The following is a 113,090-nucleotide window of genomic DNA, read 5'->3' as shown; positions in this document are numbered from 1 at the left end:
GCGAGGTCGCCCCGCGGGGCCTCGCCGCCGGTCACCACGCGCGCGTAGGCGCGCGCCCGGTCGACGAAGCCGGCCACGCGGTCGCGCTGGGCGTGCGAGACCAACGGGCCGAGGTCGGTGCCGGCGGCGAAGGGGTCGCCGAGCCGGACCGTCTCCATCAGGGCGGCCGTCCGCTCGACGAACGCCTCGTAGAGCGGGCGCTGCACGTACGCGCGCGTGGCGGCGGTGCAGTCCTGCCCGGTGTTGATCAGCGCGCCGGCGACCGCGCCGTTGACCGCGGCGTCGAGATCGGCGTCGTCGAAGACGACGAGGGGCGCCTTGCCGCCGAGCTCCAGGTGGAGGCGCTTGACGGTGGCGGTGGCGATCTCGGCGACGCGCCTGCCGACGGCGGTGGAGCCGGTGAAGGAGGTCATGGCCACGTCGGGGTGGCCGACGAGGTGTTCACCCGCCTCCTTTCCGGTGCCGGTGACGATGTTGACGACTCCGTCCGGGAGGCCGGCGTCGGTGGCGGCCCGGGCGAACAGGAGTGAGGTCAGCGGGGTGAGCTCGGCGGGCTTGAGGACGATGGTGTTGCCCGCGGCGATCGCCGGGAGGATCTTCCACGCGGCCATCTGGAGGGGGTAGTTCCAGGGCGCGACGGAGCCGACGACGCCGATCGGCTCGCGGCGGACGTAGGAGGTGTGGTCGCCGGAGTACTCGCCGGCCGACTGGCCCGTCAGGTGACGGGCGGCGCCGGCGAAGAAGGCGATGTTGTCGACGGTGCCCGGCACGTCGAACTCACGGCTCAGCTTCAGCGGCTTGCCGCACTGCAGGGACTCGGCCTGCGCGAACTCCTCGGCGCGCTCGGCGACGACGGCGGCGAACCGGTGCAGGGCGTCGGAGCGCTCGCCCGGGGTGGCGCCCGCCCAGGCCGGGAACGCCTCACGGGCCGCGGCGACGGCAGCGTCCACGTCGTCGGTGCCGGCGAGTTCGTAGGTGTACACCTCCTCGCCGGTGGCCGGGTCGACGACCGCGTGGGTACGGCCCGAGGTTCCCTTCGTCACACGTCCCGCGATGAACTGCGCCCCGTCCGCGAAGCGGTCCTGGGCGGGGAATCGTTCCGGGGCGGCGTTGCCCGGGTTGTGCATGTCGCTCTCCTCCGTGTCCCCGAGAGGGGGCGGCGTGGCTCCAGCTCGATTTGAGTGCCGATCCTGACAGAGGGATGGAACCCCAACAAGTGATTCCGTTGTTGCCTTTTGGTTACGCGACGGAATCTGTCGACCGGGTGTCGAGTAACCACGGAAAAGGCAGGACGGAGTGTCAGTGGTGCGTGCCAGACTCGCGTGCATGGAAGGGATCACGGGGGCGGCGGTGAGCGGGACGACGGGGACGATCGGTTCCAGGGAGGCGCTGGTCGAGGCGCTGCGGGCCGGGGAGAGGGTCAAGTACCTGCACTTCTGGGGACATCGGCCGCTGCCCGACGGCCGGATCGGGGCGAGCTGTCTGAGTCAGTGGTGGCCGTCGCCGTTCACGGTGGACGGCGTCCGGTACGCGACCGCCGAGCACTGGATGATGGCGGCCAAGGCCCGGCTGTTCGCGGACGCGGAGGCGGAGCGGCGGGTGCTGGCCGCGGACCACCCCTCGCAGGCGAAGAAGGCGGGGCGGCTGGTGCGGGGCTTCGACGAGGCGACATGGAGCCGGGAGCGGTTCCGGATCGTCGTGGAGGGCAGTGTCCACAAGTTCGCGGCGCATCCGGACCTGCGGGACTTCCTGCTGAACACGGGCGAGCGGGTGCTGGTCGAGGCGAGCCCGGTGGACCGGGTGTGGGGCATCGGCCTCGCGGCGAACGACGCGGGGGCGGCGGACCCGGAGCGGTGGCGGGGGCCGAACCTGCTGGGGTTCGCGCTGATGGAGGCGAGGGCGCGGCTCCGGGCGGGCGGGGGCGCCGCCTAGAGGGATGTGGTGAGGACGAGCACGCCGAATCCGGTGCCCAGGACCGTGCCGACCGCTCCGCAGATGATCCCGGCCAGGGCCTGGCCCGGGTTCGTGGCCTCGCCGCGGGCGGCCTTGCCCCGGCCGACCGCACCGAAGATCACGCCCAGGACGCCGAGCAGGATGGCCACCGGCCACAGGCAGAACACGGCGGCCGAGATGATCCCCAGCACCAGTCCGGTCACGCCCAGCCCGTTGCTCGGCACCGGCGCCATGCCGGTCCAGCCGTAGTAGGCCTGTCCCGGGACACCGCCGTACCCGGGCGGCGGCGCGGCCGGGTGGCCGTACCCGCCCGGATAGCCGTACGGGACCCGGCCGGGCCCGTCGGGGGCTATGGGCGGCGGCGGGACCGGCTCGCTCGCGGCCGGGGGCGCGAAGGGATCGGCCGGCGAACCGTGGGCGGGGGGCGGGGCGGGCGCGCCCATCGCGGGGAACGAGGTGACCGTCTGCTGGTCGTGCAGGGAGGAGGGGGCCGCGGAGGGGGAGGACCAGGGCTGGGGGTCGCCGACCGCGAGGGTCTCACCCGGACCGCCGGAACCGGGGCCGGGACCGCCGGCTCCCCGGCCGGAGGCCGGTGTGCCGTGGGCCGGAGGTGCCCAGGGGTCGGGGGTGCCTGCCGTCGCCGGCGTGTCCGGCGCGCCCAGGTCCACCAGCGGACCGTCCTGCGGCACCGCGTCCCCGGCACCGCCGCCGACCGGTGCCGGCCACACGCCGGGGGCCTGCGGATCCTCTGACGGCGCACCGCCCCCCGTGGCCCCGGTGGATCCCGTGTTCTCCCGCGCTCCCGGCGTCTGCGCGTCGTCGGACATCCGCTTGGGCCCCCTTAGTCGAACGTCCCGTCATGCTACGGCGCGGTCCACCACCGCGCGCACCCGGCCTACGATGATCCCCGATCCACCGATCAGCCGATCACCCGCGTCCCGCCGCGCACCGGCCGGGGACGCCGTTCCGGGGAGGAACATTGACCGACCGCCTCGACGCAGCCACCGCCGGCCCGGGCCGCGACCTGCACGCCTTCATCGCCGGACTGCCCAAGGCCGAACTGCACGTGCACCACGTCGGCTCCGCCTCCCCCCGCATCGTCTCGGAACTGGCCGCCCGCCACCCCGACTCCAGGGTCCCCACCGATCCCGAGGCCCTGGTCGACTACTTCACCTTCACGGACTTCGCCCACTTCATCGAGGTATACCTGTCCGTCGTCGACCTGATCCGCACCCCCGAGGACGTCCGCCTGCTGACCTACGAGGTGGCCCGCGAGCTGGCCCGGCAGCAGGTGCGGTACGCCGAGCTGACCATCACCCCGTTCTCCTCCACCCGCCGCGGCATCGACGAGCGTGCCTTCATGGACGCGATCGAGGACGCCCGCAAGACGGCCGAGACCGACTTCGGGACCGTGCTGCGCTGGTGCTTCGACATCCCCGGCGAGGCCGGCCTCGAGTCCGCCGAGGAGACCACGCGGCTCGCCACCGACGACCGGCTGCGTCCCGAGGGCCTGGTCTCCTTCGGCCTCGGCGGACCCGAGATCGGCGTCCCCCGCCCGCAGTTCAAGCCGTACTTCGACCGCGCGATCGCCGCCGGGCTGCACTCGGTGCCGCACGCCGGCGAGACCACCGGCCCGGAGACGGTGTGGGACGCACTCGACGAGCTGCGCGCCGAGCGGATCGGGCACGGCACCAGCTCCGCCCGGGACCCCGAGCTGCTCCGGCACCTGGCCGAGCGGCGCATCGCCCTGGAGGTGTGCCCCACCTCCAACATCGCCACCCGCGCGGTCACCACCCTCGACGAGCACCCCGTCAAGGAGTTCGCACGGGCCGGCGTCCTGGTCACGATCAACTCCGACGACCCGCCGATGTTCGGCACCGACCTCAACAACGAGTACGCGGTCGCCGCGCGCCTGCTCGGCCTCGACGAGCGGGGCCTGGCCGACCTGGCGAAGAACGCGGTCGAGGCGTCCTTCATGGACCCGGCGGGCAAGGCGGGACTGGCCGCCGAGATCGACGCCTACACCACGACCTGGCTCGCCCCCTGACCGCTCCTCGGAGGGCCGCCATGCAGAACGTGACCGCCGTGGCCCACCGCGGCGACCCCTACCGCGTCCGCGAGAACACCCTCGCCTCGCTGCGTTCCGCGCTCCGCCGGGGCGCGGACGCGGTCGAGATCGACGTACGCCTCACCCGCGACGGCGTGCCGGTGCTGCTGCACGACGAGACGCTGCTGCGCCTGTGGGACCACGACCGCCCGGTGCTCGCCCTGTCGTGGGAGGAGGTACGCGACGTCACGGAGGGCGGAGTGCCGACCCTCTCCGACGCGCTGACGGCGACGGACGGCAGCCGCGTGATGATCGATCTGCCCGGCGTGCCGGACGCCCGTGCCGCGCGCCGGGTCGTGGACGCCGTGCGCGCGTGCGACGCGCAGGACCGGGTCTACTACTGCGCAGGCGCCCACGCCATGCTCGCCGTGCGCGCGGCGGACCCGTCCGCCGAGATCGCCCTCACCCGGGCCACCCTGGCCCCGCCGCGCGCCGGCCTCCTGGCGGCGATCCGCCCCCGCTGGCTGAACTACCGCTTCAGCCTGGTGGACCGGACGCTCGCCGACCGCGTCCACCGCGACGGCTACCTGCTCTCCGTCTGGACCCCGGACACCCGCCGCTCCATGCGCCGCCTGCTGGCGCTGGGGGTGGACTCGATCACCACCAACCGCATCGACGTCCTGTGCGCACTGCGCGGCACCGGACCCCGGGACGGCGCGGCCGCCTCAGGGGCAATCCCTGACAACCCCCACGCCGCAGAAGGAAGTTGATCAGGGAAACGCCAGGGCAGGCGCCCTTCTCGGTGATGATCCGGACACGCGCGTACGGCCGGAGGATGATCACGTCCATCCACCGATACCCCTTCGGAGCACCGATGCGCGTCCGCCGTCGCACCCCCCTCCTCGCCGCCTCCCTCGTCCTCGCCCTGGGCGCGGGCCCACTCGCCGCGCCCGCCCTCGCCTCCCCCTCCTCCCCGGCCGCCGTGTGCACCACGACCCCCTCGAACGGCGCGCTGTGCGACGCGATCGAGGGGCTGCCCGACGAGGACGCGACCGCCGCGCTGGTCCGACTGGGCGGCACCGAGGGCTCCTGGCGGGGCAGTTCGGGGGTGCGGGACCTGGTGAGCGGCCGGGCGGCCGACCCGAACGCGCGCTTCCGGGCCGGTTCGACGACCAAGGTAGTGACGGCGGCCGTCGTCCTCCGGCTGGCCGCCCAGGGCGAGGTCGACCTCGACGCGCCGGTCGAGCGCTACCTCCCCGGGCTGCTCGGCCCCGAGTTCACGGTGCCCGTCACCGTACGGAACCTGCTGAACCACACCAGCGGCATCCAGCCGGGCGACGGCTGGGGGGACTCCTTCGCGGAGCAGTACGCGCACCGCCACGACACGCTCTCACCGCAGCGGGTGGTGGCCTCGGCGGTCGCGAAGGGGCCGGCGTTCACCGCCGGCGAGCGGCAGCAGTACCTGAACGTCAACTACACGGTCCTCGGCATGCTGATCGAGAAGGTGACCGGGCGCCCGTACGCCGCCGAGGCCACCCGGCTCGTGCTGCGCCCCGCCGGGATGCGGCACACGTACTTCCCGGGCACCGATCCCCGCATCCGGGGACCGCACAACCGCGGCTACCAGGCGGTGCCCCGGCCCGACGGGACGACACGCCTCGTCGACGTCACCGAGTGGAACCAGTCCGACCGCTGGGCGGCCGGTGACATGATCTCGACCACCACCGACCTGGAGCGTCTCGTCACGGCCCTCTTCGGCGGGCGGATCGTGCCCGAACCGCAGCTGCGGGAGATGTTCACCGTCCCGGCGGACATCCCCGACGCCACTTACAGCGCGGGCCTGCAGCGCTGGGAGCACGAGGGCACCGTCTACTGGTTCAGGACCGGCGCCCGCCACGGCTACAGCTCCGCGATCGCCGCGACCGAGGACCTGAGCCGCACCCTCGTGTACTCGATCGCCGACACCGACGCGAAGGACACCGCGCCCAACCCGGTCGCCGACCGGATCCTGGCGGCCGCCCTCATGTAGCGGGCAGGGGCGCCGTGTTCGGCGTGAGCGCCTCCAGTCGCCTGATCCTCCTCCGCACGACGTACAGCGGGATCACCCCGAACACGCCGAACGCCATGTCGATGACGCTCCACCAGAAGGGGATGCCGCGGATCGGGCCGCAGACGAGGGCGAGCGGGATGATGCCGGCGCAGGCGATCATGCCGAACTCGACGACCCAGATGTTGCGGACGGGGTCGCGGTAGGGGCCGTAGAAGGCGACCGCGATGACGAGGTGGGCGAAGGCCAGCCAGTCGGTGCCGTAGAGGAGGAAGGGGTGGTCGGCGTCGGCGGTGTCGAGTCCGTCCCGGACCCGCTCGATCCATTCCATGAGGGCGGGGAGGTGCTCCGGTGCGTCCAGGGAGCGGAGCACCTCCTCGGTCCAGCGCAGTTCGTGCACCAGGGGGAAGGCCGTGGCGCCGCTGAGCACCAGGCAGACGACGAAGAACACCAGCCAGGCGCGGATGCCCTTGAGCAGGGCGGCTCTGTCGCTCATGACGGCAGCGTACGCCTGTGTTGAACATGTTCAAAAACCGGGTCGGGGTCAGCGGTCCGCACGCGCCGCGCGCACCAGGCGGCGCGCCACCGCGTGCGACGCGGCCGTGGCCGCCCCCGCCGTCGCCAGGCCGACGGCCAGGTCGCGGGGGCGGGCGGGGCGCAGCACGACGGCCCGGCGCAGCCGACCGCGCGCCCAGAGGGTGAACGGCACGACCAGCAGCGGCGAGGTCACGGAGCCGGGGTGTAGCCGCGCACGGCCGCCGCCTGGGCGAGGTGGACCAGGCCGTGCAGTCCGAAGCCGTCCAGGGCGGACCGGTGGAAGGCCGAGCGGCCTGCGGTCCGCCGCCCGGCGACCGACGCGGCCGCGACGATCGCCCCCGTCACGCCCACCGCCACGGTGAATTCACGCCGGTCGAGCGCCTCGGCCCGTCGCCACACCCGCTCCGGCACCTCCGGGAACCGCTCGCGCAAGGCGGGCACGTTGCGCCGCAGCCAGCCCGGCAGGGTCGCCGGCTCCTCCAGGTCGTGCAGCGCCCAGGCCGCGAGCAGCCCGTAGGTGACCGGTCCCGCCCACGTGTCCTTCACGCGATGAGTCGTCCATGCGGCCGATCCTGCTACAGCCCCGCGATCCCGTTCCAGCGCCCGGCGAACTCCGTGCGCTCCTTCGGGGTGATGTCCCGCGCGATCACCAGCCGTTCGCGCATCGCCGCGTCCGGGAAGACCAGCGGGTCCTCGGCCAGGGACGCGGTCTCCTCGTCGGACGAGGACGCGAGGACGTCGCGGGCGGCCGGGACCGGACAGACGTAGTCGACCCAGGCGGCCAGTTCGGCGGCCACCCCGGGGTCGTAGTAGTGGTCGGTCAGCCGCTCGGCGTTGGCCTTGTGCCGGGCCAGGTCGGGGATCATCAGGGACTCCGACCACAGTTCGGCGCCCTCCTCCGGGACGACGAAGCGGATGTCCGGATCGTCCGCCTGGAGCTGGACCACGTCACCGGAGTACGCCTGGCAGGCCAGCACGTCACCGCTGCTGAGGTCCTTGATGTAGTCGTTGCCGGTGAAGCGGCGGATCTGCCCCTTGGCGACCTGCTCCTCCACCTGGTCGCACATCCGGTGGAAGTCGTCCGCCGTCCAGCGCGTGATGTCGACCCCGTCGCCCTGCATCAGCAGCGCGAACGCCTCGTCCAGGCCGGAGAGCAGGGTCACCCGGCCCCTCAGGTCGCCCGCCCACAGGTCGGCCACGCCGCGGATCTCCCGGCCGAGTGCGCGCCGGTTGTACGCGATCCCGGTGATGCCCGACTGCCACGGCACGGTGAACCTCCGGCCGGGGTCGAAGGCGGGGGAGCGCAGGAGCGGGTCCAGGTACCGCGTGACGTTCGGCTGACGGCCGCGGTCCATCTCCTGCACCCAGCCGAGCCGCACGAACCGCGCGCACATCCAGTCGCTGATGACGATCAGGTCGCGGCCGGTGGGTCGGCGGTTCATCAACGCCGGGCTGATCTTGCCGAAGAACTCGTCGTTGTCGTTGATCTCCTCGACGTACTCGACGGCGATGCCGGTGCGCTCCTCGAACGCCTCCAGCGTGGGCCGCCGGCCCGGACGTTCGTCGTCGGTGTCGATGTACAGCGGCCAGTTCGCCCAGGTCAGCCGCTTGTCGCGGGCGGAACGGTCGGCGGCGGCGCGCTCACCGGGCGGGATGTACGCGGCGGGCACCCCGCAGCCGGCGAGCCCGCCGAGCAGCGCGCCGCCGCCCAGGAGCAGCGAACGGCGGGAGAGGGACGAGCGTTTCAGCGGCATTCCGGCAGCATGCCGCCCCCTCCCGCAGGCGGACAATCGACGGTGCGTCGAGCAACGGTGCGCAGACCCGGCACCGTGCCAGCGGGCCCCGTGCCCAGAGGGGCGCGGGGAACTGCGCGACCGGCCCCGGACGGCCCGCGGCCTCCTGGCGGCCGGAGCCCGGACGGCACCCGGGGGCTTCGGCCGCCTCACCCAGCGGAGCGCCTACGCGTCCAGGGACGTCATCACGTGCTTGACGCGCGTGTAGTCGTCGAAGCCGTACGCCGAGAGGTCCTTGCCGTAGCCGGACTTCTTGAAGCCGCCGTGCGGCATCTCGGCGACCAGCGGGATGTGGGTGTTGATCCACACACAGCCGAAGTCGAGCTTCTTGGACATCCGCATCGCGCGGGAGTGGTCCTTGGTCCACACGGAGGACGCCAGGGCGTACTCGACCCCGTTGGCGTACTCGACGGCCTGGTCCTCGTCGGTGAAGGACTGGACGGTGATGACCGGGCCGAAGACCTCCTTCTGGATGATCTCGTCGTCCTGCTTCAGGCCCGAGACGACGGTCGGCGCGTAGAAGAAGCCCTGCTCGCCGACGCGCTTGCCGCCTGCCTCCACGCGCGCGTGCGCGGGCAGGCGCTCGATGAAGCCCTCCACCTGCTTGAGCTGGTTGGGGTTGTTGAGCGGGCCGAACAGGACGTCCTCGTCGTCGGGCATGCCGGTCTTGGTGTCGCCCGCGGCCTTGGCGAGCGCCGTGACGAACTCGTCGTGGATCGACTCGTGGACGAGGACGCGCGTGGCGGCCGTGCAGTCCTGGCCGGCGTTGAAGAAGCCCGCCACCGAGATGCCCTCGACGGCCTTGGCGATGTCGGTGTCCTCGAAGACCACGACCGGGGCCTTGCCACCCAGCTCCAGGTGGACGCGCTTGAGGTCCTTGGACGCGGACTCGGCGACCGACATGCCCGCGCGCACCGAACCGGTGATGGACGCCATCGCCGGGGTGGGGTGCTCGACCATCATGCGGCCGGTGTCGCGGTCGCCGCAGATGACGTTGAAGACGCCCTTGGGCAGGATCGAGCCGAGGATCTCGGCGATCAGGACGGTGGAGGCCGGGGTGGTGTCCGACGGCTTCAGGACGACCGTGTTGCCCGCGGCGATCGCCGGGGCGAACTTCCACACGGCCATCATCATCGGGTAGTTCCACGGGGCGACCTGGGCGCAGACGCCGACCGGCTCACGGCGCACGATGGAGGTCAGGCCCTCCATGTACTCGCCGGCCGAGCGGCCCTCGAGCATCCGCGCCGCGCCCGCGAAGAAGCGGATCTGGTCCACCATCGGCGGGATCTCCTCGGTGCGGGTGAGCCCCACGGGCTTGCCCGTGTTCTCCACCTCGGCCGCGATGAGTTCCTCGGCGCGCTCCTCGAAGGCGTCCGCGATCTTCAGCAGGGCCTTCTGCCGCTCGGCCGGGGTGGTGTCGCGCCAGCCGGGGAAGGCCTCGGCGGCGGCCGCCATCGCGGCGTCCACGTCCGCCTGTCCGGACAGCGGAGCGGTCGCGTACGCCTCGCCGGTCGCGGGGTTGACCACCTCGGTGGTCCGTCCGTCGGCGGCGTCCCGGAACTCCCCGCCGATGTAGTTGCGCAGACGACGCAGCTCGGTGCTCACTGCAGGCCCTCCTGGTGTTCCTTGTGGGTGTCCGAGGTGTCGGGTCGGAACGTGTCGAGGTGTCCAACCTCTGAGACACCCACCCTAAACCGACGGCTGACGTTTTCAACACCCCCACCCGCCCCGCATCTGCGAAATCCGCAAACTGAGACGCCGCAGACAACGAATTTCATCGGATGAACCTTGCGGAACTGTCGAGACGTCGTGCACAGTGGCCTCGTGGCCAGTCGAAGCGCAGACCCGAGGGACTCCCGCGAGTCCAAGAACGGCGGCGGTCCCCAGTTGGACGCCGTCTCCCTCGCCATCATCGAGCAGCTCCAGGAGGACGGCCGCCGGCCGTACGCCGCCATCGGCAAGGCCGTGGGCCTGTCCGAGGCGGCCGTGCGCCAGCGCGTCCAGAAGCTGCTGGACCAGGGCGTGATGCAGATCGTCGCCGTCACGGACCCGCTCACCGTGGGCTTCCGCCGCCAGGCGATGGTCGGGGTCAACGTCGAGGGCGACGTCGAGTCCGTGGCCGACGCGCTGGCCGCCATGTCCGAATGCGAGTACGTGGTGATGACCGCAGGCTCCTTCGACCTGATGGTCGAGATCGTCTGCGAGGACGACGACCACCTTCTGGAGGTCATCAACAAACGCATCCGGGCCGTGCCCGGCGTGCGCTCCACCGAGAGCTTCGTCTACCTCAAGCTCAAGAAGCAGACCTACATGTGGGGAACCCGATAATCGTGAGCACCGACCGTCCCGACGACCTCAGCAAGTCCGCGTACGACCACTTGTGGATGCACTTCACCCGCATGTCCTCGTACGAGAACTCCCCCGTCCCCACCATCGTCCGGGGCGAGGGCACCCACATCTACGACGACAAGGGCAAGCGCTACCTCGACGGCCTCGCGGGCCTGTTCGTGGTGCAGGCGGGTCACGGCCGTACGGAGCTCGCGGAGACCGCGTCCAAGCAGGCGCAGGAGCTGGCCTTCTTCCCGGTGTGGTCCTACGCCCACCCCAAGGCCGTCGAACTGGCCGAGCGCCTCGCGCACGAGGCCCCGGGCGACCTCAACAAGGTCTTCTTCACCACCGGCGGCGGCGAGGCGGTCGAGACCGCCTGGAAGCTCGCCAAGCAGTACTTCAAGCTGATCGGCAAGCCGACCAAGTACAAGGTCATCTCCCGCGCGGTCGCCTACCACGGCACCCCGCAGGGCGCCCTGTCCATCACCGGACTGCCGGGCCTGAAGGCCCCCTTCGAGCCCCTCGTCCCGGGCGCGCACAAGGTGCCCAACACCAACTTCTACCGCGCCCCGATCCACGGCGACGACCCGGAGGCCTTCGGCCGCTGGGCCGCCGACCAGATCGAGCAGCAGATCCTCTTCGAGGGCCCCGACACGGTCGCCGCGGTCTTCCTGGAGCCGGTGCAGAACGCCGGCGGCTGCTTCCCGCCCCCGCCCGGCTACTTCCAGCGGGTGCGCGAGATCTGCGACCAGTACGACGTGCTGCTCGTCTCCGACGAGGTCATCTGCGCCTTCGGCCGGCTCGGCACGACGTTCGCCTGCGACAAGTTCGGCTACGTCCCGGACATGATCACCTGCGCCAAGGGCATGACCTCGGGCTACTCCCCCATCGGCGCGTGCATCGTCTCCGACCGCCTCGCCGAGCCGTTCTACAAGGGCGACAACACCTTCCTGCACGGCTACACCTTCGGCGGCCACCCGGTGTCGGCCGCGGTGGGCCTCGCCAACCTCGACCTGTTCGAGCGCGAGGGCCTCAACCAGCACGTGCTGGACAACGAGGGCGCCTTCCGCGCCACCCTGGAGAAGCTGCACGACCTGCCGATCGTCGGCGACGTCCGCGGCAACGGCTTCTTCTACGGCATCGAGCTGGTCAAGGACAAGGACACCAAGGAGTCCTTCGACGCGGAGGAGACCGAGCGGGTCCTGTACGGCTTCCTGTCGAAGAAGCTGTTCGAGAACGGCCTGTACTGCCGCGCCGACGACCGCGGCGACCCGGTCGTCCAGCTCGCCCCGCCGCTGATCTCCGACCAGGAGACCTTCGACGAGATCGAGCAGATCCTGCGCGCGACGCTGTCGGAGGCGTGGACGAAGCTGTGAGCCGCCGACGGCTGTGATCTTCCGCTGGGATGATCATCAACGGCCCCGGTGCCGCCCGTTCGAGTGAGAAACGGCGGCCCGGGGCCGCGTGCTGTCCGGCCTCGTGCCGTGGCCTGCCTAGCGTTCCTGTGACCGATCGGCCCTGCCTTCGTTCCCCCGGACGGGGGACTGACCCGAACCGCGCACGGCATTTCCGATCCGAACCGAGGTGTACGCCATGGTGGCCCCACCGGACAACGACGTGCTCTGGGCACGTGCCCTGCACTTCCGGCACGACGACGGCTCACCCGGGCTGAGCGGGGTCTCGCTCGGCGTCCGGGAGGGCGAGATCCTCGCCGTCGGCGGCCCGCGCGGCAGCGGCAAGACGACACTGCTGCGCTGCCTCTCGGGTCTGGTGCCCGCCCGCAGCGGTGAGGTCTGGTTCAACAGCGTGCCCGTGCACACCATGGGTCCCGTCGCCCGGGAGCGGCTGCGCCGGGAACGCTTCGGGTGGGTCGACCCCGACCCGGTGCTCGTCCCCGAGCTGAACGTCTGGGAGAACGCCGCCCTGCCCCTGATGCTGCGCGGCACCGGGCGGCGCCGGGCCAAGACGGCCGCCATGGAGTGGCTGGAGCGCCTCGACATCGGCGACAAGGCCCGCAAGCACCCGGACGTGCTGGTCCAGGCGGAGCGGCAGCGGGTGTGCATCGCCCGCGCGCTCGCCCCGGCGCCCTCGGTGGTGTTCGCCGACGAACCGACCGCCCCGCTGCACCGCGCCGACCGCCGGCACGTGCTGCGCACGCTCACCGCGGCGGCCCGTTCGCACGGCATCACGGTGGTCCTCGCGACCGCCGACCCGGACACCGCGGCCATCGCCGACCGCACGGTGTCGCTGCTCGACGGGCGACGCGTGCGCACCGTGCACCTGCCCCCGGTCTCCGGGACCGCCGAGACGGAAGGCCGGGCGGCGTGCTCGCTCTCCGTCTGACCCGAGGCGCCCATCCCGCCGTCCAGCTGCGCCGCCTGCTGGTCGCGACCGCGTCGGCGGGCACGGGTTTCCTGCTCCTGTGCGCCCTCGGCCACGCGCTGGGCCACCCCGGCACACCGTCCGCCTCGGCGCTCCGGCTGGCCTGGTGCGCGGCCCCGATGGCGGCCACCGTGTACTTCGCGGTCGCGGTGGCCCGCAGCGACCCGGGCACCCGGCCCCGGCCCGGTCTGTCGGCGGTCGGCCTCGGCCCGGCCCGTCTGATGGCGGTCTCCGCTGCGACCACGGCCCTGTCCTGCGCGCTGGGCTCGCTGTTCGCCCTGCTGGTCTTCCTGCTCCTGCGCGGCGACCTCACCGGCGTGCCCTTCGGCGGCGCCGCGACGGACTCCCTCGCCGTGGACCGGCCGCTGCCGCTCCCGGCGGCCCTGACGTTGCTGGCCCTGGTGCCGCTGAGCGCGTCGGCGGCGGTGGCGGTGGCACTGCGTCCGCGCGAGCCGGTGACGGGCGCGCCCCGCAGCGCGCGGGCGTACGGCCGCTTCGGCGCGGGCCGGCGTCCGGCGAGGCCGGAGACCTTCGGGGCGTACGGGCGGTTCGGCAAGCATCTGGGGACGGCGCGCGGACGGCGGGCGACCGCCGTACCGCAGGAACAGGCGCAGGCGCAGGCACAGGCGCAGGCGCAGAGGCAGGACGGTGTCCCGGACGCCTCCGGGGCGGTGACCGACCTCCCGGAAACGGTCCCCGGCACCCCGGAGACGGCCGTCGGGGCCCTGCCCGCCGCCGTCCGACCGGCGCTGTCCGGCCTCCCCTGGGGCATCACCGTGCTGGCCGTGGGGCTGGCCGTGGAGGTCTTCGCGAGCCGTACGGGCGCCGACGGCGCGCCCGCCGACCGGCCCGGCGCGCTGGTCGGGCTGGCCCTGACCGCCGCCGGCCTCGCCCTGGCCGGTCCCGGTCTCACCCATCTGTGCGGGCTGCTGCTCCAGACGGCCCGGCCGGGCGCGCTGCGCCTGCTGGCCGGGCGGATCCTCATGACGGAGGCCGTCCGCATCGGCCGCCCGCTGGGGGTGGTCTGCGCCGTGCTGTCGGCCGCCTGCACCATGGTCTCGCTGAACGAGCCCGAGGGACCGTCCGTCGGCCCGCTCACCGCGCTCGGGGTGCTGCTGGTGGCCGGCTGCACGACGGCGACCCTGCTGACGGCGGCCGTCGAGGCCAAGCACGCCCGCGCCGACACCACGGCCGCGCTGCTGCGCCTCGGGGCGCCCGTCACGACGCTGCGCAAGGCCGCCGCGCTCCGCGCCGGTGCCCTCCTGGCCCTGTTCGGGCCGCTGACCCTGCTCGTGGCCGAGCTGTCGGCGTGGACGCTGGCCCGCTGAGGCCCGTACGAAAAAATCCTCGAAGAAAACCTCCGCGGGCCGATGAGTTCCGCGCGGCCCCCGGGTCTACCCCCTCGAACGCTACGGAACCGACGGGAGAGGCCCCACCATGTACCAGCAGATGATCTTCGTGAACCTGGCCGTCAACGACCTCGACGCGTCGAAGAAGTTCTTCACGGAGCTCGGCTACTCGATCAACCCGCAGTTCAGCGACGAGACCGCCGCATCGGTCGTGATCAGCGACACGATCGTCGCGATGCTGCTCACCCGGCAGAAGTACGCGGAGTTCACGAAGAAGGAGATCGTGGACGCCACGAAGAGCAGCGAAGTGCTGCTGGCACTGAGCGCGGAGAGCCGCGAGAAGGTCGACGAGCTGGTGGAGAAGGCCGTCGCGGCGGGCGGTTCGGTCACCGGCGAGACCCAGGACCACGGCTTCATGTACGGCCGCGCCTTCGACGACCTCGACGGCCACACCTGGGAGGTCGTCTGGATGGACCCGGCCGCGGTGCAGGGCTGAGCGGAGAGCCGGGGGCGGACGGGCCTAGCATGGGCGGGTGCAGACGAGTCCCGCCCATGCCGTTCACCACGGGGACCGCGAGATAGAGACGGTCGAGGAGTTCGACGCGATCGTCTCGGCCCGCGGCACGCTCTCCGGATTCCGTGTCCAGTCCGTCGATCTGACCGACCGGACGCGGGAGTTGCTCACCACCGACACCACCGGGGCCGTCTTCCTCGGCTGCCGGATGCGTCCGGACGCGGCGGAGAAGCTCCGCGCCGACGGCGCCCTGGTCCTCCCGCCGCTCCCGGGACTGCCCTTCGACCCGTACCGGGGTCACCTGTACACGCCCGACGACCTGTTCGCCTCGCTCGACCAGGGCTACGAGGAGACACCGGACGCCCGCGCGTACGCCTGGTTCCAGCGGACCAAGGCCGACGGCGACATCTTCGCCTCGATGCTGCGCGCCGTCCACGACGACTCCATGTCCGACGCCCTCGACGAACTCCTGCGCGGCGCGCGGGTCGTGGGGGTCATGGGCGGCCACGCGATGGCCCGCGGGACCGAGGAGTACCGGGGTGCCGCCCGGCTGGGCCGCGCGCTGACCCGCACGGGTTTCACCGTGGCGACCGGCGGCGGCCCGGGCGCGATGGAGGCGGCGAACCTCGGCGCCTACGCGGCTCCGTACGACGACCCCGTTCTGGACGAGGCCTGCGAGATCCTCGCCGGCGCGCCCTCGTTCACCCCGTCGATCACCGACTGGGCGCGCGCCGCCTTCGAGGTGCGCACCCGCTGGCCGAAGGGCAACCACTCGGTCGGCATCCCCACCTGGTTCTACGGGCACGAGCCGCCGAACGCCTTCGCCTCCCACATCGCCAAGTACTTCGCCAACGCCACCCGCGAGGACGGCCTGCTCGCCCGCTGCAACGCGGGGGTCGTCTTCCTGCCGGGCGCCGCGGGCACCGTGCAGGAGATCTTCGACAACGCGACGCCGAACTACTACGAGTCGCGCGGCGAGCCCACGCCCATGGTGCTGGTGAACCGGGCGCACTGGACGGAGAAGCTGCCGACCTGGCCCCTGCTCCGGTCCCTCGCCCGGGAGCGCTCGATGGAGGCGCGGATCGCCCTCGTGGACCGGATCGAGGAGGCTCCCGAGGCGTTGAAACATCTGCTCGGTTAATGAGAGGGCAAAGTCGAGACCTGCTGCGGGCATATGCGTTGACACTACTTATGCGGCGCTTATAGACCTGGGGCCTCCCGGGAGTGGTGACCCTTCGTCAGCGCTCCCTCCAACCCCCCGCATATGCGCATCTTCCGCAAAGGACAAACGTGGCAGTTCTGTCCGCATCCCGCCGTACGGCCCCGCGCCGTACCGTCGCACGTACCGTGCGCGCCCTCGGTGTCGTCTCCGCGTCGGCCGCGCTCGCGCTCGGTGCCGCCGGCAGCGCGGCGGCGTGCACCATCGACGAGTTCTCGGCCGAGGCCAAGTGTGTGGGTGACAAGGGCGTCATCACCGTCACCGACGTGGACCCGGCCGGCGTCCCCGCCACCGTCACCGTGTTCCTCGAGAACAACGGCGCCGACCTGAGGAAGGTCGGCGAGCAGGTGGTCAGGGGCTCCCGCGAGGGCACCACCATCACCTTCGAGGAGGACTGGAAGCCGAACGCCGAGTACCGCATCCACGTCAAGGCCGTGCCCTACGTGGACGAGGACATCAAGCCGAACCTGGTCACCCCGGCCACGGCGTGCGAGAAGGGCGAGGAGAAGCCTCCGGCTCCCGAGCCCACGCCGACCCCGTCGGACTCCGCCTCGCCCCCGGCCGGGGAGACCGGCACCCCGACCCCGTCGGCGTCGGGGAGCACCGGCACCGCTCCGGCGGACACGCCGAGCAACGCGCCGTCCCCGGCCGGTGAGTCGCACCTCGCCGAGACCGGCGCCGACTCCTCCACCGGTCTGATCGTCGGCATCGCGGCCGCGCTGGTCGCGGTCGGCGGCGGCGCGGTCTTCCTCGGCATGCGCCGCCGGGGGGCGAAGAGCGACGGCTGACGCCTCACGGGCACGAGGCGGTGGCCCGTCCCCGAGGGGGCGGGCCACCGCCTTGCGACCGCGTTGGGGAGCGGGACCTCCCGTTCCCAGCGGCTCATCCGAACGTCGCCCGCTCCAGCCAGAACTCCAGCAGCTTCCGGTCGCCGAGCACCTCCACCTCCGGCGCGTCGAGCGGCAGCCGGCGGTAGAAGGCGAGGAGCACGGAGGTGAGCGGCCCGCGGAGGGCGACGGTCGCCTTCTCGTGGCCACGGCGCCAGACGACGCCGTCCTCGGCCGGCTCGATCAGCCACTCGGCGTTCAGCTCGGGGGCGGTGTCGGTGGCGTGCAGGTGGAGCGACCGGCCGGGCAGGCGCAGTTCCTTCGCCGGTCCGTCCGGCAGGGCCCGCTGCACGAACTGCACGATCTGCAGCCACTCGTCCACCGCGTCGGCGGCCACGTCGGCGGCGACCGTCCCGAAGGGGCGGCCCGCGGCGAGTGCCGCGTCCGCGTGGTGGACGACGAGTTCGTGCGTCATCCGGCGGGCCCAGAAGCCGACGGTGAAGATCCCGGCCCACGACCACACCCGCGCGTCCGGCCCGGCCTCCCGCAGTGCGGCCACGGCCAGCGCGCCGGACTCCGCCAGCCACGCCTCCAGCGCGGCGGCGTCGCTCTGGGCCCCGGGTCCCCCGCCCTCCGGCACCCGGTCGACGGGCACCTCCTCCTGGGCCCGGGTACGGACGATCAGTTCCACCCAGCGCAGGGCCCCTCCGACATGGCGGACCAACTGCTCCAGGGTCCAGTCCGGGCAGGTCGGCACGGTGGCGGACAGATCGGCCCCGGAGGCCAGCACGGCCCTGAACTCCCCCACCTGGTGGGCGATCTCGTCGCAGTAGCGGTCATGTGGCAGTTGCGTCATGCCGCTCACCCTAGGTGGGGAGCGCTCACCCCAGCACGGCGGTTTCGGCCACGTCGAACTCCACCCCGACCTCGTCCCCGACCTCCGGCGCCGCCCGCAGGGCACAGGCGGCCTCCAGTCGGGGCGCGTCCTCGGGCTGGAGGTGGACGGCCACGTGGGTGCCGCGGAAGGTGCGCGCGGCCACGGTGCAGCGCAGGCCCGCGTCGGCCGGGACCAGACGGACACCGGCGGGCCGGACGAGAAGCGTCCGCGTCCCCCGCGGGGTGTCCTCCGGCACGGGGACCTTGCCCCAGGGGGTCACGGCGACCGCGTCGCCCACCGTCGCCTCGACCACGTTCTCGAAGCCGAGGAAGCGGGCCACGAAGGCGTCGGCCGGCCGCTGCCACACCTGAAGGGGCGTGCCGGACTGGGCGATCCGCCCGTCCCGCATCACCACCACCCGGTCGGCCAGCGCGAACGCCTCCCCCTGGTCGTGGGTCACCGCGAGCACGGTGGTGCCCAGCCGGCCGAACAGCTCCCGCAGTTCGACGACCAGCCGTTCCCTGAGCGAGCGGTCGAGCTGTCCGAGCGGCTCGTCGAGCATCAGCAGCCGGGGGCTCGGCGCGAGGGCGCGGGCCAGCGCCACGCGCTGCTGCTCCCCGCCGGACAGCGCGGCGACGGCGCGCCCGGCCGCTCCGGGCAGCCCGACGAGCTCCAGCAACTCCTCCACCCGCTCGGTCCGTTCGCCCCGTGGCGCCCCGCGCATCCGCAGCCCGAAGGCCACGTTGCCGGCGACGTCCCGCTGCGGGAACAGCTGGTGGTCCTGGAACATCAGCCCGACCCCGCGCTTGTGCGCGGGCACGCCCGCCTGGTCGCGGCCGTCGAGCACGATCCGCCCGGAGTCGAGGGGCTGCAGTCCGGCCACCGCCCGCAGCAGCGTCGACTTGCCGCTGCCGCTGGGTCCCAGCACGCACACGGTCTCGTGCTCGGCGACCTCCAGGTCGACGGCGTCCAGCACCGCCCGCTCCCCGAAGCGGACGGTCGCGCCTTCCAGGCTCAGCAGCATCTAGAACTCCCCGGTCCGGTCGGTCCGCAGCCGCTCCAGCACCAGCAGCGCCACCGCGCACACGATCATCAGAATCGTCGACAGGGCCATCGCCTGGCCGTAGTTGAGGTCACCGGGCCGTCCCAGCAGCCGGGCCACGGCCACCGGCAGCGTCGGGTTGTCGGGCCGCGCGATGAACACCGTCGCCCCGAACTCCCCCAGCGACACCGCGAAGGCGAACCCGGCGGCGATCAGCAGCGCCCGCCGCACCATCGGCAGGTCCACCTCCCGCCACGCCCGCCACGGCGACGCCCCGAGCACGGCCGCCGCCTCCCGCAGCCGTACGTCCACGGCCCGCAGCACGGGCAGCATCGTCCGCACGACGAAGGGGACGCCGACCAGCGCCTGCGCGAGCGGCACCAGGATCCACGAGGCCCTGAGGTCCAGCGGCGGCTCGTCCAGGGCGATCAGGAACCCGAAGCCGACGGTCACCGCGGACACCCCGAGCGGCAGCATCAGCAGCGCGTCGAAGCCGCGCACCAGCCGCCCCGCGTCCCGCCGGGTGAGCGCGACGGAGGCGAGGCCGCCGATCACCACGGCGAGGGCGGTGGCGGCGACGGCGTACTGCAGCGAGTTGCCGACCGCCTCGATCGGCGGTACGAGGAACACTCCCCCGTCCTCGCGGGTCAGCGCCCGGTAGTAGCCGAGGCCCGCGTCCGCGAAGGACCGTTCCACCAGCACGGCGAGCGGCAGCAGGAGCAGGAGGGCGACGGTGGCGACGACTCCGCCGAGCAGCGCCCACTGCCCGGCGCCGCGCGGCCGGCGCGCGGTCACCGAGGCGTCCACCAGCCGCAGCGCGGTCTCCCGCCGCCGTACGGTCCAGGCGTGCAGGGCGAGGATCGTCCCCACGGCGACGAACTGGATCATCGTCAGGACGGCCGCCGTGGACAGGTCGAAGATCTCGGAGGTCTGGCGGTAGATCTCCACCTCGAGGGTGGAGAAGGTGGGCCCGCCGAGGATCTGCACCACGCCGAAGGAGGTGAAGGTGAACAGGAAGACCATCAGCGCGGCGGCGGCCACGGCCGGCGCGAGCGCGGGCAGGGTGACGGTCCGCCAGGCCGCGAACCGCGAGGCGCCGAGCATCCGCGCGGCCTCCTCCTGCCGGGGGTCGAGCTGCGCCCACAGTCCGCCCACGGTCCGGACGACCACGGCGTAGTTGAAGAAGACGTGCGCGAGCAGGATCGCCCACACGGTGGTGTCCAGGCGTACGCCCCACAGTTCGTCGAGGAGTCCGCCGCGCCCCACGAGCGCCATGAACGCCGTACCGACGACGACCGTGGGCAGCACGAACGGCACGGTGACCACGGCCCGCAGCACCTGCTTGCCGGGGAAGTCGAAGCGGGCGAGGACACAGGCGCCGGGCAGGGCGATCAGCAGGGTGAGGACGGTGGAGACCAGTGCCTGCCAGGTGGTGAACCACAGCACCTGCCGGACGTCGGACTGCGCCAGCACCTCGCCGATCCGCCCGAGGTGCCAGGTCCCGCCGTCCTTCAGCCCGCGGGCGACGATCGCGGCGACGGGGTAGGCGAAGAAGACGGCGAAGAACGCGACGGGCACGGCCATCAGGCCGAGCCGCGCAGCGCTCCCGCGCCACCTCGCCGCGGCTCGGCTCACCGGCGCGGCCCGGCTCACTTCAGGAGGAGCGAGGTCCACGACTTGACCCACTGGTCACGGTTGTCGGCGATCTCCGCCGGGTCCATGGTCCGGGGGTCCTTCGCCTGCGGTCCGAACTTCACGAACTCCTCGGGCACCCGGGCACCCTCGCGCACCGGGTAGACGAACATGTTGAGCGGCATGTCCTCCTGGAACCGCTCGCCGATCAGGAAGTCGAGCAGCGCCTTGCCGCCCTCGGGGTTCTTCGCGTTGCTCAGCAGCCCCGCGTACTCGACCTGGCGGAAGCAGGTGCCCTCGGCGACGCCGGTGGGCGCGGTGTCCGGCTTCGGGTCGGCGTAGATCACCTCGGCGGGCGGCGAGGAGGCGTAGGACACCACCAGCGGGCGGTCGGCCTTGGCCTCCTTGCCGCCGGCCGAGCCGGAGAACTCCTCGTTGTAGGCCTGCTCCCAGCCGTCGACCACCTTCACGCCGTTGGCCTCGAGCTTCTTCCAGTAGTCCTGCCAGCCCTCGTCGCCGTACTCGGCGGCGGTGCCGAGCAGGAAGCCGAGGCCGGGTGAGGAGGTGGAGGCGTTCTCGACGACGAGGAGGTCCTTGTACTCGGGCTTGATCAGGTCGTCGAAGGTCTTCGGCGGGGTCAGGTCGTGCTCGTCGAACCACGCCTTGTCGTAGTTGACGCAGACGTCGCCGGTGTCGACGGGCGTGACCCGGTGCTCGTCCTCGTCCACCCGGTACTCGGGCAGGACCAGGTCGGAGCCCTTCGCCTCGTACGGCTGGAACAGGCCGTTGTCGAGGGCGCGGGAGAGCAGGGTGTTGTCGACGCCGAAGAAGACGTCGCCCTGGGGGTTGTCCTTGGTCAGGATCGCCTTGTTCACGGCCTGGCCGGCGTCGCCGTCCTCGAGGACCTTGAGCTTGTACCCGGACTGCTTCTCGAAGGCGGCGACGACGTCCTTCGACACGGCCCACGAGTTGTGGCTGACGAGGGTCACGGTCCTGGACCCGCCGCCACTGCCCCCGCTGCCGCCGTCCCCGTCGGACGACCCGCACGCGGACAGCGTGACCAGCCCCAGCCCGACGGCCAGGACGGTGACCTTCTTGGTGATGCTCACTGGATTCCTCCTGGAGTGACCAGGAAGAGACGCGGCCCTGCCCGGGACCCCGTGGGGGTCCCGGGCAGGGCGCAACAGCTCGAGTGGTGACCGATCTCCCTACCCAGAATGACCTGGGCCAGGTTCGGAGGGTCTGCGGCCGGTGCCGCACTCTCAGCGCTGTGGCGCTCCCCTGTCGGAATGTGAAGGTGTACGCCGGTCAGGTTACCGCTCGCTCGCGGCGAGCTGACCGCAGGCCCCGTCGATCTCCTGGCCACGGGTGTCCCGGATCGTCACCGGCACACCGTGGGCGGCGATCGCCTCCACGAACGCCTTCTCGTCCTCGGGCCGCGAGGCGGTCCACTTGGAGCCGGGCGTCGGGTTGAGCGGGATGAGGTTGACGTGCACGGGTCGGCCCTTGAGCAGCCGGCCGAGCCGGTCACCGCGCCAGGCCTGGTCGTTGATGTCCCGGATGAGCGCGTACTCGATGGACAGCCGCCGCCCGGACTTGGCGGCGTACTCGAATCCGGCGTCGAGCACCTCGCGCACCTTCCACCGCGTGTTCACCGGGACGAGGGTGTCGCGCAGCTCGTCGTCGGGCGCGTGCAGCGAGATGGCGAGGCGGCACTTGAAGCCCTCGTCGGAGAACCGGTGGATGGCCGGGACGAGGCCGACCGTGGACACGGTGATCCCGCGCTGCGACAGCCCGAGCCCGTCCGGCTCGGGATCGGTGAGGCGGCGGATGGCCCCCACGACCCGGTTGTAGTTGGCGAGCGGCTCGCCCATGCCCATGAACACGATGTTGCTCAGCCGCGTGGGGCCGCCCGGCACCTCGCCGTCCCTGAGGGCGCGCATGCCGTCCACGATCTGGTGCACGATCTCCGCGGTGGACAGGTTCCGGTCGAGACCGGCCTGCCCGGTGGCGCAGAACGGGCAGTTCATGCCGCAGCCCGCCTGGGAGCTGATGCACATCGTCACCCGGTCCGGGTAACGCATGAGCACCGACTCGACGAGCGTCCCGTCGAACAGCTTCCACAGCGTCTTGCGGGTGGTGCCCTGGTCGGTCGACAGGTGCCGGACCACGGTCATCAGCTCGGGGAGCAGCGCCTCCCGGAGCTTGCCGCGGGAGCCGGCGGGGATGTCGGTCCACTGGTCCGGGTCGTGCGCGTACCGCGCGAAGTAGTGCTGCGAGAGCTGCTTGGCGCGGAACGGCTTCTCACCGACCGCGGCGACCGCCTCCTTGCGCTCGGCGGGCGTGAGGTCGGCGAGGTGCCGCGGCGGCTTCTTGGCTCCGCGCGGTGCGACGAATGTGAGTTCTCCGGGCTTGGGCATGGTGGTTCCAGTGTCGCAGATCAACTCTGGTGGCCCAGGCCAGAGCGGGGTGGGGGCGGTCACCCACGGGTGCCGTCCGCCGGCGTTGGTCGATCCCGGACGGCCCGGGGACGGACGGCGACAGACGATACGAAACGCCTCGCATTACCGGAGTTCGGAAAGCCGGGGGAGCATCACGGAACGCTTGGTCGACGCAGCGCCCGGTATACGCCTACGGGTGGAAGATCGTGGCGCCGTCGGTGCGCCTCCCCTCTTGTTGACCATGGGTGCGCAAGCGTCCGGCCCGGGCCGGCCGGACGAGCTGGTGGACATGCTCGCCTCTCGTCATCGCGTGATCCGCTACGACCATCGCGACACCGGCCGCTCCATCTGGCCGTTCGACCAGCAGCCCCACCCTCTCACCCGACTCGCGGAAGACGCCGTCACCGTGCTGGATGGCCTCGGTGTCGAACGCGCCCATGTGGTGGGCATGTCGCTGGGCGGGATGCTCGCCCGGCTCCTCGTCGCCGACCGTCCCGACCGCCTCCTCAGTGCCACCCTGATCGGCACCAGCGCACTCAGCGCTGTCCCGTACGGCGCCCGGACGGAACACGGATCCCGCCCGAGGAACTTCCCGGCATAGCCCCCCGGCTGCTGGAGACGTGGGCCCGCCCCGTGAAGGACGGGGGCCCGGAAGCCGAGCTCGAGCGGCGGGTCGAGCACCGGCGGGTCCCGGGTGGCGACCGGCTTCCCTTCGACGCCGACGCCCGCGCCCTGGAACGCAAGGTCATCGAACACACCGGGCACTGCAGCACGAGCACCGCGCACGCCCGTGCCGACACCTCCGGAACGGACCGGACCGAGCAGCCGGCGCAGACCAGCGTGCCCACCCTTGTGATCTCCGCCCCGGCCGAACCGGTCGCCCCACCACCGCACGCCCACCACCTCGCCCGGGCGATCCGCGGCGCACGCATTGTGGACCTACCTGGCACGGGTCACGCCCTCCCCCGCGAGGTGCTTGCTCCACTCGCCACCGCGGTCCTGGAGCACACCGGCAACTGCTGATGCCCAGCGACGTCTGATGCCCAGCGACGTCCCGATGGTTCCGCCGGCCCGACCGAGAGAACCGTTTCGAGACGGCAATCGTGGCCGGCGTCCGCGTGGGCGGCCGGGAAGCCCGCGCTCGCCGCAGCTGACCTCGTTCCGGACGCCGGGGAGAGCGTCAAGACCGTCAGCCAGTGCCTCGGGCACTCCGGTCCAGGGCTGACGCTGCGGGTGTACGCCCACCTGACGCCGACGGGCCGGGCACGCACGCGGAAGGTTGTCGACCGGGTATTCCTGCCCGAACAGCCGGGCACGCGCAAGGAATGACCTCTTACTACGCGGCATCGGTTCAACTGGCGGAGCGCCCGGACGGCCCCCCGTGGTTCAAGTGGGCCTTCCTGGGCGTGTGGGCGCTCTGCGGAGTGTTCGTCCTCTACAAGCTGCGCCAGAACGGTTGGAAGTTCCCCCGACGACGCTGAGGCGGCCCGGCTGCGCGGAAGAGGTGCGACTGCGCGAGTCCGACGGCCCGGCGACGGCCCAGTGCCACAGAACAGGCCCCCACCTGCACCGAACGCGCGGGTGGGGGCCTGTTGTCGTCTCTTGCCCGTCGGCTCTCCGGGCTTGGGCATGGCTCCACCGGTGTCGCGGATCGCCGGCAGCGCCCCCGAGGCCCGCGTCTCGCGCAGCGATCGTCATCGGTCGCCTCTGGCGGTGGCGGCGTCAGACAGGGTCGTGCCGCGCCATCGGCCGGCGCCACCGCTCCGTGGATCTGAAGCAGCCCATGGACCAGTGGGCGGGCCTCCGCGCTGTCGAGGACGACGTGGCCGATCGAGGGGATCGACTCGAGAGCGAGCCCCCGCCCCTCGCGGGACAGGGGCTCGGACGCACAGCAGCCGGGCGGGTACTGTGCAGGTCAGGCAGGGTGCCGTTCAGCCGGAACCGACGAAGACCACCAGCAGCAGCCACACCACCGGTGCCGTCGGCAGCAGCGAGTCCAGCCGGTCCATGATGCCGCCGTGGCCGGGGAGCAGGGTGCCCATGTCCTTGATGCCCAGGTCCCGCTTGATCATGGACTCGCCCAGGTCGCCGAGCGTGGCGCTGGCCGCGACCGCGAGGCCGAGCAGCAGGCCGTGCCACCAACTGCCGTCGTCGATCAGGAACTGCATGCACAGCGCGCCCGCCGCCATGGAGAAGGCGACGGCGCCGAGCAGGCCCTCGCGGGTCTTGCCGGGGCTGATCCGCGGCGCGAGCTTGCGCTTGCCGAAGCGCCAGCCGACGGCGTACGCGCCCGTGTCGCTCACGACCGTCAGCAGCAGGAACGTCAGCACGCGCCAGGGCCCGTCGTCCGCCGTCAGCATCATCGCGACGAAGGTCGCCAGGAACGGCACGTAGAACGCCGCGAAGAGACCCGCCGTGACGTCCTTGAGGTAGCCCTCGGGGGGTGCCGTCATCCGCCACACCAGCACCGCCAGCGCGGTGAGCGCCATGGCGACCCACGCGCCCTCGGCCCCCCGGACGTACCCAGCGACGACCATGGCCGCACCGCCGAGCGCGAGCGGCACCAGGGGCGCGTCGATGCCCTTGCGCTCCTTCAGCCGCGAGGTCAGCTCCCACAGGCCCACCACGACGGCGACGGCGATCACGCCGACGAAGACGGCCTTGACGACGAACAGCGACGCGACGATCACCGCGCCGAGTCCGACGCCGACGCCTATCGCGGCGCTCAGGTCGCGTCCCGCGCTCTTCTTCTGCGGGGCGGGCGCCGGCTGCGGGGCGTCGGGCATGGGCTCCGGATTCTGCGGCACCTCCCCGGGGTGGGGACGGGGTCGCGTCGGCTCGTCTCGGAACAAGGGACCGCTCAGTCGAGCGGTCCCCCGGTCCGCATCCTGGTCTCCGCCGTGTTCGGGTACGTCGGGCACGATGGGCATGGGGCGAGTCTGCTGTGCGTTGTGCGCATCGTACGCGGGACCCGCCGGGGCAGCCCCCCGGCCAGGCCCCTGGTCGGACGGCCCCCAGTACCCGGTCTGCGGCGTCCCCCAGGAAGAGTCGTTCATCAGACCTCGAGCAGCTCCGCTTCCTTGTGCTTCAGGAGCTCGTCCACCTGGGCGACGTACTTCGCGGTGGTGTCGTCGAGCTCCTTCTCCGCACGACGGCCCTCGTCCTCGCCGACCTCGCCGTCCTTGATCAGCTTGTCGATGGCGTCCTTGGCCTTGCGGCGCACGGAGCGGATGGAGACCTTGGCGTCCTCACCCTTGCCCTTGGCGACCTTGATGTACTCGCGGCGGCGTTCCTCGGTCAGCTCGGGGAACACCACCCGGATGATGTTGCCGTCGTTGCTCGGGTTGACGCCCAGGTCGGAGTCGCGGATCGCCTGCTCGATGTTGCGCAGCGCGCTCTTGTCGAACGGCGTCACCACGGCCATGCGCGGCTCGGGCACGGAGAACGAGGCCAGCTGGTTGATCGGCGTCGGTGCGCCGTAGTAGTCGGCCACGATCTTGTTGAACATCGCCGGGTGCGCACGGCCGGTGCGGATCGCGGCGAAGTCCTCCTTGGCGACCACGACGGCCTTCTCCATCTTCTCCTCGGCCTCGAGGAGGGTCTCTTCGATCACCACTTGCTCCTGCGTGTCTTGAGTAGGCCCGGCTGCGGTTCCCCCTCGGGGCGGCGGCCGGCTGCGTCGCGTCTTCTTCCTGCACGGTTCCCGACCGGCAGGACATTGTCCATCCCCCGGTCAGGGTCATCAGCCCTGGCTGACTTGGTCACCCACGAGCGTGCCGATCTTCTCACCCTTGACGGCGCGCGCGATATTGCCCTCCGCCAGGAGCTCGAAGACGACGATGGGGAGCTTGTTGTCGCGGCACAGCGTGACGGCCGTGGCGTCGGCGACCTTCAGTTCCCGGGTGATGACCTCGCCGTAGCCGAGGTGGTCGAACTTCACCGCGTCGGGGTTGGTCTTCGGGTCGGAGTCGTAGACCCCGTCCACGCCGTTCTTGCCCATCAGCAGGGCCTCGGCGTCGATCTCCAGGGCGCGCTGGGCGGCGGTGGTGTCGGTGGAGAAGTACGGCATGCCCATGCCGGCGCCGAAGATGACCACGCGGCCCTTCTCCAGGTGTCGCACGGCGCGCAGCGGGATGTAGGGCTCGGCGACCTGCCCCATGGTGATGGCGGTCTGCACGCGGCAGTCGACGCCCTCCTTCTCCAGGAAGTCCTGGAGAGCGAGGCAGTTCATCACGGTGCCGAGCATGCCCATGTAGTCGGAACGGGCGCGGTCCATGCCGCGCACCTGGAGCTCGGCACCGCGGAAGAAGTTGCCGCCGCCGATGACGATCGCGATCTGCGCGCCGTCCCGTACGACGGCCGCGATCTCGCGCGCGATGGCGTGCACCACGTCGGGGTCGACGCCCAGCCCCCCGCCACCGGAGAAGGCCTCTCCGGACAGCTTCAGCAGAAACCGGCCGCGTACTTTGCCGTCGTCGCTCTTCTCAGCCTTGGTGGTCATCGGGGATCCCGCCTCTTTCGCGTGTTGCACATACGAAGAAGGCCATTGCCGGTGGGGCGTGGTTCGCATCCCATACGGCAATGGCCTCCTCGTCAGATCTGCTGTCGTCCGGCACGCGCGCGTGCGTGGACGCGTGTCCGAACGACCGCTGTCGACCCTATCGGGGTCGCGCGCCCGTCACGGTGCGGACTCAGATGCCGACCTTGATGCGCGAGAAGCGCTTCAGGGTGACACCGGCCTCGTCCAGAACCTTCTGGACCGACTTCTTGTTGTCGAGCGCGTAGGGCTGGCCCAGCAGCGTGGCGTCCTTGAAGAAGCCGTTGAGGCGACCCTCGACGATCTTCGGCAGGGCGGCCTCGGGCTTGCCCTCGGCGCGGGTGGTCTCCTCGGCGATGCGGCGCTCGGACTCGACGACCTCGGCCGGCACGTCCTCCTTGGAGAGGTACTTCGGCGCGAAGGCGGCGATGTGCTGGGCGACGCCCTTGGCGATCTCGGCGTTCGGCTTGTCGAGCTCGACGAGCACACCGATCTGCGGGGGCAGGTCGGGCATCGTGCGGTGCATGTACGCCGTCACGTAGCCGTCGGCGAACTGCGCGAAGCGGTCCAGGACGATCTTCTCGCCCAGGTTGGCGTTGGCCTCGTCCACGAACGCCTGGACGGTCTTGCCGGGCTCGATCTCGGAGGCGAGCAGGGCCTCGATGTCGGCCGGGGAGGTCTTGGCGACGTGCTCGGCGATGGCGGTGGCCACCGACTGGAACTTCTCGCCCTTGGCGACGAAGTCCGTCTCGCACTTCAGCTCGACGATGACGCCGGAGGAGTTGTCGTCGGCGATGACCGAGACCACGGCGCCGTTCTCGGCGGAGCGGCCCTCGCGCTTGGCGACGCCCTTCTGGCCCTTGATGCGGAGCGCCTCGACGGCCTTCTCGACGTTGCCCTCGGCCTCGTCCAGCGCCTTCTTGCAGTCCATCATGCCGGCGCCGGTGAGCTCCCGGAGCTTCTTGACGTCGGCGGCGGTGTAGTTCGCCATGAGTCTGTGAATCTTTCTCGAAGTCTGGAGTTTCGAAGATCTGCGGGTCAGGACCCACCTGAGACCAGGTCCCCGACACGCCGCTGACCTACGGGTGAACGGCGGGAGCGGATCCGATGTCACCGCTCCCGCCGTCATCGGCTCTGACGGGTCGGTCAGGCCTGCTCGGCCGGAGCCTCCGCGGCGGGGGCCTCGGCCGGCTTCTCGCCCTCGGCCGGCTTCTCGTCCTCGGCGGCCGGGGCGGCCTCCTCGGCCTTCTTCTCGCCCTCGAGCAGGTCGCGCTCCCACTCGGCCAGCGGCTCGCCGGCGGCCTTCTCGCCCTTGCCCTCGGTGGCGACGCCGGAGCGGGCGATGAGGCCCTCGGCGACGGCGTCGGCGATCACGCGGGTGAGCAGGGTGACGGAGCGGATCGCGTCGTCGTTGCCCGGGATCTTGTAGTCGACCTCGTCGGGGTCGCAGTTGGTGTCGAGGATCGCGACGACCGGGATGTTCAGCTTCCGGGCCTCACCAACGGCGATGTGCTCCTTCTTGGTGTCCACGATCCAGACGGCGCTGGGCACCTTCTGCATCTCGCGGATACCACCGAGGGTCTTCTCCAGCTTGGCCTTCTCGCGGGAGAGGACCAGGAGCTCCTTCTTGGTCAGACCGGAGGACGCGACGTCCTCGAAGTCGATCTGCTCGAGCTCCTTCAGGCGCTGCAGGCGCTTGTAGACGGTCGAGAAGTTGGTGAGCATGCCGCCCAGCCAGCGCTGGTTGACGTAGGGCATGCCGACGCGGGTGGCCTGCTCGGCGATGGCCTCCTGCGCCTGCTTCTTCGTGCCGACGAACATGACCGTGCCACCGTGGGCGACGGTCTCCTTGACGAACTCGTAGGCGCGGTCGATGTACGACAGCGACTGGAGCAGGTCGATGATGTAGATGCCGTTGCGCTCGGTGAAGATGAAGCGCTTCATCTTCGGGTTCCAGCGACGGGTCTGGTGACCGAAGTGGACGCCGCTCTCCAGCAGCTCCCGCATCGTGACGACGGCCATGGCCGTATCTCCTTGAGTTTCTCGGTTGTGCCGCGGGTTCCGGACGGCTCCCGCGCCTGACGCCCGCGACGCGCCGTTGCCACGAAGGACCGAGGGGCGCTGACACCGGGAGCCGACCGTGACCGGTCCTGGTGTCGGGGCGTGCGAAGTCGACCCGGTGGCCCGGGTCGCCACCAGAAGTGTACGGGACCCGCGAGGTGCCGGGTGACGTCGTTGTCCACAACCGGCCGCCGGTCCACAGGTCCCCGCCGTGATCGCGGACGTCGGGGACGCTTCTGCGCATGCGAGTGAGGCGATGCGCGAAGGCGTTCACACGACTGGTCCTGCTGGTGGTCCTGACCCTGGTGGTGCTGCTGGCTCCGCCGCCGTCGCGGCTCCTGGGGTCGGGGACGGGCGCCGGGGACCCGGTGCCGACGGGCGGTCCGGCAGGCGCGGACGGCGGGACACCGGCCGTCGGGCGGCTCTGGCCCGTGGGGGTGCGCCCGCGGGTGCTGCGCGGCTGGGAACCGCCGGCGACGGCGTACGGGCGGGGGCACCGGGGCGTGGACCTGGCGGCGGCGCCGGGCACACCGGTACGGGCGGTGGCGGCGGGCCGGGTCTCGTTCGCGGGCCGGGTGGCCGGGAGGGGCGTCGTCTCGGTGGAGCTGGCGGGCACGGGGGACCCCCCGTTGCGCACGACCCACGAGCCCGTCCGGGCGTCGGTGGACGAGGGCGACGCGGTGGCGGCGGGTGAGGTGATCGGCACGGTGGAGCCCAGGGGCTCGCACTGCACGGCCCCGTGCGTGCACTGGGGCCTGCTGAGGGACGACGTCTACCTGGACCCGCTCGCCCTGCTGCCCCCGTGGCTGCTGCACAGGGGCCCGTCGCGCCTGCTGCCGGTGCTCGGGGTGCCGGTGCCTGCGTGACGGGTTCCGAAGGGCACCGCCGGACGACGGATTCCGGGAGACACCGCCGGACGGCCGTGAAGGTGAGCCGGGCCGGGACCGGGCCGCGCGTCCCCGTCCGTCAGCCCCGCACGCCCCGGAGCGCCATGGAGACCGCCGCCTCCGTGATCGTGTCCGGGTGTTCCGCCGCGCCCAGCTCGATGCGGCGCACCGCGGCGTCGACCACGCCCTGGAGCAGCATCGCCGCGAGCCGGGGCTGGTCGTGGCCCAGGTCGCCCAGGGCTTCGACGATCATGGCGATGAGCCCGCCGTGCGCCGCGCGGATCTTCTCGCGGGCGCCCGCGTCGAGTTCGCTGGCGGAGATCGCCACCACGGCCCGGTGCCGCCGGTCGCCGACCAGCTCCAGCTGCTTGCGGACGTACGCCTCGAGCTTCGCCTCCGCTCCGTCGGCGAGGGCCATCGCCGCCTCGACCTCCGCCGCCCAGACCGGGAAGTCGACCGCGCACAGCTCCTCGACGACGGCCGCCCGCGAGCGGAAGTACTCGTACACGGACGAGCGCGCGAGGCCCGTCCGCTCGGCGAGGGCCGGGAAGGTCAGCGCCTCCGTCCCGCCCTCGGACAGCAGGGAGCGTGCCGCGTCCAGCAGGGCGGCTCGCTGCATCGACCGGTGCTCGGCCACGGAGGCCGCTCGAATCCTTGGCACGTCGACCACTTTACGGACGCCTCATCCACGAGGGGAGTCACTCGCCCGGAACCACAGGTCGTCCGGGGCCCTGACGGGTCCGGACCGAGTGGGCTCAGCGTCCAAATCCCGCCAGCTTCGCCCGCAGCTGGAGCACGGACTTGGTGTGGATCTGGCTGACCCGGCTCTCGGTCACGCCCAGCACGTTGCCGATCTCGGCGAGGGTGAGCCCCTCGTAGTAGTACAGGGTGACCACGGTCTTCTCGCGCTCCGGCAGCGTGTTGATCGCCCGCACCAGGAACCGCCGCAGCTCCCGGTCCTCGGCCACCTCCACCGGGTTGTCGGCGGCGGTGTCCTCCAGTGTGTCCATGAGGCTCAGCCGGTCGCCGCCCTCGCCCCCGACGTGCAGCAGCTCCTCCAGGGCGACGACGTTCGCGAGCGACAGCTGGCTGAAAACCGCGTGCAGCTCGTCCACGGCGATGCCCATCTCGCCGGCGACCTCGCTCTCCGTCGGCGTGCGTCTGAGCCGCGCCTCCAGGGTGGCGTAGGCCCGCTCGACGTTCCGCGCCTTCTGCCGCACCGAGCGCGGGATCCAGTCGAGAGCCCGCAGCTCGTCGATCATCGCGCCCCGGATGCGCGTGATCGCGTACGTCTCGAACTTGATCTCCCGGTCGACGTCGAACTTCTCGATCGCGTCGATCAGCCCGAAGACCCCGGAGGAGACGAAGTCCGCCTGTTCGACATTGGGCGGCAGTCCCACGCTGACCCGGCCGGCGACGTACTTCACCAGCGGCGAGTAGTGCAGGATCAGCTGTTCCCGCAGCCGCTCGTCTCCCGTCGCCTTGTACGACCGCCACAACTCGTCGAGCGTCGAGGGAGCGGGCGGCCGCACGCTGCCACCGTCGCGGGCGGCTGGGGGGATCGCCGCCCGGTCGGACCCGGAGGTGTGCTGGGGCATTCGTCGCCTTGTGCCGTTCTGCCGTGGACTGGTGCTGCCTGGGTGGGCCGTCTGTCCGATGTCGAGTTGCCTGTCCGTGTCGGGATCCTCGTGAGCGTAGCGTGACTACGGCGTCGCGGTGTGCGAAGGGGCGAGGTGGGACCGTGCGCAGATTCGTTCCGGGCACCGTCCCACCGGGGCATTGCGGTCACTCGGCGTGATCACCCGGGTGTCCCAACTGACGTATTTTCCAAGGGGTGTCGGGGTTCCCCCGGACGGCCGAACACGCTCCGTCAGGGCGCATCGGAACCGCCGCGGGCCGAGATCATCGCCTGGCGTGTCAACTTCCAGCCGTCGCCATGTCGTTCGACGTAACCAAGTGCTCGTAGTTCGTACAGTCTCGCGATCGCGTCGTCCCGGGTGGTCCGCGCGTCGCGCGCGATGTCCTCCGCCCGGGCGGCTCCGCGCGCCGGCAGGGCGGCGAGGACCTCGCGGCCGGCCGGTTCCAGCAGGTCCCGGGGCAGCACCGGTCCCCGGCGTTCCGGTGCGAGCTCGCCCATGTCGCCGACGAGTTCGACGACGTCCGCGGCATCGGTGACCAGCACCGCGTCCTGCCGCAGCAGTTCGTGCACCCCGGCGGAGAGCCCGCTGGTGACCGGCCCCGGCACCCCCATCGTGTGGCGTCCCAGGCGCCGGGCCGCCCTGACGGTCACCAGGGAACCGCTGCGGTGGGCCGCCTCGACGACCACGGTGCCCCGGGTGAGTGCGGCGATCACCCGGTTACGGAGGACGAACCTGTTCGGCGTCGGATGGTCGCCGGGGGGCAGCTCACCGATCACCAGGCCCTGTTCCGCGATCCGGGTGATCAGTCCGGTGTGTCCGCGCGGATAGGGCCGGTCCACTCCGCAGGCGAGCACGGCGACGGTGGCACCGCCCGAGCCGAGCACGCCGCGGTGGGCGGCGCCGTCGACGCCGTAGGCACCGCCGGAGACCACGACCCAGCCGCGTTCGGCGAGGCCGGCGGAGAGGGTGGCGGCCATGTGGGCGCCGTACTCGGTGCAGGCGCGGGCGCCGACGACGGCGACCGAGCGCAGCGCCCACATCCGCAGGTCGGCGCCGCCGCGCACCCACAGCCCGAGGGGCCGGGCGTCCCCCAGGTCGTCGAGTTGCCGGGGCCACTCGGCGGACCCGGGGCGCACGAACCGCGCGCCGGCCTCCCGTGCGACGGCGAGATCCCCGCGCGGGTCGGCCCGCTCGGCCCGGGCGAGCATCCCCGCCCACCGCTTGCCGCTCGCCCCGGGCAGGGGCCCGCCCCGCTCCCGCAGTCGCCGCACCACCGCCTCCGCCCCGAGCTCCCGCACCCACCGCCCGCCGGTCTCGTCACCGGGCTCGATGACCCGGGTGAGGAGGACCCGGGCGAGGAGTCCGTCCTCGCCTTCGTCGACGGCGCTCATGCCGGCGCTCCGATGGCCGTGGGCACACCGCGGGGGACACCGGTGCGCAGTTGCAGCGCGAGGGCGACGTCCCCGGCGTCGGGCCGGTCGTGGCCGGCCAGGTCGGCGACGGTCCAGGCGACCCGCAGCACCCGGTCGAGCCCCCGGGCGGTGAGCACACCCCGTTCCAGGCTGCGCTCGGCGTCGTCCATCGCGCCGGGGGCGGCGCGCCAGCGGCTGCGCAGCTCCCGTCCGGGGATGTCGCTGTTGGTCCGCCACGGCGTGCCGGCGAGGCGCGCGGCGGCCCGTTCCCGGGCCGTTCGCACCCGGGCGGCGACCGTGGCGGTGGACTCGCCGCGGGCACCGTTCGCCGTCAGTTCGGCGCGGGTGACGCGGTCGGCCTCGACCCGCAGGTCGACCCGGTCGAGCAGCGGCCCGGACAGCCTGGCCTGGTAGCGGCGGATCGCCGAGGGCGGGCACTCGCACAGGTCGTTCGTCTGCGAGAAGCGCCCGCAGGGGCAGGGGTTGGCGGCGAGCACCATCAGGAACTTCGCCGGGAAGCGCACGACGCCCGCGCTGCGCGCGATGACCACGTGCCCGGACTCCAAGGGCTGGCGCAGCGCGTCGAGGGCGTGGCTGCTGAATTCGGGCGTCTCGTCCAGGAAGAGGACACCCCGGTGCGCGAGGGACACCGCTCCGGGCCGCGCCACGCCGGGGCCTCCGCCGACCAGCGCCTGCATCGTGGCCGAGTGGTGCGGGGCGCAGTAGGGGGCGACGTCGATCAGGGGCTTGCCCGGGGGCAGCAGGCCCGCCACCGAGTGCACCGCGGTGACCTCCAGCGACTCCTGTCGGTCCAGCGGCGGCAGGATCGCGGGCAACCGCTCCGCCAGCATCGTCTTGCCGGCGCCGGGCGGTCCTTCGAGGAACAGGTGGTGTCCGCCCGCCGCGGCCACCTCCACCGCCGTCCGTGCCGCGAGCTGGCCCACGACGTCCGCGAGGTCGTGGCCCTGGTCGTGCTGGGCCGCGCCGGTGCCGTGCATGCCGGTGGCCGCTGCGGCGCCGGGGACGCGCAGGCCGGCCAGGAGCGGATCGGGGCGCCCCTGCTCATCGGGGTCCTCGTCCGGCACGGGCTCGTCGGTGAGCACCGCGACCAGCTGGCGCAGGCTGCGGACGCCGAGCACGGACACTCCCGGCACCAGGCAGGCCTCGGCGGCGGCGCACTCCGGCACCACCACCTGCTCGTAGCCCGCGTCGGCCGCGGCCAGCACCGCCGGCAGAATGCCGCGCACCGGCCGCACCCTGCCGTCCAGCCCCAGCTCACCGATCATGACGACGTCGGCGAGCACTCGCGGGTCGATCCGTTCGGCGGCGCCGAGCACCGCGCAGGCGACCGCCAGGTCGAATCCGCTGCCGGCCTTCGGCACCGAGGCCGGGCTGAGTCCCACGGTGAGCTTCTTCTGCGGCCACTCCCCACCGGAGTTCACCACGGCCGCCCGGACCCGGTCCCGGCTCTCCGTCAGGCTCTTGTCCGGCAGTCCCACCAGCGTGAACGCCGCCACTCCCGGTTCCAAGTCGGCCTGGACCTCCACGACCACGCCCTCGACGCCGACCAGGGCGACCGCGCACGTGCGGGCGAACCCCATCTCAGGCCACCCCCCGGACGTGCTCGACGACGGGCGCGCCGCGGGCCGGCAGCAGGACGCCGACCAGATCGATGCGGACACCGCCGGGCGGGGCTCCCCCGTGCTCCTGGAGCCAGCCTTCCGCCAGCCTCCGCAGACGGTCCGCCTTGGCCGGGGTGACCGCCTCCATGGGGTGCTGGAAGGGCCCCGCCCTGCGGGTCTTCACCTCGCAGACGACCAGGACCTCCCCGTCCCTGGCCACGATGTCGATCTCACCGGTCCTGCCGCAGCGCCAGTTGCGCTCCAGGACCGTCATCCCGGCCCGGGCCAGCCGCCGCGCGGCCAGCGCCTCGCCGTACCTTCCGAGTGCGCTGCGTGCCCGTTGTCCACCGCGTGCCCGTTGTGCGTTCATGTCGGCACCACCTCCGGCGCCAACCGTCACGCATCCCGCTCCACAAAGTGGATCTTGGTGGGAAACCCGGCGGTTGTGGACAACTCCGTCACCCGCCCGGGAGCTCCAGGTCGCTCTTGTTGAGCTCCTCGATGTTCACGTCCTTGAACGTGAGGACCCGCACCTGCTTCACGAACCGGGCCGGCCGGTACATGTCCCAGACCCAGGCGTCCGCCATGGAGACCTCGAAGAACACCTCACCCTGAACCGAGTGCACCTGCATCTCGTAGTCGTTGGTCAGATAGAAGCGCCGCTCGGTCTCGATCACGTATTTGAACAGACCGACGACATCGCGGTACTCCCGGTAGAGCTTCAGCTCCATCTCGGTCTCGTACTTCTCGAGGTCCTCGGCGCTCATGGCATGTTCCCCTTCAGCCGTGCGATCCCCCCATTGTGCTCCAGTCCCGGGAGCCCCTAGACGATTTCGGTGTCCAGGGTCACGGGTCCGGCCGGGGGACCTTCGTCGAGCAGCGTGCGCAGCAGCTCGGCGAGTCTGGTCGGATACACCGTCTCATGTGCCCGGCTCAGTTCCGGGCACGTCCACCAGCGCGCTCCCACGACGCTGCGCCGCTCCAGCTCGGTCAGTGCCGTGGCCGCGGTGGCCGTCCGGTCGGTGCGGGCGAGGTAGTACCACTCGTCCTGGTGCCAGCGGCGGCCGGCGAAGGGGAAGGAGCACCGCCGCTTCCACAGCACGGGCCCGAGCTCGACCTCGGTGATGCCGGTCTCCTCGGCGAGTTCCCGCAGGGCGGCCTGTTCACGCGTCTCGTCGCCCTCCACGCCGCCGCCGGGCGTGAACCACCAGTCGTCGGTCGGATCGTCCGGTTCGTGGCCGTGCAGCAGCAGGATGCGGTCCTGCGGGTCGAGCAGGACGACCCGCGCGACCCTGCGCAGCCCGTCCCCGCCGGCGTCCTCGGCCACCGGGACCGGCTCAGCGGACATCGGAGGCCCCCGCCCGGGACGTGCCCGCCCGCTTGGCCACGGGACCGTACGCGGCCCCGCCGAGGACGAGCACGGCGCCGGCGATCACCGCTGCGGTGATCGTCCGCAGCGGCCCCGGCGAGGACAGGGCGCCGAGCTCCTCGAAGCCGGTGGGGGCCGGCAGCATGCCGTCCATCGGCCAGACGACGGCGTCGACCCGGGCCTGGACGGCCCCGCGGGACACGGTGCCGTTCGCGGCGTCGGCGAGGTGGGCGGTGGAGTCGACCGAGCCGGAGCGCTCGTCGCCGAGCAGGAACAGCCGCCCCTTCGGCACGGTCACCTCCGGGAAGCTGTTGAACCCGGTCGCCGTGTCCTCGGGGAGGTACGGTTCGTCGATCTCCTCGCCGTTGACCTCGAGCTTGCCGTCCTGGCAGCAGGAGACGGTGTCGCCGCCGACGGCGACCACCCGCTTGAGGATCGGGGTGTTCGCCCAGGTCTCGTCCTCGAAGACGACGACGTCCCCACGGCGGACGTCGCCGCTGTCGATGCGCTGGGCCAGCACGCGGTCACCGGCGCCGATCGTCGGCGCCATCGACGTGGTGGGCACGGTGTACGGCCGGTACACCACCGCTCCCCAGGCGAAACCGCCGAGGAACAGCACCAGGCCCAGGGCCACGGCCAGGCCGGACAGCCGCTGTCCGGTCCGGCTGCCCGCCGGGCCCGTGCCGCCGCCGCGGGAGGCCGTGTGCGTCGTGCTCTGACCACTCATGGGCCGCACCCTACCCGGCGGTACCAGACCGGGTCAGCCCTTCCCGGAACGGTCTCCCGGTGACCGCTCAGCGACCGTCGCCGCTCCGCCTGCGGCGCAGCAGCACCAACGGCACCGCGCCGGCGAGCGCGAGTCCCTGCGGAGCGACCGACAGGGCCGCGCCCGCCGGCGCCCGGGCGTCCAGACCGGCCTGGTCGAAGGTGTCCGGGACCGGCAGGTTGGTCCAGCGGTTGACGGGCCAGGCGATGACGATGGCGCGACCGACGACCTCCTTCACGGGGACCATGCCCTTGTTCTCGTCGGCCTGGTTGTACCGCGAGTCCCGGGAGTTCTGCCGGTGGTCGCCCATCACCCAGATGTGCCCCTCGGGCACCTCGACCTTGAACTGGCCGCCCTGGTCGTCCTGGCTGCAGGGCGTGTTGCCCGGGTAGACGTACGGCTCGGTCAGCTCCTTGCCGTTGACCCTCAACGGGCCGGTTCCCTTGCACTCGACCGTGTCGCCGCCGACCCCGATGACCCGCTTGATCAGGTCCTTCTCCTCCGCGGACGGCATCAGGCCGATCCAGCTGAGGACCTGCTGCAGGGCGTTCGGGGTGGGCGTCGGCTCACCCGCCAGCCAGTTGTCGGGGTCGTGGAAGACGACGACCTCCCCGCGCTCGGGCTCGGAGCCGAACCAGGGGGTGAGCTTGTCGACCAGGACGCGGTCACCCTGCTGGAGGGTGTTCTGCATCGAGTCGGACGGGATGGAGAACGCCTGCACCAGGAACGTCTTGATCAGCAGCGCCAGCACCAGCGCGATACCGACCAGGATCGGCAGCTCCTTCCAGAAGGAGCGGGGCTTCTTCGCCTGGGGGGCGCCGCCGCCCGGCCCCCCCTCCGCCGTGGGGGGCTGCCGGTCCCCGGGCCCGTCGCCGCCACCCGACGGGACGTGCTTCCCGGAGGTCACGGAGTCGTCCGCGGACTGGTACGCCGCTCCCGCGCCACGTCCATGCCGCTCCTCGCCCTCGTGTCCGGACCGTGCGCCGACCGCCGCATCCCCCACGCCAACTCCTCACTCTCTGCCGCCGCCCGCGCCATGCGCGACGCAGGCCCACCACTCCCATAACGAGCGGGAGTTCCGCAGGGCTCGGGAGCTGAACCATTCCGTTCGGATCGTCCGGGGCAACCCTATGCGACAGCCGGGCGGCAGCGGTCGACCCGGACGCCGAGTCCGACACGGACGCGTAGGTCTGCGGTTCCTCCAGCGTGCTCCAGTGGCCGAGCGGCCAGGCGATGACCATGGCCCGGCCCACCACCTGGTCCTCGGAGACGGTGCCGCCGTAGTCGGTGTTCTGGTGGGCGCGGGAGTCGGCGGAGTTCTCCCGGTGGTCGCCCATCACCCACAGCCGCCCCTCGGGGACGGTGACGTCGAACGGCGTCGCGGACGGGGCGTTGCCGGGATACAGGTAGTCCTCGTTCAGGGGGACGCCGTTGACGGTGACCCGGCCCTGCGCGTCACAGCACTGGACACGGTCGCCGCCGACCCCCACGACCCGCTTGATCAGGTCCTTCTCGTTGTCGGACGGCAGCAGCCCGATGAAGGTGAGTCCGTCCTTGATCTGCTTGATCCCGACGGGGTCGTCCTTCTTCGGCGTGGTCTGCTCGTTCTGGAGCCAGCCGCCGGGGTCCTTGAACACGACGACGTCCCCGCGCTGCGGCTCGGAGCCGAACCACGGGGTGAGCTTGTCGACGAGCACCCGGTCGCCGATCCGGATCGTCTGCTCCATGGAGCCGGACGGGATGACGAAGGCCTGGACGAGGAACGTCTTCAGCACCAGCGCTATCAGGACGGCGACACCGACGAGGAGGGGGATCTCCCTGACCGCGCTGCGCCTGCGTCGCCGCTTGACCTTGCGCTGGAGCTTGCGCCGCTCGACGCGCGTGCGCCCGCCGGCCTGGCGGGGCGGGCGACGGGAGCCGGTGGGCAGCAGGTTCTCCGCGGCGTCGGCCGGGACGCCGCGGGGTCGGCCGCGGTTACCCATGGGCACCCTCCACCGGGTGCGCCGCGTCCGCCCCCGGGGCGGGCACGCGTGCGTAGGCGTCGGGCCGGTGCAGCCGGGTGGCGCGGTCGAAGGGCCAGACGATCCAGTCGGCGCGGCCGATCACGTCACGGACCGGGATCATGCCTCCGCCGGGCGACCCGAGGTGGTCGCGGGAGTCGCGGGAGCCGCTGCGGTGGTCACCCAGGACGAACAGGCGTCCGTCGGGGACGACGACGTCGAAGGACACCGTGGAAGGGCTGTCGCCGGGGAACAGGAAGCCCGACTCGTCGACCGACCGGCCGTTCACCCGGACCCTCCCCTCCTCGTCACAGCAGACCACCCGGTCCCCGCCCACCCCGACGACCCGCTTGATGTAGTCGGCCTCACCGAAGTACCCGGTGCCGTCGAACACGACCACGTCGCCGCGGTGCGGCCCGGCGCCGAAGCGGTACGCCATCTTGTTTACGAGAACGCGGTCGCCGGTCCTCAATCCGGGCTCCATGGAGCCGCTGGGGATCTGGAACGGCCGCGCCACGAACGTGTTGAGCGCCAGCAGGAACAGCAGGCAGAGCAGCAGGATCAGGGTGGCCCACCCGCCGGGGAGCCATCCCGCCACACGCGGCACCAACGCAGAACGCGACCGCCCCTCCGCGCCCGGGGTCCCCGAGGTCTCCTCGGGTCCGTCCGGGCGGGAGGAGCGGTCGCGCTCCGTCGGCTGTGCTTCGGTGTCCATCGAAGCCAGATGCTATCCGGCCGCGATATGACGCCGGTAAAGCGCTCAGCTCTCGCGCTTCTCCTTGATCTTCGCCGCCTTGCCGCGCAGCTCGCGCAGGTAGTACAGCTTGGCGCGGCGGACGTCACCCTTGGTGACGAGCTCGATCTTCTCCACGATCGGGGTGTGCACCGGGAAGGTGCGCTCGACGCCGACGGAGAAGGAGACCTTGCGGACCGTGAAGGTCTCGCGCACGCCGGAACCCTGGCGGCGGATCACCACGCCCTTGAACTGCTGCACACGGGAGCGGTTGCCCTCGATGACGCGCACGTGGACGTTGACGGTGTCGCCGGGACGGAAGGCGGGGACGTCGCTGCGCAGCGACGCGGAGTCGACGGAGTCGAGCAGGTGAGACATTTCGTCTGCTTTCTTCGCTGATGCCGCAGGTCATCAACGGCAACTAGGGTTTCGGGATCTGGGATGTGCGGTGCGGGGCGGGCGTCGTGTCCCCCTGCGGCAGGGGCGCACGCCGGACGACGCACAACAGCGGTCTATTCTTCCACGCCGTCGGTCCTGCGCCAAAATCGGCCGTACGGCTCTCCGGCGGGGTCCGGTTCCCAGCCCAGGACGGACAGCATCTCCCGGTCCTTCTTGTCGAAGGCCTCGGGGGCGCAGCGCTCGATCAGGTCGGGCCGGTTGGCGGTGGTACGTCGCAGCGCCTCGTCGCGCCGCCAGCGGGCGATCTTCCCGTGGTGGCCGCTGAGCAGCACCTCGGGGATCCCCCGGTCGCGCCAGACGGGCGGCTTGGTGTAGACGGGGCCCTCCAGGAGGCCGGCCATGGCGCCGGGTGCGAAGGAGTCGTCCCGGTGGGATTCGGCGTTGCCCAGAACGCCGGGGAGCAGCCGCGCCACGGCCTCGGTGACGACGAGGACGGCCGCCTCGCCGCCGGCCAGGACGTAGTCGCCGATGGACACCTCGTACACCGGCATCCGGGCCGCGTACTCGTCGACGACACGCCGGTCGATGCCCTCGTAGCGGGCCGGGGTGAAGATCAGCCAGGGGCGTTCGGAGAGGTGGACCGCGAGTTCCTGGGTGAAGGGACGGCCACTGGGGGTGGGGACGATCAGGGCCGGCTCACGGGAGCCGGTCTCGTAGCCGTCCGCCAGGACCGAGTCGAGCGCGTCCCCCCAGGGCCCGGTCTTCATCACCATGCCCGGGCCGCCGCCGTACGGCGTGTCGTCGACGGTGTGGTGCCGGTCGTAGGTCCAGGAGCGCAGGTCGTGCACGTGCACGTTCAGCTGGCCGCGCGCGCGTGCCTTGCCGACGAGGGAGACGTTCAGCGGTTCGAGGTACTCGGGGAAGATCGTGACGACGTCGAGCCGCATCTAGGCCTCATCCCGGGACGAGGCGATCTCGGCGCGGTCGTCGATCAGACCGGGCGGCGGGGCGATGACCGCGCGCTGCTCCTCCAGGTCGATCTCGGTGACGATCTCCTCGACGAACGGCACGAACACCTCGCTGCCGTCGGGGCGCTCGACCACGAAGAGGTCCTGGGTGGGCAGGTGCGAGATCTCGGTGATCCGGCCGACCTGCTCGCCGTCCTCGGTGACGACGTCGAGGTCGATCAGCTGGTGGTCGTAGTACTCGTCCTCGCCCTCGGGCAGTTCCTCCGGGTCGACCTCGGCGATCAGGAGGGTGTTGCGCAGGGCCTCGGCGGCGTTGCGGTCGCGCACGCCCTCGAAGCGCAGCAGGAGGCGGCCGCTGTGGACGCGGCCCGTCTCGATGGTCAGCGGACCGGTCGAGGCCGGCTCGGTGGCCAGGACGGCGCCGGGGGCGAGCCGCAGTTCGGGCTCGTCGGTGCGGACCTCGACGGTGACCTCGCCCTTGATCCCGTGGGCACGGCCGATGCGAGCGACTACCAGCTGCACGGTGCTTGTTTCTCCTGATCTACGACTACGGGCCGGGGACGGCCCTCACGGCCTTCCCCGGCCCGAGCCGGTTGCGATAAGCGTCAGCGGACGTGGTCCACGTCGACGAGGTCGACACGGACACCGCGGCCGCCGATGGCGCCCACGACGGTGCGCAGAGCGCGCGCGGTGCGGCCGTTGCGACCGATCACCTTGCCGAGGTCGTCCGGGTGGACCCGGACCTCGAGCACACGCCCGCGGCGCAGGTTGCGCGAGGCCACCTGCACATCGTCAGGGTTGTCGACGATGCCCTTCACGAGGTGCTCGAGAGCCTCCTCGAGCATGCTCAGGCCTCGGTCGACGCGGACTCAGCGGCGGCCTCGTCCTTCTTCTCAGCCTTCTTCTTCTGGGTGATCGCCTCACCCTTGCCCTCGTCCTCGCCGCCGAGCGCCTCGAACGACGGGCGGGCCGGCTTCTCGGCCTGCTGCAGCAGCGGGGCCGGGGCGGGCTCGCCCTTGAACTTCTGCCAGTCGCCGGTCTTCTTCAGGATGGCGAGCACGGGCTCGGTCGGCTGGGCGCCGACACCGAGCCAGTACGCCACACGCTCGCTGTCGACCTCCATCACCGACGGGTTGTACGTCGGGTGGTACTTGCCGATCTCCTCGATGGCCCGGCCGTCACGGCGGGTACGGGAGTCGGCGACGACGATGCGGTAGTGAGGCGAACGGATCTTGCCCAGACGCTTCAGCTTGATCTTGACTGCCACGGGAGTGGGTTCTCCTGGATTTGACGTGGTTGGGCACGGCGAGCGAAGCCGCGTGGGGTTGCGGTACCCGAGTGCCCGATGGACGCGTCAGCCGGAGGAGAGAGGGGTCCTGTGCGGCTGTCGAGTACAGCTAGCCATTGTGCCACACCCTGCGGGCCGCTTCGGCCCGGGGGCTCAGGGAGCGGGCACGGCTCAAACGCACCCGGCGTCCCGCTGCCCGTACGCCGGATGCGCGGCCCTGCGCCGCGGGTGCCGCCCGCCCCCGCGGACTCCCGGCTCCGTTCCCCGTCGGCGGCACCCCCTTCAGCACCCCCGCCCCGGCACCCACGAGATGCCGGAGACGGTCAGCTCGCCGCTCCCACGGCCTCCGGGATGCGGAAGGGCTTGCCGCAGCCGCCGCAGACGATGGGGGCCTGGGCCAGGACCGACGGGACGACGCGGACGTTGCGGCCGCAGTCGCAGACGGCCTTGACCCGGACGCCGCCACCGGAGGAGCCGTGCCGAGCGGCCGGGCCGCGGAAGCTGCGGGCGGTGTCGCCCGCGGTCGCGGCGGAGTGCGCCTTCAGGGCGCGCTGGAGACGTTCGATGGTCGGGCGGTAACGGCGCTTCGCCTCGGGAGTGAGGGTGACCAGCGAGAAGCCGCTGCTGGGGTGCGGTTCCTCGGGGTGGTCCAGGCCCAGCTCCTCGGCGATGGCGAGGAACCTGCGGTTGTGGTAGCGGCCGGCACGGGATGTGTCGCGCACGCCGCGCGCGGCGGCGACGCCGTGGACTGCCTCGTGCAGCAGTCGTTCGAAGGAGAGTTCGTGACCGCACGCGGACGACGACTCCCCGATCAGGGACTCGGGCGCGGCAAGATCGGGCAGCTCGGGGTGGTGCCGCTGGATGTCGGCCCACGCCTGTGCCAGCTCTGCGGCGAGAACAGGTGGTGTCTGTGTCGTGCTCACGTAATGGCAACGAGCCTGGGGGGCTCTGTGTTCCGATTCCGGGCCATCCCAAATAATTTGCACGTACCCGTCAGTTGCCGCTGATGCGTCCCGACGAGGGCGCGTGCGCTGATCTGCGGAGAAGTCACGCAGCTCATCCCAAGGTGGTGCGTAGGACGACGTACGGACCGGCGCGTACGCGGTGTCCCCGCGCCGGTGCACGTGGGATCGACGGATGCGCAAGAGGCGTTTCGGCCGCTCTCGCGGCGGAAGGCCTCACCCCGGTCGGCAGGCGCCTCGACGGCGACGTTACCGGGCACGCCACCGGCGTCCGACACCGGCCCGCCCCGGCATATGCCGCGATCCTACGTTCCCGGATTACCGGAATGTGAATTCTTGCCACTGGCACGAGCAACTACCAAACCGCCGCCCCCTTCCACTGGACGACACGTCGAGGGCGCAGTTTCCTGGCATACGGGGGAAGTGCGAGCGCACTGCACGGGGGCCAGGGAATCGGGCACTGCGGCAACTCTCGGCTGATTGGGGCGCTTACCTATGACACCTACGCTCGTGCGGCAGCACCTGCCTCACGCGGGGGCCGCCCCCCGCGTGGACCTGCGTGCACGCGCGCGTGACTGGTCCGAGATACAGGAGCGGATGCTCGTACCGCTCTTCGAGGCCGTCTACGAGCGACTGGACGTGGGTCCCGCGACGCGACTGCTCGGCCTCGGCTGCGGCTCCGGGCTGGCCCTGCTGATGGCGGCCTCGCGCGGCGCCACGATCACCGGTGTCGACACCTCCGCCGACCGGCTGGCCCTCGCGCGGGAGCGGCTGCTGCCCGACGGGCGGGACACGTGCGCGCGTACGGACACCCGGATCGTGGACGGCTCCCCCGCGGACACGGCCCGCGCGGACGCACCCCCGTACACCGTGCTGACCGCCTTCGAGCCGATCGGCTGCCTCGCGGGGGACGCGGAAGGGCTGGGTGAGCTGCTCGCCGAGGCGACACCGCTCGCCGAGCGCGGAGCGGCCGTGGTGCTGGCCGGCTGGGGGCCGCCGGAGCGGTGCACCACGGCGTCCGTGCTCCGGGTGGCCACCAAGCTGGCGGAGCCGCTGCGCGCCGCGGGCGCCTGGCGCCCCGCGCACCGCGACGACCTGGAGCGGGTCGCCCAGCGGGCGGGCCTGAGGCCGGACGGCTCCGGGCGGGTGGCGTGCCCCTTCGGCTACGCCGACGTGGACAGCGCGGTCCGGGGCCTGCTGTCGACGGGGCTGTTCGACCCGGCGATCACCGCCACGGACCGGGCGCAGGTGGACAAGGAGTTGGCGGAGGCGCTCCATCCGTACCAGCGGCAGGACGGCACCGTGTGGATGCCGAACGTGTTCCGGTACCTGATCGCGCGGACGCCGTGAGGCCGGCGCCGGCGCACTGACGCCACCGGAGTCCGGGCCTGCCGGACACCCCCGGACACGCCACCGGGGCGCCCCCCTTGTGCGGGGGGCGCCCCGGTGGCGTGTCCGGCGCGGGCGTCAGCCCATGAACTTCTTGAACTCCTCGGGGAGCTCGAAGTCCTTGCCGCCCTGCTGCGGCAGTCCGAAGGCGTTGCCGCCCTCCGCGGCGGCGGCGCGGCGCGCGGCGGCCTCCTGCTCCTGCTGCTTGCGCTTCATCGGGTTGCCGGAGCGCTGCTTGCCCTTGGCCTGCTTCTGCTTCTTCTTCTGCCGGCCGGGGCCGCCGCCCATGCCCGGCATCCCGGGCATCCCCGGCATGCCGCCGCCCTGGGCCATGCGGGACATCATCTTGCGCGCCTCGAAGAACCGCTCGACCAGGTTCTTCACCGCGCTGACCTCGACGCCGGAACCCTTGGCGATACGGGCGCGGCGCGAGCCGTTGATGATCGTCGGGTCCTGGCGCTCGGCCGGGGTCATCGACTTGATGATCGCGGCGGTGCGGTCGACGTCCCGCTCGTCGAGGTTGTTGATCTGGTCCTTGATCTGGCCCATGCCCGGGAGCATGCCGAGCAGCTTGCTGATGCTGCCCATCTTCCGGACCTGCTCCATCTGGGCCAGGAAGTCGTCCAGGGTGAAGTCCTGGCCCTTCTTGGACGCCAGTTTGGAGGCCATCTTCTCGGCCTCTTCCTGGCTGAACGTCTTCTCCGCCTGCTCGATCAGGGTGAGCAGGTCACCCATGTCGAGGATGCGGGAGGCCATCCGGTCCGGGTGGAAGGCGTCGAAGTCGTCGAGCTTCTCGCCGTTCGACGCGAACATGATCGGCTTGCCGGTGACCTGGCGGATCGACAGCGCGGCGCCACCGCGCGCGTCGCCGTCGAGCTTGGAGAGCACCACGCCGTCGAAGCCGACGCCGTCCCGGAAGGCCTCGGCGGTGTTGACGGCGTCCTGGCCGATCATGGCGTCGACGACGAACAGGATCTCGTCCGGCGAGACCGCGTCCCGGATGTCCGCGGCCTGCTGCATCATCTCCTGGTCGATGCCCAGGCGGCCGGCGGTGTCCACGATCACGATGTCGTGGACCTTGGTCTTCGCGAACTCGATGGAGTCCTTGGCGACCTTCACCGGGTCGCCCACGCCGTTGCCCGGCTCGGGCGCGTAGACGGCGACGCCCGCGCGCTCGGCGACGACGCTGAGCTGGTTGACGGCGTTGGGGCGCTGGAGGTCGGCGGCGACCAGCACCGGCGAGTGGCCCTGCTCCTTCAGCCAGCGGCCGAGCTTGCCCGCGAGGGTGGTCTTGCCGGCACCCTGCAGACCGGCGAGCATGATCACGGTGGGGGGCTGCTTGGCGAAGCGCAGCCGCCGGGTCTCGCCGCCGAGGATGGTGACCAGTTCCTCGTTGACGATCTTGAGGACCTGCTGGGCGGGGTTCAGCGCCTTGGAGACCTCGGCACCGAGGGCACGCTCCTTGACGTTCTTGATGAACGCACGGACGACCGGAAGAGCCACGTCCGCTTCAAGGAGGGCGATGCGGATCTCACGCGCCGTGGCGTCGATGTCCGCTTCGGACAGCCTGCCCTTGCCCCGGAGGGATTTGAAGGTGGCTGACAGACGATCGGAGAGAGTATCGAACACGGCGGCGTAGGTCCTCGCGTCGGCGGTGGGGTGGGTCGCCCTCCAGGGTATCCGGCCCGACAGGCAAATCGCCCCCGCCCACTGCGGTCAGGGGACGGGGGCGGGTCCCCGCGTCGGCGGGGAGCACGTCCGGTGGACCCGCGGCACGACCGGAAGGTCACGTCCGCAGGGCCTCCTCCAGCTTCCGTGCCACGGTCACCGCCTCCTCACCCGGCAACGGCGCACCCTGCGCTCGCGTCACGTAGAAGGCGTCGACGGCGTTCGCGCCCAACGTGCTCACGTGCGCGCTCCGCACCCGGACACCCGCGCCCTCCAGGGCCCGGCCGATGCGGAACAGCAGGCCCGGGGCGTCCTGGGCGCGGACCTCGATGACCGTGGCCAGGCGTGACGCGGCCGAGGCGACCGTGACCCGCGGCGGCGGTGCGGCCACGCCCCTGCGCCGGGGCTGGGCGGCGTCCCGCTCGGCGAGGCGGCCGGCGACGTCCAGGGTGCCGTCCAGGGCGCGGACGAGGTCCGCGCGCAGCCGGGCGGCCTGGGGCAGGGAGCCGTACTGGGCGGCGACGCGCCAGTCCAGCAGCAGCACGGTGGCGTCGACGCCGTCCGGGAGGTCCACCGCCCGCAGCTCCGCGGTCCGTACGGTCAGCCGGTGCAGGGCGAGCACGCCCGCCACCGCGGGCAGCACGCCCGGCTGGTCGGGGACGGCGACGAGCAGTTCCACACCCAGCGGCTCCGGGTCGCCGGAGGACTCCTGCGGCTCGGCGGGCGGCTCGGTCCGCGCCCGCAGCGCCAGCACCGGACCGCCCGTGGCGACCGCCTCGAGCGCGAGGCGCTCCTGCTCGGTGGTGGGCACGGCGGCCCCGGGGTCTTCCGACGGGCTCCCGGTCAGCACCGCCGAGACCCGTTTCACCAGGTCGGCCACCAGCGAGGCACGCCAGGACGACCAGGCGGCGGGACCGGTGGCGAGCGCGTCGGCCTCGGTCAGGGCGTGCAGCAGTTCCAGGGTGCCCTGGGTGCCGACGGCCCCGGCGACCGCGCGCACGGTCGCCGGGTCGTCCAGGTCGCGCCGGGTGGCGGTCTCCACGAGCAGCAGGTGGTGGCGCACGAGGGCGGCGATCACCGTGACGTCGTGGTGGTCGAAGCCGATGCGGGCGGCCACGTCCCTGGCGATGACCTCGCCGGCCACCGAGTGGTCGCCGGGCCAGCCCTTGCCGATGTCGTGCAGCAGTGCGGCGACCAGCAGCAGGTCGGGACGGCCGACCCGGCGGGCGAGCGCGGAGGCGCGCACGACGGTCTCGACGAGGTGCCGGTCGACGGTCCACCGGTGCACAGCGTTGCGCTGCGGCCGGCAGCGCACCCGCTCCCAGTCCGGCAGCAGGAGGGTGACCAGACCCTCGGCCTCCAGCGCCTCCCAGACCTCGACGGTGGGGCGGCCGGAGCCCAGCAGGGTCACGAGCTGTTCGCGGGCCTCGGCGGGCCAGGGCGTGGGCAGCGGGCGCGCCACGGCCGCCATGCGCCGTACGGCGTGCGGGGAGAGCGGGAGCCCGGCCTGCGCGGCGGCGGCCGCGGCACGCAAGGGAAGCACGGGATCGCGTTCGGGGCGCGCGGTGCGCGCGAGCACCACCTCGCCCTCCTGCTCCACGACCCCCTCGGCCAGCGGGGAGCGTTCGGCGGTGGGCCTCCCCCCGCCCAGCAGGGCGCGCAGCCTCGGCCGCGCGGCCCGGGAGCGCAGTACGCGCCCCACCTCGCGCCAGGTGACGTCACCGGCGTACGCGATGACGCGGGCCGCCTCGTACACCCGCCGCAGCAGCGCGTCGGCGTCGAGCAGCCCCAGTTGGGACGCCACCTGGTCCTGTTCCTGGAGCGCGAGCCGGTCGGTCGCGCGGCCTGTCGCCAGGTGCAGCGCGTCCCGTACGTCGAGGAGCCGGCGGCGGGCCTCGGCCAGGCCCTCGCGCGGGGCGTCGGCGAGCCAGGACGCGGCGACGGCGCGCAGCGCGGTGGCGTCGCGCAGTCCGCCGCGCGCCTCCTTGAGGTCGGGCTCCAGGAGGTACTGCAGCTCGCCCTGGCGTTCGGCGCGCTCGGCGCACAGTTCCCTGAGTTCGGGAAGTCGTTTCGGCGCCTGGTCGCGCCAGTCGGCCAGCACCGCCGTGCGCAGCGAGGCGGTCAGGCCGGGGTCGCCGGCGAGGTGCCGGGCGTCGAGCAGCCCGAGCTGGACCTTGAGGTCCTCGCCCGCGGTCCTGCGGGCCTCCGTCGGCGTGCGGACGGAGTGGTCGAGGGCGAGGCCCAGGTCCCAGACGGGGTACCAGAGCCGGTCGGCGAGGGCGGTGACCGCCTCGAGATCGCCGCCGTCGTGCAGCAGGAGCAGGTCGAGGTCGCTGCGCGGGGACAGCTCCGCGCGGCCGTAGCCGCCGACGGCGACCAGGGAGACGCCGCGCGGCTCCCGCGTGCCCGCGGCGAACAGCCCGGTGAGCCAGGTGTCCGTGAGGTCCGCGAGGGCGGTACGGCGCGGCGGCCCGGACCGCGCCCCCTCGGTGAGGAGGCGCAGCCGGGCCGCCGCGTAGCCGCCGGGTCCCGAATCCTTCGCCTCGTCGTGCATGTCCGTACCCGTCACCCGGCGACTCCTTCTCCGTCGGTCTGCCGTCAGAGCGCGTCCGGGCCGCGCTCGCCGGTCCGGACGCGTACGGCCGTCTCGACCGGGGTCGACCAGACCTTGCCGTCACCGATCTTGCCGGTGCGGGCCGCCTTGACGACGACGTCGATGAGCTGTTCGGCGTCGTCGTCCTCCACCAGCACCTCGATGCGGATCTTGGGCACCAGGTCGACGGTGTACTCGGCACCGCGGTAGACCTCGGTGTGGCCGCGCTGGCGGCCGTAGCCGCTGGCCTCGGTGACGGTGAGACCGTGCACCCCGAAGGCCTGCAGGGCCTCCTTGATCTCGTCGAGCCGGTGCGGCTTCACGACTGCGGTGATGAGCTTCATGCGTCCACCTTCTTGCTCTCGGCCGGGGCGACGGGGGCGGCGTCGGCGGTGCGGACCGCGCCGCCGCCGGCGCCGCTGAAGTCGTACGCGGTCTCGGCGTGCTCGGCCTGGTCGATGCCGGCCACCTCGTCGTCCTCGGAGACTCGCATGCCGACGGTCCTGTCGAGGAGGAGGGCGAGGACCGCGGAGACGACCAGGGAGTAGGCGAGGACGCCGAAGACACCGGCGCACTGCTTCCAGAACTGGTCGAGGCCGCCGCCGTAGAAGAGGCCCGCGACGTCGGACTGGCCCTTGCCGGTGGCGAAGAAGCCGACGAGCAGCGAGCCGAGGATGCCGCCGACGAGGTGGACGCCGACGACGTCGAGGGAGTCGTCGTAGCCGAACCTGTACTTCAGGCCGACGGCCATGGCGCACAGGACACCGGCGACGGCGCCCACCGCGATCGCGCCGAGCGGGGAGACCGCGCCGCCGGCCGGGGTGATGGCGACCAGTCCGGAGACCGCGCCGGAGGCGGCGCCCAGCGTGGTGAACGCGCCGTGGCGGATCTTCTCGTAGGCGAGCCAGCCCAGCACGGCCGCGCCGGTGGCGACCTGGGTGTTGACGAACATCAGCGCGCCGACGCCGTCGTCGTTGCCGAGCCACGAGCCGGCGTTGAAGCCGAACCAGCCGAACCACAGGAGCCCCGCGCCGAGCATGACCAGCGGCAGGCTGTGCGGGCGCATCGGGTCCTTCTTGAAGCCGATGCGCTTGCCGATGACCAGGATCACGCCGAGGGCCGCTGCGCCGGCGTTGATGTGGACGGCCGTGCCTCCGGCGAAGTCGATGACGCCCAGTTCGAAGGCCCAGCCGCCGGCGCCCCAGACCCAGTGCGCGACCGGGAAGTAGACGACGGTGGCCCACAGGGCGACGAAAAGGGCCCACGCGGTGAACTTCACCCGGTCCGCGAGGGCGCCGCTGATCAGGGCGGGCGTGAGGACGGCGAACATCAGCTGGAAGACCAGGAAGACGAAGACCGGGATGGTGTAGCCGTCCCAGAGTTCGGTGAGGCCGATGTCGCCGAGACCGACCCAGTCGGAGTTCCAGCCGACGATGCTGCCGGAGTCGGTGCCGAACGCCATGGAGAAGCCGTACAGCACCCACAGGACGGTGACGATCCCCAGGCTGATGAAGCTCATCATCAGCATGTTCAGGGCGCTCTTGACGCGGACCATGCCTCCGTAGAAGAAGGCGAGACCCGGGGTCATGAGCATCACCAGGGCGGAACAGATGAGCATGAACCCTGTGTTGGCGGCGGACAGCGTGGGCGCGTCTGCGGCCAGGGTGATGGCTGGTGCCATCGGCGTCTCCTCGTCGTTGGTACGGCCCCGTGCGGGCGAAGCCTTGAGCGGATTGAGGGGTGGGCCGGTTATGCGCCACGAGACTGGCGCAGCGCGGTTTCGGTGGAGGCCCCTCGTTGTTTCGCCGCCGTGACGAAGGCGCCGGGCGTGTTACGCGTCGGTGAACTGCCGGATCCGGGGCGCGCCGATCGTTGTCGTGGCGCGGCCTTCGGGGTACGGCGGTGAGCCGCGGCCGGGGAGACGACGGGCCGGCCGCGGTCGGCCTCCGAATGACCTGGCATGGGGGAGCCGAGTCGGGCAGTTCGGGAGGGCCGGCCGCGGCCGGGGCTCAGCGGTTCCTCCGGGGTGTCAGACCGCCTCCGCGGTCTCGGGCAGCTCGATCGCGAGCCGCTCGGTGAGGTCGACGACGTCGGCGAGGTCCCCGAAGTCGCGCGCGGCCGTGTCGACCGTCTTTCGGATACGAGTGTTGACGCGTTCGGAACGGACCTTCTTGGCCGCCCTGATGGCCTCGGTGGCGAAAACCACGCTCTGTTCGGGCTCCCGCTGGAGCAGGTGCACCGTGGCCATGCCGATCAGGTTGAGGGCGTAGGACCGCTGGTGCTCGCCGCCCTCCCGGCCGAACAGTTCCACGGCCCGCTGCATGAGCGGCTCGGCGAGGGAGGCGTAGGTGGGGCTGCGGCCGGCGACGTAGGCGAGGTCGCGGAAGGAGTGGGAGTTCTCGGCGTACAGCTCGGCCTCGGAGAAGAAGCGGATCCAGTCGGGTTCCGGCTCGTCCCACTCGGCGGCCTCGGCGAAGGTGTCCTCGGCCATCCTGACCGCCCGCTTGCACCGGCCGGGCTGGCCCATGTTGGCGTAGGCGCGGGCCTCCATGGCGTACAGCATCGACTGGGTGCGCGGGCTCGCGCAGTCCCGGCTGCCGTACTGCGCGAGGTGGATCAGCTCCAGGGCGTCCTCGGGCCGGCCGAGGTGGATCATCTGCCGGCTCATGTTGGACAGCACGTAGGAGCCGAGCGGCCGGTCGCCGGCCTCCTTGGCGGCGTGCAGGGCGAGCACGAAGTACTTCTGCGCGGTGGGCTGGAGTCCGACGTCGTACGACATCCAGCCGGCCAGTTCGGCCAGTTCGGCGGCGACCTTGAACAGCCGCCGGGTGGTGGCCTCGGGCTGGGGTTCCTGGAGCAGGTCCGTCACCTCGTGCAGCTGGCCGACGACCGCCTTGCGGCGCAGGCCGCCGCCGCACTGGGCGTCCCACTGCCGGAACATCACGGTGGTGGTCTCCAGCAGGTCCAGCTCCGGCTTGGACAGCCGGCCCCGGGCGCGCCCCCCGGACGACACCGGGTCCGGCTCGGGCCTGGACCGCGGGGCGGGCGGGGTGGGGACGAGCCAGCGCTGCATGGGCTCGATGAGGGGCGGGCCCGCGGAGAGGGCCAGCGAGCTCCCGAGGAAGCCGCGCCGCGCCAGCATCAGGTCGCTGCGCGAGAACTCGCTGAGCAGGGCCACGGTCTGCGGGCCCGTCCAGGGCAGGTCGACGCCGGTCGCGGAGGGTGCCGGGCGGGCGGTGCGCAGGCCCAGGTCCTCGACGGAGACCACGACGCCGAAGCGTTCGGAGAACAGCTCGGACAGGATCCTGGGGATCGGCTCGCGCGGGTTCTCGCCGTCCAGCCAGCGGCGCACGCGCGAGGTGTCGGTGGAGATGTGATTGGCGCCCAACTGGCGTGCCCGGCGGTTGACCTGGCGGGCGAGTTCGCCCTTGGACCAGCCGCTGCGGACGAACCACGAGGCGAGGAGTTCGTTCGGGCGTTTCTCCGCGCCCGCAGCATTCGTCCCGCCACCGCCGTTGCCGCTCACTGGAACGCCCCCATCCCTGAAGACCACTTGTCGCTGAGTGCGCCAAGCCCTATCAGAATGCCGGTTGCCGGGGCCGCCCGTCCGGCGGTTGTCACCCCTCGAACGGAAGGCCGAGTTGCCTCCGGCATACCCACGAGTGCATGTGCCCCAAGAAGCCGTGCACTCACCGTAGTCCTACGATCACCCGTCTCACCATGGCGGAATCGCAATCGCCACCATTCGCCACCCCTTCGAATGAACTCACAGTCGTCAACCCGCGATTCACTTGACACAGGACAGTCAGGAATGGGTGCAACGAGGCACGCAGAGGCGTGCACCGCAGGACACACCACCCCTGGGCGCTTCGGGGCGCCGACTGAGCGGTGCGGCACCGGGGAAGCCGGAAACAGAGCGTGACTTTCCGCGTCCACTGCGTAACCACCGGCACGCCGGACCCGTTGGAGGGGGCATGGGCTTCACGATCGGTATCAGTCGGGGCATCCGCGACATCCGGTCCGGCTCGCGCCGCCGCGGTCGCTCGTCGGACGCCACCGCCGTGGCGGAGTACACCGGACTGTGGGGCTGGGACGTGGTGCCGGGTGTCCGGGCCGTCGCGGGTGCCTGCTCCTGCGGCCGGACCGGCTGCCGGGCACCGGGCGCGCACCCGCTGGACTTCGCGCCGGTGATCCCCGCCGGCGCGCCGCTGGACGCGGCGACCGGGACCTGGGCCGAGTTCCCCGGGGCCTCGGTGATGCTGCCGGTCGGGCGGGCGTTCGACGTCATCGACGTCGCCGAGTCCGCCGGGCGCCACGCCCTGGCCCGGCTGGAGCGCATGGGCCTGCCGGTCGGCCCGGTCACCGCCACCCCCGACGGCCGCGCCCACTTCCTCGTCGCTCCCGGCACCGCCGCCGTGCTGCTCTACCGCATGGGCTGGGACGACCCGGCCGCCCTCGACCTGCGGGGCCTCGGCCCCGGCACGCACATCACGGCACCGCCGTCCGACCGGGGCGGCCTCGGCCCGGTGCGCTGGCTGCGCTCCCCCGCCCTGGACTCGGCGTCCCGGCCGCCCGAGGCCCGGCTGGTGCTCGGCACGCTGGCGTACGTGGCGCACCGGTCACGGACGTAGGCCCTCGCCGCCGCGGATCACCGGGCGGCCCACCGGTCCCGCGGATCGCCGGACGGCCCACCGGTCCCGCGGATCGCCGGACGGCCCACCGGTCCCGCGGATCGCCGGACGGCCCACCGGTCCCGCGGATCGCCGGACGGTCCACCGGATCGCCGGACGGTCCACCGGTCCCGCGGGACCGGCTCCGCACACGGCGAAGCGCCCGTCCTCCGACCGACTCGGAGGCGGGCGCTTCTTCGCGTCTGCCGGACGGGCCCCGCGGCCCGGGGCTCAGTCCCCGATGAGCGCGTCCACGAACGCCTCCGGCTCGAACGGCGCCAGGTCGTCGGCGCCCTCGCCGAGACCGATCAGCTTCACCGGGACGCCCAGCTCGCGCTGGACGGCGATCACGATGCCGCCCTTGGCCGTGCCGTCCAGCTTGGTGAGCACGATGCCGGTGATGTCGACGACCTCGGCGAAGACCCGGGCCTGGACGAGTCCGTTCTGACCGGTGGTGGCGTCGAGCACGAGCAGCACCTCGTCCAGCGGGGCCTGCTTCTCCACGACGCGCTTGACCTTGCCCAGCTCGTCCATGAGGCCGGTCTTGGTGTGCAGGCGGCCGGCGGTGTCGATGAGCACGGCGTCCGCGGCCATCTCCTTGCCCTCCTTGACCGCGTCGAACGCGACGGAGGCCGGGTCGCCGCCCTCGGGACCGCGCACGGTGTGGGCGCCGACCCGCTCGGCCCAGGTCTGGAGCTGGTCGGCGGCGGCGGCACGGAAGGTGTCGGCGGCGCCGAGGACGACGGTGTTGCCGTCGGCGACCAGCACGCGGGCGAGCTTGCCGGTGGTGGTGGTCTTGCCGGTGCCGTTGACGCCGACGACCATCACGATGCCCGGACCGCCGGCCGCGTTCTCCGTGTGCACGGTGCGGTCCATCTCGGGGCCGACCAGCGTGATCAGCTCCTGGCGGAGCAGGCCGCGCAGCTCCTCGGGGGTGCGGGTGCCGAGCACCTTCACGCGCTCGCGCAGCCGCTCGACCAGTTCCTGGGTGGGCTGCACGCCGACGTCGGCGGTGAGCAGGGTGTCCTCGATCTCCTCCCAGGTGTCCTCGTCGAGGTGCTCGCGGGACAGCAGGGTGAGCAGCCCCTTGCCCAGGGCGTTCTGCGAACGGGAGAGACGGGCTCGGAGCCGGATCAGGCGTCCGGCGGTGGGCTCCGGGATCTCGATCGGAGGAGCCTCGACGGTGGGTGGCTCCTCGATGACGACGGGCGGGCCGCCGACCGGAAGATCAACCTCCTCGATGGTGCGCCGCGGTTCCTCCCGCGGCGTCTCGGCCTCTTCGCCGACGTGCGGCTCGGCCGGAGGGGCGGTGATGTCGGGCGCGGCGGGCGGCGGCGGGGGCAGCGGCTTCTTGCGCCTGATCCCGACGATGAGCCCGCTGAGCGCGCCGAGCACGACCACGGCGATGACTACAGCAAGGATGACGATGTCCATAACAGCCCCAGTATCGGCCATGGGCCCCCGCTCGCCCCGACGGTGACGCGCGCCGGACCACCCGCCTCGGGCCGCCGTTCCCCCGGCGACGTCCGCCGGGGGCCGGGGCGGCCGGCCGACTCCCCGCGCACGGCGGCTGGTTCCCCCGCGCACGGCGTCGCGCACAGGGCACCGCCCCGGTCCGGGGGAACCGGGCCGGGGCGGTGGTGGGGGGTACGAGGAGAGGGGCAGCGGGGACGTGAACCCTTCTCCCCGGGTTCGCGGGACGGGACGGGCCCGTCCGACGGGGGGAGGCGGGTCAGCCCATCTCCTCCAGCGCCTTGCCCTTCGTCTCCTTCACGAACTTGAGGACGAACGGGACGGAGAGCGCGGCGAACACCGTGTAGATCACGTAGGTGACGGACAGGTTCCAGTCGGCCAGCGACGGGAAGCTCGCGGTGATGGCCCAGTTGGCGATCCACTGCGCGGCGGCGGCCACGCCCAGGGCGGCGGCGCGGATCCGGTTGGGGAACATCTCGCCGAGCATGACCCAGACGACCACGCCCCAGGACAGGGCGAAGAAGAGGACGAAGACGTGGGCGGCGACCAGGGCGACCCAGCCCTGGGTCTCGGGGAGCTTGCCGCCGACGAGGTCGAAGGAGAACGCCCAGGCCTCCAGCGCGAGGCCGATCACCATGCCGACGGAGCCGATGATCGCGAGCGGCTTGCGGCCGATGCGGTCGACGAAGATCATCGCGATGACGGTGCCGACGATGTTGATGATCGACGTGGTGAAGGAGTAGAAGAACGAGTCCGTCGGGTCGACGCCGACCGACTGCCACAGCGTCGAGGAGTAGTAGAACGCGACGTTGATGCCGACGAACTGCTGGAACACCGACAGGCCGATGCCGATCCAGACGATCGGCTTGAAGAAGAAGCTGCCGCCGAGCAGGTCCTTGAAGCTGGACTTCTCCTCGCGGTGCATCGCCGACTCGATCTCGGTGACGCGGGCGGTCAGGTCGACGTCCTTGCCCTCGACCTCTTCGAGGATCTGCCGGGCGCGCTCGTGCTTGCCGACGGAGATCAGGTAGCGCGGGGACTCGGGGATGGCGAAGGAGAGCAGGCCGTAGAGGACGGCGGGGACGACCATCACGCCGAGCATGAGCTGCCAGGCCTCCAGGCCCAGCAGCTCGCCGCGCTGGTCGCCGTCGGCGGCGTTCAGGATGCCCCAGTTGACCAGCTGCGAGACGGCGATGCCGACGACGATCGCGGCCTGCTGGAAGGAGCCGAGCCGGCCGCGGTAGGCGGGCGGGGCGACCTCGGCGATGTAGGCCGGGCCGATGACCGAGGCCATGCCGATGGCGAAGCCCCCGACGACCCGCCAGAAGGCGAGGTCGTACAGGGAGAAGGGCAGCGCGGAGCCGACGGCGCTGACGGTGAACAGGACCGCGGCGATCTGCATGCAGCGGATGCGGCCGATGCGGTCGGCTATGCGGCCGGCGGTCGCGGCGCCGATGGCGCAGCCGATCAGGGCGATGGCGATGACCTGCGCGAGGGCGGCGGAGCCGATGTCGTAGCGGTCACGGATGGCCTCGACGGCGCCGTTGATCACGGAGCTGTCGTAGCCGAAGAGGAAACCGCCCATGGCGGCCGCCGCCGCGATGAAGATGACGTGCCCGAGATGTTCGGGATGAGCCGTCCCGGCTCCTGACTTCTGTGCCTGCGTGGTGCTGGTCACGTGTACTCCTCGGGCCACCGGCAACGTCGCCGGATGGGGGTCAGCCCTTCGAGGTCCAGCTGAAGGTACCTGAAGGTAAAAACAACATTGCAGAGACTATGTCTTCAACTTTTGAAGTCAATAGGCTTGCGCTTGTGAGTTTGAAGACGTGCCGAGGTGAAGAACGTTCAGAACTTGAAGATTTTGTGGCGCTCTAGCGCAGACGCTGGCTGATGACCTTGGACACGCCGTCGCCCTGCATGGAGACGCCGTAGAGCGCGTCGGCGACCTCCATGGTGCGCTTCTGGTGCGTGATCACGATCAGCTGCGAGGCCTCCTGCAGCTCCTGCATGATCCGGATCAGCCGCTGGAGGTTGGTGTCGTCGAGGGCGGCCTCGACCTCGTCCATCACGTAGAACGGGCTGGGCCGCGCCTTGAAGATCGACACGAGCAGGGCCACGGCGGTCAGCGACCGCTCCCCTCCCGAGAGCAGCGACAACCGCTTGACCTTCTTGCCCGGCGGACGCGCCTCGACGTCCACGCCCGTGGTGAGCATGTTGTCGGGGTCGGTCAGCACCAGGCGCCCCTCACCGCCCGGGAACAGGCGGGAGAAGACGCCCTCGAACTCGCGGGCCGTGTCCCGGTAGGCCTCGGCGAAGACCTGCTCGACCCGTTCGTCGACCTCCTTGACGACCTGGAGCAGGTCCGCGCGGGTCTTCTTCAGGTCCTCCAGCTGCTCGCCGAGGAACTGGTGGCGTTCCTCCAGCGCCGCGAACTCCTCCAGGGCGAGCGGGTTCACCTTGCCGAGCTGCTGGTACGCGCGCTCGGCGGCCTTCAGGCGCTTCTCCTGCTCGGCCCGCACGAAGGGGCGGGGCCTGTTGCGCGGGTGCTCCGGGTCCTCCGGCAGCTGTTCGCCCTCGGCGGGGGGCGAGGGCGGCACCAGCTGGTGCGGACCGTACTCCGCCACCAGCCCGGCCGGTTCGACACCCAGTTCCTCCAGCGCCTTGGTCTCCAGCTGCTCGATCCGCAGCCGCTTCTCGGCGCCGAGTACCTCGCCCCGGTGGACCGAATCCGTCAACTTGTCGAGTTCCGCCTTGAGATCGCGGCCCTCGGTCCGGGCACGGGCGAGTTCCTGCTCGCGGTGGGCCTTGGCGGCCTCGGCGGCGGTGCGCTCCTCGTCGGCGCGGGCGAGGGAGACCTCGACGTGCGCCAGCAGCTGCCGGGCGCCGGAGGCCACGGCCGCGGCGACGGCCGCCTCGTGCCGCAGCCGGGCCCGCCGCTGCTCGGCACGCGCGCGTGCCTCGCGTTCCGCGCGGGCGGCCCGGTCCAGGGAGTCGGCCCGCCCGGCGAGCCCCTTGACCCGTTCCTCGTGGGTGCGGACCTGGAGACGGGCCTCCATCTCGGTCTGGCGGGCGTTGGCGCCGTCGGCGGCGAGCCGGTCGCGCACGGAGGTGTCGGGCTCCTCCGCCCCTCCCTCCCCGAAGGGGGCACTCTCCTCCGCGACGGCGAGCCGTTCGGCGAGTTCCTCGACCTCGGCGAGCGCCGTGTCGAGGGCTTCCTGGGCCCGGGCCGCGGCGGCGTCGGCCCGCTCGGCCTCCCCGGCGGCGCCGCGCGCCTGCCCGGCGAGCCGCCCGAGCCGCTGGGCGACGGCGGACTTCTCCCGGTCGGCGGCCCGGCGCCGCTCCCCCAGTTCCTCGACGAGGGCCGCGCACTCCGTGCGCCGCCCGGCCGCCACGGCCTGCGCCCCGGCCAGTTCCTCGCACCGCACGGCCAGCTCCTCCAGCTCGGCGGCGGCCTCGTCCACGGACGCCTGCACCTCCAGCAGGCTGGGCGCCCCGGCGGACCCGCCCTGGGCGAAGTGCGCTCCCAGCAGATCGCCCTCGGCGGTGACGGCGGTCAGGTCGGGCCGGGCGCGGACCAGGTCCTCGGCGTCCTCCAGGGTGCCCACGACGACGATCCCGCGCAGCAGCCGCCGTACGGCGGGCAGCAGGGCTGCGGGCCCGCGCACCAGATCGGCGGCGTACGGCGGCCCGTCGGCCCGCGGCTGCTCCGGTACGTCGTCGGGGGCGCCGGCGAGCAGCAGGGCGGCCCGGCCGGCGTCCTGCTTGCGCAGCAGGCGGATGGCGTCGGCGGCGTCCGACGGGGACGTCACCGCGAGGGCGTCGGCGGCGGCGCCGAAGGCGGCGGCCAGGGCGACCTCGTGGCCGGGCGCCACGGTGAGGAGTTCGGCGGCCGGCCCCAGCAGTCCGGTGAGCCGGTCCTCGGCCGCGAGCAGCGCCCCGGTGCCGTCCTTGCGGCGCAGCCCCAGGGCGAGGGCCTCGTGGCGGGCCCGGGTCGCGGCGCGCTCGCGCTCGGCCGCGCCGGCCGCCTCCCGGGCGGCGCTCAGGGCGCTCTCCGCCTCGGCCAGCCGGCGCTTGGCCGTCTCGTGCCGCTCGGCGAGTTCCGCGTCGTCGGCGTCGAGGCCGTCGACCTCGGCCTTGAGCGCCTCGTACTCCTCCTGGGCGGCGACGGCCCGCTCCCGGGCCTCGTCGCGGGCGGCGGTCAGGCGCTCGATCTCGGACTGGGCGGCGGCGGCGCGCGAACGGGCGGCGCCCACCTGGCCCTTGAGCCGGGCGAGTCCTTCGCGCCGGTCGGCGAGGGCGCGGGCGGCGTCCTTCAGCCGCCGTTCCTCCTGGGCCAGTTCGCGCTCCAGTTCGGCCCGGTGGGCGACCGTGTCCTCCAGGGCGCGCTCGGCCGCCTCCAGGGCCGCCTCCAGCTCGGCCTCCTGTTCGCGGATGCGGGCGGCCTCGCGCTCCATGTCCTCGGGGTCGCGGCCGCGCCGCTCCTCGGGAGGTGCGGAGGTGGCGCTCTTCACGCGCGCGTCGGCCAGCGAGACCGTGCCGCGCACCCGCTCGGCGAGCTGGGAGAGCTCGTACCAGGTCTGCTGGGCGTTCTGCAGCCGCGGGACGAGCCGGCGCACCTCGTCCTCCAGCAGGGCCTCGCGCCGGAGGGCCTTCCCCAGTTCCCGTTCGGCCGCCTCCTTGCGCTCCTTCAGTGCGGCCTCGTCGGCGACCTCGGCGTCGAGGGCCTCGCGCAGCCGTACGAGGTCGTCGGCGAGCAGGCGCAGCCGGGCGTCGCGCAGGTCGGCCTGGATGACGGCGGCCCTGCGGGCGACCGCCGCCTGGCGGCCGAGCGGCTTGAGCTGCCTCCTGAGCTCGTCGGTGAGGTCCTGCACGCGCGCGAGGTTGGCCTGCATCGCGTCCAGCTTGCGCAGCGCCTTCTCCTTGCGCTTGCGGTGCTTGAGGACGCCGGCGGCCTCCTCGATGAAGGCGCGGCGGCCCATCGGGTCGGCGTGCAGCACGGAGTCGAGCTGGCCCTGGCCGACGATGACGTGCATCTCGCGGCCGATGCCGGAGTCGGAGAGCAGTTCCTGGATGTCGAGGAGACGGCAGGTGTCGCCGTTGATCTGGTACTCGCTGCCGCCGTTGCGGAACATGATCCGCGTGATGGTGACCTCGGAGTACTCGATGGGCAGCGCCCCGTCGGAGTTGTCGATGGTCAGCGACACCTCGGCGCGGCCGAGCGGCGGGCGGCCGGTGGTGCCGGCGAAGATGACGTCCTCCATCTTGCCGCCGCGCAGCGACTTGGCGCCCTGCTCGCCCATGACCCAGCTGAGCGCGTCCACGACGTTGGACTTGCCCGAGCCGTTCGGCCCCACGACGCAGGTGATGCCCGGCTCGAACCGGAGCGTGGTGGCCGAGGCGAACGACTTGAAGCCGCGGAGGGTCAGGGCCTTGAGGTGCACGCCGTCGGACTCTACCCGCCGGTGGGGTCTCACTCCATGAACGCGCGGTTTCGCCGGTGAACGCACAGGGCACACCAGACGTTGAAGACGGTGAAAGGATGCGCGGGACAAGGAGCGCCGGGTAGGGGGCGCGGACACCGGACGCGTGCGCGGGGGCGAGGACGCGGAGGCAAGAAAGAAGGGACGCCGGGGCGTCCCTTGCCATTCTGACTGCTCGGCGGTGGTGACGGGCGGGCCCGACCACTGCTGTGCTGTTGTGGAGCGGTGCAGTGATCAGGTGAGCGCAGGCTCCGCCTGGTGTGCGTCAACGCTCTCCATGCTCCTGTCGTGAGAAGCGGCAGCCGTCAGCGCTTCGTTCTCCGCCTGGATCCGTACGAGCTCGGATTCCAGGTCCTGGACGCGCTGCTGGAGCCGTCGCATCTCGGCGAGGAGTCGAGGGTCGGAGCCGCCGACGTAACCGAGAAGCGCCTTTGCCATGATGGATGGTCCTCCACACTGAGTGACCGACCGATGCGGTGTGGGTCGTGAGGGATTCGCACCCGCGGTGCTTGGCAGGCCTGGAGTTGTGCTGCCGTTCAGCCATGCCAAACAGCTAAGGTGCGCGGGGCTTTCAGCGTCTCACCAAAAAGTTTGACGGTCAACACGATCACGCCCCGTATCGGCGGACAACCGGGCGCGCACGGCCGGGAACGGCGGCGCCGCGAGACCTGCGGGTCCTCGGGGGCTGGGCGATCATCTTCGCGGGTGGAGCCTCCCACGACAAGCCGTTGTTGGCAATCACCTGGACGTTTTCCCCGACGGAGGCCCGCGGCGGGCGCCGGACGGCACCCGCGGGAGCCCCGGGGAGCGGCGGGATCAGCGGACGGCGAACCCCTCGTAGCCGCCGCGCGGTGTGTCCCAGATCTCGGTGACACCGTCCACGCGTCCGGGCGTGTCGCCGGCCTGGAGCCACTCGAGCAGCCCCTCGCAGCGTTCGCGGGAGCCCTCGGCGACCACCTGGACCCGGCCGTCGCCCAGATTGAGGGCAAAGCCGCTCAGGCCGCCGATCTCCAGGGCCTTGGCCCGCGTGAACCAGCGGAAACCCACACCCTGGACGCGTCCCCGCACCCAGGCGACCAGTCGCACATCGTCGCTCATGACGGCAACCTAACCGGTCAATGTCACTCGAGGCACTCCCTCCCCGGAGTGCATGCGGTACCGTCCCCACCCATGAATCTCATATGAAACTCACTCGATCGTGTGAGTTTCGTGTTGATCATGGATGTCGCGTCAGGTCGCGAGTACGAGTCGACCACAAGGACGAGGAAGGCCAGGACATGGGACGCCACCGACGCTCCGCCGCCGGCCGCGCCGCCACGGGCCGCGCCACGGGGGTCACTCACGACGGGTCCCACGGCGGGGGCCGAAGCCCGCTGAGCGCCCGTACGGACGGCCAGCCCACCATGGGCATCGCGCCGTACCTGAACCCCGAGGCGTACGCCGGGACGTACGCGAAGAGCCAGGCCTACCTCTTCGGGACGGACGACGGGTCCGGGGCCTTCGAGACCGCGGTCCTGCCCGGTCACGACTTCTCGGGCGACGGTTTCGCGGCCGGCTCCACCAGCGGCTCCTTCCCCGACGGCCGTTTCCCCGACGACCGCTTCCCGGACGACGGCCTCACCCCCGGCGGGGGCGCCCGGCGCGCGGACGGGCACCGGCGCCGCAAGAAGAAGGCCGCCACGCCGGTCCGCACCGGTCTGCTCGGCGTCTCCGCCGCGGTGGCCCTCGGCACGGTCGCGGTGGCCACGGGCGCGGTGCCCGGCCTCGAGAACTACAAGCTCGGCGGCGACCGCACCCCCGGTGACAAGGTGCAGGCCGGGGACGTGGCGACCAACCTGCCCAGCGAGCAGGGCGGCACGTCCGGCAGCGCCGAGACCCCGAGCCGTGACGCCGGTGCCCCGGCGAGCCGCGACGCCGGGCGCTCCGCCTCCCCCGAGCCGTCGGCATCGGCCTCCGCCTCGACCGCCCCGACGAAGACGCCGGAGAAGAAGGCACCGGAGAAGAAGCAGCCCGCGGCGACCCCGAGCGAGGAGCAGGAGAGGACTCCGTCCCGCAAGGCCGAACCGAAGCCGGAGAAGAAGCCGGGCGCCCCGGTGGCCACGTCGGCGGAGGCCGCCGCCGGGGCCCAGGTCCTCAAGCTGGTCAACGAGGAACGGGCCAAGGCGGGCTGCAGCCCCGTCGCCGCGAACAGTGCGCTGACGGATCTGGCCACCGCGTTCAGCGAGGACATGGCCCAGCGGGGCTTCTTCGACCACACGGACCCCGACGGCGACACCCCGTGGGACCGGGCCCAGGCGGCCGGCGTCAGCGGCCTCGGCGGCGAGAACATAGCCCGCGGCCAGGCCGACGCCGAGGCCGTCATGCAGGCCTGGATGGACAGCCCCGGCCACAAGGCGAACATACTGAACTGCGACTTCAGGACACTGGGCGTGGGCGTCCACTTCGGGCCGGGCGGCCCGTGGTGGACCCAGAACTTCGGCTACTAGCCGCCCCCTTCTCCGGGAGGACCGGCAGGTGACGCTGAACAGGAGTTAGCGCTGCCTGTCGGTCAGCGCTGCTCTGACGTAGGCTCGGACCATGACGACCACGCAGCCGCGCCCGGAGGAGCAGGATCTGCCCTTCAACGTGTTCGCCAGGGCCTGCCCCTCCCGCAGCACCCTGGAGCACGTGACCGGGCGCTGGGGCGCGCTGACGCTCGGCGCGCTGTCCGAGGGCTCGCTCCGGTTCAACGAGCTGCGCCGCCGGGTCGACGGCGTGAGCGAGAAGATGCTGTCCCAGACGCTGCACGCGCTGGAGCGCGACGGCCTGGTGCACCGCGAGGCACAGCTCACCAACCCGCCCCGCGTGGACTACGAACTCACCCCGCTGGGCCGCGAGGTCGCGCAGCGCCTGCTGTCCCTCATCCGCTGCGTGGAGGACAGCATGGACACCGTGCTCGAGGCACGTGAGCGTTACGACGCCGCGCGCGGCGCCCGCTGACACCTCGGGCAGAAGTAGCTGGACCGGTTCATCCACGGCCGCCTGCGCATCGGCGTGCCGCAGCGGCGGCAGGGCAGTCCCTCGCGGCCGTAGGCGTCCAGGGACCGGTCGAAGTAGCCCGACTCGCCGTTGACGTTCACGTACAGGCTGTCGAAGCTGGTGCCGCCGGCCGTGAGGGCCGCGTTCATGACGTCCCGGACGTGTCCCAGCAGGAGCAGGCTGCGCGGACGGGTGAAGCCGGCCGTCGGGCGTTCGTAGTGGATGCGGGCGCGCCACAGCGCCTCGTCCGCGTAGATGTTGCCGACTCCGCTGATCAGTGACTGGTCGAGCAGGGCCCGCTTGATGGTGGTGCGCTTGCGGCGCAGCGCGCGGTGGAAGGCCTCGTCGTCGAAGAGCGGGTCGAGCGGATCGCGGGCGATGTGGGCGATGACGTCCGGCAGGCCGTCGGGGGTGTTGTCGTGCAGCGACAGGCCGCCGAAGGTGCGCTGGTCGACGAAGCGGAGTTCGGTGGGCCCCGCCGCGTCAGCGGCTGGTTCCTGCGTCTCCGTGAAGCGGACCCGGATGCGCAGGTGCTTCTCGTCCGGTGCGTCGTGCGGCTGGACGAGGAGCTGGCCGCTCATGCCGAGGTGGGCCAGGATCGACTGGTCCGTGTCCTCCAGCGGCAGCCACAGGTACTTGCCGCGGCGGCTGGGGGTGCCGATGCGGTGGCCCTTGAGGCGGTGCGCGAAGTCGTCGGCGCCGGCGAGGTGGCGGCGCACCGCGCGCGGGTGCAGGACCTCGGCCTCGGCGACGGTGCGGTGGGCGACCCACCGCTCGAGTCCGCGCCGTACGACCTCGACTTCGGGCAGCTCGGGCATGGTTCCCCCTCCCAGGGGCGGTGTACGAGCACCGAGCGCCCGCCCCGGGTCGGGACGGGCGCTCGGGACACGCTGTTCGTCAGGCGGAGGCCGACGGGGTGTCGGCGCTCCGGCCGACGGCTCGTGCCTCGGCGGCCTGGACGGCCTCCTCGGCCTCGGCCGCCGCCTTGGCTCGCTCGTCCGCCGCGCCCTTGATGGCGCGCCAGGCGGACTCGGCGGCCTGCTGCTCCGCCTCCTTCTTGCTGCGGCCGGTGCCGGTGCCGTACGAGACGCCTCCGACGCGGGCGGCAGCAGTGAAGGTCTTCTCGTGGTCGGGGCCGGTCTCCGTGACCAGGTACTCGGGGACACCGAGTCCTTCGGTCGCGGTGAGCTCCTGGAGACTGGTCTTCCAGTCCAGGCCGGCACCGAGGTTGGAGGACTTCTCGATCAGGGGGTCGAACAGGCGGTGCACCAGTTCGGAGGCCGCGTCGAGGCCCTGGTCGAGGTAGACCGCGCCGATCACCGCTTCGAGGGTGTCGGCGAGGATGGACGCCTTGTCCCGGCCGCCCGTGCCCTCTTCACCGCGGCCGAGCCGGATGAAGGAGCCCAGGTCGAGGCCGCGGCCCACCTCCGCCAGCGCACGCGAGTTGACCACCGCGGCCCGCAACTTGGCCAACTGGCCCTCGGGCAGATCGGGGTGGGTGCGGTACAGCGTGTCCGTGACGACGAGGCCGAGCACGGAGTCCCCGAGGAACTCCAGCCGCTCGTTCGTCGGCAGACCGCCGTTCTCGTACGCGTAGGAACGGTGGGTCAGCGCGCGTACCAGAAGGGCGGACTCGACCTTGTAGCCGAGCCGCCCTTCCAGAAGCGTGTGGGACGAGGCCTGGTTGTCCGCTGAGTTCTTCTTCGGCGTGGACACAGTGCCTCTCACCAGCCGCTCAGACCTCGAGGACCTGGCGCTTGTTGTAGGTGCCGCAAGACGGGCACGCGATGTGCTGCTGCTTGGGCTCGTGGCAGCGCTCGCACGCAACCAGGGTGGGGACCGCAGCCTTCCACTGCGACCGGCGGTGGCGCGTGTTGCTGCGCGACATCTTCCGCTTCGGAACAGCCACGGCTACTTCTCCTGCTTCTCGTCGACGCCCGGTTCGGCGCCGCCCATCTCGTCCTTCTCGCCGTCCTTCATGGTGTCGGCGAGTCCCTGCAATGCCGCCCAACGGATGTCGACGGCGTCGTGGTGGTGGTCCGGGTCGTCAGCGAGCCGCGCTCCGCACTCGGAGCACAGACCCGGGCAGTCTTCCTGGCACACCGGCTGCATCGGCAGTGCGAGCACCACCGCATCACGCAGCACAGGTTCGAGGTCGATCAGACCGTCCTCGACAAAGAGCCTGTCCTCGTCGTCCTCGGCGTCGTCGCCCGGTTCCGCGATCACGCGGCCCCGGTCGTCGGCGTCAGGGTACGAGAACATCTCCTGGAAGTCCGCTTCGAGCTCCAGCTCGAGCGGCTCCAGACACCTTACGCACTCCCCCTCGGCCGTCGCACGGGCGGTGCCTGTGACGAGCACACCTTCCATGACGGACTCGAGCCGGAGGTCGAGTTCCACCGGGGCGCCTTCCGGCACTCCGACGACCTCCTTGATACCGAGGTCCTGGGGAGCGTCGACCGTGCGGGTCAGGCGCTGCAGCGCACCGGGCCGCCGACCCAGCTCGTGCGTGTCGAGCACGAGGGGGTTGCGGTGGTCGAGGCGGGCGTTCGGAGCCATCTCTGCTTTCGGTCTTCGGAACTCGGGGAAACGCTGGCCCCGGACACTTCCCGTGTCCGGACAGCGGTGATCGCGGACATACGCACGACCGAAGAGCCAGGATACTGGACCTTTCGCTCTCGGCCCAATCCGGCCTCCCGTGACGGGCGGCTTCGGCGGTCAGCCGTTGCCGCGGCCCTGCTCGTAGGCCCGGAGCTGCTCGGCGCTGATCATGCTCGTGTCGAAGAGGCTGGTCTCGTCGAGGGCGGGCCGGTCCTGCTGCGGGACGTAGCCCTGCTGGGCCTGACCGGGGTCGTACGCCGGCTGCTGCGGGGCGTCGTAGCCCTGGTAGGCGGCGTACGGGTCGGCCTGCGGGTAGCCGTAGGCGTCCTGCCCGTCGCCGTACTGCTGCGGGTAGCCGCCGTACGGCTCCGGCTGCCGGTCCTGCTGCGGGTAGCCGTACGCCGGCTGCTGCGGGGCGTAGTCCGGCTGCTGGGGGGCGTAGTCCGGCTGCTGGGGGGCCTGCGGCGGCTGGTGGGCCGGCGGGGCCGGGGTGTCCGCGATCGACGCGAGGTCGGCGAGGTAGTCGGCGTCGCTGGAGTGCTGCACGGTCGTGGGGTCGTCGGCGAGGGCGCCGAGGTCGTCGGTGGCGATCCGGCCGTGCAGCTTCTGGCGGCCCCGGCCGACCGCCTCCAGGGTCTTGGCGAGGACCGCCTCGAAGGCGCCGAGCTTGACGTCGACGTACTCGTCGGCGGTCCGGCGCAGGGTCTCCGGGTCGTGGCTGCGCTCGGGGGCGTCCTCGTCCTCGTAGCCCTGCTCGTCGAGGCCGGGGCCGGTGCCGAGCAGCTTCTCGCGGCCGCGGCCGACCGAACCGAGGGTCTTGGTGAGGACGACCTCGAAGTTGGCGAGCTTGGAGTCGACGTAGTCGTCGGCCTCGGCGCGGATCTCCTCGGCCTCCTTGCGGGCCTCGGCGAGGATGCGGTCGGCCTCGGCCTGGGAGCGGCGGGCGACCTCGGTGCCGGCGATCAGGGAGCCGCGCTCGGCGTGGGCGCTCTCGATGATCCGCTCGGCCTCCCGGCGGGCCTCCTCGACCAGCTGCTCGCGGTCGCCGATGAGTTCCCGGGCCTGGGCGAGGGAGTCGGGCAGCGCCGCGCGCACCTCGTCGAGCATCGAGAGCAGTTCGGCGCGGTTGACCACGCACGAGGCCGACATGGGCATCGACCGGGCACTGGAGACCGCGGCGACGATCTCGTCGAGCTTCTTCTGCACGTCCACCGTGTGCTCGCCACTCTCTACAGCTGTGTTGGAGACGGACGGGACGACTGTACGGCCCCGGGGCGGGCGGGGGACACCGGCCGGCGGTTCGCCGGCCGCCGGAGTGTTCCCGGGCGTCGTCGGCGCGTCGTCCTCAGTCCTTGCGCAGGCGCTCGGTGAGGGCCGCCAGGACCTCCGCCGGCACCAGGTGGGAGACGTCGCCGCCCCAGGCCGCGACCTCCTTGACGAGCGAGGAGGACAGGAAGCTGTAGGTGGGGTTGGTGGGGACGAAGAGGGTCTCCACGCCCGAGAGGCCGTTGTTCATCTGGGCCATCTGCAGCTCGTAGTCGAAGTCGCTGACGGCGCGCAGGCCCTTGACGATGGCGGGGATGTCACGCTGCTTGCAGAAGTCGACGAGGAGGCCGTGGAAGGCCTCGACGCGCACGTTCCCGTACTCGGCGGTGACCCGGCGGATCAGGTCGATCCGCTCCTCGATCTCGAACAGGCCCTTCTTGGACTGGTTGATCATCACCGCGACGTAGACCTCGTCGTACAGCCTGGAGGCTCGGGCGATGATGTCGAGGTGTCCGTTGGTGATCGGGTCGAACGACCCGGGGCATACGGCGCGGCGCACTTGTGATCCCTCGCTCTCCGGTCCGGTCATCGTGCGTCTTCGCACGTAGAGGCGGCGCGACCGTACCAAAACGTTCCCTCGCCGTAGCGGCGGGCCCGGATCGCGTCGAAGCCGGGCGGCCACCTGAATTCCCCGCCTCTGGTGCTGCGCTCCACGGTGACGAGGGCGTCCTCCGCGAGCCAGCCCTCCGAGCGGAGTGTGAGCAGAATCTCGCGAAGATCGTCGTCCGAGACGGCGTAGGGGGGGTCCAGGAACACGATGTCGTACGGCTCGTCCGGCGGCGCCGTACGGACGATCTGTTCCGCTTTGCCCGGTCGGACCTCGGCGCCGGGGAGTCCGAGCGACCTGACGTTGTCCCGGACCGTGCGCACGGCCCTGGCGTCGGCCTCGACGAGCAGGGTGTGGCCGGCGCCCCGGGACAGTGCCTCCAGGCCGACGGCGCCGGACCCGGCGTACAGGTCGAGGACGCGTTCGCCGTCCAGCGGGCCGCCGAGCAGCGCCTGCCAGGTGGAGAACAGGCCCTCGCGCGCGCGGTCGGAGGTGGGACGGGTGCCGTTGCCCGGCGGAACGGCCAGGCGGCGTCCGCCGGCCGCGCCGGCGATCACGCGGGTCATCTCGGGTCCTTGTTCACGGTTGTCCGCGGTTCGCGGAGGCGGTTACGCGTCCAGTCTGGCAGGCGGAGCGGGGCGGTCGCGCCGCCGTGGCGGCTGCGGGTCCGCCGCGGTGGGGGTCCCGCGCCTTCGAGGCCGGCCTCCTCAGCCCTTCTCCAGGTACTGCTCCCTCTCCTCGTCCAGGAGGGCGTCCAGTGCCGTGCGCAGGGCCGGCAGGCGCTCCAGCTCCGGGTCGGCGGCGACGACCGCGGCGGCCTCCCGGCGGGCCTCGGCGATCACCTCCTCGTCGTCGATGACCGCGAGCATGCGCAGGCTGGACCGGGTGCCGGACTGGGCCTGGCCCAGCACATCGCCCTCGCGGCGCTGCTCGAGGTCGATCCGGGAGAGCTCGAAGCCGTCGAGGGTGGAGGCCACCGCGTTCAGCCGCTGCCGGGCCGCGCTCGCCTCGGGCATCTCGGTGACCAGCAGGCACAGGCCGGGGGCCGAGCCGCGGCCGACGCGGCCGCGCAGCTGGTGGAGCTGGGAGACGCCGAAGCGGTCGGCGTCCATGATCACCATCACGGTGGCGTTCGGGACGTTGACGCCGACCTCGATGACGGTCGTGGCGACCAGGACGTCGGTCTCGCCGGCCGCGAAGCGGCGCATCACGGCGTCCTTGTCGTCGGGCTGCATCCTGCCGTGCAGGACCTCGACCCGCAGGCCCTGCAGCGGGCCCTTCGCGAGCTGGTCGGCGATGTCGAGGACGGCGAGGGGCGGACGCTTCTCGGCCTCGTCCTCGGGGGACGCCGGTTTCCTCCGGCCGGCCTTCCTCGGGTCCTCCTCCTCGTCGCCGATGCGCGGGCAGACCACGTACGCCTGGTGGCCGTTCGCCACCTCCTCGCGCACCCGCTCCCAGGCACGGGCGAGGAAGTGGGGTTTGTCCGCGGCGGGGACGACATGGCTGGCGATCGGCGAACGCCCGGCCGGGAGCTGGTCCAGGACGGAGGTCTCCAGGTCGCCGAAGACGGTCATGGCGACCGTGCGCGGAATGGGCGTGGCGGTCATGACGAGCAGGTGCGGCGGCTGCTTGCCCTTGCCGCGCAGGGCGTCGCGCTGCTCCACGCCGAACCGGTGCTGTTCGTCGACCACGACCAGGCCCAGGTCGTGGAACTGCACCTTGTCCTCGATCAGCGCGTGGGTGCCGATGACGATGCCGGCCTCGCCGGTGGCCAGGTCCAGCAGGGCCTGGCGCCGCGCGGCCGCGCCCATGGAACCGGTGAGCAGCACCACCTTGGTGGCGTTCTCCGCTCCCCCGAGCATCCCTCCCTCGGCGAGCTCTCCCATCATCTCGGTGACCGAACGGTGGTGCTGCTGGGCGAGCACCTCGGTGGGCGCCAGCATCGCCGCCTGTCCCCCGGCGTCGACGACGGCGAGCATGGCGCGCAGGGCGACCATCGTCTTCCCGCTGCCGACCTCGCCCTGCAGCAGCCGGTGCATCGGGTGCTCGGTGGCGAGGTCGGCGAAGATCTCCCCGGAGACCTTCTGCTGGCCCTCGGTGAGCGTGAAGGGGAGGCGGTCGTCGAAGGCGGCGAGGAGACCGTCCGGCTTCGGTCTGCGGGCGACGGCGGGCAGTTGGGCGTCGGCGTGCCGGCGGCGGGCGAGGGCGACCTGGAGGACGAAGGCCTCGTCCCACTTGAGGCGGGCGCGGGCGTCCTCGATGTCCGCCTTGGTGTGCGGGCGGTGGATCTTCAGCAGGGCCTCGGGGAGGGAGACCAGTCCACGGCCGTCGCGCAGGGAGTCGGGGAGCGGATCGACGGCCTCCTGGGCGCTGGGCAGGACCGTCTGGAGCGCCTTGCCGATCTTCCAGGACTCCAGCTTGGCCGTGGCGGGGTAGATCGGGATGAGGGCGCCGGCCCAGGACTCGACCGTCTCCGCCGCGCCGTCGCCGTCGCCGTGCAGCAACTCGTAGGCGGGGTGGGCGAGCTGGAGGCGGCGGTTGAAGACGGACACCTTGCCCGCGAACATCGCGCGGGTGCCCGGCAGGAGTTCCTTGTGGGGCTTGTGGACACCGGCGCCGAAGAAGACCAGCCGGAGCCGGCCGCTGCCGTCCGTGATGGTCACTTCCAGGCGCTGGCCCTTGCCGCGGGGGGCCTTGGCGGAGGCGAAGGTGTGCAGGCGGGCCTCGGCGACCTGGGCGACCACCGTGACGTGCTCGTCCATGGGGAGGTCGGCGAGGTGGGTGAGCTGGCCCCGCTCCTCGTACCGGCGGGGGTAGTGGTGGAGGAGGTCGCCGACGGTGTGCAGGCCGAGGTGCTCGGCCATCACCTTCGCGGTGGCGGGGCCGAGCACCTTCTTCAGTGGTTCTTCCAGTGCGGGCACGGGATCCATTGGACACCACGGCACTGACACCCCGTGGACGCCGGGGCTCACTCCACCCCGATGAGCAGCAGGGCGCCCTGCCTGCCGCCGTGGTACACCACCGTGTCGACGGCCAGGTAGCCCTCGCGGACCCGGGCCTCCAGGTGGCCGGCGACGGCCTCGGGGGTCTCGTCGCCGATGACCAGGGTGACCATCTCGCCGCCGGCCGCGAGCATGCGGTCGAGGACGGTCTCGGCGACGGCCGTGAGGTCCTGCCCGATCACGGCCACGTCCCCGTCGATGAGGCCGAGGACGTCACCGGCCTGGCAGATGCCGGCCATGGTCCAGGACCGGTGCTCGGCGACGGTGACCTCGGCGTAGCGGGTCGCGCCCGCCGCCGACGTCATCGACACCACGTCCTCGTCGAAACGGCGCTCCGGTTCGTGCACCGCGAGCGCCGCGATGCCCTGGACCGCGGAGCGGGTCGGGATGAGGGCCACCCGGATGCCCTCGGCCCGGGCCTGCTCGGCCGCCGCGGCGGCGGTGTGGCGCAGGTCCGCGTCGTTGGGCAGCAGCACCACCTCGCGCGCGTGCGCCCGCCGTACGGCCTGGACGAGTTCGCCGCTGGCGGGCGGCTCCCCGGGTCGTGCGAGCACGGGGGTCGCGCCGGCCTCGGCGTACAGCCCGGCCAGGCCCTCGCCCGGCACCACGGCCACGACGGCCCGCTGGGCACGCTCCCCGGACGACCGCCCGGCTCCCGCGGTGTGCACGTCCCCGGCACCGAAGTGGGTGATGCGGATGCGGTACGGCCGCCCGGCCTCGACCCCGGCCTCGACCGCCGCGCCCGCGTCGTCGACGTGCACGTGGACGTTCCACAGCCCGTCGCCGCCGACCACGACGAGCGAGTCCCCCAGCCCGTCCAGCCGCTCCCGCAGCCGTGCCACGGCCGCGTCGTCGGCCTCCAGGAGGTAGATCACCTCGAAGGCGGGCCCGCCGGATCCCGGGACGGCACCGCCGTCGGCGCACTCACCGGGCTCGGCGACGTCCCGCGGAAGGCCTCCACGAGCCTCCGCGCACGCGTGGGGCCCGGGACCGGCGGGGCGTACGGAGCCGCTCCACGGGCCCCCCACCGCGGGCGTCGCGCGCGGCGTCTCCCCCGTGAACGTCTCCACCAGTGCCGAGAGCACCGCCACCAGGCCCCTGCCGCCCGCGTCCACCACCCCCGCGCGCCGGAGGACGGCCAGCCGGTCCGGCGTCTCGGCGAGGGCCGCGCGGGCGCCCTCGTAGGCCGCCCGTGCCACCGCCCCGCAGTCGTCCTCCGCACCGCCGGCCGCGTCGGCGGCCGCCGAGGCGACGGTGAGGACCGTGCCCTCGACGGGGTGGGCGACGGCCCGGCGCGCGGAGTCGGCCGCGTGCCGCAGGGCGAGCCGCAGCCCCTGCCCGTCGGCACGGGCCGCGGTCCCGTCCCCGGCCAGCACCTGGGCCATCCCGCGCAGCAGCTGGGCCAGGATCGTCCCGGAGTTCCCGCGGGCGCCGATCAGCGCCCCGTGCGCCATCGCCCGTACCGCGTCGGCCAGCGCCGGTCCCCCGGCCGCACCGGCCGCACCGGTCGAGGGACCGCCGGGCCTCACCGCGGGGCCCGCCTCGTGTCCCGCGAACACCGCCTCGACCGCGGCGGTCGCCGACTCGACGGTCAGGTAGAGGTTGGTACCGGTGTCCCCGTCCGCCACGGGGTAGACGTTGATCGCGTCGATCTCCTCGCGCGCCCGTCCCAGCGCCTCCAGCGCGAGACCGCACCAGGCACGCACCGCGAGAGCATCGAAGAACGTCTGCGGCACCTGCGCCACCTGCGCCTCCCTGAGCTGCTGGACGTGGCACGCAGCGTAGACCTTGGGGCGTCGCCCGCCGGAAGAGGGCCGCGGGCGGACCCCTGAGCCGCCGTGGTAGTTTCGTTCCACGGGCGCAGCCGTTGTATGCTGCTCCGGTTGCCCGATCCGATCGGGCCTCTCCCCTGGCAGCGCCACTCAGATTCCACAGGGCTCCTGTAGCCCGGGATCTCGATCCCGGCATGCCGGGATCCACCGTAAGTGCATCTGAAGTCTTTGGAGTGACCCGTGGCTGCCAACTGCGACGTCTGCGGCAAGGGGCCGGGCTTCGGCAACAACATCTCGCACTCGCACCGCCGTACGTCCCGCCGCTGGAACCCGAACATCCAGCGTGTGCGTACCGTGGTCGGCGGGACGCCGAAGCGCGTGAACGCCTGCACCTCGTGCATCAAGGCCGGCAAGGTCTCGCGCTGACGCTTCCGCTGAGCGCGCGGCCACAACCGGTTTCGCCGCATGGAGCCGGTCCACCTCGGGTGGGCCGGCTTTCTGCCGTGTCCGGACGGTGATCCGCGGGCCGCACGGGACACGGGCGGCCCGGCGGCCGTCGTGCCGCGGGGCGTCGGCGGGGCCTCGGCCGCCCCGGAACGCCGGCCGGTCGCGGTCCACCGCAGTCCACCGGCCGGCCCCGTCCGCCCGTCGGGCGCCCCGAGCGCCCCGTCCGCTCCTCGGGACGTCAGCCGGCCCCGGCCGTCCCGCCACGGATCCGCCGTCCGAGCTCCCAGCCGTGGTCCACCGGACCGATGCCGCCGCCCAGGGCGAACCCGGCCGCGATCGCCCCGGTGACGTACTCCTTGGCCGCCGTCACCGCCTCCGGCACCGACCGCCCCATCGCCAGCTGTGCCGCGATCGCCGACGCGAGCGTGCAGCCCGTGCCGTGGGTGTGCCGGTTGTCGTGCCGGGGGGCGCGCAGCCAGTGCTCCTGCGAGCCGTCCGTCAGCAGGTCGACGGCCTGGTCCGTCCCCGCCGCGAGATGGCCGCCCTTGATCACCACCCAGCGCGGCCCGAACGCCAGCACCGCCCGGGCCGCCCGGCGCATGTCGGGCTCCGATCCGACCCGCACGCCCGTGAGTTGCTCCACCTCGTCCAGGTTCGGCGTGGCCACGGTCGCCACCGGCAGCAGCCTGGTCCGCACGGAGTCCAGCGCGGAGACGGCCAGCAGCGGGTCCCCGTGCTTGGAGACCCCCACCGGGTCGACGACCGCCGGCGCGTCCGTGCCGGCGATCAAGTCGGCCACGGTCTCGACGAGTTCGGCGGAGGCCAGCATGCCGGTCTTGACCGCCTGCACGCCGATGTCGTCGACGACGCTGCGGTACTGGGCCCGCACCGCCTCCACGGGGAGCTCCCAGGCGCCCTGCACGCCGAGGGAGTTCTGCGCGGTCACCGCGGTGAGCACGCTCATGCCGTGCACGCCGAGCGCGAGCATCGTCTTCAGGTCGGCCTGGATGCCCGCGCCGCCGCCGGAGTCGGAGCCGGCCACGGTGAGGACCCTCGGCGGCGCACCTCCCGCCCTCACGACTCGATGCCCCCGAAGTGGTCCCAGCCGCCCTGGGTCGTCCAGGGCGCCCCGTCGACCGTCACCTGGGGCAGCGCCGAGGGGTTGAGCACCTCGCCGATCACCTTCCAGCGGGCGGGCAGCTTCACGTCCGGCGGGAAGGTGGCCACGATCGCGTGGTCCTCTCCCCCGGTCAGCACCCACTGCATGGGGTCCACGCCGACGGCCTGGCCGATGTCGTTCATCTGCGAGGGGATGTCGATCGCCCCGGAGCGGATGTCGATGCGCACCTTGCTGGCCTCGGCGATGTGCCCGAGGTCGGCGATCAGCCCGTCGCTCACGTCGCACATCGCGGTGGCGCCCAGCCCGGCCGCGGCCGGGCCCGCGTGGTACGGCGGCTCGGGGCGCCGGTGCGCCTCGACGAAGGCGCGCGGTGAGCGGAAACCGCGGGAGAGCACCGCGTGCCCGGCCGCGGACCAGCCGAGCCAGCCGGTCACCGCGACGAGGTCACCGGGCTGTGCGCCGGCCCGGGTCACCGGCTCCTGGTTGCGCAGATCGCCGAGCGCGGTGATCGACACCATGATCGTGTCACCGCGCACGACGTCACCGCCGACGACCGCGGCGCCCGCGACCTGGCACTCGTCGCGCAGACCGTCCATCAGCTCCGAGGGCCAGGTGACGGGCAGTTCCGCCGGGACGACCAGGCCGAGCAGCAGCGCGGTCGGCACGGCGCCCATGGCGGCGATGTCGGCGAGGTTCTGCGCGGCGGCCTTGCGGCCGACGTCGTAGGCCGTGGACCAGTCGCGGCGGAAGTGCCGGCCCTCCACCAGGATGTCGGTGCTGGCCACGACCCTGCGGTCGGGCGCGGCGACCACCGCGGCGTCGTCGCCGGGGCCGACCCGGACCGCCGGGGTGGTGGTGAGACGGGAGGTGAGCTCCCTGATGAGCCCGAACTCCCCGAGCTCACCAACAGTGCCCTTCATGTCCCTTGCTCCCCTTCTGTCCCTGACCGTGCCCGGTCGCGAGTCGTCCGTGCGCTCGCTACGGTCGAAGTGACCACCGACATCTCACGTGCCCGGACCCCGGCGCGCAAGGCCCGGTTCCCGCAGATCTCCCCGCGACGAGCGGCGACGCGATACCGTGGCGTTCCTTTTCCCCACATGATCCTCGTGGCCGCCCTGGAGGTTCCGTGGTACAGGCGTACATCCTGATCCAGACGGAGGTCGGCAAAGCGTCGACCGTCGCCGAGCTGATCGGCAAGATCCCTGGAGTCATCCAGGCCGAGGACGTGACCGGACCGTACGACGTGATCGTGCGCGCCCAGGCCGACACCGTCGACGACCTGGGGCGGATGGTGGTCGCCAGGGTTCAGCAGGTGGACGGGATCACCCGCACCCTGACCTGCCCGGTCGTTCATCTGTAGCCCCCGTCTACCCTGTGCCGGTGAACTCCTTCCGTCACCGGCACGCCATCCTGCCCGCCCTCGCGGTGCTGATCACCACCGCGGGCTGCTCCCCTGCAGACGACAGCGCATCCGCGGCGGTTCCCAGCCCGGACGCGAAGGTCACCGAGCTGTGTCAGAACCTGGACAAGGCCCTGCCGGCGAAGGTGGACGGCGAGAGTCGCGACGATCCCGAACCCGCGTCCGAACTGACCGCGGGCTGGGGCGGCGTGGCGATCATACTGCGGTGCGGTGTCGAGCGACCGCCGAAGATGGCCGACCCCAAGGTGGCCAACGGCCACGACCCCGACGCGGTGCCGGGCGGAGTGAACGGCGTCGACTGGCTGATGGAGAAGCGGGAGGACGACGACCACCGCTTCACCACCGCCAACCGCGAGGCGTACGTCGAGGTCGAGGTGACCGACGGGCGGGACAGCACGGGCGTGCTGATCGACCTCGCCCCGGCCGTCAAGAAGGCGATCCCCGAGGGGATCGCCTCCTGAAGCCGTACGGCCGGTACGGCCCGTACGGCCCGTGCGCCGCCCGTGTCCCGGGGACGGCTCAGCGCAGCCCGGTCGAGCGCCGCAGTGCCGCCTGCACCAGCCGGTCCACCAGTTCCGGGTAGCCGATGCCGGTGGCCTGCCACATCTGCGGGTACATCGAGATGGGCGTGAAGCCGGGCATCGTGTTGATCTCGTTGATCACGAACTCGCCGTCCTCGGTGAGGAAGAAGTCCGCGCGGACCAGTCCCTCGCAGGAGGCCGCCTCGAACGCCTCGACCGCGAGCCGGCGCACCTCGGCCGTCTCCTCCTCGGTCAGCGGCGCGGGCACGATGCCGGGCGTGGAGTCGATGTACTTGGCCTCGAAGTCGTAGTACGCGTGTGCGTCGGGCGGCGGGATCTCGGCGGGCACCGAGGCGCGCGGGCCGTCCTCGAACTCCAGCACGCCGCACTCGATCTCGCGGCCGCGCAGCGCCGCCTCCACGAGGACCTTCGGGTCGTGGCGCTGGGCCTCGGCGATCGCCTCGTCCAGGCCGGAGAGGTCGTCGACCTTGGTGATGCCGATCGACGAGCCGGCCCGCGCGGGCTTCACGAACAGCGGCCAGCCGTGCTCGCCGGCGAAGTCGACGATCCTCCTGCGGGCTGCGGACTCGTCCTGCCGCCACTCGCGCGGCCGGATCACCAGGTACGGGCCGACCTCGAGCCCGAAGGAGGTGAACACCCGCTTCATGTACTCCTTGTCCTGGCCGACGGCCGAGGCGAGCACGCCCGAGCCGACGTAGGGGACGCCGGAGAGCTCCAGCAGGCCCTGCAGGGTGCCGTCCTCGCCGTAGGGTCCGTGCAGCACCGGGAAGACCACGTCGACCTCACCGAGCGCCTTGGGCACCGAACCGGGCTCGCTGTAGACGACTTCGCGGCTGGCGGGGTCGACCGGGAGCACCACGCCGCCCTCCGCCGACTCGGCGAGCTGGTCGACGCTCGGGGTGCGGCGGTCGGTGATCGCCATGCGCTCCGGTTCGTCGGCCGTGAGCGCCCAACGGCCGTCCTGGGTGATGCCGATCGGCAGGACGTCGTACTTGTTCCGGTCGATGGCCTTGAGGACGGCTCCGGCGGTGACCACGGAGATCCCGTGTTCGGAACTGCGCCCGCCGAACACGACGGCCACCCGCGGCTTGCGCGGCGGCTGCTCGGGGCTCTGGGGGAGGTTCTCGGTGCTCATATCGCGACGAGAGTACCCGTTGGTAGGGCCGGGAGACAGCGCCCGCAACGCCGTGCGTGCGCCGGATGGAGGGGGTCGTCGCTCAGCGTCGTTCGGGTTTCGCGCTGCGCGACATCAGCTCCTTGAGGGCGACCGCGGGGGGCTTGCCCTCGTGCACGATGGAGACGACCGTCTCGGTGAGCGGCATGTCGACGCCGTGCCGACGGGCCAGATCCAGCACCGACTCACAGGACTTGACGCCCTCGGCGGTCTGCTTGGTGACCGCGACGGTCTCCTCGAGGGTCATGCCCTTGCCGAGGTTGGTGCCGAAGGTGTGGTTGCGCGACAGCGGCGAGGAGCAGGTGGCCACCAGGTCGCCCAGTCCGGCGAGTCCGGAGAAGGTCAGCGGGTCGGCGCCCAGCGCGGCACCGAGCCGGGTGGTCTCGGCGAGGCCGCGGGTGATGAGCGAGCCCTTGGCGTTGTCCCCGAGCCCCATGCCGTCCGCGATGCCGACGGCCAGCCCGATCACGTTCTTCACCGCGCCGCCCAGTTCGCAGCCGACGACGTCGGTGTTGGTGTACGGCCGGAAGTACGGCGTGTGGCAGGCGGTCTGGAGCCGCCGGGCGACGGACTCGTCGGTGCAGGCGACCACGGCGGCGGCCGGCATGCGGGCGGCGATCTCGCGGGCCAGGTTGGGGCCGGTGACGACCGCGATGCGCTCGGCGCCCACCTTGGCGACGTCCTCGATCACCTCGCTCATGCGCATGGCGGAGCCGAGTTCGACGCCCTTCATCAGCGACACGAGGACCGTGCCGGGGGCGAGCAGCGGCGTCCACTCGGCGAGGTTGCCGCGCAGCGTCTGCGAGGGGACGGCGAGGACGGTGAAGTCGGCGTCGCGCGCGGCCTCGGCGGCGTCCGCGGTGGCCCGCACGTTCCGGGGGAGTTCGACGCCGGGCAGGTAGTCGGGGTTGGTGCGGGTGGAGTTGACCGCTTCGGCGAGTTCGGGGCGCCGCCCCCACAGCACGACGTCGCAGCCCGCGTCGGCGAGGACCATGCCGAAGGCCGTGCCCCATGATCCGGTGCCGAAGACGGCCGCCTTGACCGGCTTGCTCACGTGCCCAGCCCCTCTTCCCGCGCGGCGGCCCCGCTCTGCGCCTGTTCCGTCCCGCCCGTCGGCTCCGTGCCCGGCGGCTGTGCGCCGGGCCGTCCCGCGCGCTGCTTCTGCGCCCGGGTCCTGCGGCGCTGTTCGATGCGTTCGCGACGCGGGTCGTAGGGCGTCTCGGGGGCCCTCTCGCCGCGGATCTCCTCCAGCTGGCGGGTGATGGCCGCCATGATCGCCTCGGTCGCCTCCTTGAGCAGTTCCGGGGTCATCTCCCGGTCGTAGAAGCGGTCCAGGTCCACCGGCGGTCCGGCCAGGACCCGGTGGGTCTTGCGCGGCAGCAGGCGGGGCTTCTTGGCGTACGGCGGCAGCACCTCGTTGGCGCCCCACTGGGCGACCGGGATCACGGGGCACTTGGTCTGCAGGGCGACGCGCGCGGCGCCGGTCTTGCCGGTCATGGGCCAGCCGTCCGGGTCGCGGGTGAGGGTGCCCTCGGGGTAGAAGGCGACGCATTCACCGCGCTGCACGGCGTCGATCGCCGCACGGAAGGCGCTGAGCGCGTCCGTGCTCTCGCGGTAGACGGGGATCTGCCCGGTGCCGCGCATCGCGGCGCCGACGAATCCCTTCTTGAAAAGCCCGCTCTTCGCCAGGAATCGCGGAACACGTCCGGTGTTGTACTGAAAGTGCGCGTAGGCGAGGGGATCGATGTGCGAATTGTGGTTCACCGCGGTGATAAATCCACCGTCGGCCGGAATGTTCTCCATTCCGCGCCAGTCCCGCTTGAGCAGAACCACCAGCGGCGGTTTGCAGATCACCGCGGCGAAGCGGTACCAGAAGCCGATTCTGCGGCGCGGCACGAGGACACCTTCCTTCCAGGACCTGGGCCCGGAGGCCAGGCGGGCCGCACAAGTGTCGCCCCGGGCCGCCGGTCTGTCGAGAACACCGTACGCCCGCCCGTCTCCCGTCACCGTCCTCGCGAGGGGCTTCGCGCCCCTCCCCCTTTCCCCGGGCACCGGGCGCTCCGGGTGACAATGGCCGCGACAAGAGAGGGACGTAACACTCGTGCAGTGGACCTTGGTGGTGCCCCTGAAGCCCTTGGCCCGGGCCAAGAGCAGGCTGTCGGACACCGCGGACGACGGGCTGCGCCCGGGCCTCGCGCTCGCCTTCGCCCAGGACACGGTGACGGCCGCGCTGGCGTGCCCTGCGGTGCGGGATGTGGTGGTCGTCACGGACGACGTCCGGGCGGGCCGCGAGCTGGCCGCACTGGGCGCCGGGATCGTCCCCGACGAGCCGGGCGGCGGCCTGAACGCCGCCCTCACCCACGCGGCGACGGTGGTGCGCGCGTCCCGCGGCGCCGGCCGCGTGGCGGCCCTCAACGCCGATCTGCCGGCGCTCCGCCCCCCGGAATTGGCCCGTGTCCTCGATACGGCCGCCGAATTCCCGCGTGCCTTTCTCGCGGATATCGCCGCGATCGGCACGACCCTGCTGACCGCGTCCCCGGGCCGGGAATTGCGCCCGTCCTTCGGGCCCGACTCCCGGGCCCGGCACCGGGCGTCCGGGGCCGTGGAACTGTGCCTGGACGCGGTGGACTCCGTACGGCAGGACGTGGACACCGGCGACGACCTGCGGGCGGCGCTGGCGCTGGGGGTGGGCCCCCGCACGACCGCGGTCGCCGCGCGGCTGCTGATTCCGGAGCAGTAGGCTGCCGCCATGCAGGCCACCGCGTACACCTACGACCCCGTCAGCCGCAGCGGTCAGGTGCTCCTGGACGACGGCACCCCGGTGCCCTTCGACGCTCCGGCGTTCGACGCGGGGGGCCTGAGACTGCTGCGTCCCGGGCAGCGGGTGCGCATCGAGACCGAGGGCGAGGGCGAGGGCCGGCGGATCACGCTGGTGACGCTCCAGACGTTCTGACCGGTCCCCCCGGCCGTCCCCCGTCGCCCCTCTGCCGCCTTCCGGCCGCCGGCACCCCGGACACGCCGCGGGCCGGGCTCCCCGACGGAGTCCGGCCCGGCGTGTGAACACCGTTTGCCCGCGGCTACTTCTTGCGGGCGGTGGTCTTCTTGGCGGTGGTCTTGCGCGCGGGCGACTTCTTGGCGGGCGCCTTCGTGGCCGTCGCCTTCTTCGCCGGCGCCTTCTTGGCGGTGGTCTTCTTCGCCGCGGTGGTCTTGGCGGGCGCCGTGGCCTTGGCGGGCGCCTTCTTCGCCGTGGTCTTCTTGGCCGCCGCCGTCTTGGTGGCGGCCTTCTTCGCCGTCGTCTTCCTGGCCGTGGTCTTCGCCGCGCCCGTCGTCTTCTTGGCGGCCGCCTTCTTGGTGGCGGCCTTCTTGGTGGCGGCCTTGGCGATGGTGGCCGGCGGGCCGGACAGGCTGCCCTTGGGGGCCTTCTTGACGGCGATGTCGTTCTTCGGGAGCTTCTTCGACCCGCTGACCAGGTCCTTGAAGCCCTGTCCCGCGCGGAACCGCGGTACGGAGGTCTTCTTGACACGAACCCGCTCGCCCGTCTGGGGGTTGCGGGCGTAGCGGGCCGGACGGTCGACCTTCTCGAACGAACCGAAACCGGTGACCGAGACCCGGTCACCCGCGACCACCGCGCGGACGATGGCGTCCAGGACCGCGTCGACAGCATCGGCGGCCTGCTGGCGGCCGCCCATCTTGTCGGCAATCGCTTCTACGAGCTGCGCCTTGTTCACGTCTTCCCCTTCGGAGACATCGCCAGAACGAAAGTGTTCAAGCTTTTTCGCACGTTAGGCAGATATATACCGCAAATCAAACACGAAACGGGCTAGTCACCCTTGTGCCGCAACGGGCTCGGCCGTCCTGTCCGGTTCAGCGTTCCTCTTCGGGGAATCGCCCCTCGTCGAGGTCCGCGATGAACCGCTCCAGACGCCCCGCCGCACCGGCGAGATCGTGCTTGGCCGCGGCCGTAATGACCAGCAGCTTCCGGGTCAGCGCCATCCGTACGCTCTCCGGGACTTGCAGTGCGCGCACCCTCGAGTGCGCTTCTTTGAGCCGGACCGCGACCGCCGCATAGAGCTCGAGTTGGCCGTCGTGTTCCATGCACAGATTGTGCCATCTGGGGCGAGTTGTCGCCTGCGCAGGGGGCAACTGCCGCCTCGGACGGCCCTTTCCCGCACCCACGGGGTCCGCGGGCACATGACGCGCGTACCCCAGCAATCACCTCCGTAACACGGGGAGTTGAGGGAACCCGGGGCGGTGTGCGGAGCCGGGCGGACACAGAGACGCCCGTACCCCCGATCGGTCCGATCGGGGGTACGGGCGGGGTGTCGCAGTGGCCGAAAGTCGACCTCTGGGCAGGACTTCGCTTGCGGTGTGCGTCAGGCCGTGAGCGTGCGCGGCTTGAACGACGGGCGCTTCGCCTCGTACGCGGCGATGTCCGCCTCGTTCTGCAGCGTGATGGAGATGTCGTCGAGCCCGTTCAGCAGCCGCCAGCGGGAGTTCTCGTCGAGCTCGAAGGCGGCGGTGATCCCCTCGGCGCGCACCTCGCGGGCCTCGAGGTCGACGGTGATCTCCGCGGTGGGGTCGGCTTCCGTGAGCTCCCACAGCGCGTCCACGATCTTCTGGTCGAGGACCACCGTGAGCAGGCCGTTCTTCAGCGAGTTGCCGCGGAAGATGTCGGCGAAGCGGGAGGAGATCACGGCCTTGAAGCCGTAGTTCTGCAGCGCCCAGACGGCGTGCTCGCGGGAGGAGCCGGTGCCGAAGTCGGGGCCGGCCACCAGCACCGTGGCGCCCTCGCGCTCGGGACGGTTGAGCACGAACTCCGGGTCCTTGCGCCAGGCCTCGAACAGCCCGTCCTCGAACCCGTCCCGCGTCACCTTCTTGAGCCAGTGGGCGGGGATGATCTGATCGGTGTCGACGTTGCTGCGACGCAGCGGGACGGCCCGGCCGGTGTGGGTGGTGAATGCTTCCATGACTGATCAGACTCCAGCGGGCGTACGGGCGTCGGCGGCGGCGAGGTCGGCCGGGGAGGCCAGGTGGCCGAGGACCGCGGTGGCGGCGGCGACCTGCGGGGACACCAGGTGGGTGCGGCCGCCCTTGCCCTGCCGGCCCTCGAAGTTGCGGTTGGAGGTGGAGGCGGAGCGCTCGCCGGGGGCGAGCTGGTCGGGGTTCATGCCCAGGCACATGGAGCAGCCCGCGTGCCGCCACTCGGCGCCGGCCTCCTTGAAGACCACGTCCAGGCCCTCGGAGACCGCCTGCAGCCCCACCCGCGCGGAGCCCGGGACGACCAGCATCCGTACGCCGTCGGCGACTTTGCGGCCCTTGAGGATCTCCGCGGCGGCGCGCAGGTCCTCGATGCGGCCGTTGGTGCAGGAGCCTACGAAGACGGTGTCCACGTTGATGGAGCGCAGCGGCTGGCCGGCCTCCAACCCCATGTACTCCAGGGCCTTTTCGGCGGCGAGGCGCTCCGAGGCGTCTTCGTACGAAGCGGGGTCGGGGACCGAGGCGGACAGCGGCGCGCCCTGGCCCGGGTTGGTGCCCCAGGTGACGAACGGCGACAGTTCGGCGGCCTCGATGACGACCTCGGCGTCGAACTCGGCGTCCTCGTCCGACTTGAGCGTCTTCCAGTAGGCGACGGCGGCGTCCCAGTCCTCGCCCTGCGGGGCGTGCGGACGGCCCTCGAGGTACGCGAAGGTCGTCTCGTCGGGGGCGATCATGCCCGCGCGGGCGCCGGCCTCGATCGACATGTTGCAGATGGTCATCCGGGCCTCCATCGAGAGCTTCTCGATGGCCTCGCCCCGGTACTCCAGGACGTAGCCCTGGCCACCGCCGGTGCCGATCTTCGCGATGATCGCCAGGATCAGGTCCTTGGCCGTGACGCCCTCGGGCAGTTCGCCGTTGACCGTGATCGCCATGGTCTTCGGGCGGGCCATCGGCAGCGTCTGGGTGGCCAGCACGTGCTCGACCTGGGAGGTGCCGATGCCGAACGCGAGTCCGCCGAAGGCGCCGTGCGTGGAGGTGTGCGAGTCGCCGCAGACGACGGTCATGCCGGGCTGGGTCAGGCCCAGCTGCGGGCCGACGACGTGCACGACGCCCTGCTCGACGTCGCCCAGCGGATGCAGCCGGACGCCGAACTCGGCGCAGTTCTTGCGCAGCGTCTCCAGCTGGACCCGGGAGACCGGGTCGGCGATGGGCTTGTCGATGTCGAGGGTCGGGGTGTTGTGGTCCTCGGTCGCGATGGTGAGGTCGAGACGGCGCACGGTGCGGCCGTTCTTGCGGAGGCCGTCGAAGGCCTGCGGGCTGGTCACCTCGTGCAGCAGGTGCAGATCGATGAAGAGGAGGTCGGGCTCGCCCTCGGCGCGCCGGACGACGTGGTCGTCCCAGACCTTCTCCGCGAGTGTCCTACCCATCGCTTTCCCTCCGGCCGGCGTGAACTGCTCCGGCCCAACTAGAGATCTGTGAGGAGACGGCGCCCGCACCCCTGCCTCCGGGCGTCCGCCGCCAGGCCCGGTGGTCCACGGGCCGCGTTGCTTCCGTGCCTCCAGAGTGGCGGGTTCCACGGAAAATTGAACTTGCGTTTCACAGAGTGAGACGCAAGTATCGTTGCATGGACAACAGTAGCGGCGTCGGCGTTCTGGACAAGGCAGCCCTCGTCCTGAGCGCCCTGGAGTCCGGTCCGGCCACCCTCGCGGGGTTGGTCGGTGCCACCGGACTGGCACGACCCACGGCCCACCGCCTGGCCGTGGCTCTGGAGCACCACCGCATGGTGGCGCGCGACATGCAGGGCCGGTTCATCCTCGGCCCGCGCCTGGCCGAGCTGGCCGCGGCGGCCGGCGAGGACCGCCTGCTCGCCACGGCGGGCCCGGTGCTCACCCATCTCCGTGACGTCACCGGGGAGAGTGCCCAGCTCTACCGCCGCCAGGGCGACATGCGCATCTGCGTCGCCGCGGCGGAGCGTCTGTCGGGCCTGAGGGACACGGTCCCGGTGGGCTCCACGCTGACGATGAAGGCCGGCTCCTCGGCGCAGATCCTGCTCGCCTGGGAGGAGCCGGAGCGGCTGCACCGCGGCCTGCAGGGCGCCCGTTTCACGGCGACGGCCCTGTCGGGCGTGCGGCGCCGCGGCTGGGCCCAGTCGATCGGCGAGCGCGAGCCGGGCGTCGCGTCCGTCTCCGCGCCGGTGCGCGGCCCCTCGAACCGCGTGGTGGCCGCCGTCTCGGTCTCCGGTCCCATCGAGCGCCTGACCCGCCACCCGGGGCGGATGCACGCGCAGGCCGTCATCGACGCCGCCACCCGCCTCTCCGAGGCGCTGCGCCGCTCCTGACCCCTTCGCATCCTCGCCCGCCGTCCCCGGCCGGGAACGGGCCCGCCTCAACGCCGCGGCGGGCCCGCCCCCGGCCTCACGCCCCGTCGGACGCCGCCGGCGACGTCGCCTTCTCCGGCCGGTACGCGAACCCGTCCTTCGCGCGCCGGCCACGCCGCTCCAGCGGTACCCGCCCGTGCGCGGCCGCGAGTCCGGACGCCGGAATGCCGGCGTAGATCGACTCGTACGAACCCTCGGGCACCACGTACGCCTCGTGCCGCAGCCCCACGTGCCCGCGCCCCTTCCCCGCCCGTTCCCCGCGGTCGACGAACGCCCGCGCGGCGTGGTGGAACGTGTCGGCGGCGTGCGCGTGGGCACAGAGCTTCTCCTCGGACTCCCGGTACTGGACGACGCGGTACGTCCGCGGGGAGGCGGTCCGCGCGCGGCACGGTCAGGAGGACGGGCAGCCGACCGCCGGGTCGGCGCGACGGCGGCCGAGCACGACGAGGGGCACCTGTGCCGGCTGCGACTGGTGCGCGTGCTGTTCCAGGTGGGACGCGTCCCGGTGGCGACGGCACGCGACGTGCTGGGGCACGTCGACGACGATTCCCCGGGCCGCACCGTCCGCCCGGGCGCGGCGCCGTGGGCGCTGCCGCAGGCCCCCGAGCCGGGCGAGGACGATCCGAGTGCCGTCGCCGCACGCGCGGAGGCGGACCGGCTGCCGGGGTCGCCGGGCCGGGAGACGGCCCGGGAGCCCGCCCCGCTCTCCCCCGTGCACCGTTCGCGGGTGGCGGCGGCGACGCCGCGCCGGCCGGGCTGTCGCTGTGACGCCGAACTGACGGCGTCGTACGGCGAGTTGATGCGCCAGGTGGCGCAGACAGCCCGACTTCACGGAGACCTGCGCCTCGGAGACGGAGCAGGTGGGGCCGGCGGGGGCATCCGCGGTGCTCCGCGAGCCGGTGCTGCGGGCGCTGCACCGGCCGGCGCGGGAGGAGGAGTCGGCGCGGCGGTACGGGGCCGGGCGAATGCCGAAGGGGGCTTCCGCCGTGACGGAAGCCCCCTTCGGGCTCGTACCCCCGACCGGATTCGAACCGGCGCTACCGCCTTGAGAGGGCGGCGTGCTAGGCCGCTACACAACGGGGGCGTGGATCACGCGTTTCCGCAGATCCTGCTGGTCTACCTGGACTCGAACCAAGACTAACTGAACCAGAATCAGTCGTGCTGCCAATTACACCATAGACCAATGATGGTTTAGACCAGTCAGTACCCCCGACCGGATTCGAACCGGCGCTACCGCCTTGAGAGGGCGGCGTGCTAGGCCGCTACACAACGGGGGCCCTAGCAGTCCCGAGATGATCGGAACCAGTACCCCCGACCGGATTCGAACCGGCGCTACTGCCTTGAGAGGGCAGCGTGCTAGGCCGCTACACAACGGGGGCTCGCGGATGTGATCCGCATGTGCAGATGAGCTCTGCGAGCTGGCCTACCTGGACTCGAACCAAGACTAACTGAACCAGAATCAGTCGTGCTGCCAATTACACCATAGGCCACTGGAACGCAAGCCCCCGAGGGGGTTTTGTTCTAGTTTCGCGCTGTGGGGCTCCGGCCTTCCGGCCCGCTCCCCTCGGCGCAGGAAGAACATTACCCGAAGGTGGACGGGGCTCCAAAACGAGTATCGGCACCGAGCAACGCGGGCAGTTCGGCGAGGGAGGCGATGCGGCGCGGCCCCACGGGCGGCTCGACGGCCACCCACGCCTTCCCGCGGTCGATCCACACCGACAGCAGCCCGGCCTCCGCGGCGCCCCGCCCGTCGATCTCCGGGTGGTCCCCGACGTACGCGACCTGGTCCGGAGGCAGGGAAAGGGCCTCGCAGGCGGCCAGGAAGGCACCGGGCTCGGGCTTGGAGACGCCCAGCTCGGCGGCGCACAGGATGACCTCGAAGCGGTCGTGGACGCCGAGGACGCGCAGCTTGCGGTCCTGGACCTGGAGGCTGGAGTTGGACAGCACCGCGTGGCGGTGGCTGTCGGCCAGGGCGTCGAGGACGGGCAGGACGTCCGGGAAGAGGGACCAGGCGGCTTCGTAGTGCGTGACGTACCGCCGGAACCAGTCGTCGGCCTCGGCGTCCGTCAGCTCCGGCCGGCCCAGGAAGACCCGGACGCGGTCGCGGCGCTGTGTGACGAAGTCGACCTCGCCGGCCGCGAAGCGGGCCCACTGCCGGTCGGTGATCTCACGCCAGCGCACGAGGGCCTCCTCGGCCGTCCCGTACCCGGCGAGCAGCCCCTCGGCCACCAGGTGGGCGCGCATGCCCTCGCGGTCGGCGGTGGTGTAGTCGAAGAGGGTGTCGTCGACGTCCCAGACCACGGCTCGGATCGGCATGTCGCCCAGCCTAGGCGGCCCGAGCCGTGGGCGCGGGGGAACCGGCAGGGTGGCGCGGCGGTCACCGGGCGGCGAGGCCCCGGTCTCGAGGAGCATCCGGGGCTCGGGCAGGGCCCCGGCCTCGGCCTCGGCCGGGAGACCGGCCGGACGGCAGTCCGCCGCGGCCGGCGCGCCCAGCACGACGTCGTGGTCGGCCGTGGAGGTCCTGGTCCGGACCAGGCCGCTCGGGGCGGACCCGGCTTCGTGCGACGGCCCGGTCGTAGGCCGGTCCGTCCCCGGAGAAGCGCGGGCCGAGTTCCCCGCGGCGCGTGCGTCCGGCCCGCGGGGAACTCGGCGGCGGCGCCGGTCGGCACCGGCCGTGCGGGAGTGCGGCGAGGGCGGCAGCCCTCCCGGCTGCCGCCCTTCGCGCGTGCGTCCGTGCGTTACGCCGCGAGCTTCGCCAGGGCCGCGTCGATCCTCGCCAGCGTCTTCTCCTTGCCCAGGACCTCCAGGGACTCGAAGAGCGGCAGGCCGACCGTCCGGCCGGTGACGGCCACGCGGACGGGGGCCTGGGCCTTGCCGAGCTTGAGGCCGTGGGCCTCGCCCGCGGCCAGGACGGCCTCCTTCAGCGACTCGGCGGAGGTCCAGTCGGCCGCGTCCAGCTTCTCGCGGGCGGTGCGCAGCAGGGCGTCGGAGCCCTCCTTCATCGCCTTGTTCCAGGAGGCCTCGTCGAAGACCGGCTCCGGCAGGAACAGGAAGTCGACGTTGTCCGTGATCTCGGAGAGGACCTTCAGGCGGGTCTGCGCGTGCGGGGCGATGGCCTGCCACTTGGCCTCGTCGAAGGCCTCGGGCGCCCAGGGGGCGAAGGGGGCCCTCAGCCAGGGGGCGCAGCGCTCCGCGAAGTCCTTCGCGTCGAGCATGCGGATGTGGTCGCCGTTGATCGCCTCGCACTTCTTCAGGTCGAAGCGGGCCGGGTTCGGCTGCACGTCCGCGACGTCGAAGGCCGCGACCATCTCGTCGATCGAGAAGACGTCCCGGTCGGCGGAGAGGGACCAGCCGAGCAGGGAGAGGTAGTTGAGCAGTCCCTCGGGGAGGAACCCGCGCTCGCGGTAGAGGTTCAGGGACGACTGCGGGTCGCGCTTGGAGAGCTTCTTGTTGCCCTCGCCCATGACGTACGGCAGGTGGCCGAAGGCCGGGATCCGCTGGGCGACGCCCAGCTCGATCAGCGCCTTGTACAGGGCGATCTGGCGCGGGGTGGAGGAGAGCAGGTCCTCGCCGCGCAGGACGTGGGTGATCTCCATCAGGGCGTCGTCGACCGGGTTGACCAGCGTGTACAGCGGGGCGCCGTTGGCGCGGACGATGCCGTAGTCCGGGACGTTGTCCGGGGTGAAGGTCAGCTCGCCGCGGACCAGGTCGGTGAAGGTGATCGTCTCGTCGGGCATCCGGAAGCGGACGATCGGCTCGCGGCCCTGGGCCCGGTACTCCTCGACCTGGGCGTCGGTGAGCTCCCGGCAGTGGCCGTCGTAGCCGGAGGGCTTCCCGGCGGCGCGGGCGGCCTCGCGGCGGGTGTCCAGCTCCTCCTGGGAGCAGTAGCAGTGGTAGGCGTGGCCGGCGTCGAGCAGCTTGGCGGCGACGTCCTTGTAGACGTCCATGCGCTGCGACTGGCGGTACGGCGCGTGCGGGCCGCCGACCTCGGGGCCCTCGTCCCAGTCGAAGCCCAGCCAGCGCATCGCGTCGAGCAGCTGGGTGTAGGACTCCTCGGAGTCGCGGGCCGCGTCGGTGTCCTCGATGCGGAAGACCAGGGTGCCCTGGTGGTGCTTGGCGAACGCCCAGTTGAACAGGGCGGTGCGGACCAGGCCCACGTGGGGGTTACCGGTGGGCGACGGACAGAAACGGACGCGTGGGGGTACCCCCTGCGCGAGCGGATCCGAGGGCTTGGGGGAGGGTGCGCTAGCCACGCTTGACAACCTTGTTGGTGAGAGTGCCGATGCCTTCGATGGTGACGGCGACCTCGTCGCCGACGTTGAGGGGGCCGACCCCAGCCGGGGTGCCCGTGAGGATGACGTCGCCCGGGAGCAGTGTCATGGCCTCGGAGATGTTGACGACCAGGTCCTCGATGGAGTGAACCATCTCGCTGGTGCGGCCCAGCTGGCGCTGGGCGCCGTTGACCGTGAGCTGGATGGTCAGGTCGCTCGCGGCGGCGATGTCCAGGTCCGTCTCCACCCAGGGGCCGAGCGGGCAGGAGGTGTCGAAGCCCTTGGCCCGGGCCCACTGCTTCTCGCGCTTCTGGACGTCACGCGCGGTGATGTCGTTGGCGCAGGTGTAGCCGAAGATCACGTCCTTGACGCGTTCGCGCGGGACCTCGCGGCAGAGCCGGCCGATGACCACGGCCAGCTCGGCCTCGTGGTGCACCTCCCGGGAGAAGGAGGGGTACTGGATCTCGTCGCCGGGGCCGATGACCGAGGTGGCGGGCTTGAAGAAGGCGAACGGGGCGTCGGGCACCTCGTTGCCGAGCTCCCGCGCGTGCTCGGCGTAGTTGCGGCCGAAGGCCACCACCTTGTTGGGGAGCACCGGGGGCAGCAGCCTGACCTTGCTCAGCGGGACCTTCGTGCCGGAGAGCTCGAAGTCCGCGAACGGGATGCCCTTGATGATGTCCAGGACGAGCTCGTCCTGCCGGTCGCCCTCGACCGCGCCGAAGGCGACGTTCCCGTCGATGGAGAATCTGGCGATGCGCACGGGATGCTTGGCCCCTTGACTCGATCGGCTGGAGTCTGACGCTCCAGGCTAACGCGGCACGGCGCCCCGACCCCGTGCGTCACCCGCCCGCGCATCACCTGTACGAGGCACGGCCGCCCCGGACGTGCCGGAGGGGCGCCCCGGTGACGTGCGGGGCGCCCCTCCGGCGCGTGGCGTTGAGTGATGCGCGGCCGATGCGCGTACTGATCGGTGTGATCGGTGTCAGTCCGCGGTGCCGGCCGCGGCCGGGATCTCCATGAGGACGGTGCGCTTGGGGTTGGCGGTCTGGGCCGGGAGTTCGACGGAATGCTCCAGCCGGACCGGCGTCTGCAGTTCATCGGCGCCGTTCAGGTGCGCCAGCGTCGTGCGCCGCGGGTTGGCGATCTTGTGGAACATCATCGTCGTCTTCACTGTTTTACTTGACCTCGTCCTGTTCACGGCGCCCCACAGGGGTGCGAGGACCCCGGGTCCGGGCGCGGGTTGTCGGTTTTGCCGTCCCTGTAAAGCGTCAGGCTAAACATGCGATTCCCCGCCGACGGCTCCCGAAGGCCATGATCCGCATGTGAGTTTGCTCACGAACCTGCGGACAAATCAGCCAATCCAGGCGGGCCCTCCACGTCCTCGAAACGGACATTAGCCACCTGAAGCCATCATTCCGCTCCTGATCATCTCGACTGGGACACCGGGGGCGTCCGACCGACTCGCGGGCGTACGTCCGTTTTGGGTGAGCTCACCTTCCACCCCGGGTGACCCGACCCTCACGCGCTGTCATGTATGTCACGGGTAGACCCACGGGCCTTGTTGGAGATCCTGCACTGTGCTGGAATTCCACGGACCGCCGCAGGATCGAGCCGGCGCACAGGGGGCGCACAAACGCGCCGAGTGGCGGCGAGATGGGGGAACCAGCGCCGGTCACTCACGACCACCACGGGGCGTATTCAGGGCGCCCCTATGACGCCGACACCGTGCCCAGCCGTTCACGCGGAGGGGCGCCTGGTTCAGAGGTTGCGACGCTAGTGCAGGGACGTTTCAAGAGGGATGGCAGCGCTTCGGCGGAGCCGGAGCCGCACGGCGGGACTGGCCCGATGGCCGTCGGCTCCTCGCCCCAGCACGCCCAGAACCAGGGACCGGCCACGTCCGGAGACAGCGGCGAACGGACCGGTCGCCCCGGTGCGTCCGTGGGGCCCGCGGGCCCGACCCCGGCCGCCGAGAAGGGCCCGACCGGCCCCGGGCCGCGAATAGCCCTGCGCAACTGGCGCATCTCGACCCGCCTGGTGTCGCTGCTCGCCCTCCCGGTGGTCGCGGCCACCTCCCTGGGCGCGCTGCGCATCAACGAGTCGATGGACGACATCCAGCAGCTCGACAACATGAAGCTGCTGACGGACATGACCAAGCAGGCCACCGAACTGGCCGCCGCGCTCCAGGAGGAGCGCGACCAGTCGGCCGGCCCGCTGGCGCACGGCGGCAAGGCCACCGACTTCACGGTCAAGGGCTACCGCGAGAAGACCGACCGTGCGATGGAGAACTTCGTCCTCAGCTCCGAGGAGATCGACGACGCGGCCAAGGACGGCAACCTCAAGGGCGTCCGCGACAACCTGGTCCAGCTCACCGGTGAGCTGGGCGACATCGCGAAGATCCGCAACACCGCCTACGCGTCGGAGCGGAACTCCACGCAGACCGTCGAGGCGTACCACCGCCTGATCGAGAACCTGATCGACCTCTCGCAGGACATGGCGGAGGCGACCAGCAACCCCGACATGATCCAGCGCACGCGTGCCCTGGCGTCCTTCTCGGCCGCCAAGGAGTACGCCTCGATCCAGCGCGCGGTCCTCGCGGCGGCGCTGCCCGCCAGCAACACCACCGTCGGCAAGCTCACCGAGAACGACCGGCTCTACGCCGAGTCGGCGCTGACGAGCCAGAAGTCCGAGATCCGCAGCTTCCGGAGCATCTACGGCGAGGCCCCCGCCGCCGAACTGCTCCAGCCGATCGAGGACGGCAACAACACGATCAAGGCCACCGACGAGTACGCCGGGCGTGCCCTGGCCTCGGAGTTCGGCCTCGGGTCGGTGGGCAAGCGGTCCTACCGGGACTGGCTGGACGACAGCTCCACCAAGATCCAGCAGATGAAGAACATCGAGCTCCACCTGCTCGAGGAGATGGAGCAGAAGGCCCGCGAGCTGCGCAACGCCACCGAGCGCGACGCGATCATCTCCGGTGTCCTGATCCTGATCGTGCTCGGTGTCTCGCTGGTCGGCGCCTTCGTCGTGGCCCGCTCCATGATCCGCTCGCTGCGCCGGCTGGAGGAGACCGCGACCAAGGTCGCCCAGGAGCGCCTGCCCGAGCTGGTCAAGCAGCTGTCCGAGTCCGACCCGCAGGACGTCGACACGTCCGTGGAGTCGGTCGGTGTGCACTCCCGGGACGAGATCGGCCGAGTGGCCGCGGCCTTCGACGACGTGCACCGCGAGGCGGTCCGCCTCGCCGCCGAGCAGGCCCTGCTGCGGGGCAACGTCAACGCGATGTTCACCAACCTCTCGCGCCGCTCCCAGGGTCTGATCCAGCGCCAGCTGTCGCTGATCTCCGAGCTGGAGTCCCGCGAGGCCGACCCGGACCAGCTGTCCTCGCTGTTCAAGCTGGACCACCTGGCCACCCGCATGCGCCGTAACGGCGAGAACCTCCTCGTCCTCGCGGGTGAGGAGCCCGGCCGCCGGTGGACCCGCCCGGTCCCGCTGGTCGACGTGCTGCGCGCCGCCGCGTCCGAGGTGGAGCAGTACGAGCGCATCGAGCTGGCCGCGGTGCCGTCCACCGAGGTGGCCGGCCGGGTCGTCAACGACCTCGTGCACCTGCTCGCCGAGCTGCTGGAGAACGCGACCTCGTTCTCCTCCCCGCAGACCAAGGTCAAGGTCACCGGTCACGCGCTGCCCGACGGCCGCGTGCTGATCGAGATCCACGACACCGGTATCGGTCTGTCGCCGGAGGACCTGGCGGCGATCAACGAGCGGCTCGCCTCGCCGCCCACCGTGGACGTCTCCGTCTCCCGCCGCATGGGTCTGTTCGTGGTCGGTCGTCTGTCGCAGCGCCACGGCATCCGCATCCAGCTCCGCCCGTCCGACTCCGGTGGTACGACCGCGCTGGTCATGCTGCCCGTCGACGTCGCCCAGGGCGGCAAGAAGCCCCAGGGCCAGCCGGGCGCGGGCGGCGGTGGTCCCGCCGCCGCGCAGGCGGCCGCCGGTGCCGCCGCCGCACGGCGCGCCGCGGGTGCCGGTCAGCCCGGTGGCGGTGCCCTCGGCGCCGGCGCGCCCGGCGGCGGCCGGCTCGGCGCCGGTCAGGGTCCGCGGGCCGCGCTGCCCGGCCGGGACGGTGCCGGACGACCCGATGGAGCGCGGGGGCCGCAGGGTAATTCCACGCCGTCGCTGTTCGACCAGGGGGCTCCCTCCGCACCGCCGCAGGGACGTCCGGCTCCCGCCGGTGCCGGCTTCGGCGGCCAGGCGCCCGGCGCCCCGCAGGGGCTGCAGGCCGCGGGTCCGGGCGGAACGCGGGACCGGGACGCCTTCGCCGGCGGCCGGGGTCAGGTGCCGCAGCAGCGCGGTGACGGCAACGCCGAGCGGGGCCGTCGTCCGCAGCTCCCGCCGCGCGGTGGTGCGCGCGCCGAGCTGCCCGGCGGTGACCAGCAGCAGCCGCGCGTGCCCAGCTGGAGCGACGAGAACGCCCAGCCGCCGGTGCCGCGCGCCTCGCTGGACACCCCGCGCGGCCACGAGGAGCCGGACGTCTCCCGGACGTCCGCCATGCCCCGGTTCGACGACCGGCAGGGACCCGGCTCGACGGCGGAGATCCCCCGGTTCGACGACCGGCAGGACGCCGGCTCGCCCGGCTACGGCTCCCCCGGTGCCGGCATCGCGCAGAACACGGGCCAGTACGCCCAGCCCGGTGGTGCGAACGGCGCCCAGAACACGGGCCAGTACGCCCAGCCCGGTGGCGCGAACGGCGCCCAGAACACGGGCCAGTTCGCCCGCGGTGACGTCTTCGGCGTTCCGCAGGGCCGGCCGGGCGGTCAGCAGGACCCGTCCACGACGGGTCAGTTCGCGGCCCCGCAGGGCTACGACAACGGCTCCACCGGCCAGTACCCGGTGCCGGGCCAGGACAACGGCGCCACGGGCCGGCACTCCCTCCCGCAGCCTCCGGGCTCCGCGGACCCGGCCGCCACCGGCCAGTTCGAGCGTCCGCAGCAGAGCGGCGCGCACGGAGCCGACCTCGGTGCCCCGCGTCCGCCGGCCCCGCAGCAGCGGCCGGTCCGGCGCGAGCCCGAGGCGCTGCCCCCGGCGTCCGGTCCCGGCGACGGGCGCACGCCGCTGTACGACACCCTGGAGACCAACTGGTTCCGCGGTGGCGGCGGGCAGGAACAGGGCAACGGCTCCGCTCCGGCACCGCAGCAACCCCAGCAGTCCCAGCAGTCCCAGCAGTCCCAGCAGCCGCAGGGGCCCACCGGCCCGCAGCGGTCCGCACCCCCCGCCTGGCGCAGCTCGCCCAACGACGAGCTGGTCCGGCAGGCCGAACGCGTCCGGCAACCGGCCGCGGGCGGCGTCACCACCTCCGGCCTGCCGCGCCGGGTGCCCAGGGCCAACCTCGTCCCGGGCACGGCTCAGCAGCAATCGCACCAGAGCGGTCCCCAGGTCTCGCGCGCCCCCGATGACGTGCGCGGCCGACTGACCAATCTCCGTCGGGGTATCGCACAGGGCCGTCAGGCGGGATCCGCCCAGACCGGCAGCTTCCCGCGGCCCACTCACCAGCAGGAGCGTTAGTTGAGCCCGATGAGCCAGGCGGCACAGAACCTCAACTGGTTGATCACCAATTTCGTGGACAACACCCCCGGGGTGTCCCACACCGTCGTCGTGTCCGCCGACGGTCTTCTCCTGGCGTTGTCCGAGGGCTTTCCGCGCGACCGCGCGGACCAGCTCGCGGCCGTGGCGTCGGGACTGACCTCCCTGACGGCCGGCGCCTCCCGGATCTTCGAGGGCGGCGACGTCGCCCAGACGGTCGTCGAGATGGAGCGGGGGTTCCTCTTCCTCATGTCCGTCTCGGACGGATCGTCCCTCGCCGTCCTGGCGCACCCCGAGTGCGACATCGGCCTCATCGGCTACGAGATGGCGCTCCTGGTCGACCGCGCGGGGGCGGTCCTCACCCCGGACCTGCGCGCCGAACTACAGGGAAGTCTGCTCCACTGATCGGCCCCGGCACCACCCGTCTCACCAAATCACCGTCCGGCCGCCACATTCCCCCCACCGGCCCCGTCAGACGGCTTGACTTACCGACTTGCTGTCCCGCCCGGAGGATTCATGACCCCGCCCACCGCCTCTCATGATCCGTACGCGGAGCCGTACGAGGACGAGGGCGACCAGCCGCTGGTCCGTCCCTATGCGATGACCGGCGGCCGGACCAGGCCGCGCTACCAGCTGGCGATCGAGGCACTGATCAGCACGACGGCCGACCCGGCAGTGCTCATGGGGCTCCTCCCGGAGCACCAGCGCATCTGCCACCTGTGCCGTGAGGTGAAGTCGGTGGCCGAGGTCTCGGCGCTGCTCAACATGCCGCTGGGCGTGGCCCGGATCCTGGTGGCGGACCTCGCCGAGGCGGGCCTCGTCGCCATTCACCAGCCGGGCGGCGACGAGGCGACCGGCGCCCCTGATGTGACACTGCTCGAAAGGGTGCTCAGTGGACTTCGCAAGCTCTAGCGGCGGGGCGGTCTCCGACAGCCGTTCCACCACGTCCGCGAAGATCGTGGTGGCGGGCGGCTTCGGCGTGGGCAAGACCACGTTCGTCGGCGCCGTCTCGGAGATCAACCCGCTGCGCACGGAGGCCGTCATGACGTCTGCTTCGGCGGGCATCGACGACCTCACCCACACCGGGGACAAGACGACCACCACGGTCGCCATGGACTTCGGCCGCATCACGCTCGACCAGGACCTGATCCTGTACCTGTTCGGCACCCCCGGCCAGGACCGCTTCTGGTTCATGTGGGACGACCTGGTGCGCGGCGCCATCGGCGCGGTCGTCCTCGTCGACACCCGCCGGCTCGCCGACTGCTTCCCCGCCGTCGACTACTTCGAGAACAGCGGACTGCCGTTCGTCGTCGCGCTGAACGGGTTCGACGGGCAGCAGCCCTACCAGCCGGAGGAGGTGCGCGAGGCGCTGCAGATCGGCCCCGACACCCCCATCATCACCACCGACGCCCGCCACCGCGCGGACGCGAAGAGTGCGCTGATCACGCTGGTCGAGCACGCTCTCATGGCGCGTCTCAGGTAGGTTCAAATCAGGCGCGGCACACGGCAGTTGTCGTAGACCATGTCCCGGAGCCGGCTGTGTCCTTTGACACGGTCGGCCTCGGTGTTCATAACGTTTCGGCAGAGGAATCGGACGAGGCCCGACACTCGACGCGGTCGAGCGGTATCACTGTGCGCACGAACCTCCTGCCTTTTGCCGGGGCTCGCTCTGTATGACCGTTTTATCTGGGGCTTACCTCACTCGGATTCCCCGCTCTCCACTGTTTGGAAGAGCGCTGGTCGGCATGCTGGAATGCCTGAACTGCCCATTGGTCAAAGACGCACTCAGTAGTCGATGGCATGCCGGGCTCTGAGACACTGCGGCACAACGTTGGTGCCGACCGCCGAGAGGTTGTTGGTCGAGTGAGGCGAAGCAAGAACAGTCCCGAGCCGTCGGCCCGGGGCAACTTCACCCCGCCGCCGCGTGCAGCGGCCCCCACCCCCGCGCCCGGTGCCGAGCCGTCGGCCGCGCCCGCCCCGAGCGGCGGCCGCCTCACCCCGCGCAACTGGCGGGTGACGACGAGACTGAACGCGATCCTCCTCCTCCCCGTGCTGGTCGGCCTGGTCATGGGCGGCTTCCAGGTGAAGGGCTCCATCGACACCTGGAACGAGGCCGAGGACGCGGAGAACACCGCGCGCCTGGTGCAGGCCTCCCTCACCTACGCCAACGCCCTCTACAACGAGCGGGACGTCACGGCGACCCCGCTGCTGCAGGGCAAGGGCCAGCAGGACTCCACCGTCACCGAGGCCCGCGCGGCGACCGACAAGGCCGCCGACGCCTTCGCCGCGGCGACGCAGAACATGCCGGACAAGGCGGGCCTGGAGCGCCGGCTGGAGCTGTTCCGCGAGGTCGAGCCGAAGCTCACGGCGCTGCGCGCGGGCGCATACACCTCCAAGCTCAAGGGCGTGGAGACCGAAGAGGGCTACGTCGAGGTGGCCAACCCCCTGATGCAGTTCGCCAACGAACTCGGTCTGGGCACCGGCAACATCACCAGCTACGGCCGTACGGTCTACGCGATCTCGCTGACCAAGGCGGCGGTGTCGCTGCAGCGGTCCATCGGCATGCACCTGCTGGTGAAGCCCGGCCCCACCGACAGCCAGCTCGCCAGCCAGCGCGTCGCGCTCTCCTCCTACGCCTACCTCGAGGGCATCGCCGTCCGGGAGTACCTCGGCGGCGGCACCGCGGACGACGCCGCCAAGCTGGACAAGATCGCGCAGGAGATCGAGGCCGACGGCAAGGCCATGGCCCAGGAGGCCGCGCAGAAGGACCCGGACTACGTCCCGCCGCCGGCCAAGCCGGAGACCATGATCGCGGAGCTGGCCAAGCTCGACACCACGGACCCGTCCGGCCGCGCGGAACTCGCCGGACAGGGCATCGCCCCCGAGAACTGGTGGGCGGTGAACACGCTCAAGTTCGACGGTTACCGGCAGATCGAGTCGGACCTGGCCGACACCGCGGTGGACGAGGCCGCCCAGATCGCCGACGACGCCCAGCGCGACGCCTACATCACCGGTGCCGCCGTCGTGATCGCCCTGCTCGCCGCGTTCATCCTGGCCGGCATGGTGGCCCGCCAGATGAGCCGCTCCATGCGCCAGCTGCGCAACGCCGCCTTCGGCATCGCCGAGCAGCGGCTGCCGATGCTGGTCGACCAGCTCTCCCGCACCGACCCCGGCCGGGTCGACACCCGGGTCACACCGATCCCGATCACCTCCACGGACGAGATCGGCGAGGTCGCCCGCGCCTTCGACCAGGTCCACCGCGAGGCGGTGCGGCTCGCCTCCGAGCAGGCGCTGCTGCGGGGCAACATCAACGCGATCTTCACCAACCTGTCGCGCCGCAACCAGTCGCTGATCGAGGGCCAGCTGACCCTGATCACCGACCTGGAGAACAACGAGGCCGACCCGGACCAGCTGGAGAACCTCTTCAAGCTGGACCACCTGGCCACCCGTATGCGCCGCAACGGCGAGAACCTCCTCGTCCTCGCGGGCGAGGAGCCCGGCCGCCGCTGGGACCAGCCGGTGCCGCTGGTCGACGTGTTGCGCGCCGCCTCCTCCGAGGTGGAGCAGTACGAGCGCATCGAGCTGTCCGGCGTCCCCGACGCCGAGATCCACGGCCGGGCCGTGACCGACCTCGTGCACCTGCTCGCCGAGCTGCTGGAGAACGCCACGACGTTCTCCTCCCCGCAGACCAAGGTCCGCGTCACCGCGACCCGTCTCCCCGACGGCCGCGTGATGATCGAGATCCACGACAAGGGCATCGGCCTGACCGCCGAGGACTTCGCGGACATCAACCACAAGCTGGCCAACCCGCCGACCGTGGACGCCGCGATCTCGCAGCGCATGGGCCTGTTCGTGGTCGGCCGGCTGTCCGACCGGCACGGCATCCGCGTCCAGCTGCGTCCCTCCGGCGAGCAGGCCGGTACGACCTCGCTGGTCATGCTGCCGGACGCGATCACCCACGGTGGCGGCGGCGAGCAGCACCCGGAGCGCGACGAGTTCACGGTCTCCCAGATCATCCCGGAGCAGAACTTCCGGGGCGAGGACTTCAACCAGCCCCTGCGCACCGCGGCGGAGCTCGGCTTCGACGACAGCCGCTACGCGGAGGTCCCGGACGACATACGCGACCTGGACCCGGTCGGCCGTTCCCTGATGCGCGAGGAGCGCCGGGCGGCCCTGGAGGCCCAGGCACAGCCCCAGCAGCCCGAGTTGACCGCCCCGAACGGTCAGGAGGCCCCCGAGGCGTCCGCGTACCCCGACGAGTTCGCCGCCCCGCAGGGCTACGGCGACGGCCAGGGCTACGACGAGGGCCAGGGCTTCGACGGCGGCTACCAGGAGCAGCAGACCGGCGGGTACGACCGGCAGGCGTACGACAACGGGCAGCAGGCGGCCTACGAGGAGCAGCCGCAGCAGGCGGCGTACGGCGAGGACTACTACGCGCCGAGCGGCCACCTGCCGCAGAGCGGCGCCTTCCCGACGAACGGCGGCTACCCGGACCCCTCCTACGCGGAGCCGGCCCGGGAGGACCGCTCGGCGGCGGACGCCTCCGAGTCCTTCCCCTCCTTCGCCGAGCGGCGCCGGGAGGACGACTGGCCGCAGCAGGACGGCTACCGCAACGGCTACCCTGCCCAGTACCCTGCGGGTGCCCAGGAGTCGGAATCCGCGCAGGCCGCTGACGCAGGTGAGCGGGACAGCGTAGGCTTCGACCGTCCGGGACCGGCCCCCTCCGAGGTCCACGACCTGACCGACGCCGGGCTTCCCCGCCGCGGATCCACCGCGAGCGGCGCGAACGGCACGGGCGGCGCACGGCGCGTGACCCAGGAGCCGCCGGCCTCCACTCCGGAGAACGACGGTGACGGCAGCTGGCGCTCGGCGAACGACGAGCGCTGGCAGCAGGCCTCGCAGCTCCGGAAGCCCAAGGCGGGCGGAGTGACCTCCTCCGGCCTGCCCCGGCGGGTGCCCAAGGCCAACCTGGTCCAGGGTTCCGCCGAAACCACTCCCCAGGGAGGCCCACAGGTCTCCCGCGCTCCGGAGGACGTCCGGGGCAGGCTGAGCAACCTGCGGCGCGGTGTCCAACGGGGCCGCACCGCAGGCAGTGAAACGAACGGCCAGGGCTTCGGTCCTGACAGCACCTACAACCAGGAGCGTTAGTGTGAGCCCGATGAGCCAGGCGGCACAGAACCTGAACTGGTTGATCACCAACTTCGTGGACAACACCCCGGGGGTGTCCCACACGGTGGTGGTCTCCGCCGACGGACTCCTTCTGGCGATGTCCGAAGGCTTCCCCCGCGACCGCGCCGACCAGCTCGCGGCCGTCGCCTCCGGTCTGACGTCTCTGACGGCAGGCGCCTCCCGGATCTTCGAGGGCGGCAGCGTGAACCAGACGGTTGTGGAGATGGAGCGGGGATTCCTCTTCATCATGTCCATTTCCGACGGTTCGTCGCTCGCGGTTCTCGCACATCCGGAGGCGGACATCGGCCTCATTGGGTACGAGATGGCTCTTCTGGTCGACCGTGCCGGTACGGTCCTGACCCCGGATCTCCGAGCGGAGCTCCAGGGGAGCCTTCTCAACTAGCAGACGGACGGTGCGTTCCGGCGTCCCGTGGCCGTAAGGTTTCGGGACGCGGCTCCACAATGATGGATGCCCGGCACAGTCGGAGGAGGAGAAAGTGGCAACACCCCCAGGCAGTTCGTCTTCGGGCAACTGGTCGTACGGCCCTGCCCAGGGGCAGAACGACGCCGCCCAGAGCGGATACGGCTACCCCTCCGCCCCGAACCAGCAGCAGCCGTACGCGCCGCAGGGCCCCGGCCCTTCGCCGTACGACCAGCCGCACGCGCCGCGCATCCAGCCCGTGCAGCCGCAGCGCCGCACCCCCGAGCCGGCGCCCGCCGGGGCGTCGAACAACCCACTGGTGCGTCCGTACGCGATGACGGGCGGCCGCACCAGGCCGCGGTACCAGCTCGCCATCGAGGCGCTGGTGCACACCACCGCGCAGCCGCATCAGATGCAGGGCCAGCTGCCCGAGCATCAGCGGATCTGCAACCTCTGCCGGGAGATCAAGTCGGTGGCCGAGGTCTCGGCCCTGCTGACCATTCCTCTCGGCGTGGCCAGGATCCTCGTCGCCGACTTGGCGGAGGCGGGACTGGTCGCCATCCATCAGCCCGGCGGCGACGAGAACGCCGGCGGCCAGCCAGACGTGACACTGCTCGAAAGGGTGCTCAGTGGACTTCGCAAGCTCTAGCGGCGGTCCTTCCCGCTCCACCACCTCCGCGAAGATCGTGGTGGCGGGCGGCTTCGGCGTGGGCAAGACCACGTTCGTCGGCGCCGTCTCGGAGATCAACCCGCTGCGCACGGAGGCCGTCATGACGTCTGCTTCGGCGGGCATCGACGACCTCACCCACACCGGGGACAAGACGACCACCACGGTCGCCATGGACTTCGGCCGCATCACGCTCGACCAGGACCTGATCCTGTACCTGTTCGGCACCCCCGGCCAGGACCGCTTCTGGTTCATGTGGGACGACCTGGTGCGCGGCGCCATCGGCGCGGTCGTCCTCGTCGACACCCGCCGGCTCGCCGACTGCTTCCCCGCCGTCGACTACTTCGAGAACAGCGGACTGCCGTTCGTCATCGCGCTGAACGGGTTCGACGGGCAGCAGCCCTACCAGCCGGACGAGGTGCGCGAGGCGCTGCAGATCGGCCCCGACACCCCCATCATCACCACCGACGCCCGCCACCGCGCGGACGCGAAGTCGACGCTGATCACTCTCGTGGAGCACGCCCTGATGGCACGCCTGCGCTAGTCGTCCAGCCGTGCGACAGCCCCCTGCGGCCCCCGGGCTGCCGGGGGCTGTCGCACGTCGTCACAGCCCCGCGCCCCTGGGGGGCGTCGCCCCGGTCGGCGGCACGCGAAGAGGCCCCTCCTCGTGGAGGGGCCTCCGGTGTTGCCCGGGGTCAGCGCCAACTGTGCGGGGCGCGGAAGCCGCCCTCGCGCTCCAGGCGGCGCCAGCCGGCCTTCGCGCGCCCCCGGTGGGCCGGGGTCGCGGTGGCGGGGCGGGCGGCCGCGCGGGCGAGCAGGATCGCCGTGATGGCGGCGACTTCCTCGGGTTCGGCGTGGCCCTTCTCGACGCGGATGTCGGGAGTGGTCATGGGAGTGGCTCCTCGGGTCACTGCGGCGGGTTGCCGTGCTTGCGGGAGGGCAGGTCGGCGTGCTTGGTCTGGAGCATCGCCAGCGAACGGATCAGCACCTCGCGGGTCTCGGCGGGGTCGATCACGTCGTCGACCAGGCCGCGCTCGGCCGCGTAGTAGGGGTGCATCAGCTCGGCCTTGTACTCCTTGACCATCTTCTGCCGCATGGCCTCGGGGTCCTCGGCCTGGGCGATCTGACGGCGGAAGATGACGTTGGCCGCGCCCTCCGCGCCCATCACCGCGATCTCGTTCGTCGGCCAGGCGTAGGTGAGGTCGGCGCCGATGGACTGGCTGTCCATGACGATGTAGGCGCCGCCGTAGGCCTTGCGCAGGATCAGCGAGATCCGCGGCACGGTGGCGTTGCAGTAGGCGTACAGCAGCTTGGCGCCGTGGCGGATGATGCCGCCGTGCTCCTGGTCGACGCCGGGGAGGAAGCCGGGGACGTCCAGGAAGGTGATGATCGGGATGTTGAAGGCGTCGCACATCTGCACGAACCGGGCGGCCTTCTCCGAGGCCTCGATGTCCAGGACGCCGGCCAGGACCTGCGGCTGGTTGGCGACGATGCCGACGACCTGGCCGTCCATCCGGGCCAGCGCGCAGATGATGTTGCGCGCCCAGCGCTCGTGGACCTCCAGGTACTCGCCGTCGTCGACGATCTCCTCGATGACCTTGGCCATGTCGTACGGGCGGTTGCCGTCGGCCGGGACCAGGTCGAGCAGGACGTCGCTGCGGCGGTCGGGAGCGTCGGCGGCCTCCGCCCGGGGCGGGTTCTCCCGGTTGTTCTGCGGGAGGAGGGAGAGGAGGTAGCGCACCTCGTGGAGGCACGTCTCCTCGTCGTCGTAGGCGAAGTGGCACACGCCGGAGGTCTCGGCGTGCACGTCCGCGCCGCCCAGCCCGTTCTGCGTGATCTCCTCGCCGGTGACCGCCTTGACCACGTCCGGGCCGGTGATGAACATCTGCGAGGTGTCCCGGACCATGAACACGAAGTCCGTCAGGGCGGGGCTGTAGGCCGCGCCGCCCGCGCACGGGCCGAGCATCACGCTGATCTGCGGGATGACCCCGGACGCCTTGGTGTTGCGCTGGAAGATGCCGCCGTAGCCGGCCAGCGCGGAGACGCCCTCCTGGATGCGGGCGCCGGCACCGTCGTTCAGCGACACCAGCGGCGCCCCGGCCGCGATGGCCATGTCCATGATCTTGTGGATCTTCGTGGCGTGGGCCTCGCCCAGCGCGCCGCCGAAGATCCGGAAGTCATGGGCGTAGACGAAGACCGTGCGGCCCTCCACCGTGCCCCAGCCGGTGATCACACCGTCCGTGTACGGCTTCTTCTCCTCCAGACCGAAGCCGGTGGCCCGGTGCCGGCGCAGCTGCTCGACCTCGCGGAAGGACCCCGGGTCCAGCAGCAGCTCGATGCGCTCCCGCGCGGTCAGCTTGCCCTTGGCGTGCTGCGCCGCCGTCGCCTTCTCGCTCGGTCCGGCCAGTGCCTGCGCACGGATCTCGTGCAGTTCGGCCACGCGTCCGCGCGCGTCGGTCGGCTCGCCCGGCGCCTCATCCAAAACGGTCATGTAGTGACCTTACGAAGCCCACCGGGGAATGCGAGCCGTCGACTCCACACAGTCTCCGGGGCGTTTTCCTGGTGCCCTTGAACAGAACCACGGCCGCATGCAGGCGTTCCGACTGCTCAGAGGGCGTACGGCTTGTAGGGGTCGCACAAAGCCGCCGGCTGAGAGTCCCCTCACATCCAGGGGCGGCACATGCCTCCTCCGGAGTGACGCGCGGGCGCAGATGGCCGCCTGTGGCCGGGATCTCCGCGGAATCACCGGCCCGCGTGCGGGGTGTTCCCGGATGATCTCCGGCGGTTCGCCCGTTCGGGTCGGTTCGCTCCCGTAGAGCGTAGCGGTACGGCCGTGGTGGCGGACCGGCGCACTCGGTCCTTCACCCGAAGCGGTTCAGGAGCCGGCGGTAGAGACCGGGGGTGAGGCCGCGCACCCGGCCCGGGAGGGTGAGCCAGGTGGGGACGTAGGCGTCGTCGCGCCCCCGGGAGACCGCGTCCCAGACCACGCCCGCGACGCTGCCGGGCGAGGCGAGGCGGGGGCGGGAACGGTCGTACGGCCGCCCGCGGCGGGCGAAGAAGCGCGTCTCCACGGGGCCGGGCACGACGAGCGTCACCCCCACGCCCGTGCCGCGCAGTTCCTGCCGGAGCGCCTCGGCGAACACGGCGAGCCCGGCCTTGGCCGCGGAGTACACCGCTTCCTCCCGCACGCCCACACAGCCGGCCACCGAGCCGACGAGGACCACCCGTCCCCGGCCGGCCGCCACCATGGAGGGCAGGACCTCCCGTACGAGGTGCAGCGTCGCGTTGAGGTCCAGGAACAGCACCCGGTCGATGTCGGTGTGCGGCATGGTCTGGAACGGCCCCGCCCAGCCGATGCCCGCCCCGGCGACCAGCACGTCGATCCGGCCGGTCTGGCGCAGCGCGGCCTGGGCCAGCAGTCTCGCCCCCTCCGGGGCGGCGAGGTCGGCGGGCAGGAGGACCGCCGAGGTGCCGGCCGCCGTCTCCTCCAGCCGGCGCCGGTCCCGCCCGCTGAGCAGCAGGTGCCAGCCCCCGGCGGCGAAACGCCGCGCCGTGGCCGCGCCGATGCCCGAGGACGCCCCGGTGACGAGGGCGACGGGCAGGCCCGTGGAGGGCGGTGGCCCGTGCCTGCGCGCCGCGGCCGCGGTGGGTGCGGTGGGCCGGGCACCGCGTGCGGAGTCCGCCGGGGGATCGTAGGTGGAGCCGGAGCCGGTGTGGGTCACGAGTCGGTCTCCCTGCGCTGTCGCTGCTCTGGTCTCGTGGTCGCTGCTCTGGTCTCGTGGTCGCTGCGGGTCCTCGTCATCCAGGACACCCCTACTGCGGTGCACCGCGCCAGTGCTGGAGCCGTGCGCCCGGGCCCGGCTCCACCCGGTCCGACGCGCGTCGTTCGCGGCCGCCCGCGCTCCGCGCGCCGTACGGCAGGACCACCCCTGCGTGCCGCTCGGTGCCGCCATGCGGGTGTACCGGAGGTACGCGGCACGGGTTCGCCGGGATACGAAGGGAACACCCTTCCGTCTCCGGTTCCGTCCGGCTCCCGTGGCGAGGTCACCTTGCGTCTGCTGCTCGTCCACCCCAGCGCCCTGATGTACTCCGAGATCTTCCTCCGGCTCGAACCACTGGGCCTGGAACGGGTGGCGGGGGCCGCTCGTGCGGCCGGTCACGAGGTGCGGGTCGTCGACCTCCAGGTGCTCCGCCTCGGGCGGCTGCGGGACGAGGTGCGGTCCTTCCGTCCGGAGGCGCTCGGCATCTCGCTGAACTACCTGGCGAACATCCCCGAGGCGATCGCGCTGGCGGCGCGGGTGAAGCAGGAGGTGCCGGGCTGCTTCGTCTTCCTCGGCGGGCACAGCGTCTCCTTCGTCGCCGAGGAGGTGCTCGAGCAGGCGCGGGGCGCGGTGGACGCCGTGGTGCGCGGCGAGGGGGAACCGGCGGTCGCGCCCCTGCTGGAGGCGGTGCGCGACGGCGGGGTGGAAGGGGTGCCGGGCGTCGTCACGGCCGCCGGACGCGGGCCCGCGCCGCTGATGCTGCACGGCATCGACGTCCCGCTCCCGGCCCGGGACCTGATGCGGGGCCGGCGCCGTTACTTCATCGGCGAGCTCGACCCGTGCGCCTCCATCGAGTTCACCCGCGGCTGCCCCTGGGACTGCTCGTTCTGCTCGGCCTGGACGTTCTACGGCCGCAGCTACCGCAAGGCCTCGCCGGAGGCGGCGGCGGAGGACCTGGCGCGCATCCGCGAGCCGAACGTGTTCGTCGTGGACGACGTGGCGTTCATCCGGCCGGAGCACGGGGACGCCATCGCCGCGGAGGTGGAGCGGCGCGGCATCCGCAAGCGGTACTACCTGGAGACGCGCGCCGACGTCCTGCTGCGGCACCCGGAGGTGTTCGAGCGGTGGGCGCGGCTGGGGCTGCGCTACATGTTCCTCGGCATGGAGGCGATCGACGCCGAGGGCCTGGACCTGTACCGCAAGCGGGTCAGCCCCGACGAGAACCTGAAGGCGCTCGACACGGCGCGCCGGCTCGGCATCAAGGTCGCCATCAACCTGATCGTGGACCCGGCCTGGGACGAGGAGCGCTTCCGGGTGGTGCGGGAGTTCGCGCTGGCCGTGCCGGAGATCGTGCACTTCACCGTGATGACGCCGTATCCGGGCACCGAGATCTGGCACACCGAGTCGCGCCGGCTCACCACCCGCGACTACCGCCTCTTCGACATCCAGCACGCGGTGGTGCCGACCGTGCTGCCGCTGGAGCGCTTCTACGAGGAGCTGGTGCGCACCCAGGCCGTCATCAACCGCAAGCACCTGGGACTGCGCACGGCGTTCGGCGCGGCACGGGTGCTCACCCGCAACCTGCTGCACGGACAGACCAACTTCGCCCGCATGCTGTGGAAGTTCAACCAGGTCTACAACCCGCGCCGGCAACTCGCCGACCACGCCCGGCCGGTGCGCTACGAGCTGCCGCTCCCCCAGCACCTCGACGTCGGCGACCGGCGCATGCTGTACGTCCACACCCGGGGCACGACGCAGGGCGCGCCGACCCGGCGGACACCGGACTAGGACCTGTCGCGGGAGGCGGGTCGTCCCATGGTGATCGCCGTCCTCGCCTCGCTGGCCGCCGGCGTCTGCTTCGCGGTCGCGGGCGTCCTGCAGCAGTGGGCGGCGGCGGCCCGGCCGGACGCGGAGGCGCTCACGGCGCGGCTGCTGGGACACCTGGCGCGGGATCCGCTGTGGCTGAGCGGCATCGGGCTGGCCGTGGTGGCGTACGGATTCCAGTCGCTGGCGCTGGCGTTCGGGCCGCTGGCCCTGGTGCAGCCGCTGATCGTCGCGGAACTGGTCTTCGCGGTCCCGCTGTCGGCCCGGCTGCACCGGCTGCGGCTGGGGCCCAGGGAGTGGCTGGGCACCTGTGCGGTGGCCGCGGGTCTGGCCCTGGCCCTGCTCTCCGCGCGCCCGCACGGCGGTGACCCGCGGGCGGTCGACCTGCTCACCTGGCTGCTGGTCGTCGGCGTGATCACGGCCGTGGTCTGCACCATCCTCGCGGTCGCGCGGGTGCTGACCGGTCCCTGGCGGGCCTCGGCCACGGCGCTCGCCGCCGGGGCGGTCATGGGCACCCAGTCCGTCCTGCTGGCCGTGACCGTGGAACACCTCCGGGACGACGGGCCGCTCGCGGCCCTGGCCGCCTGGCAGACGTACGCGCTCGTCGCGGCCAGCGCGGGGGGCCTGCTGCTCATCCAGAGCGCCTTCCAGCAGGGCCCGCTGGCCGCGAGCATGACCGTCCTCGACGCGACGGAACCGGTGGTCGCGGTGACCGTGGGCACGGTCCTGTTCGGCGAGGCGATCCACACGGGCTGGCCGGTCTCTGCGGCGACGGTGGCGGGGCTGGCGCTGGTGGGGGCGGGGATCGTGAGCCTGGACACCTCTCCGGTGGTCATGGCGCTGCACGGGCGACGCGGGAGGGGCGGGCGGGACCGGACGGCATGAGCGGTCGCGGGTCCGGGACTCACCTCCACGCGGTGCCCGGGGAACGGGGGGACCAGACCGGGAGCAGGTCCTCCTCCAGCACGTGGTCCCACGAGCGGTGGGTGTTCCTGGCCGTGGCCGCGGCCCGTCGGCGCACCGCCTCCCGTCCGGCGGGCCGGTCGACCAGCGCGCACAGGGCGTCCGCCCAGTCCCGTGGGTCGTCGTGGCGGACGACGATCCCGTCCCGGCCGGGCGCGGTCAGCCAGCGGGTGGTGTGCGCGCCCTCGGGCAGGACGACCGCCAGGCCGCACGCCATCGCCTCGGCGACGACGTTGCCGATGGTCTCCGTGCGGGACGGGAAGGCGAAGACGTCGCAGCCCGCGTACACCCGTGCCAGCCGGTCCTGCGGGAGCGGCCCGAGCAGGGTGACGTCCGGGCCGAGGGCGCGGCGCACCGCTTCCGCCTCGGTGCCCGAGCCCGCGACGACCAGGTGCGCGGCCCTGCCCCGGGCGCGCAGCAGCCGCACGCTCTCGGTCAGCAGCGGCACCCCCTTCGTGGCGTCCAGCCGCCCGGCGAACAGCACCAGCGGGCGGTCGGCCGGCAGGCCGTACTCGCGCGCCAGCCGGGCGCGGGCGGTGCGGTCGGGCCGGAAGAGGTCGTGGTCGATGCCGCGGCGCAGCAGGGCGACCCGGTGCGGGCCGAGGGCGCGGGCGAGTTCCGCGCGTCCTTCCGGGGTCGGGACCAGCACGTGCTCGCAGCTGCCCAGCAGCCGGTCCCGCCGCCGCCGCAGCCGGGTCTCCGCCCCGTCCGCGAGGAGGTCGCCCACCCGTGGCGGGGAGCCGGGCAGCCACCGGCCGGCCAGGTAGCGGGCGTAGACGGCGGCCAGCAGCGGGACGTCGGTGTGCACGGAGCCGACGAGCCGTGGCCACGGGGCGCCCCGCCGGGCCGCACGGCGGCCGAGCCGTACGGCGGTGGCGGCGAAGGCGAAACTGTGGGTCAGGTGCCAGACGTCGTGCCGGGGCAGCAGGGCCGCGAGCCGCGGGTGGTACGGCGCGAGGTCGCAGACGTCCTCCGCGCCGTCGGCCGACCGCACCGCCGCCGTGCTGAGCACCGGTCGGAGCATGACGAACCGGACGTGCGGGGCGAGGGGCTCGACCCGCTCCCGGTCGCCGAGGAAGTAGACGGTCAGGTCCAGTCCGGTGCCGTCGGGCAGGCGTCCGGGGAGGCGGGCGGCACTGCGCGCGAAGTGCTCCCAGCACTTCACATGGCCACCGGACGTATCGCGCCGCAGCAGCTCCACGAGAACGGCGACGGAGGGCACGATCAGGCCAGTACCACCCTTCCGAGTGCCTCAATCGCGACACCCTCGCCAAAGATGTTGAACATTGAAGGGAATGGGTCTACGGTGGGCCGCGTTGAATTAGTTGAAAATTCAACGTGATCTCCCCGTTCTCAGGAGGAACACCATGGGCGTCTTCAACCGCAGGAACGACCAGACCGCGACCGCCACGGCCGCCGCCGTGAGCCCGGACCTGGCCGCCCTCACCGGCGAGTACACGATCGACCCGGCGCACACCACGATCGGCTTCGTCGCCCGGCACGCCATGGTCACCAACGTCAAGGGCAGCTTCCAGGACTTCACCGGCACGCTGCGCCTCGACGGCACCGACCCGTCCAACTCGACGGCCACCGTCGACGTGGTGATGGACAGCATCGAGACGGGCAACGCCGACCGTGACGGCCACCTGAAGAGCGCGGACTTCTTCAGGACGGACGAGTTCCCGACGATGACGTTCCGCTCCACCGAGGCGGAGGCCCTCGGCGGCGACGACTACCGCATCACCGGTGACCTGACCATCCTGGGCACCACCCGGCCGGTCACCATCGACCTCGAGTTCAACGGCGCCGCGAAGGACCCCTTCGGCAACGAGCGCGTCGGCTTCGAGGGCAAGGCGGAGATCCTGCGCTCCGACTGGGGCCTGACCTGGAACGCGGCGCTGGAGACGGGCGGCTTCCTGGTCTCCGACAAGATCAAGCTGACCTTCGACATCTCGGCGATCAAGCAGGCGTGAGCTCCGCCGCCCCCTCGGGGGCACCGGAGCCCACCCCGGCGACGGCCCGGCCCCGGACACGGCGCCCGGGCCGGCCGATCGACCCGGCGGAGTCCGCTCCGGACCGTTCCGACGGTGCGTGCCCGTCGGCCACGACCACCAGGTCGTACCCCCGGCCCGGCGCCCGCCGGGCCGCGGTGCCCGCGCGGACCCCGGTCGCGCACCCCGTGACGATCACCTCGGTGACGCCGAGGCCCTCAGCCCCGGCCGAGCCCGGTGTCCGGGACCCGGCCGGGATCGTCCCGTCGGCCACCGGCCCTCCCGCGCGGGGCGTCGGCCCGGGCACGACGCACCGGCCCACCACGCAACGGGCCCCGCAGCGCGGGCGTGCCTGAGCCGCCCGTCCCTCCCCGGCCGTCCGCTCGCTTCTCCCCCGTGCCGGAGCGGGCCGGACCGAGGGCGGTCCATGGCCGCCGGCGGACCGGCGGCGCCGGAACCGGGCCGGTCCTCCCCGCGTCAGAACCCGCCGCCGAAGTCCCCGCCGCCCCCGCCGAAGCCGCCCCCTCCGAAGTCCCCTCCACCGAAGCCGCCGCCGAAGTCCCCGCCGTCGAAGTCCGCGCCGGAGACGTCGCCGCCCTCGTAGCCGCCGAAGTCGCCGTAGCCGGCGCCGTAGTCGGCCGCGTAGGCGGGACCGGCCATCATGCCGCCGAGCATCGTGCCGACGAGGAGGCCGGGCAGCAGGCCGCCGCCGAAGTAGCCGCCGACCCAGGGACCGTAGGCGGGGCCGGCGTCCCAGTAGGGGCGGCGGCCGTAGTCGGTGTCGACCTCGCGGACCATCGGGTCGCGGCCGTCGGTGAGGCGGGCCCGGTCGGCCGCGCAGACCGGGACCTCGCGGGCGGCGCCGCCCGGGGGCGTCCAGGTGGCGTCGGCGACCGAGGGGCCGTGGCGCGGGTCGAAGAAGCAGGGCGGGCGGCGCTCCGGCAGCGGGCGGCCCTCACGGCGCGCGGCCAGCCGGGCGAGGGCGAAGCGCCCGTCCTCCACGGCCTGGGTGACGCCCCGGACGTCCTCCGGTTTGCGGGCCTCGGCCATCAGCCGCTTGGACTGCTCGTAGGCGTCGAGCGCGTGCGCGTAGTCCGTGCGCATCGCGTCGTCCGCGCCGGGCTCGGCGGGGTGGAAGTCGAGGCGGTCGAGCTCCTCGCCGAAGGCGGTGATGTCCTCGTCGACCACCACCCGCAGCTTCTCCAGCGAGGCCCGCTGCTCCTCCTCGTGGCGGCGCCGGTTGCGGCGGGACAGGGCGTACACGCCCGCGCCGCCGGCGGCCAGCAGGGCACCGACGGTGACCAGCCCGCCGACGGGGACGTCGCCGCCTCCGCCGCTCCAGGAGTTCGGCGCCGACCCGCCGATGTTGCGCAGCGCGTCGTCCACGAAGTCGTTCAGCTGGGCCTTGGCGTCGCCCGCGCCCTGCGCGGCCGCGACCAGGTTCTGCACACCCTGGCGGCTCATCACGCTGCTGTCGGCGCGCGCGTCGAACTCGTCGCCGAGGCGGATGCCGTACAGCCCCGTGACGCCGGTCTCCGTGCGCAGGTCCCGGAAGAGGCCGTCGGTCGGGTAGTCCGCCGGGAGGACTGCCACGAAGACCGGTTTGTCCGCTTCCTCGATCTTGTCGGCGAGGGCCTCGGCGTCGGACTCCGCCAGGATGTCCGTGGCCTCGGGGTCGACGTAGACGGGGCTCTCGCGCAGCTCGCGGGCGATGGTCGAGAGGTCGGTGGCCGCGTGCGCCCCGGGCGCACCGGCCATGAGCACCGCCAGCGCGGCGGCGATCGGCACGATCAGCAGGCGTACGAGGAGCGTACGCGTCGGCGCGGCCTTCATACGTACGAAAGTACCCAAATGGGCGATTAACAGACATCGGGTAACGGACATCGGGCCCGACGGGGGTTTCCGGTGACGCCCCCGCCGGGCCCGTTCTCCTCGGCCCCGGCGCTTCCTACGCGGCCGGTTCCACCCCGGCGCGCAGCAGGCCGTAGGTGTACGCGTCCTCCAGCGCCTGCCAGGAGGCGGCGATGACGTTGTCCGCGACGCCCACCGTGGACCACTCCCCCGCCCCGTCGGACGTGGAGATCAGGACCCGGGTGGTGGAGTGGGTGCCGTGCTTGCCCTCGAGGATGCGGACCTTGTAGTCGACCAGCTCCAGCTTGGCCAGCTGGGGGTAGATCCGCTCCAGGGCGACGCGCAGGGCGCGGTCCAGGGCGTTGACCGGGCCGTTGCCCTCCGCGGTGGCGACGATGCGCTCGCTCTTGGCCCACAGCTTCACCGTGGCCTCGTTGGCGTGGCTGCCGTCGGGGCGGTCCTCGACGATCGCGCGCCAGGACTCGACCTCGAAGTACTTCAGCGGCCCGCCCTCGGCCTCCGCGCGCAGCAGCAGTTCGAAGGAGGCGTCGGCGGCCTCGTAGGTGTAGCCCTTGAGCTCGCGCTCCTTGACCCGCTCCACGACCCGGCCGACCAGCTCGCGGTCGCCGCCGAGGTCGATGCCGAGCTCCTTGCCCTTGAGTTCGACGGAGGCGCGGCCGGCCATGTCGGAGACCAGCATCCGCATGGTGTTGCCGACCTGTTCGGGGTCGATGTGCTGGTACAGGTCCGGGTCGACCTTGATCGCGGAGGCGTGCAGGCCGGCCTTGTGGGCGAACGCGGAGACGCCGACGTAGGGCTGGTGGGTGGAGGGGGTGAGGTTGACGACCTCGGCGATGGCGTGCGAGATGCGGGTCATCTCGCGCAGCCGGCCCTCGGGCAGCACCTTCCGGCCGTACTTCAGCTCCAGCGCGGCCACGACCGGGAACAGGTTGGCGTTGCCGACCCGCTCGCCGTAGCCGTTGGCGGTGCACTGCACGTGGGTGGCGCCCGCGTCGACGGCGGCGAGGGTGTTGGCGACCGCGCAGCCGGTGTCGTCCTGGGCGTGGATGCCCAGCCGGGCGCCGGTGTCGGCCAGCACGGTGGCCACCACGGCCTGGACCTGCGCCGGGAGCATGCCGCCGTTGGTGTCGCACAGCACCACCACGTCGGCGCCGGCGCCGGCGGCGGCGCGCACGACCGCCTTGGCGTACTCGGGGTCGGCGCGGTAGCCGTCGAAGAAGTGCTCGCAGTCGACGAACACCCGCCGGCCCTGCTCCCTGAGGAAGGAGACCGTGTCGCGCACCATCGCCAGGTTCTCCTCCAGGGTGGTGCGCAGGGCGAGCTCGACGTGGCGGTCGTGGGACTTGGCGACC

104 protein-coding genes, 5 tRNA genes, 5 pseudogenes and 1 riboswitch (1 of these 115 running past the window's edge) are annotated in these 113,090 nt (G+C 72.2%); of the genes and pseudogenes, 36 read left to right on the top strand and 78 right to left on the bottom strand.

Annotated elements, in window-relative coordinates:
• A protein-coding gene (locus FHS37_RS31680) for a gamma-aminobutyraldehyde dehydrogenase (protein ID WP_184827567.1) crosses the window boundary here: on the bottom strand, positions 1-1,127 show its 5' portion. 409 nt of this gene lie to the left of the window's left edge; 1,127 of the gene's 1,536 nt are visible here — the first part of the coding sequence; its start codon is at positions 1,125-1,127; the stop codon falls past the left edge of the window.
• Between the two features lie 199 nt (positions 1,128-1,326).
• Between FHS37_RS31680 and ybiA the strand changes: the two genes are divergently transcribed.
• A complete protein-coding gene (ybiA, locus tag FHS37_RS31675; protein WP_184827566.1) occupies positions 1,327-1,932 on the top strand; it encodes a riboflavin biosynthesis intermediates N-glycosidase in 606 nt (201 codons plus the stop codon).
• Here the strand turns inward: ybiA and FHS37_RS40040 are convergent.
• Positions 1,929-2,780 carry a DUF4190 domain-containing protein gene (locus tag FHS37_RS40040; RefSeq protein ID WP_229890092.1) on the bottom strand — a complete coding sequence of 284 codons (852 nt, stop codon included), beginning with the start codon at positions 2,778-2,780 and terminating at the stop codon, positions 1,929-1,931. The genes ybiA and FHS37_RS40040 overlap by 4 nt on opposite strands.
• A 152-nt stretch (positions 2,781-2,932) precedes the next feature.
• Between FHS37_RS40040 and FHS37_RS31665 the strand changes: the two genes are divergently transcribed.
• The 3 genes from FHS37_RS31665 (at position 2,933) to FHS37_RS31655 (ending at position 6,029) form a co-directional block, all read left to right on the top strand.
• Positions 2,933-4,000 carry an adenosine deaminase gene (locus FHS37_RS31665; protein ID WP_184827565.1) on the top strand — a complete coding sequence of 356 codons (1,068 nt, stop codon included), beginning with the start codon at positions 2,933-2,935 and terminating at the stop codon, positions 3,998-4,000.
• A gap of 20 nt (positions 4,001-4,020) precedes the next feature.
• Complete coding sequence (locus FHS37_RS31660) at positions 4,021-4,770, top strand: glycerophosphodiester phosphodiesterase (protein ID WP_184827564.1); 750 nt, start codon at positions 4,021-4,023, stop codon at positions 4,768-4,770.
• A 104-nt stretch (positions 4,771-4,874) separates the two neighbouring features.
• Entirely contained in the window at positions 4,875-6,029 is a 1,155-nt protein-coding gene (locus FHS37_RS31655; protein WP_184827563.1) for a serine hydrolase domain-containing protein, read from the top strand.
• Here FHS37_RS31655 and FHS37_RS31650 read toward each other — a convergent pair.
• The 4 genes and pseudogenes from FHS37_RS31650 to FHS37_RS31635 form a co-directional block, all read right to left on the bottom strand.
• A complete protein-coding gene (locus FHS37_RS31650) occupies positions 6,022-6,543 on the bottom strand; it encodes a hypothetical protein (RefSeq protein WP_184827561.1) in 522 nt (173 codons plus the stop codon). The genes FHS37_RS31655 and FHS37_RS31650 overlap by 8 nt on opposite strands.
• 48 nt (positions 6,544-6,591) lie before the next feature.
• A pseudogene (locus FHS37_RS31645) lies at positions 6,592-7,130 on the bottom strand (HXXEE domain-containing protein).
• Positions 7,131-7,159: 29 nt separating this feature from the next.
• Positions 7,160-8,338 carry a polyamine ABC transporter substrate-binding protein gene (locus tag FHS37_RS31640; protein ID WP_184827559.1) on the bottom strand — a complete coding sequence of 393 codons (1,179 nt, stop codon included), beginning with the start codon at positions 8,336-8,338 and terminating at the stop codon, positions 7,160-7,162.
• Between the two features lie 204 nt (positions 8,339-8,542).
• On the bottom strand, positions 8,543-9,982 hold the full coding sequence (locus tag FHS37_RS31635) for a gamma-aminobutyraldehyde dehydrogenase (RefSeq protein ID WP_184827556.1): 1,440 nt from the start codon (positions 9,980-9,982) through the stop codon (positions 8,543-8,545).
• A 204-nt stretch (positions 9,983-10,186) separates the two neighbouring features.
• Between FHS37_RS31635 and FHS37_RS31630 the strand changes: the two genes are divergently transcribed.
• The 7 genes from FHS37_RS31630 (at position 10,187) to FHS37_RS31600 (ending at position 16,957) form a co-directional block, all read left to right on the top strand.
• Complete coding sequence (locus FHS37_RS31630) at positions 10,187-10,705, top strand: Lrp/AsnC family transcriptional regulator (protein ID WP_184827554.1); 519 nt, start codon at positions 10,187-10,189, stop codon at positions 10,703-10,705.
• Positions 10,706-10,707: 2 nt separating this feature from the next.
• Positions 10,708-12,081 carry an aspartate aminotransferase family protein gene (locus FHS37_RS31625; RefSeq protein WP_184827552.1) on the top strand — a complete coding sequence of 458 codons (1,374 nt, stop codon included), beginning with the start codon at positions 10,708-10,710 and terminating at the stop codon, positions 12,079-12,081.
• Between the two features lie 217 nt (positions 12,082-12,298).
• Positions 12,299-13,048 (top strand): ABC transporter ATP-binding protein, encoded by a 750-nt coding sequence (locus FHS37_RS31620; protein ID WP_184827550.1) that lies wholly within the window; start codon positions 12,299-12,301, stop codon positions 13,046-13,048.
• The gene (locus FHS37_RS31615) at positions 13,030-14,415 is read left to right on the top strand and encodes a hypothetical protein (protein ID WP_184827548.1); all 1,386 of its coding nucleotides are present in this window, start codon (positions 13,030-13,032) and stop codon (positions 14,413-14,415) included. Before FHS37_RS31620 ends, FHS37_RS31615 begins: the two co-directional genes overlap by 19 nt.
• 109 nt (positions 14,416-14,524) lie before the next feature.
• The gene (locus tag FHS37_RS31610; protein WP_184827546.1) at positions 14,525-14,932 is read left to right on the top strand and encodes a VOC family protein; all 408 of its coding nucleotides are present in this window, start codon (positions 14,525-14,527) and stop codon (positions 14,930-14,932) included.
• 37 nt (positions 14,933-14,969) lie between these two features.
• On the top strand, positions 14,970-16,091 hold the full coding sequence (locus FHS37_RS31605) for an LOG family protein (RefSeq protein ID WP_184827544.1): 1,122 nt from the start codon (positions 14,970-14,972) through the stop codon (positions 16,089-16,091).
• Positions 16,092-16,240: 149 nt separating this feature from the next.
• Positions 16,241-16,957: an LAETG motif-containing sortase-dependent surface protein gene (locus FHS37_RS31600; protein ID WP_184827542.1), complete on the top strand. Its 717-nt coding sequence runs from the start codon at positions 16,241-16,243 to the stop codon at positions 16,955-16,957.
• A gap of 94 nt (positions 16,958-17,051) precedes the next feature.
• On the opposite strand, the gene FHS37_RS31595 is transcribed toward FHS37_RS31600, so the two are convergent.
• The 5 genes from FHS37_RS31595 to rlmN all read right to left on the bottom strand — a co-directional run bounded on the left by FHS37_RS31595 (position 17,052) and on the right by rlmN (position 22,967).
• Positions 17,052-17,852, bottom strand: a complete 801-nt coding sequence (locus FHS37_RS31595) for a maleylpyruvate isomerase family mycothiol-dependent enzyme (protein WP_184827540.1) — start codon at positions 17,850-17,852, stop codon at positions 17,052-17,054.
• 25 nt (positions 17,853-17,877) lie between these two features.
• Entirely contained in the window at positions 17,878-18,897 is a 1,020-nt protein-coding gene (locus FHS37_RS31590) for an ABC transporter ATP-binding protein (RefSeq protein ID WP_184827539.1), read from the bottom strand.
• Positions 18,898-20,499 (bottom strand): ABC transporter permease, encoded by a 1,602-nt coding sequence (locus tag FHS37_RS31585; RefSeq protein WP_221500553.1) that lies wholly within the window; start codon positions 20,497-20,499, stop codon positions 18,898-18,900. It lies immediately after the preceding gene.
• Positions 20,500-20,564: 65 nt separating this feature from the next.
• On the bottom strand, positions 20,565-21,656 hold the full coding sequence (locus FHS37_RS31580) for a thiamine ABC transporter substrate-binding protein (RefSeq protein WP_184827537.1): 1,092 nt from the start codon (positions 21,654-21,656) through the stop codon (positions 20,565-20,567).
• A gap of 78 nt (positions 21,657-21,734) precedes the next feature.
• Positions 21,735-21,840: riboswitch (TPP riboswitch) on the bottom strand.
• Between the two features lie 20 nt (positions 21,841-21,860).
• A complete protein-coding gene (gene rlmN, locus FHS37_RS31575; RefSeq protein WP_184827536.1) occupies positions 21,861-22,967 on the bottom strand; it encodes a dual-specificity RNA methyltransferase RlmN in 1,107 nt (368 codons plus the stop codon).
• Between the two features lie 172 nt (positions 22,968-23,139).
• On the opposite strand from rlmN, the pseudogene FHS37_RS31570 reads away from it, so the two are divergent.
• Together FHS37_RS31570 and FHS37_RS31565 are read left to right on the top strand one after the other, a co-directional pair.
• Positions 23,140-24,011 (top strand): annotated as a pseudogene (locus tag FHS37_RS31570) (alpha/beta fold hydrolase).
• Between the two features lie 302 nt (positions 24,012-24,313).
• Complete coding sequence (locus tag FHS37_RS31565) at positions 24,314-24,469, top strand: hypothetical protein (protein WP_184827535.1); 156 nt, start codon at positions 24,314-24,316, stop codon at positions 24,467-24,469.
• A gap of 450 nt (positions 24,470-24,919) precedes the next feature.
• On the opposite strand, the gene FHS37_RS31560 is transcribed toward FHS37_RS31565, so the two are convergent.
• The 5 genes from FHS37_RS31560 to rpsB all read right to left on the bottom strand — a co-directional run bounded on the left by FHS37_RS31560 (position 24,920) and on the right by rpsB (position 29,547).
• The gene (locus FHS37_RS31560; protein ID WP_184827534.1) at positions 24,920-26,044 is read right to left on the bottom strand and encodes a phosphatidate cytidylyltransferase; all 1,125 of its coding nucleotides are present in this window, start codon (positions 26,042-26,044) and stop codon (positions 24,920-24,922) included.
• The gene (gene frr / locus FHS37_RS31555) at positions 26,044-26,601 is read right to left on the bottom strand and encodes a ribosome recycling factor (protein ID WP_014675285.1); all 558 of its coding nucleotides are present in this window, start codon (positions 26,599-26,601) and stop codon (positions 26,044-26,046) included. Before frr ends, FHS37_RS31560 begins: the two co-directional genes overlap by 1 nt.
• A 129-nt stretch (positions 26,602-26,730) precedes the next feature.
• Complete coding sequence (pyrH, locus tag FHS37_RS31550; protein WP_159536020.1) at positions 26,731-27,489, bottom strand: UMP kinase; 759 nt, start codon at positions 27,487-27,489, stop codon at positions 26,731-26,733.
• 190 nt (positions 27,490-27,679) lie between these two features.
• Positions 27,680-28,516 (bottom strand): translation elongation factor Ts, encoded by an 837-nt coding sequence (tsf, locus tag FHS37_RS31545; protein ID WP_184827532.1) that lies wholly within the window; start codon positions 28,514-28,516, stop codon positions 27,680-27,682.
• 155 nt (positions 28,517-28,671) lie between these two features.
• Positions 28,672-29,547, bottom strand: coding sequence for a 30S ribosomal protein S2 (gene rpsB / locus FHS37_RS31540; RefSeq protein WP_184827530.1), 876 nt, complete (start codon positions 29,545-29,547; stop codon positions 28,672-28,674).
• Positions 29,548-29,828: 281 nt separating this feature from the next.
• On the opposite strand from rpsB, the gene FHS37_RS31535 reads away from it, so the two are divergent.
• Complete coding sequence (locus tag FHS37_RS31535; RefSeq protein ID WP_184827528.1) at positions 29,829-30,452, top strand: murein hydrolase activator EnvC family protein; 624 nt, start codon at positions 29,829-29,831, stop codon at positions 30,450-30,452.
• Between the two features lie 100 nt (positions 30,453-30,552).
• Here the strand turns inward: FHS37_RS31535 and FHS37_RS31530 are convergent, their stop codons facing one another.
• From FHS37_RS31530 to FHS37_RS31450, 17 genes and pseudogenes are all read right to left on the bottom strand, one after another.
• Positions 30,553-31,110: a TetR/AcrR family transcriptional regulator gene (locus tag FHS37_RS31530; protein WP_184827628.1), complete on the bottom strand. Its 558-nt coding sequence runs from the start codon at positions 31,108-31,110 to the stop codon at positions 30,553-30,555.
• Positions 31,111-31,228: 118 nt separating this feature from the next.
• On the bottom strand, positions 31,229-32,071 hold the full coding sequence (whiG, locus tag FHS37_RS31525; RefSeq protein ID WP_184827526.1) for an RNA polymerase sigma factor WhiG: 843 nt from the start codon (positions 32,069-32,071) through the stop codon (positions 31,229-31,231).
• Positions 32,072-32,343: 272 nt separating this feature from the next.
• Positions 32,344-33,504: a DNA-processing protein DprA gene (dprA, locus tag FHS37_RS31520; protein ID WP_184827524.1), complete on the bottom strand. Its 1,161-nt coding sequence runs from the start codon at positions 33,502-33,504 to the stop codon at positions 32,344-32,346.
• A complete protein-coding gene (locus FHS37_RS31515; RefSeq protein ID WP_184827522.1) occupies positions 33,501-35,126 on the bottom strand; it encodes a YifB family Mg chelatase-like AAA ATPase in 1,626 nt (541 codons plus the stop codon). The genes dprA and FHS37_RS31515 overlap by 4 nt, the downstream gene beginning before the upstream one ends.
• A 1-nt stretch (position 35,127) precedes the next feature.
• Positions 35,128-35,547: a YraN family protein gene (locus tag FHS37_RS31510; RefSeq protein ID WP_184827520.1), complete on the bottom strand. Its 420-nt coding sequence runs from the start codon at positions 35,545-35,547 to the stop codon at positions 35,128-35,130.
• A 58-nt stretch (positions 35,548-35,605) separates the two neighbouring features.
• Positions 35,606-35,914, bottom strand: coding sequence for a DUF2469 domain-containing protein (locus tag FHS37_RS31505; RefSeq protein ID WP_003965949.1), 309 nt, complete (start codon positions 35,912-35,914; stop codon positions 35,606-35,608).
• Between the two features lie 56 nt (positions 35,915-35,970).
• The gene (locus tag FHS37_RS31500; protein ID WP_184827518.1) at positions 35,971-36,495 is read right to left on the bottom strand and encodes an NUDIX hydrolase; all 525 of its coding nucleotides are present in this window, start codon (positions 36,493-36,495) and stop codon (positions 35,971-35,973) included.
• Positions 36,485-37,243: a signal peptidase I gene (lepB, locus tag FHS37_RS31495; protein WP_184827516.1), complete on the bottom strand. Its 759-nt coding sequence runs from the start codon at positions 37,241-37,243 to the stop codon at positions 36,485-36,487. The genes FHS37_RS31500 and lepB (FHS37_RS31495) overlap by 11 nt, the downstream gene beginning before the upstream one ends.
• Before the next feature lie 67 nt (positions 37,244-37,310).
• On the bottom strand, positions 37,311-38,285 hold the full coding sequence (lepB, locus tag FHS37_RS31490; RefSeq protein WP_229890093.1) for a signal peptidase I: 975 nt from the start codon (positions 38,283-38,285) through the stop codon (positions 37,311-37,313).
• Positions 38,176-39,264: pseudogene (gene lepB, locus FHS37_RS31485) on the bottom strand (signal peptidase I); the annotation flags it as partial. The pseudogene lepB (FHS37_RS31485) and the gene lepB (FHS37_RS31490), both read right to left, overlap by 110 nt.
• Positions 39,257-39,997, bottom strand: coding sequence for a signal peptidase I (lepB, locus tag FHS37_RS31480; protein WP_184827510.1), 741 nt, complete (start codon positions 39,995-39,997; stop codon positions 39,257-39,259). The gene lepB (FHS37_RS31480) and the pseudogene lepB (FHS37_RS31485), both read right to left, overlap by 8 nt.
• A 45-nt stretch (positions 39,998-40,042) precedes the next feature.
• Positions 40,043-40,393, bottom strand: a complete 351-nt coding sequence (gene rplS / locus FHS37_RS31475; protein ID WP_184827508.1) for a 50S ribosomal protein L19 — start codon at positions 40,391-40,393, stop codon at positions 40,043-40,045.
• A 134-nt stretch (positions 40,394-40,527) separates the two neighbouring features.
• Positions 40,528-41,361, bottom strand: coding sequence for a tRNA (guanosine(37)-N1)-methyltransferase TrmD (gene trmD, locus FHS37_RS31470; RefSeq protein ID WP_184827506.1), 834 nt, complete (start codon positions 41,359-41,361; stop codon positions 40,528-40,530).
• Positions 41,362-41,904, bottom strand: a complete 543-nt coding sequence (rimM, locus tag FHS37_RS31465) for a ribosome maturation factor RimM (RefSeq protein ID WP_184827504.1) — start codon at positions 41,902-41,904, stop codon at positions 41,362-41,364.
• 83 nt (positions 41,905-41,987) lie between these two features.
• On the bottom strand, positions 41,988-42,227 hold the full coding sequence (locus tag FHS37_RS31460; protein WP_003973401.1) for an RNA-binding protein: 240 nt from the start codon (positions 42,225-42,227) through the stop codon (positions 41,988-41,990).
• A gap of 2 nt (positions 42,228-42,229) precedes the next feature.
• On the bottom strand, positions 42,230-42,649 hold the full coding sequence (gene rpsP / locus FHS37_RS31455; RefSeq protein WP_184827502.1) for a 30S ribosomal protein S16: 420 nt from the start codon (positions 42,647-42,649) through the stop codon (positions 42,230-42,232).
• A 344-nt stretch (positions 42,650-42,993) separates the two neighbouring features.
• Complete coding sequence (locus FHS37_RS31450) at positions 42,994-43,593, bottom strand: hypothetical protein (protein ID WP_184827500.1); 600 nt, start codon at positions 43,591-43,593, stop codon at positions 42,994-42,996.
• 534 nt (positions 43,594-44,127) lie between these two features.
• Here FHS37_RS31450 and FHS37_RS31445 point away from each other — a divergent pair.
• A complete protein-coding gene (locus FHS37_RS31445) occupies positions 44,128-44,982 on the top strand; it encodes a methyltransferase domain-containing protein (protein ID WP_184827499.1) in 855 nt (284 codons plus the stop codon).
• A gap of 117 nt (positions 44,983-45,099) precedes the next feature.
• On the opposite strand, the gene ffh is transcribed toward FHS37_RS31445, so the two are convergent.
• The 5 genes from ffh to nsdA form a co-directional block, all read right to left on the bottom strand.
• Complete coding sequence (gene ffh / locus FHS37_RS31440) at positions 45,100-46,650, bottom strand: signal recognition particle protein (protein WP_184827497.1); 1,551 nt, start codon at positions 46,648-46,650, stop codon at positions 45,100-45,102.
• Between the two features lie 157 nt (positions 46,651-46,807).
• Positions 46,808-49,243: a [protein-PII] uridylyltransferase gene (locus FHS37_RS31435; protein WP_221500572.1), complete on the bottom strand. Its 2,436-nt coding sequence runs from the start codon at positions 49,241-49,243 to the stop codon at positions 46,808-46,810.
• 44 nt (positions 49,244-49,287) lie between these two features.
• Complete coding sequence (locus tag FHS37_RS31430) at positions 49,288-49,626, bottom strand: P-II family nitrogen regulator (protein WP_184827493.1); 339 nt, start codon at positions 49,624-49,626, stop codon at positions 49,288-49,290.
• Positions 49,623-50,963, bottom strand: coding sequence for an ammonium transporter (locus FHS37_RS31425; protein WP_184827491.1), 1,341 nt, complete (start codon positions 50,961-50,963; stop codon positions 49,623-49,625). The genes FHS37_RS31430 and FHS37_RS31425 overlap by 4 nt, the downstream gene beginning before the upstream one ends.
• Before the next feature lie 348 nt (positions 50,964-51,311).
• Entirely contained in the window at positions 51,312-52,808 is a 1,497-nt protein-coding gene (gene nsdA / locus FHS37_RS31420) for a transcriptional repressor NsdA (protein WP_184827489.1), read from the bottom strand.
• 448 nt (positions 52,809-53,256) lie between these two features.
• Between nsdA and FHS37_RS31415 the strand changes: the two genes are divergently transcribed.
• Positions 53,257-53,913, top strand: coding sequence for a bifunctional DNA primase/polymerase (locus FHS37_RS31415; protein ID WP_184827488.1), 657 nt, complete (start codon positions 53,257-53,259; stop codon positions 53,911-53,913).
• A 270-nt stretch (positions 53,914-54,183) separates the two neighbouring features.
• Here the strand turns inward: FHS37_RS31415 and ftsY are convergent, their stop codons facing one another.
• From ftsY to FHS37_RS31390, 5 genes are all read right to left on the bottom strand, one after another.
• Positions 54,184-55,386, bottom strand: a complete 1,203-nt coding sequence (gene ftsY / locus FHS37_RS31410) for a signal recognition particle-docking protein FtsY (RefSeq protein ID WP_184827486.1) — start codon at positions 55,384-55,386, stop codon at positions 54,184-54,186.
• Between the two features lie 298 nt (positions 55,387-55,684).
• Positions 55,685-57,103: a sugar porter family MFS transporter gene (locus tag FHS37_RS31405; protein WP_184827484.1), complete on the bottom strand. Its 1,419-nt coding sequence runs from the start codon at positions 57,101-57,103 to the stop codon at positions 55,685-55,687.
• 193 nt (positions 57,104-57,296) lie between these two features.
• On the bottom strand, positions 57,297-60,866 hold the full coding sequence (gene smc, locus FHS37_RS31400; RefSeq protein ID WP_184827482.1) for a chromosome segregation protein SMC: 3,570 nt from the start codon (positions 60,864-60,866) through the stop codon (positions 57,297-57,299).
• Between the two features lie 273 nt (positions 60,867-61,139).
• A complete protein-coding gene (locus FHS37_RS31395) occupies positions 61,140-61,343 on the bottom strand; it encodes a hypothetical protein (RefSeq protein WP_184827480.1) in 204 nt (67 codons plus the stop codon).
• A 378-nt stretch (positions 61,344-61,721) separates the two neighbouring features.
• Positions 61,722-62,003 (bottom strand): acylphosphatase, encoded by a 282-nt coding sequence (locus FHS37_RS31390; RefSeq protein WP_184827478.1) that lies wholly within the window; start codon positions 62,001-62,003, stop codon positions 61,722-61,724.
• Positions 62,004-62,182: 179 nt separating this feature from the next.
• Between FHS37_RS31390 and FHS37_RS31385 the strand changes: the two genes are divergently transcribed.
• Positions 62,183-63,391 carry a CAP domain-containing protein gene (locus FHS37_RS31385; RefSeq protein ID WP_184827476.1) on the top strand — a complete coding sequence of 403 codons (1,209 nt, stop codon included), beginning with the start codon at positions 62,183-62,185 and terminating at the stop codon, positions 63,389-63,391.
• A 91-nt stretch (positions 63,392-63,482) separates the two neighbouring features.
• On the top strand, positions 63,483-63,884 hold the full coding sequence (locus FHS37_RS31380) for a winged helix-turn-helix transcriptional regulator (protein WP_184827474.1): 402 nt from the start codon (positions 63,483-63,485) through the stop codon (positions 63,882-63,884).
• On the opposite strand, the gene mutM is transcribed toward FHS37_RS31380, so the two are convergent.
• The 9 genes from mutM to fakA all read right to left on the bottom strand — a co-directional run bounded on the left by mutM (position 63,857) and on the right by fakA (position 73,141).
• Positions 63,857-64,741: a bifunctional DNA-formamidopyrimidine glycosylase/DNA-(apurinic or apyrimidinic site) lyase gene (gene mutM / locus FHS37_RS31375; RefSeq protein ID WP_184827472.1), complete on the bottom strand. Its 885-nt coding sequence runs from the start codon at positions 64,739-64,741 to the stop codon at positions 63,857-63,859. The two genes, FHS37_RS31380 and mutM, sit on opposite strands and share 28 nt — an antisense overlap.
• 79 nt (positions 64,742-64,820) lie before the next feature.
• A complete protein-coding gene (gene rnc, locus FHS37_RS31370) occupies positions 64,821-65,639 on the bottom strand; it encodes a ribonuclease III (RefSeq protein WP_184827626.1) in 819 nt (272 codons plus the stop codon).
• Between the two features lie 19 nt (positions 65,640-65,658).
• Positions 65,659-65,832 (bottom strand): 50S ribosomal protein L32, encoded by a 174-nt coding sequence (rpmF, locus tag FHS37_RS31365; RefSeq protein ID WP_003951102.1) that lies wholly within the window; start codon positions 65,830-65,832, stop codon positions 65,659-65,661.
• A 2-nt stretch (positions 65,833-65,834) separates the two neighbouring features.
• Positions 65,835-66,479, bottom strand: a complete 645-nt coding sequence (locus FHS37_RS31360) for a YceD family protein (protein ID WP_184827470.1) — start codon at positions 66,477-66,479, stop codon at positions 65,835-65,837.
• A gap of 159 nt (positions 66,480-66,638) precedes the next feature.
• Positions 66,639-67,733 carry a cell division initiation protein gene (locus FHS37_RS31355; protein WP_184827468.1) on the bottom strand — a complete coding sequence of 365 codons (1,095 nt, stop codon included), beginning with the start codon at positions 67,731-67,733 and terminating at the stop codon, positions 66,639-66,641.
• A gap of 133 nt (positions 67,734-67,866) precedes the next feature.
• On the bottom strand, positions 67,867-68,346 hold the full coding sequence (gene coaD / locus FHS37_RS31350) for a pantetheine-phosphate adenylyltransferase (protein ID WP_159539033.1): 480 nt from the start codon (positions 68,344-68,346) through the stop codon (positions 67,867-67,869).
• 26 nt (positions 68,347-68,372) lie between these two features.
• Positions 68,373-68,960 (bottom strand): 16S rRNA (guanine(966)-N(2))-methyltransferase RsmD, encoded by a 588-nt coding sequence (gene rsmD, locus FHS37_RS31345; RefSeq protein ID WP_184827466.1) that lies wholly within the window; start codon positions 68,958-68,960, stop codon positions 68,373-68,375.
• 141 nt (positions 68,961-69,101) lie between these two features.
• The gene (gene recG, locus FHS37_RS31340; RefSeq protein ID WP_184827464.1) at positions 69,102-71,324 is read right to left on the bottom strand and encodes an ATP-dependent DNA helicase RecG; all 2,223 of its coding nucleotides are present in this window, start codon (positions 71,322-71,324) and stop codon (positions 69,102-69,104) included.
• 38 nt (positions 71,325-71,362) lie between these two features.
• Positions 71,363-73,141: a fatty acid kinase ATP-binding subunit FakA gene (gene fakA, locus FHS37_RS31335; RefSeq protein WP_184827462.1), complete on the bottom strand. Its 1,779-nt coding sequence runs from the start codon at positions 73,139-73,141 to the stop codon at positions 71,363-71,365.
• Between the two features lie 267 nt (positions 73,142-73,408).
• Between fakA and rpmB the strand changes: the two genes are divergently transcribed.
• On the top strand, positions 73,409-73,594 hold the full coding sequence (gene rpmB, locus FHS37_RS31330; protein WP_003993230.1) for a 50S ribosomal protein L28: 186 nt from the start codon (positions 73,409-73,411) through the stop codon (positions 73,592-73,594).
• Between the two features lie 259 nt (positions 73,595-73,853).
• Here the strand turns inward: rpmB and thiD are convergent, their stop codons facing one another.
• Both thiD and FHS37_RS31320 read right to left on the bottom strand, forming a co-directional pair.
• Entirely contained in the window at positions 73,854-74,693 is an 840-nt protein-coding gene (gene thiD, locus FHS37_RS31325) for a bifunctional hydroxymethylpyrimidine kinase/phosphomethylpyrimidine kinase (protein WP_184827460.1), read from the bottom strand.
• Positions 74,690-75,655 (bottom strand): thiamine-phosphate kinase, encoded by a 966-nt coding sequence (locus FHS37_RS31320; protein ID WP_184827458.1) that lies wholly within the window; start codon positions 75,653-75,655, stop codon positions 74,690-74,692. The genes thiD and FHS37_RS31320 overlap by 4 nt, the downstream gene beginning before the upstream one ends.
• Before the next feature lie 206 nt (positions 75,656-75,861).
• Here FHS37_RS31320 and FHS37_RS31315 point away from each other — a divergent pair, with 206 nt between their 5' ends.
• Both FHS37_RS31315 and FHS37_RS31310 read left to right on the top strand, forming a co-directional pair.
• Positions 75,862-76,095, top strand: coding sequence for an Lrp/AsnC family transcriptional regulator (locus FHS37_RS31315; RefSeq protein WP_184827456.1), 234 nt, complete (start codon positions 75,862-75,864; stop codon positions 76,093-76,095).
• A 20-nt stretch (positions 76,096-76,115) separates the two neighbouring features.
• Complete coding sequence (locus tag FHS37_RS31310; protein WP_184827454.1) at positions 76,116-76,616, top strand: DUF3515 domain-containing protein; 501 nt, start codon at positions 76,116-76,118, stop codon at positions 76,614-76,616.
• Positions 76,617-76,674: 58 nt separating this feature from the next.
• On the opposite strand, the gene FHS37_RS31305 is transcribed toward FHS37_RS31310, so the two are convergent.
• From FHS37_RS31305 to FHS37_RS31295, 3 genes are all read right to left on the bottom strand, one after another.
• On the bottom strand, positions 76,675-77,832 hold the full coding sequence (locus FHS37_RS31305) for a D-alanine--D-alanine ligase family protein (protein WP_184827452.1): 1,158 nt from the start codon (positions 77,830-77,832) through the stop codon (positions 76,675-76,677).
• Positions 77,833-77,914: 82 nt separating this feature from the next.
• Positions 77,915-78,925 carry an NAD(P)H-dependent glycerol-3-phosphate dehydrogenase gene (locus FHS37_RS31300; protein WP_184827450.1) on the bottom strand — a complete coding sequence of 337 codons (1,011 nt, stop codon included), beginning with the start codon at positions 78,923-78,925 and terminating at the stop codon, positions 77,915-77,917.
• On the bottom strand, positions 78,922-79,767 hold the full coding sequence (locus FHS37_RS31295; protein ID WP_184827448.1) for a lysophospholipid acyltransferase family protein: 846 nt from the start codon (positions 79,765-79,767) through the stop codon (positions 78,922-78,924). Before FHS37_RS31295 ends, FHS37_RS31300 begins: the two co-directional genes overlap by 4 nt.
• A 205-nt stretch (positions 79,768-79,972) precedes the next feature.
• Here FHS37_RS31295 and cofC point away from each other — a divergent pair, with 205 nt between their 5' ends.
• On the top strand, positions 79,973-80,611 hold the full coding sequence (cofC, locus tag FHS37_RS31290; protein WP_184827446.1) for a 2-phospho-L-lactate guanylyltransferase: 639 nt from the start codon (positions 79,973-79,975) through the stop codon (positions 80,609-80,611).
• A 9-nt stretch (positions 80,612-80,620) separates the two neighbouring features.
• Entirely contained in the window at positions 80,621-80,824 is a 204-nt protein-coding gene (locus FHS37_RS31285; RefSeq protein WP_184827444.1) for a hypothetical protein, read from the top strand.
• 124 nt (positions 80,825-80,948) lie between these two features.
• On the opposite strand, the gene FHS37_RS31280 is transcribed toward FHS37_RS31285, so the two are convergent.
• The 4 genes from FHS37_RS31280 to leuC form a co-directional block, all read right to left on the bottom strand.
• Positions 80,949-81,599 carry an HU family DNA-binding protein gene (locus FHS37_RS31280; RefSeq protein WP_184827442.1) on the bottom strand — a complete coding sequence of 217 codons (651 nt, stop codon included), beginning with the start codon at positions 81,597-81,599 and terminating at the stop codon, positions 80,949-80,951.
• 136 nt (positions 81,600-81,735) lie between these two features.
• Positions 81,736-81,966 (bottom strand): SCO5555 family protein, encoded by a 231-nt coding sequence (locus FHS37_RS31275; protein WP_184827440.1) that lies wholly within the window; start codon positions 81,964-81,966, stop codon positions 81,736-81,738.
• 278 nt (positions 81,967-82,244) lie between these two features.
• Complete coding sequence (gene leuD, locus FHS37_RS31270) at positions 82,245-82,838, bottom strand: 3-isopropylmalate dehydratase small subunit (RefSeq protein ID WP_184827438.1); 594 nt, start codon at positions 82,836-82,838, stop codon at positions 82,245-82,247.
• Between the two features lie 6 nt (positions 82,839-82,844).
• Positions 82,845-84,275 (bottom strand): 3-isopropylmalate dehydratase large subunit, encoded by a 1,431-nt coding sequence (leuC, locus tag FHS37_RS31265; protein ID WP_184827436.1) that lies wholly within the window; start codon positions 84,273-84,275, stop codon positions 82,845-82,847.
• A 197-nt stretch (positions 84,276-84,472) separates the two neighbouring features.
• Here leuC and ndgR point away from each other — a divergent pair, with 197 nt between their 5' ends.
• Positions 84,473-85,186: an IclR family transcriptional regulator NdgR gene (gene ndgR, locus FHS37_RS31260; protein ID WP_184827434.1), complete on the top strand. Its 714-nt coding sequence runs from the start codon at positions 84,473-84,475 to the stop codon at positions 85,184-85,186.
• A 76-nt stretch (positions 85,187-85,262) separates the two neighbouring features.
• Here the strand turns inward: ndgR and FHS37_RS31255 are convergent.
• A pseudogene (locus FHS37_RS31255) lies at positions 85,263-85,601 on the bottom strand (monooxygenase family protein); the annotation flags it as partial.
• On the opposite strand from FHS37_RS31255, the pseudogene FHS37_RS40030 reads away from it, so the two are divergent.
• Positions 85,569-86,181 (top strand): annotated as a pseudogene (locus FHS37_RS40030) (MerR family transcriptional regulator); the annotation flags it as partial. The pseudogenes FHS37_RS31255 and FHS37_RS40030 overlap by 33 nt on opposite strands.
• Positions 86,182-86,236: 55 nt before the next feature.
• Here the strand turns inward: FHS37_RS40030 and FHS37_RS31245 are convergent.
• The 9 genes from FHS37_RS31245 to FHS37_RS31205 form a co-directional block, all read right to left on the bottom strand.
• A tRNA-Glu gene (locus tag FHS37_RS31245) sits at positions 86,237-86,309 on the bottom strand.
• A 27-nt stretch (positions 86,310-86,336) separates the two neighbouring features.
• Positions 86,337-86,408, bottom strand: a tRNA-Gln gene (locus FHS37_RS31240).
• A 21-nt stretch (positions 86,409-86,429) separates the two neighbouring features.
• Positions 86,430-86,502: transfer RNA gene (locus FHS37_RS31235), tRNA-Glu, on the bottom strand.
• A gap of 29 nt (positions 86,503-86,531) precedes the next feature.
• Positions 86,532-86,604 (bottom strand) — tRNA-Glu (locus FHS37_RS31230).
• Positions 86,605-86,643: 39 nt separating this feature from the next.
• Positions 86,644-86,715 (bottom strand) — tRNA-Gln (locus tag FHS37_RS31225).
• 91 nt (positions 86,716-86,806) lie between these two features.
• On the bottom strand, positions 86,807-87,541 hold the full coding sequence (locus FHS37_RS31220; RefSeq protein WP_184827430.1) for an HAD family hydrolase: 735 nt from the start codon (positions 87,539-87,541) through the stop codon (positions 86,807-86,809).
• 422 nt (positions 87,542-87,963) lie between these two features.
• Positions 87,964-89,478: a glutamate--tRNA ligase gene (gene gltX, locus FHS37_RS31215; protein ID WP_184827428.1), complete on the bottom strand. Its 1,515-nt coding sequence runs from the start codon at positions 89,476-89,478 to the stop codon at positions 87,964-87,966.
• Entirely contained in the window at positions 89,471-90,256 is a 786-nt protein-coding gene (locus FHS37_RS31210; RefSeq protein ID WP_184827426.1) for a fumarylacetoacetate hydrolase family protein, read from the bottom strand. Before FHS37_RS31210 ends, gltX begins: the two co-directional genes overlap by 8 nt.
• A gap of 222 nt (positions 90,257-90,478) precedes the next feature.
• Entirely contained in the window at positions 90,479-90,667 is a 189-nt protein-coding gene (locus FHS37_RS31205; protein WP_184827636.1) for a hypothetical protein, read from the bottom strand.
• 605 nt (positions 90,668-91,272) lie between these two features.
• Between FHS37_RS31205 and FHS37_RS31200 the strand changes: the two genes are divergently transcribed.
• The 8 genes from FHS37_RS31200 to FHS37_RS31165 all read left to right on the top strand — a co-directional run bounded on the left by FHS37_RS31200 (position 91,273) and on the right by FHS37_RS31165 (position 101,871).
• Complete coding sequence (locus tag FHS37_RS31200; protein WP_184827424.1) at positions 91,273-95,052, top strand: sensor histidine kinase; 3,780 nt, start codon at positions 91,273-91,275, stop codon at positions 95,050-95,052.
• 9 nt (positions 95,053-95,061) lie between these two features.
• Complete coding sequence (locus FHS37_RS31195) at positions 95,062-95,475, top strand: roadblock/LC7 domain-containing protein (protein ID WP_184827623.1); 414 nt, start codon at positions 95,062-95,064, stop codon at positions 95,473-95,475.
• Between the two features lie 111 nt (positions 95,476-95,586).
• On the top strand, positions 95,587-95,982 hold the full coding sequence (locus FHS37_RS31190) for a DUF742 domain-containing protein (protein WP_184827422.1): 396 nt from the start codon (positions 95,587-95,589) through the stop codon (positions 95,980-95,982).
• A complete protein-coding gene (locus FHS37_RS31185) occupies positions 95,963-96,553 on the top strand; it encodes a GTP-binding protein (protein ID WP_184827420.1) in 591 nt (196 codons plus the stop codon). Before FHS37_RS31190 ends, FHS37_RS31185 begins: the two co-directional genes overlap by 20 nt.
• Before the next feature lie 380 nt (positions 96,554-96,933).
• A complete protein-coding gene (locus tag FHS37_RS31180) occupies positions 96,934-100,218 on the top strand; it encodes a nitrate- and nitrite sensing domain-containing protein (protein WP_184827418.1) in 3,285 nt (1,094 codons plus the stop codon).
• 10 nt (positions 100,219-100,228) lie between these two features.
• Positions 100,229-100,642: a roadblock/LC7 domain-containing protein gene (locus FHS37_RS31175; protein ID WP_004983065.1), complete on the top strand. Its 414-nt coding sequence runs from the start codon at positions 100,229-100,231 to the stop codon at positions 100,640-100,642.
• A gap of 94 nt (positions 100,643-100,736) precedes the next feature.
• Positions 100,737-101,309: a DUF742 domain-containing protein gene (locus FHS37_RS31170; protein ID WP_184827416.1), complete on the top strand. Its 573-nt coding sequence runs from the start codon at positions 100,737-100,739 to the stop codon at positions 101,307-101,309.
• Complete coding sequence (locus FHS37_RS31165) at positions 101,290-101,871, top strand: GTP-binding protein (RefSeq protein WP_026084856.1); 582 nt, start codon at positions 101,290-101,292, stop codon at positions 101,869-101,871. The genes FHS37_RS31170 and FHS37_RS31165 overlap by 20 nt, the downstream gene beginning before the upstream one ends.
• A 151-nt stretch (positions 101,872-102,022) precedes the next feature.
• Here the strand turns inward: FHS37_RS31165 and FHS37_RS31160 are convergent, their stop codons facing one another.
• From FHS37_RS31160 to FHS37_RS31150, 3 genes are all read right to left on the bottom strand, one after another.
• Positions 102,023-102,217: an acyl-CoA carboxylase subunit epsilon gene (locus FHS37_RS31160; RefSeq protein ID WP_184827414.1), complete on the bottom strand. Its 195-nt coding sequence runs from the start codon at positions 102,215-102,217 to the stop codon at positions 102,023-102,025.
• Between the two features lie 17 nt (positions 102,218-102,234).
• Positions 102,235-103,818: an acyl-CoA carboxylase subunit beta gene (locus tag FHS37_RS31155; protein ID WP_184827412.1), complete on the bottom strand. Its 1,584-nt coding sequence runs from the start codon at positions 103,816-103,818 to the stop codon at positions 102,235-102,237.
• A gap of 370 nt (positions 103,819-104,188) precedes the next feature.
• Positions 104,189-105,049, bottom strand: a complete 861-nt coding sequence (locus tag FHS37_RS31150; protein ID WP_184827410.1) for an SDR family NAD(P)-dependent oxidoreductase — start codon at positions 105,047-105,049, stop codon at positions 104,189-104,191.
• A 327-nt stretch (positions 105,050-105,376) separates the two neighbouring features.
• On the opposite strand from FHS37_RS31150, the gene hpnR reads away from it, so the two are divergent.
• Positions 105,377-106,876, top strand: coding sequence for a hopanoid C-3 methylase HpnR (hpnR, locus tag FHS37_RS31145; RefSeq protein WP_184827408.1), 1,500 nt, complete (start codon positions 105,377-105,379; stop codon positions 106,874-106,876).
• A gap of 27 nt (positions 106,877-106,903) precedes the next feature.
• Entirely contained in the window at positions 106,904-107,797 is an 894-nt protein-coding gene (locus tag FHS37_RS31140) for a DMT family transporter (protein WP_184827406.1), read from the top strand.
• Positions 107,798-107,816: 19 nt separating this feature from the next.
• Here FHS37_RS31140 and FHS37_RS31135 read toward each other — a convergent pair whose 3' ends face one another.
• Positions 107,817-109,097 carry a glycosyltransferase gene (locus FHS37_RS31135; protein WP_184827404.1) on the bottom strand — a complete coding sequence of 427 codons (1,281 nt, stop codon included), beginning with the start codon at positions 109,095-109,097 and terminating at the stop codon, positions 107,817-107,819.
• Positions 109,098-109,242: 145 nt separating this feature from the next.
• Between FHS37_RS31135 and FHS37_RS31130 the strand changes: the two genes are divergently transcribed.
• Positions 109,243-109,848: a YceI family protein gene (locus FHS37_RS31130; RefSeq protein WP_184827402.1), complete on the top strand. Its 606-nt coding sequence runs from the start codon at positions 109,243-109,245 to the stop codon at positions 109,846-109,848.
• Here FHS37_RS31130 and FHS37_RS31125 read toward each other — a convergent pair.
• From FHS37_RS31125 to cimA, 3 genes are all read right to left on the bottom strand, one after another.
• The gene (locus FHS37_RS31125) at positions 109,835-110,140 is read right to left on the bottom strand and encodes an isochorismatase family protein (RefSeq protein WP_184827400.1); all 306 of its coding nucleotides are present in this window, start codon (positions 110,138-110,140) and stop codon (positions 109,835-109,837) included. The genes FHS37_RS31130 and FHS37_RS31125 overlap by 14 nt on opposite strands.
• A gap of 203 nt (positions 110,141-110,343) precedes the next feature.
• Positions 110,344-111,699 (bottom strand): hypothetical protein, encoded by a 1,356-nt coding sequence (locus FHS37_RS31120; RefSeq protein WP_184827398.1) that lies wholly within the window; start codon positions 111,697-111,699, stop codon positions 110,344-110,346.
• A gap of 115 nt (positions 111,700-111,814) precedes the next feature.
• Positions 111,815-113,090, bottom strand: a 1,276-nt coding sequence (gene cimA, locus FHS37_RS31115; protein WP_184827396.1) for a citramalate synthase, incomplete at its 5' end; no start/stop codon positions are given.

Origin of the sequence: Streptomyces griseomycini, assembly GCF_014203535.1 — a bacterium.
GTDB classification, from domain to species: Bacteria; Actinomycetota; Actinomycetes; order Streptomycetales; family Streptomycetaceae; genus Streptomyces; species Streptomyces griseomycini.
Note: the sequence above shows the minus strand (reverse complement) of the source record. Positions and strands in the feature narration are given on the sequence as shown.

Excerpts from the sequence above, each read along its gene's own strand:
- lepB (WP_184827510.1), bottom strand. The coding sequence starts at position 39,997 with ATGGACACCGAAGCACAGCCGACGGAGCGCGACCGCTCCTCCCGCCCG.
- FHS37_RS31430 (WP_184827493.1), bottom strand. The coding sequence starts at position 49,626 with ATGAAGCTCATCACCGCAGTCGTGAAGCCGCACCGGCTCGACGAGATC.
- FHS37_RS31425 (WP_184827491.1), bottom strand. The coding sequence starts at position 50,963 with ATGGCACCAGCCATCACCCTGGCCGCAGACGCGCCCACGCTGTCCGCC.
- rlmN (WP_184827536.1), bottom strand. The coding sequence starts at position 22,967 with ATGCCCAAGCCCGGAGAACTCACATTCGTCGCACCGCGCGGAGCCAAG.
- FHS37_RS31130 (WP_184827402.1), top strand. The coding sequence starts at position 109,243 with ATGGGCGTCTTCAACCGCAGGAACGACCAGACCGCGACCGCCACGGCC.
- FHS37_RS31610 (WP_184827546.1), top strand. The coding sequence starts at position 14,525 with ATGTACCAGCAGATGATCTTCGTGAACCTGGCCGTCAACGACCTCGAC.
- FHS37_RS31275 (WP_184827440.1), bottom strand. The coding sequence starts at position 81,966 with ATGGAACACGACGGCCAACTCGAGCTCTATGCGGCGGTCGCGGTCCGG.
- FHS37_RS31360 (WP_184827470.1), bottom strand. The coding sequence starts at position 66,479 with ATGGCTCCGAACGCCCGCCTCGACCACCGCAACCCCCTCGTGCTCGAC.
- FHS37_RS31285 (WP_184827444.1), top strand. The coding sequence starts at position 80,621 with ATGCAGGCCACCGCGTACACCTACGACCCCGTCAGCCGCAGCGGTCAG.
- FHS37_RS31435 (WP_221500572.1), bottom strand. The coding sequence starts at position 49,243 with ATGCACGACGAGGCGAAGGATTCGGGACCCGGCGGCTACGCGGCGGCC.
- FHS37_RS31655 (WP_184827563.1), top strand. The coding sequence starts at position 4,875 with ATGCGCGTCCGCCGTCGCACCCCCCTCCTCGCCGCCTCCCTCGTCCTC.
- ftsY (WP_184827486.1), bottom strand. The coding sequence starts at position 55,386 with ATGGACATCGTCATCCTTGCTGTAGTCATCGCCGTGGTCGTGCTCGGC.
- rplS (WP_184827508.1), bottom strand. The coding sequence starts at position 40,393 with ATGTCTCACCTGCTCGACTCCGTCGACTCCGCGTCGCTGCGCAGCGAC.
- FHS37_RS31535 (WP_184827528.1), top strand. The coding sequence starts at position 29,829 with ATGCGAGTGAGGCGATGCGCGAAGGCGTTCACACGACTGGTCCTGCTG.
- FHS37_RS31560 (WP_184827534.1), bottom strand. The coding sequence starts at position 26,044 with ATGAACGACTCTTCCTGGGGGACGCCGCAGACCGGGTACTGGGGGCCG.
- mutM (WP_184827472.1), bottom strand. The coding sequence starts at position 64,741 with ATGCCCGAGCTGCCCGAAGTCGAGGTCGTACGGCGCGGACTCGAGCGG.
- whiG (WP_184827526.1), bottom strand. The coding sequence starts at position 32,071 with ATGCCCCAGCACACCTCCGGGTCCGACCGGGCGGCGATCCCCCCAGCC.
- FHS37_RS31155 (WP_184827412.1), bottom strand. The coding sequence starts at position 103,818 with ATGACCGTTTTGGATGAGGCGCCGGGCGAGCCGACCGACGCGCGCGGA.
- ybiA (WP_184827566.1), top strand. The coding sequence starts at position 1,327 with ATGGAAGGGATCACGGGGGCGGCGGTGAGCGGGACGACGGGGACGATC.
- trmD (WP_184827506.1), bottom strand. The coding sequence starts at position 41,361 with ATGCGGCTCGACGTCGTCACGATCTTCCCCGAGTACCTCGAACCGCTG.
- FHS37_RS31175 (WP_004983065.1), top strand. The coding sequence starts at position 100,229 with ATGAGCCAGGCGGCACAGAACCTGAACTGGTTGATCACCAACTTCGTG.
- FHS37_RS31460 (WP_003973401.1), bottom strand. The coding sequence starts at position 42,227 with ATGCTCGAGGAGGCTCTCGAGCACCTCGTGAAGGGCATCGTCGACAAC.
- FHS37_RS31390 (WP_184827478.1), bottom strand. The coding sequence starts at position 62,003 with ATGAGCGACGATGTGCGACTGGTCGCCTGGGTGCGGGGACGCGTCCAG.
- FHS37_RS31220 (WP_184827430.1), bottom strand. The coding sequence starts at position 87,541 with ATGCCGATCCGAGCCGTGGTCTGGGACGTCGACGACACCCTCTTCGAC.
- FHS37_RS40040 (WP_229890092.1), bottom strand. The coding sequence starts at position 2,780 with ATGTCCGACGACGCGCAGACGCCGGGAGCGCGGGAGAACACGGGATCC.
- FHS37_RS31620 (WP_184827550.1), top strand. The coding sequence starts at position 12,299 with ATGGTGGCCCCACCGGACAACGACGTGCTCTGGGCACGTGCCCTGCAC.
- leuC (WP_184827436.1), bottom strand. The coding sequence starts at position 84,275 with ATGGGTAGGACACTCGCGGAGAAGGTCTGGGACGACCACGTCGTCCGG.
- pyrH (WP_159536020.1), bottom strand. The coding sequence starts at position 27,489 with ATGACCACCAAGGCTGAGAAGAGCGACGACGGCAAAGTACGCGGCCGG.
- lepB (WP_184827516.1), bottom strand. The coding sequence starts at position 37,243 with ATGAGTGGTCAGAGCACGACGCACACGGCCTCCCGCGGCGGCGGCACG.
- FHS37_RS31565 (WP_184827535.1), top strand. The coding sequence starts at position 24,314 with ATGACCTCTTACTACGCGGCATCGGTTCAACTGGCGGAGCGCCCGGAC.
- FHS37_RS31515 (WP_184827522.1), bottom strand. The coding sequence starts at position 35,126 with ATGGGGTTCGCCCGCACGTGCGCGGTCGCCCTGGTCGGCGTCGAGGGC.
- FHS37_RS31195 (WP_184827623.1), top strand. The coding sequence starts at position 95,062 with ATGAGCCAGGCGGCACAGAACCTCAACTGGTTGATCACCAATTTCGTG.
- FHS37_RS31305 (WP_184827452.1), bottom strand. The coding sequence starts at position 77,832 with ATGAGCACCGAGAACCTCCCCCAGAGCCCCGAGCAGCCGCCGCGCAAG.
- FHS37_RS31595 (WP_184827540.1), bottom strand. The coding sequence starts at position 17,852 with ATGACGCAACTGCCACATGACCGCTACTGCGACGAGATCGCCCACCAG.
- FHS37_RS31640 (WP_184827559.1), bottom strand. The coding sequence starts at position 8,338 with ATGCCGCTGAAACGCTCGTCCCTCTCCCGCCGTTCGCTGCTCCTGGGC.
- FHS37_RS31415 (WP_184827488.1), top strand. The coding sequence starts at position 53,257 with ATGGGCTTCACGATCGGTATCAGTCGGGGCATCCGCGACATCCGGTCC.
- rpsB (WP_184827530.1), bottom strand. The coding sequence starts at position 29,547 with ATGGCCGTCGTCACGATGCGGGAGCTGCTGGAGAGCGGCGTCCACTTC.
- FHS37_RS31500 (WP_184827518.1), bottom strand. The coding sequence starts at position 36,495 with ATGTCCGCTGAGCCGGTCCCGGTGGCCGAGGACGCCGGCGGGGACGGG.
- tsf (WP_184827532.1), bottom strand. The coding sequence starts at position 28,516 with ATGGCGAACTACACCGCCGCCGACGTCAAGAAGCTCCGGGAGCTCACC.
- recG (WP_184827464.1), bottom strand. The coding sequence starts at position 71,324 with ATGGATCCCGTGCCCGCACTGGAAGAACCACTGAAGAAGGTGCTCGGC.
- FHS37_RS31660 (WP_184827564.1), top strand. The coding sequence starts at position 4,021 with ATGCAGAACGTGACCGCCGTGGCCCACCGCGGCGACCCCTACCGCGTC.
- FHS37_RS31160 (WP_184827414.1), bottom strand. The coding sequence starts at position 102,217 with ATGACCACTCCCGACATCCGCGTCGAGAAGGGCCACGCCGAACCCGAG.
- FHS37_RS31585 (WP_221500553.1), bottom strand. The coding sequence starts at position 20,499 with ATGGCCGTGCCCGTCGCGTTCTTCGCCGTCTTCTTCGCCTACCCCGTC.
- FHS37_RS31120 (WP_184827398.1), bottom strand. The coding sequence starts at position 111,699 with ATGAAGGCCGCGCCGACGCGTACGCTCCTCGTACGCCTGCTGATCGTG.
- FHS37_RS31395 (WP_184827480.1), bottom strand. The coding sequence starts at position 61,343 with ATGGCAAAGGCGCTTCTCGGTTACGTCGGCGGCTCCGACCCTCGACTC.
- FHS37_RS31505 (WP_003965949.1), bottom strand. The coding sequence starts at position 35,914 with ATGAGCGCCGAGGACCTCGAGAAGTACGAGACCGAGATGGAGCTGAAG.
- FHS37_RS31380 (WP_184827474.1), top strand. The coding sequence starts at position 63,483 with ATGACGACCACGCAGCCGCGCCCGGAGGAGCAGGATCTGCCCTTCAAC.
- rsmD (WP_184827466.1), bottom strand. The coding sequence starts at position 68,960 with ATGACCCGCGTGATCGCCGGCGCGGCCGGCGGACGCCGCCTGGCCGTT.
- FHS37_RS31445 (WP_184827499.1), top strand. The coding sequence starts at position 44,128 with ATGACACCTACGCTCGTGCGGCAGCACCTGCCTCACGCGGGGGCCGCC.
- dprA (WP_184827524.1), bottom strand. The coding sequence starts at position 33,504 with ATGAGCGCCGTCGACGAAGGCGAGGACGGACTCCTCGCCCGGGTCCTC.
- FHS37_RS31140 (WP_184827406.1), top strand. The coding sequence starts at position 106,904 with ATGGTGATCGCCGTCCTCGCCTCGCTGGCCGCCGGCGTCTGCTTCGCG.
- ndgR (WP_184827434.1), top strand. The coding sequence starts at position 84,473 with ATGGACAACAGTAGCGGCGTCGGCGTTCTGGACAAGGCAGCCCTCGTC.
- FHS37_RS31650 (WP_184827561.1), bottom strand. The coding sequence starts at position 6,543 with ATGAGCGACAGAGCCGCCCTGCTCAAGGGCATCCGCGCCTGGCTGGTG.
- FHS37_RS31190 (WP_184827422.1), top strand. The coding sequence starts at position 95,587 with ATGACCCCGCCCACCGCCTCTCATGATCCGTACGCGGAGCCGTACGAG.
- FHS37_RS31320 (WP_184827458.1), bottom strand. The coding sequence starts at position 75,655 with ATGAAGGGCACTGTTGGTGAGCTCGGGGAGTTCGGGCTCATCAGGGAG.
- FHS37_RS31385 (WP_184827476.1), top strand. The coding sequence starts at position 62,183 with ATGGGACGCCACCGACGCTCCGCCGCCGGCCGCGCCGCCACGGGCCGC.
- leuD (WP_184827438.1), bottom strand. The coding sequence starts at position 82,838 with ATGGAAGCATTCACCACCCACACCGGCCGGGCCGTCCCGCTGCGTCGC.
- FHS37_RS31590 (WP_184827539.1), bottom strand. The coding sequence starts at position 18,897 with ATGCTGCTGAGCCTGGAAGGCGCGACCGTCCGCTTCGGGGAGCGGGCG.